Consider the following 115,343-nt stretch of genomic DNA (forward strand, 5'->3'; position numbering starts at 1 on the left):
TTTGACACAGGATATGGTTCCGCAAATGGAAGCTTCCTTGAATATGTATAAGGAGTCCGGTTTTCATACGGTCCAGCTTAATATCCGGAATAATGCCGTTCTGAAGCTGCAACTGCACAGATTAGCACGCAGCATTGGCCTTAAAAACGCTAAGACCGTAGACGTTTAAACAAACAGGAGAATCACATTGATGTCTTTGAGTATGCAGTCATTTATCCACATCATCCCATTACATTTACACAAATGATTGCATGCCAAAAGAAACGATTTTATTAGAAAAAGGAGATTCAAATCAGAATGAACAACATCAAGATAAAAGAAGTCGCTATTTATCATCCCGAAAAGATTGTACATAACGATTTTTTCATTGAACATTTTAAAGATAAAAAGGATATATCGCACTTCTTAGAGGTCATGGGGAGAGAAAATCGATACGTGATTGATAATGAAGAGGAAAACGGATTAACGATGGGTATTGAAGCGAGTAAAAAGGTACTTGAGAGAGCAAAATTAACCGGAAACGATATTGACATGATTGTATTTACAACTCAGGTTCCGGAAACCACCTTCCCTACCAATGCTATCTATGTCCATCATGCCATTAACGCTAAAAAGCAAGCCATTACAATGGATACAAATGCGAACTGTGCCGGTATGACGATTGCTGTGGAGCAGGCATCTTATTATATGAAAGGGAATCCTAACGTCAATAAGGCTTTAATCATCGGTTCTGATTACAACACGCTTGTCAGTAATCCCGATGAAGAAATCACTTATGCGAATTATGGAGATGCCGCAGCTGCTGTGATTTTAGAAAAAACGGAGGAGAACACTGGATTTATCGATTCTACGTATTTTACCGATTCGTTTATCCGCGATATGATCCGATTTCCTAAAGACGGCTTATCGAAAAGCATCTTAGAGGATAAAAGTGTTTCCACCATCCGCTGGCAGAAGTTTGATGGGTCCAAGGCCTTACCCCCAGCGTATGACATGATTTCTACCCTGTTAGAACGGAATCACCTGGATCCTAAAGACATTAAGGCCTACTGTTTATCGCAATTTGCTTTAAGCAACATCCTGAGAATTCAGGAACATTTTGCCCTTGATGACGAACAAATCGTCTATGTTGGAGATCGATTTGGATATACAGGTACAAGCAGTCCTTTTATCGCCTTACACGAAGGAATTGAAGATGGACGCATCCAGCGTGGGGACTACGTGCTGTTCTGGACAGTCGGAGCAGGTCATGAATTAGTCGCTACCTTATTTAAATATTAATGCGACAACGTTTTTTCATAAAAAAGGGCAGTATTTGCCTTAGAAAAGATAAAAGCCTTTTGACTGCTATAACAGCAATCAAAAGGCTTTTCCTGTTCGATTTGTAAGAGTAGTTTTTTACATTTTAAACTGACGCACCAGACCGTTTAACTCCTCTGCAAGCTGTGATAACTGCTCAGAACTTGCGGTTACCTCCTGCATGGTACTGTTTGTCTGCTGTGATGCAGCGGCTGATTCCTGCACTCCCGATGCAGCCTCTTCAGATACAGAAGCAATTTCTTCAATAGAAGCATCCATTTTTTGACTTGAATTAGCCATCTCCGTAAGATTATTCGTAACAAATCCGATACTGGCAGCAATTTCATCGATGGCTATACGAAGGGTCTCAAAGGTTTCCTCCATCGATTGAATTTCATTTGCTCCTTTTTCCACTTCAGCATAACCATCTTCAAGTGATTGAACCACGGTTGAGGATCCTTCCTGAATGCTGCCTACAATTGTCGTAATTTCTGTGACAGAATCAGACACCTGTACAGCTAATTTCCGAACTTCATCAGCTACTACAGCAAATCCTTCCCCATGCTCTCCTGCTCTGGCAGCTTCTATGGCAGCATTTAACGCTAAGAGATTTGTCTGGTCTGCAATATCCTTAATGACGGTTACTAGTTTTGAAATTTCACTCGACTGGGCATCTAAACCTTTTACCTTTTCAACCGATTGATCAAAAATGGAGTAAATGGACTTCATTTGATTTACAGATCGGTTCATCAGCTTTCTTCCATCATTCGTCATATTCAAAACTTGCTTCGAGGCATCATAGGTTAGCTCACTGTCCTCATTTGATTCTCTTAATTTAGTAGAGAAAGCTGTTGTATTATCCGCCATTTGACTGGCATGATTCGCCTGATTTTCAGCTCCTGAAGCGATTTCTTCCATTGCAGCTGAGACCTTTTCTGTACCCCTCATGACTTCATTTGCGGACTGTGTAAGTTCTTCACTATGAGCAGACACAGTCTCAGATACAGAATGAATTTTACCTAAAAGTTCCCTCATATTCTGACTCATATCGTTCGTAGACTCTACAAGCCGGCCGATTTCATCCTTGGATTCCACTTGTAAATTTTCGTCGGATAAATCCCCATCTGCAATTTTTTTCATGCGATTCATAACCGTCTTAAGCTGTTTCGTCATGCTTCGGGAGAGAAGTGCTGCAATCAGGATTCCAAAAATGACAGCCAAAATCATAATGATCAGACTAATATTCCCATTTGCACTACTCGCATTTACGATATCATTTCCTGTTTGATTCATCTGTTCTTCGCGTTCAATCGCCAGTTTTTCAAAGGATTGAATTAATTCATCTGACAGCGGCTGAACCTCAGTTTCCATAATTTGCAGAGCTCTTTCTTTATTGCCCTTCTCGTACTCCGCATACACCTGATCTGTCAGGGTACCCCATTCGATTTTCTGATCAATCAGCTCCTGAACCTTACCGGACTTATCCAGTTCCAGCAACTCATTTTCCAAAGCAATGCTCTCTTCTATACCATTTTGAAATTTTTCCTTGTATGTCTCATCTTCATATAACAAAAATCCCCGCAGCAAATTGGTTCGCTGGGACATATTTAATGCAATCTTTTCCGCCTTCACTAATGAATTTAAATGATCATCATTTAACTCTTTTACTTTATCATTCGAATTTTGATTGAAAATTAACGTTGTGATTCCCAATACTAAAACGAATAAAATAATCGTTGAAAAAGCTGCGAAAAGTTTTGATCTAATGCTTTTAAAGTTGAATACTTTTAGATTTTTCATAGGATGTCACCTCTGTCTTTTCTTGTTGATAAAGTGAAACTTCCATCAGTGGGGGTTTCTCCATCCCCCACTGATGGTTAGTTGAACTTATCAGGAATTTACTGGCCGTTTATCCCCCCACTTAGTCTTGTTGGGTTACCCTCAAGACTTGAAGTGGGGGTTATACGGCCAGTTAATGCGTGATAAAAGGTCTGGAGATGAAATTCCAGTGCCTTTTTACCAAAGTTTCTATATGCATAAATCAATCTATCTAAATATGTATTAATGTTTATCTATCTCCTCATTTCCTCAATTTAAATAATTTTGTTTTGTTAAAAGTTTTCTTTTTTCTCCACCCATTTACAGTACAAACGCTAACAATTCGCCGTAATAGGTACAGATGAATTTTTTCAGCTCCTCATTTAATATCGACTGCATCGCTAAAATCTTTAGCGGGCCAGGATGGTGCCTGTCACAACCCGAAAAATCTTGTTTCACAAAATGTATCACAATATAGCTGGGTCAGTGATAGATGGCGCCCAAGACTTCTGGACTGTCTGCTTTGTTGCGTTTCTCTGTCCTGGGACAGTGTACCTGTCCCCATGTCCTGCGCGCGGTGACACGGGGTGGTGACAGGCACCTAAGTATGAAATAATCAAAAAATTCTAAGTAATATATTGCATTTCGACACGGAGAATAGTATTATAGATTCCATCGATATATTGCATATGGGTAATCCATTATTTAGCACCAAAGGGGGCACTTATCATGAAAGGGAAACTGTCTTTTTCGTCTTACGCAGTCATTGGAGTCATGTTATTTGCATTATTTTTTGGAGCTGGCAATCTTATTTTTCCAGCAAACCTCGGCCAGAATGCTGGTACTAACGTCTGGTCGGCAACATTTGGATTTTTAATTACAGGAGTAGGGCTGCCGCTGCTTGGAATTATCGCTATGAGTTTTTCAGGGAGTCGAAATCTCCAGGAGCTTTCAAGCCGTGTACACCCGGTTTATGCTGTATTTTTCACATCACTGCTTTATTTAACAATCGGACCATTTTTCGCTTCTCCTCGTACAGGGACGGTGGCATTTGAGATTGGTATATCACCTTTTGTAAGTGAGTCTTCACAGCAGATCGCCCTATTTATTTTTACATTAGTGTTTTTCGCAATCGTACTTTTATTTTCATTAAAGCCTGCAAAGCTTGTTGATAATATCGGGAAGTTTTTGGCACCTGGACTCGTTGTTCTGCTTGCGGTTCTTTTGATTACAGCAATCGTTAATCCGATCGGAGCAATGGAAGCACCTCAGGAAGCTTATTCTAGCGGAGCATTTATCACTGGCTTCCTTGAAGGATATAACACCATGGATGCACTGGCATCGCTGGTATTTGGTATTATTGTCATAAATGCGATCCGCTCCTTAGGTGTTACATCCAATGCCGATGTTCTCAGGATCACTGTAAAGGCGGGCAGTATCGCCATCTTGCTGCTCGGAATGATTTATGTCGGCATTGCCTATTTAGGAGCAACGAGCACACAGGTATTCGGAATCTTTGAAAATGGCGGACCAGTTCTAAGTAACGCCGCATCCCATTATTTTGGAACGTTCGGATCCATTCTTCTTGCGGTTACGATTACACTGGCATGTCTGACCACTGCCATCGGGTTAACGACCGCCAATGCGGAATATTTTCACACACTGTTTCCGAAAATCAGCTATAAAGCACTGGTAGTTTTCTTTGCAACCTTAACCTTTGTCATCGCAAACTTTGGATTGACGAACATTATCACTTATTCTGTGCCGGTTCTCATGTTCCTGTATCCACTGGCGATTGTACTCATGCTCCTGACATTTTTGTCGCCATTGTTTAACCATGCACGTCTTGTTTATGCGGCAACGATTACAGCGACGTTCTTGATCAGTATTTTTGATGGACTTAAATCACTCTGTCAATCACTGGGAATTGAGTATTTCGGTTGGATGCAGCCGATTGTAAACTTCTATGAACAATCATTACCGTTGTACAATCAGGGACTCGGATGGCTGCTGCCGGCAGTTGCCGTCATTGCAGTCACCGGTGTGATCAGCCGTTTTCAAAAAGCAGCTGAGCTTCATGCATCATAATATGTTAACAAATTCGGAATCGCCTGGTTAGCGACTAGCGATGAGGGAAGTATCGGTTTTCGTTGGGCGCTGAAGCTGCACATGGCTTTACACTCAAAACTTCAAACCATAGACAAAAAAAGCGGGCCTCCTCCTTATCGAGGGGGCCTGCTTTTTATTGACTGAAACTCCTTGGCAAGGTTCGAAGCCAGTTTTCTTTCATGATGGATGCCGCCTTCTCTTTGTCACCTTGTTTCATTAGGTTAATAATCGACTTGTGTTCATCAATGGATTCTTCCGTCAAAATGATAGAGTTATAGAAAAAATGTCTGTGAACATGCGCCTGCAAAGACTCGAGACTGCTCTGGATATAAGGGTTATTTGCGATATCGACAATCAGCTGGTGGAATTCTTCATCAACATTCAGCGCCGCATAGCTGTTATTGGAGTGGATGGCTTGTGCGAAGCGTCCATTAATGGCTTCAAGTTGGGCAAGCTGATCTGTTGTCATGTGGTCAATCGCCAGTTCTGCAGCTAATGACTGTAATGCGGCCAGTGGAGGGAGCAAGTCTTTAATGGCCTCCCGTTCAATTTCGGTTACCTGTGTCGCCTTCCCAGGATACATTTTGACAAACCCCCGTACTTCCAAGAGCTGCAAGGATTCACGAATCGGCGTCCGGCTAACTCCTAATGCATCTGCCAGCTCCTTATCATTTAATTTTTCACCTGGAAGGAGCGTTCCATCAATAATCCACTGCTGGATCTGTGTAAACGCATATTCCTTCGCAGACTGCCGAGCATGTTTGGCATAATTTGCAGGTATTGGCATGGATATCCGCCTTTCTACATCTTCATATTGTATGAGTATAGTATACATCAAAAAATACTATGATGAAATATGCGATATATTGGGGAGGTGCCTGTCACCACCCGGATTTTGTCGAATTACCAAAAGAGGCTCACCTCCCTAATTAAGATCAGGGGATAAGCCTCTATTTAAAGCCGTGAAACATTCTGTGAAACAAGATTAATCGGGTGGTGACAGGCACCAACCTAAGCAAGGACTTCTTTCGCCTTTTCCCGAAGCTTGAATTTTTGAACTTTGCCGCTGGCTGTCATTGGGTATTCTTCTGTAAATTTGATGTATCTCGGGATTTTGTGTCTTGAGATTTTTCCTTTACAAAATTCACGGACGTCTTCCTCTGTTACGCTTGAGTCCTCTTTAGGAATAATCCATGCCATTAATTCTTCCCCGTACTTTTCATCCGGGATTCCAATGACCTGAACATCGAGAACGTCGGGGTGCGTGTACAGGAACTCTTCAATTTCCCTTGGATAGATATTTTCACCGCCGCGGATCACGATGTCCTTGATTCGTCCTGTAATTTCCACATAGCCATTTTCGTCCATGATGCCGATGTCCCCGGTATGAAGCCAGCCATCCTCATCAATGGTGTTTTTCGTCGCTTCTTCATTGTTGTAATAGCCTTTCATCACAAGGTAGCCTCTCGCACAAAGCTCGCCGGGTGTATTCGGAGGCAATGTTTCATTCGTGGCGGGATCGACAATTTTTACTTCCACATTCGGCTGGGCCTTCCCGACTGTACTGACTCTGAGTTCAATGGGATCATCTGTTTTGGATTGGGTAATAACTGGAGAGGATTCAGTCTGCCCGTAAGCGATGGTGATTTCCGATATTCCCATCTTATCCATGACCGACCGCATCACCTCAATCGGGCAATTGGATCCGGCCATGATACCGGTGCGTAAATGACTCAAATCGTATTGATCAAAGGAAGGATGATTGAGCTCGCCAATAAACATTGTTGGAACGCCATGTAATGCGGTACATTTTTCCTGATCGACAGCTCTTAAAACTTTTTCTGCATCAAAATGCTCGACCATGACCATCGTTGCCCCCTGAGATATAGAGGCTAACGTCCCCATCACACAGCCAAAACAGTGGAAAAGAGGAACAGGAATGCATAAGCGATCCTCCCCGGTTAAATTCATGCGTTCAGCCACTTGTTTCCCATTATTGACAATATTGTAATGGGACAGCATCACACCTTTCGGAAAGCCGGTCGTACCTGATGTATACTGCATATTAATCACTTCATCATAGTGCAAACTGTCCTTCCGCTCCAAAAGGCTCTCATCAGTAACCGACTGCCCCTTTTCCATGATTTCCTTCCAGGTATAACAGCCGTCATAGCTATGCTCACTGATCACGATGATATTTTTTAAGTTAGGCAATTTACTTGAGTTCAGCTCCCCCTTCTCACTATGCTTTAACTCCGGACAAACTTCATTTAGAATATCAATATAGGAAGAATCTTTATAGGACTCTGTCAAAATCAGAGTCGTAGTGTCCGATTGCTTAAGCAGGTATTCCAGCTCAGCCGCCTGGTAATTCGTATTTACGGTTACCAAAACCGCCCCCATTTTCCCCGAGGCAAACTGGGATAAAATCCATTCGGGCTGGTTATCTGCCCAAATTGCGATATTCTCGGCCTTCTCAATCCCTAAAGACATAAACCCTTTGGCAGCCTGGCTGGACAATTTATCCAGCTGTTGATACGACCACCTTAAACCACTCTCAGGATATACGACGGCTTCCCGGTCCGGATGTTCCATGGCCTCCTTTTCGAGTAGTTCGCCAATGGTTTGGTTTAATAATGACATGAATTTTTAACCTCCTCTGAATTTATTAAAAGGCTTCAAATAATGCTTGATTATCCTCTGTAACTCTAAGCCTTTTGTAAATAATTGTTTGAAATCGCTTACAAAATTGACTATGTTTTTTACGCCATTAATAACTTTATATTCATGTGAAATGGTTGAAGTCTTCTTTTTACCATTCATAGAGACAACATCCCCTGGCTATTGTATGTTTATTATCTAATACGTCATTTTATCATAATTTTCATAAAATTTAAAATAAGGTACTGCCACCGCCCGAATAATCTTGTTTCACAAAGTGTTTCAAGCTCCCTTCCGTTAATAAAACATAAAAAAACAGAGGATGAAAACTGCTCGTTTCACCCTCTGTTAATTTACAAAAACTACTTTATATCATTCGACAAAATCCGGGCCGTGACAGGCACCACCATGCCTGAAAATCAAACTAACCCCTACAAATACAACAAGTGAAACAACCACCGGAATCGTAACGGTATGCACCTCTAATAGATTCCCATTCGCTTCATTGTAAAAATGAATACCTATATAGGAGCCTATTCCGGCAATCATCGATGTTATGGCTCCATATTTGTTGGCGGACTTCCAGTAAAGTCCCAGAACAAGTGGCCAGATAAACGCAGCTTCTAAACCTCCAAATGCAAATAGGTTGAGGAAGATGAGCAGCTCTGGTGGATGAATGGATAGTAGAAAGGCAATCACCCCAATGATTGCTGTTATCCCCATACTGATTTTCCTGATTCGATTTTCTGTTGCGTCCGGTTTCATATAATTGATATATAAATCTTTTACAACCGAAGAACTGACCAATAGAAGAAGGGAGTCGACGGTGGACATCATGGCTGCTAAAGGCGCTGCCAATATAATCCCAGCCAGCCACGGCGGTAAAACCTCAAGAGCAATTAGCGGGATAACCTGATCGGCCACCTCAATCCCGGGCAGTACCGGACGGGCAAATACGCCGATTAAATGCATATTTAACATGATAAATCCAACAACAACGGTTCCAATCAGCAACGCCCGGTGCATCGACTTCGAATTTTTATAGGACATAGCCCGTACAGCTACTTGTGGTAAGGCGACGACACCAACTCCAACGAGAATCCAGAATGAAGATACATAAAATGAGCTAAGCTGACCGTCTTGTCCATACGGAGTTACTAAATTTGGATTTTCCGCCATTAAATCCGAAAATATATTATTCAGACCTCCACCAGCAGCGACAACAGCGATAAGTAAAATTAATGTGCCAAAAAACATGACAATCCCCTGAATCGTATCCGTTAAAGCTACGGCCCGAAATCCGCCAATGGTGACGTATAGTAAGACTGATATAGAAAAAATAAATAAAGCCGAGACATAGGACAGGCCTGTTAAGGATTGAATCAAATGTGCCCCGCCAACCCACTGTGCGGCCATAGCGGAAAATAGAAAGACAATAATACTAATAGCAGACAGAATAACAACGGCTTTGCTATTATATCTCCCTTTCAAAAAGTCTATTAATGTAACTGCCTTGTAGCGTCTGGCCATGATTGCGAACTTTTTCCCCAATATTAATAGAACAAAATATCCTGTCGCCACCTGGGTCATCGCCAGCAGCACCCAGCCAAGTCCAATAGAATACGCAGCCCCCGGACCACCCAGGAAACTCGATGCACTTCCATATGTAGCAACCATCGTCATGGCCAGGACAAGCCCGCCAAATTCACGACTGCCGATAAAATAATCACTTAGAAAGGATGAAGATCCCGCCATTTTCCGATTGGACCAAATCCCTATTAAAAAAACAATAATGACAAATAAAAGCAATGGAATCATGACTCCCCAATTCATGAGGACCTCTCCTCCTCCCTATCCTCATCTTCTTCGTTAAAGGAAACTTCCTTAAGGACAAACTTCACAACCGCCCAAACCAAAAGAACCATAACGATAAATCCCAGGATACAGCTGTAAAAAAACCACGCCGGAAAGCCAAAAACAAATGTATATTCCTCCGGGGAAGCTGATCCTAAACCATACGCGAACCCATACCACCAGATGAAGTTAAATAAAGCCAAAGCACATCCGATGAGAGCCTCGCGATGGGCAATTTTGAATTTCTGGTTCTGGGTTAAGTGTTTGTTTTGATTCATCATGGACCTCCTTCCATACGTGTGCCTGTTTCCAATACGTGCTGTCACTATCCGAATTATGTCAAATCCCAATCAGATTAACAAGCTATATAAACTGGGAAAGACACAACCATTTGTGAAACATTCCGTGAAACAAGATTTTTCGGGTCGTGACAGGCACCACCCCCGACGCCCGAAAAAAAGTGATGAGCTTAAGCCCATCACTTTTTCTATCATTTTGCAGTTAAACAAACGACTATTCAACTAGCGATAGCTCAACTGGAATAAACTCGTCTACACTTTCCCCTTTGGATACTTTTACAGCCGTTTCAATGGCCTTCTCACCAATTAATGTAGGTTGCTGGGCGATTGTTGCTGCCAGTCTTCCTTCTTCAACAGCCTTAACTGCATCGTCTGTTGCGTCAAATCCTACAACAGTAACATCTTCAAGACCAGCTGCACTTAATGCCTGCAGTGCACCTAAAGCCATTTCATCATTATGAGCGAAGACTGCATCGATTTGATCTGTACCCTGAATAATGTTTTCCATAACCGTAAGCCCTTCAGAACGGTTAAAGTTAGCCGTCTGTTTTGCTACGATTTCAATTCCCTCTTCCTCATCCACTACATTATGAAAGCCTTCTCCACGTTCACGGGCAGCTGAAGAACCAGGGATTCCTTCTAATTCTACTACTTTTCCTTCTCCATTAATCTGTTCAACGATGTAGTTTGCTGCCATTTCACCGCCTTTAACGTTATCTGAAGCAATGTGGGCAACAACGTCTCCACCTTCAGCACTGCGGTCAACAGTTATAACCGGGATATCAGCACTGTTAGCTGACTCAACAGCAGAAACAATAGCTGCAGAATCAGTAGGGTTAATAAGAAGAATGTCTACACCCTGTTGAATTAAATCTTCTACATCACTAACCTGCTTAGCCGAATCATCCTGAGCATCAACTACCGTTAAATCAATACCTTGTTCCTCTGCAGCAGCTTCAGCCCCCTCTTTTAAGGTAACGAAGAATGGGTTATTTTGTGTTGATACTGAAAGACCAACTGTTAACGTATCGTCCTTACCTTCATCGCCACCTTCCGAAGTATCATCTGAACCTGGAGCTTGTGTTGAACACCCAGCAAAAATCATGACCACAACAAGTAACCACCCAAAACGCTTTAATAACTTTTTCATTGATTGACCCTCCCATAAAATTTTTTATATTAAAAGTGTCAAAATACACTTTTTAACCAGTTATGCAGCCTTCTTACGATCCAGTAATACGGCTAATAGAATGACAGCTCCTTTGACAACCTGCTGGAAGAACGAGGATACGTTCATGAGGTTTAATCCATTATTTAGCACCCCAATGATAAGAGCCCCTATAAGTGTTCCAAAAATCCATCCCCGTCCACCGGTTAAGCTAGTTCCTCCAAGAACAACAGCAGCAATGGCATCCAGCTCATAAGCCGTACCAGCTGTAGGCTGTGCTGAATTTAAACGACTCACTAGAATGAGACCTGCCACTGCAGAGAATATACCAGAAATGGCATATACCCAGATTTTCACTCGGTCTGTTTTTATTCCTGATAAAATAGAAGCTTCCTCATTCCCACCAACCGAGTATACCTGCCTGCCAAAGACAGTTTTTTTCAATATAAGGTACAATACGATATAAGAAACCGCCATCATAATTACAGGAAAAGGAATCCCAAATACATAACCTTTACCTATCATTTCAAATGTAAAACTCTCTGATAATCCGGTAATTGGACGACCTTCTGTATATACTAGAGTTAGTCCCCGGAAAATCGTCATGGTTGCCAGTGTTGCAATAAATGGAGCAACTTTACCTTTTGTTACCATTAAACCGTTAAATGCCCCCATCACACCTCCAGATAAAACACCCAGAAGAATGGCCAAAATCGGATCCACGCCAGATGCCAGCATCCCGGCTGTAAGAGCGCCAGCCAGTGCAAGAATGGAGCCGACTGACAAATCAATTCCACCGGTTAAGATAACAAAGGTCATACCAAATGCGATTAAGGCATTTATGGATACCTGACGGAGTACGTTTAAAATATTATCTAATGTAAAAAAGTCATCACTTGTAAATGCCAGAACAAGTATGAGTAGAATAAGCCCTATCATTGGACCAAGCTTTGATAAATAAGATGTTATACTTTTATTCATGTTACATCCCTCCCGTTGCGGCCTGCATAATTTTTTCCTGATCCGCTTCATTCCTGTTAAGGATTGTGACTAATTCACCTTCACGAACAACCGCAATCCGGTCACTCATCCCGAGAATCTCAGGTAGTTCAGAAGAAACCATAATAATAGCCACACCATTTTCAGTAAGCTCATTCATAATTTGATAGATTTCTTTTTTAGCCCCAATATCGACACCTCGTGTGGGCTCATCCAGAATTAATACTTTGGGATCAATACCGAGCCACTTACCAACCACAACTTTTTGCTGATTCCCTCCACTTAGTGACTTCACAGACTGATTACGTCCGGTTGTTTTAACACTTAACTTTTCTATCAATCTATCCACCATTTCAATTTCCTTATGATTTGAAATGAATCCCAAATTTGAAATCGCTTTAAAATTTGCCATGGACATATTTTCCTGAATCCTGAACGGTAACACAAGCCCTTCCTGTTTACGATCTTCAGTGATAAAACCAATACCTTCCCTGATTGCATCAGCAGGATGTTTAACGGATAGACGTTTTCCATCCAGATAAATATCACCTTTGGAGCGCTTTCTTGCTCCAAATACAGCTTCCATAATCTCTGTTCTTCCAGCTCCCATCAGACCCGCGACACCAAGAATTTCACCTTCACGAACCTGGAAGGAAATATTGTCGAACCATCCTTCCCGAGCCAATCCTTTGACTTCAAGCTTTATTTCACCTGGCATTACGTTCCGATCCGGAAAACGTTCTCCCAATTCGCGACCAACCATCATCTTAACGACTTCCTCAAAATTTGTTTCTGAAATCAGCTTTGTACCGACATACTCACCATCACGTAAAATGGTAATACGATCACAAATCTCAAATATTTCTTCCATACGATGTGAGATATAAACGATACTTACACCTTGTTCACGTAACTGTTTAATAACTTTAAACAAGGAAGTAATTTCCCGGTTCGTTAAAGCCGCTGTTGGCTCATCCATAATGATCAACTCGGCATTAGACGAAAGAGCCCGGGCAATTTCGATCATTTGCTGCTTTCCAACCGATAGCTCCCCTGCCTCCATATCAGGATCGATATCGATTCCTAATTGTTGAAGGCTATCTTTCGTCTGCTTCTTCATTTCCCTCTCTCGAAGAAATCCGGTTTTTCCAACTTTTAATTCCTTTCCAAGAAACATATTTTGAGCAACCGTTAAATGCGGGATGATATTAAGCTCCTGGTGAATAACAGCAATTCCGTCATTTTCAGCTTCTTTAGGATTGGAATAATGAACTTCATTGCCTTTAACCTTAACAACACCTTCATCACGTGCGTAAATTCCCGTCAATATTTTAATGAGTGTTGATTTTCCTGCCCCATTCTCCCCCATTAAGGCATGAACCTCACCAGGTTTAATTTCAAAATGAACGTCCTTAAGCACTTGGTTTCCAAAAAAGCCCTTATGAATATTTTTCATTTCTACAAATGGCTGTTCAGGCAATCTATTCACCACCTTTTTTAAAAAATAACCCCCGACTGTAAAATAGCGTTGGCATACGGGGTACACTCCCCTGTACGAATCACCGCTTTCACATTTTTACAAGCCTCTTTTAATTCTTCATGTGACACATAATCAAAAGGAATTTGCTGATGTTTATTTTCCATTTGATTGTGCAGTTTCGTATTTTTACCCTTAATCTCCTCAGCCCAGATCATCTTTTCAACCTCCATATCCTCCAGAACCTCATGAAGAACATCGACAAAAGATGGCTGACCAAGCTTTAAAGCAAGATCGATTTTTGGTACATGATCGGGAATCGGTAAACCACAATCTGCAATGGCTATCTGATCCGTATGTCCCAGTTTAGATAAAATGGCTGAAATGTCGCTATTCAAAATTCCGTGCTTTTTCATAATCCATCTCCTCCTGTTCCTTTAAGAAGCTTTCAACATCTGTCATAGAAGGTAATCCAGCTTGTGCTCCCTGCTTTGTAATAGAGAGTGAAGCAACAGCATTAGCAAAGCGGCATGCTTTTTCAACAGGAACCCCCTGGCCTATTTGAAAAGCAAAAGCCCCATTAAATGAGTCACCAGCACCAGTGGTATCTACAGGTTCCACCCGATATGCAGGAATCAGCAGTGGATCTGAATGGCTATTTTTATAAATTTCAACACCATCCTTTCCTTTTGTGATAATCAGCTTTTGCTTAAAGCTATCGGGATCTTCTATCTGCATCATCAGCTCTACGGATTCATACTCATTAGGAGTCATGTAATCAACTAAGTTTAATAACTCATTAGGAATGGGCTGGAATGGGGCTGGATTTAATACAACCTTAACCCCCGCGTCTTTCCCTATTTTGGCCGCTTCAATAACAGCCTCCATCGGAATTTCCAATTGTAATAAAATAACATCACTATCTTTCAGAACATCCTTATAGGCTTGAATCATTTCTTTTGTGATTGAGAAATTAGCTCCCGAATTAACGATAATTCGATTATCCCGTTCAGATAGTATGATGTGGGCAGTACCCGTTTCAGCGTCTGTAACCGGTTTCACATTGTCCGTAAGAATTCCGTTATCATCCAGGTTTTTTATCAATTGGTCTCCAAAAATATCCTGGCCAACAGCACCAATCATCGTCGTTTTTGCTCCTAAGCGCGCAGCAGCTACTGCCTGATTTGCCCCCTTCCCGCCAGGATATGTAGCAAATCCGGAGCCTAAAACCGTTTCTCCCTGATTAGGCATTCGCTCCGTTTGCACTGTGAAATCCATATTGATGCTTCCTACAACTGTAACCTTAGGGCTATTCACTAAGCATCATTCCTTTCTTTGCTGATTCACGCTCAACCAATTGAACAGGAAATGTATATTCAGTCTCCTCAACTGGTTTGCCCTCAATCATATCCATCAACAAGTTCGTTGCTTTAGCTCCCATATCATAAATGGGCTGGGCTATTGTTGTTAAAGCCGGAGAAGTCGTCTCACCTAAAGTGATTCCATCAAAGCCAACGATTGATAATTGATCAGGAACTTTAATAGCAAGGGTTTCCGCTGCTTTTAAAACCCCAACAGCCATCAAATCATTCCCTACAAAAATCCCATCAATATCCGGATGAGCTTTTAATAGATTCATTGTGGCTTCCTTGGCATTTTGTAAATGATAATCACCGTTAACGACTAAATCCTCTGAAAAGAAAGGCTTATCGGCAACCATATCCAAATATCCCCGCAAGCGGTGTTGAGCATTCATCACAAATTCAGGACCGGCAACATGGGCAATTTTTTTACAGCCTATATTATGTAAGTGTTCCACCGCCAGCTTTGCCCCATGATAATTATCGGCTGATACACATGGAATATCCGGTTCAAAATTACGGTCTAGGGCAACAACCGGAGTATTGATTCCTTCCAAATGATCATTGGTCAGAGTACTTGTAACAATAATAAATCCATCCACATATTTTTTTCTTAAAACGTCAATATAATTTTTTTCTTTTAATACCTGATCATCAGAATTACACAATATAAAGGTATAATTCTTTGCATTCGTAACATCTTCTACCGCACGAGCAAGTTCCGGGAAAAAGGGATTGGTGATATCAGGTACGATTAAACCAATCATCCTGGAACGTCTCGTATATAGAGTTCTCGCCAGTTCGTTAGGCTGGTAGTCTAATTTATTGATAGATTCCAGGACCTTTTCCCTTGTATCTTCGTTAACATATCCATTCTCATTAAGTACACGGGATACCGTTGCAACGGACACATTCGCATGTTTTGCAACGTCCTTGATTGTTGGCATGAACCCCACCTCAGCAGTTTATAAATAGTTAATTTCCGCTTATAAAGCTAACCTGTAACCGGTTACAGATTGTTCGAAATAAAAGGGGTATATGAAACCCGTTACAGATAATATAAAGCGCTTACAGTCGATTGTCAATAGTTTTTTTAAATTGGTGGAATTCAGAGCTCCTCTTTCATTACGTATTCAGCAAAACCAAAATTACAAAAAGTCTTTCAATTTCCACTTGTTAAAAATGGTTTTCAATATTATTATATAAATGTAAACGGTTTACATATTAACGGGAGGGGTGACAATATGACGAAGAAGAAAAAGAAGAACGTATTTTTTGAAAAAGCTCAGCGGTTCGGGAAATCATTTATGTTACCGATTGCAGTACTTCCTGCTGCTGGTTTACTGCTGGGTATAGGTGGTGCTTTCAGTAATGCAGCTACCATCGAAGCCTATCCATTTTTAGATGTTGCCTGGCTGCAAGCAATTTTCACCATTATGAGTTCGGCAGGGAATATTATTTTTGCGAACCTGCCTATCATCTTTGCAGTAGGTATTGCGATTGGACTTGCCAGATCAGACAAGGGAACAGCCGGTCTTGCTGCGGTAATGGGCTTTCTAGTCATGCACGCAACAATTAACGCGATGCTATCTATTACAGGTAAGCTGGCAGAAGATAGTATTGCTGAAGCTGGCCAAGGCATGGTTTTAGGAATCCAGTCACTGGAAACGGGTGTATTTGGTGGTGTCGTCCTTGGTCTATTAGCTTACTGGCTGCATAACCGTTATAATAAAATTGAATTACCAAGGTTTTTAGGATTCTTTGGCGGTTCACGTTTTATACCAATTGTAACTTCTTTTGCGTCCATCTTTTTAGGAATCATTTTATTTTATGTATGGCCGATTGTTCAGGGAGGGATTTTCTCCTTAGGTGGACTAGTAGAGGCAACAGGTTACGTTGGTACACTCATTTATGGTTTTATTTTGCGTTTGCTTGGTCCATTCGGTTTGCATCACATTTTCTATCTGCCATTTTGGACAACCAGTCTTGGCGGTTCAATGATTATCGATGGATCACTTATCGAAGGAACACAGCGAATTTTCTTTGCCCAGCTGGCTAATGCGGAATCCGTTGAGCAATTCTTTTTGGGAACGGCCCGCTTCATGTCCGGACGTCATATCACGATGATGTTTGGTCTGCTTGGTGCGGCACTTGCTATTTATCACACAGCTAAACCGGAGAATAAAAAGAAAGTAGCTGGGCTTATGCTGTCAGCCGGTTTGACATCCTTCCTGACTGGTATTACAGAGCCACTTGAATTTTCATTCTTGTTCATCGCACCAGTATTGTATGTCATTCACGCATTCTTTGATGGATTAGCCTTTATGATGGCCCATCTTTTTGAAATCACGATTGGTCAGACATTCTCGGGTGGTTTTATTGACTTCCTATTGTTTGGTGTCCTGCAGGGAGCAGACAAGACGAACTGGTTTATGGTTCCGATTATCGGGATCCCATGGTTCTTCCTTTACTACTTCACATTCAAATTTATGATTAGGAAGTTTAACTACAAAACCCCTGGTCGTGAAGATGAGCAAATGGAAGAAATGTCCTATACGAAGACTGAGCGGGCAAATGCAATTATAGCCGGGCTTGGTGGTGAAGAAAATATTAAAGATGTCGATGCTTGTGCCACGCGTTTGCGGGTAAGTGTCAATCAATCGGATCTTGTTAATAAAGACGATTTAACAAAAACAGGTGCAAAAGGGGTTGTAGCCAGCGGAAATGGCGTACAGGTCATTTACGGCCCTGAAGTGACCGGAATTAAAAATGAAGTAGAAGAAGCGTTAGGAGATAAATAGACAATGAGTATACTGGACAAACTGGAAAACCAACTAATTGTATCGTGTCAGGCATTGGATAATGAACCCTTACATTCCTCTTTTATCATGGGAAGAATGGCGCTGGCCGCTTACGAAGGTGGAGCAGCCGGTATCCGGGCCAACTCACCATCCGACATTTCGGAAATCAAACAGCAGGTCAATTTGCCCGTGATTGGAATCATTAAGCAGGATTATTCAGACAGTGAGATTTATATCACGCCCACACTTAAAGAAGTAAAGGCATTACTTGAAGCAGATACGGATATGATTGCGATTGATGCGACCAATCGTCAACGTCCCGGGAATGAGAAACTGACGGATATTGTCCGTTATGTACGGGAAAATGCCCCTGATGTTTTGCTCATGGCCGATGTGTCAACATTAGAAGAGGCTAAAAGCGCGGAACAGCTCGGATTTGACTGCGTATCAACAACGTTAATTGGCTATACCCCATATACTGAGGGTATGAGTCTGGCTGATGATGATTTCTCACTTCTTCGTCAGTTCGTGGAGCACGTCTCCATTCCTGTTGTCGCGGAAGGAAAAATCGATACCCCGGCAAAAACAGCGAGAGCCATCGAACTTGGTGCGCATTTTGCAGTGGTAGGCAGTGCCATCACTCGTCCGCAGCTGATTACCAAGTCATTTGCAGCAGAAGTAAATAAGGCAAGTAAACGACCGTAAGAAAAAACAAAGGCGGAAACGCCCGTTTAGACAATGAAAACAGGACTGGCCAAGTGCCAGTCCTAAATTTTTTTATATTCATTTAGTGCATGCAGCGTTTTTTCGTGGATGTGCATTTTTTCCTGATTACTTAGCAGCAGCATGCTCAACACATCAATGGAATATAGAATCGATAGTTGACTATTCAGGAATCCCTTTACCAGGTGAGGCATAATGTTGGATGTATATAACATGAGATCAGACTTTTCTGCCAGAGGAGTCTCCGAATAACTGGTGATGGAAATAACCTTCGCACCTTTACGCTTGGCCACGTTTATCCCATCGATAATCTCCTTTGTCTGCCCCGAACTGGAAATGGCAATCACCAAATCATCTGTATCCAAAATCGATGACGAAATAATCATCGCATGTGAATCCGTATGTGTATCAACGGCAATCCCCATTCTCGAGAGTCGGGCCTTTAATTCCTCTGCTGACAGACCGGAGCTGCCGATACCAAATATATGAATCCGGTTCGCCTGTAGAATCCATTCGCAAGCTTGTTTGTAGGCATCAATGTTCGTAAGAGAGTTCGTTGATTTGATGATGGATTCATAAATTTGATTGACGGCCGTTATCGCATCATCCGCTTCATGGGTCTCTTCAACCGCATCACGCAATAAAATTTTAAACTCCACAAAACTGGTTGCATCAATCTTTTTACAAAATCGTGTAATGGCCGCAACTGACACATCAATTCTATCCGCCAGCTCCTGAATATGGATGTTTAACAAATCCTTATTATGCTCGATCACATAATCGGCTATTTTTTTCTCCGTCCTGCTCAGTGTCTGATATTTCAGTTGTATCTGGTCCAGGATTGAATGTGTCATTGCGATTCCTCCAATGGTATCGTTACATTCATTATAGTCGTTGGAGACCGTTCCTGTCACCATTTGGATATTCTTTAATTTACACTTACTTCATCCTCATCCTTATCTATTTCATTCACATTTACACTCTTTGCAATCCCAATACCTGTATAACCAAGGATGATCGCAAAAATAAAACCTACGTAACATAAAATCGCCCACGGTGCATAGCTGAGCGTCGGAACACCCAAGGTCCCAGCCATAAACACACCTGCTGAAGACCATGGAATCAGAGGGACTACCACAGTACCGGAATCTTCCAATGTTCTGGATAAATTTTTCGCCAGCAGTTTCTGTTTACGGTAAGTATCTTTGTAAATTTCGCCAGGTACGATGATAGATAGGTAAGAGTTCCCTGTGACTAATGCCATCGTAATACAGGAGAGAACCGTTGTCAGAACCAGGTCACCCGTACGCTTGACAATTTTCATAAGCGCTTTGATAATAACTTCCAGTGAACCGGACTTGGTCATAATACCCGCAAAGATAAAGGCGCTAAATGCGATTAAAACCACGCCAGTCATGGACTGCATGCCACCCTGGTTCACAAGTCTCGTTACTTCAAAAATCACACTTTCCGGATCAAAACCAGACTGGTTAACCATGGATACATGAAATCCTGAAACCGAAGAAGCAAAAAATATCGGTAGCTGAAAATCCCTGCAGCCATTTCCCTAGAATCGCGGCAATAAAAGATGAAAGGATAATCGTTGGAAGAGTTGGTTTTTTTCGAATGGAACCATACAAAATAATAATAGGCGGAAGTAACAATAAGAGATTCCACTCAAACATTTCTGCCAATGTCCGCAGCATCTTATTCATAGTCTCCGGTGTTTCTACATTACCTGAAGATAGATTAAAGCCAACAAATAGATAAACTAATAGACTGATAATCGCTGCAGGAACCGTCGTCCATAACATATGACGAATATGTTCATACAACTCACTGCCTGCCGCAATTGGAGCAAGGTTTGTTGTATCAGATAGTGGTGAAAGTTTGTCTCCAAAATAAGCACCTGCCACAATGGCACCTGCTGTTGCAGGCAGGTTAGCCCCAAGACCTGTCGCAATGCCCATTAACGCAACCCCGACAGTACCAGCAGATCCCCATGAGGTACCGGTTACAATGGATATAATGGCTGAAACCACAAATGCAATTAAGACAATAAACGTAGGATCAATGACCTGCAGACCATAATAAATCATCATTGGAATCGTACCTGAAATCATCCATGTACCAATTAAAATTCCAATTGAAATAAGAATTAAAATCGCCGGCATGGCCTGTTTAATCTTCTCCTGTATCCCTTCCATCATTTCATCCCAGCTTAAACCGAGACGAAGGGCAATCATTCCTGCATAAACAGATGATAAGATTAAAAGCGGTTCAGGGTTAAAACCGTATACACCATAACCAACAGCAAGCAAAATCAGCATGACAACAATCGGTGAAAAAGCCTCAAATATATTCGGCTCTCGTTTCATACAAAATCCTCCTCTTTAAATATTTTTCGACAAAATTCGGGTTGTGACAGGCACCCCCACTATTCAAACGTCCCCTTCACAGCAATCTCCTGATCCTTTAGCATGTTTTGGCCTTTTGCCAGTACGTGCTCGATTTCCAGGGTTTCTTTGTTGAGCACTAATACATCCGCATCTGCTTTTCCCTCAATCCTGCCTTTATCCCTCAGCCTCAGCACCTTAGCAGTATTTCTTGTCACTAAAGACAGCACCTCTTCTAACGGCAATCCTTGTTCCTTAACAGCCGCAACCACCTGCTCATACAGTGTTTTCGTACTCGCTACACCAAAGCCAATCAGGTTTCCCCCCTCATCAAACTTTGGAAGACTGCCATTCCCATCCGATGATAAGGTGAGGCGCGACATATCTCCGCGGTTTTCCTTGTAATACGTAATCCATTCCCCTGTCTTTACATCAGCTGTCATATCCACGTAGGCCCCTTTTCCAGCCAGTGCTATGGCATCATCAAGCAGCTCCTGACTCCTTGTCACATGGGTTGCATAGAGATGGGACGGAGGAATCTCATACTTTTCAAGAAGTTCGTGTAATAAAGAAAGGTACTCTTTCCCAGGCCCCGTATGAAAATGAGTGACACCTGCTTTTCCGCTCAGCAAGCCGCCTACCCGTGACTCCCCGGCAAGCTTCGCCAATTCATGTAAAGAAGGCTGACCAGATCGTGAATCTGAAATAGCAATTTCTCCAGTGCCAATCACTTTATCAATCAAAATCACATCGTCCTTAACACTTGATGTAATGGTTGGCGTGGGCACATCATAATTACCCGTATAAATGTAAGTGGATATCCCTTCTTCTTCCAGCCCACGCGCCTTCGCAAGCAACGACGTCATATGTCGGGTCGTACCATCCGTTCCAAGCAATCCAACAACTGTGGTAATTCCGGACTGAATCATATCACTCAACTGAATCTCAGGCGTCCTTGTCGCAAAACCACCTTCTCCTCCCCCGCCAATCAAATGAACATGAGGATCAATAAACCCCGGGACCACAATGGATCCCTCAGCATCAATGACTTCGGTATCCACTCCCATCTTTTCAACCGCTTCCTGGTCGACATGTCCAATCATAGCGATCTTCCCATTCAGAATTAAGATGGACTGTTTTCCGATACAATCCGGCGTGTAAACTTCTCCATTTTTAATTAATGTAATCATGTTGCTGCCTCCATTTAATGAACATTGATTATTTTCAAAAAATTACTATTAAAATAAATACCCTTGCGGCCAAGCCCTTTCAGCATCTGAAGCTATACGAAATAATATCTCTCCTCACTTTTTGTATAAAATCCTCTCACCATTTCTAATGCAAAAATCGTGCCAAATTTTACGCACCGCCATTTCGACATTTTTTATCAAAAACACAAAATATAGGTTATCTTATGGGTATGTATAAATCCTATAAGACAACCTATATCCCTAAAGTTGGGTAAGCACCTGCTTTCCAAACTCAGTAATGCTTGTCCCCTGCTTTTTCGCACCTGTAAGTACACACTCACACTTTTTCAAAATTTCCAGCTTCGTACGTAACTGTCCTTCCGTAATCGGCTGATCCATCATCGCTTTTAACCTTACACGGCCAATACCGGATTTTCCACCCTGGTATAGAGACAGACATTGAAGAATTTCCTTAAAAATCCTTTTGTCCCCGGCCTGTTCAAGCAATTTCATCACTTTATTTACATCACTCGTATTTTCATTTTTTATCGTCAAATGACGGGGAAGATTCTGAACAGAAGGCTCCACACCATCTACAGTCACGGAAAGATAAGTGAGGAGTCCTTCTAATTCCCTGACATTTCCGGGCCAGTGGTAGACAGAAAGCCTGTCGAAAACCTCCGGGGTAAACCGCATATGAATTTGGTTTTTCTGCAAAAAGCACTCTGCCAAATCCTGTATATCCTCTTTCCGATTTCGCAAAGGAGGTATCTCCAAGGGTAACTGATTAAGTCGATAATACAGGTCTTCTCTAAACGTTCCTTCTTTGATGATGTCATAGAGGGGTTTATTTGTCGCTGCTATGACCCTCACATTCACAGGAATCATTTTGTTACCACCCACACGCATGACTTGTTTTTCCTGTAAAACTCTCAGGATGGCCGCCTGAATTTTCAGAGGAGCATCGCCGATTTCATCTAAAAAAATCGTACCATTTTGAGCTAATTCAAATAATCCTGCCTTGCCACCCCTGGATGCACCTGTGAAAGCTCCTTCCTCATACCCAAATAGTTCACTTTCAGCCAACGATTGTGTTATCCCTGCAAAATTGACCGCCACAAACGGACCACTTCTCCGTGAAGAATGTTCATGAATGGCTTGGGCAAATATTTCTTTTCCCGTTCCGCTCTCCCCCATAATCAGGACTGTATAATCATTGCGGGCCAGCTTTTTTGCCAAATTCCGTGTCTCCCTCATTAAATCGCTGTGCCCGATAATATCATCAAACGTATATTTAGTCGTCATACCCGTATCCAACTTTTTCTTCCGTATCTCCTGCTCCATTCGCTGAACATAGGTCACATCCTGAAATGTAAGGACTGCACCCGTAAAGGTTCCATCCTGCAGTAAAGGTTTCATCGTCGTTAAAATATTTAAGCCCTGAAACCGAATCATTTGTCGAGGGAAGGGTTCTTTTTTGGCCATGACTTGTTCAATGGGGAAATCCCGCAGCACTTCCGTATAGTTTTTCCCAAGTGAAGCTTGTCCATCTAGCCCTAAGATACTGCTTGCTTCTTCGTTAAATACGGTAATCTTCCCATCAGCATTAATAAAAATAATCCCTTCCTGGGCTGCATCCAGAACCGACTCCAGGTAAGAATTCATCTCAAGCTCGTTTTGGACCGACTGGGCTAATTCCCGACCAATCCGCACAAAGTTTTTTACGTAATCCATGGTCATATGTCTCGACTGATCAAATGGCTGTTTAAGAATTTTTGCAATTTCGAATAAAGTACTTAAATCCAGACTCCGATTTTCAAGGTCAATGACCCGCTGAACTCCCTCATGTACCAGGTCCTTAAGCCCATGCGTGACAGCTACATCGATTTGGCACACATCCGGAATGACATCCATGTCTGGAGAATAAGGTGTAAAATCTAAATAATCAAAGCCCAGCCGCTCCAGCATGGACATGGATTCATAGACTACTTCCTTCGTATTACTTACCAAAAGACACTTTGTCCCAACTGGCAACTCAAAAAGAATTTCAAGCTTATTAAAGTCAATAGAACGATTGGCCACCACCAGAGGAGCCTTCACTTTCGAAGTATCTACAATATCTCTGTAAATCTCCTCCGCCCCTGATGACAGAATCAAATCCACCTCTTCCAAGTCTACCGGCGGAAAATGATTGCTGCGCAGCTGAACCTCACCACCAAAAATTTCGTGGATCTTATCCCTGAATGTATGGTATAAATCAATCTCTTTCGTAATGATGAAGATAATAGGTTTGTTCACATGTTCCACTCCCCGAAAATGCCTGATATCATCTGAACTCTAGATTCAATCAAACGTTTGTTTAAAAGTGTCGGTCAAATACAGACTACTGTCCTTATTGCCTCTTTGCGTTCTAAATATAGAAGATTTCCTTTCCGATGATTATACCATTTTACCAGAACTCTCTTTTAAATTTGGAGCTCTTCGCTAAGATTATTCGACAAAATTCGGGTGGTGACAGGCACCTCAAACAACGGTTTTCTTCATATGTCTTCTGCTTTCAAACATGATCCGTTCCTCATCCAGGGTTAGGACTTCTCGGTTTTTCATTACAACTTTTCCATCGATGACGACATCCTCCACGTCCCGGCTCGTTACAGATTCTACTATTGTATTGACCATATTGTTGGTCGGCGTGATATGGGGCTGATTGATGTCTACTAGTGTTAAATCGGCTTTGTTCCCTGTAGCGACTTCACCCTTAACCTTTTCAAACTGAAGAGCTGCTGCACTGCCGGCTGTTATCATTTTCACGAGTTCTTTTGCTGCCAACACTACAGGATCAAATACAGGGAGTCCCCAGTAGGCATGAATTCCTGATCGAAAGACACGAATTTCATCAAATAGACTTAAGTTTGATGAGGAGGCACCGTCACTTCCTATCCCGATAGGCATATCCATTTCTACCATGCGCGGAGTCTTTGGAATACCGTGGGATCCAAAGTTCACACGTGGGCAATGAACTATTTTTACACCACGCTCTTTTAAAATTTCCAATTCCTTTTCAGAATAGGCAACATTATGAGCCGTTAACAAATTGGGTCCGAGAGCTCCTAAAGAATTGAGGTACTCTACTGGTCTCAGTTGATATTTTTCCAGACAATAGCGAACCTCATCACGGTGTTCGGCCAGATGTGCGTGTAAACCGGTTTGATATTTCCCGGCCAATTCTGCTCCACGTTCAATTAATTCCGGTGAACAGGACATGACCTGTCGCATCCCAAACCAAATGTGAATGCGGTCATGACCTGCTCCATGATACTCCTTATACAGATCTTCAATATCACTTAGAATTTCATTTGTTGGGTGCTTCATCGTTTTCGGTAAAAAGTCGCCCATGTCAATCGTGGATCTGGTAATAGCTGCCCGCATGCCTGATTCAATGGCTGCTTCAGCCACTTTGTGAGTATGAACACCTCCAGCCTCAGCAAATGCCGTCGTGCCGGACTTAATCATTTCCAGACAGCTCATTTGGGCACTCACACGGACATCATCTTCATCCAGATTTCCTTCAAAGGGTACTAGAATACGAGACCAGATCATTGGGTATTCATCCATCGTACGTCCTTTTAACAACTGCTGACACGTGTGGGTATGGGCATCCACCAGCCCTGGCATGGTGAGCTTCCCCTGGCCATCTAACGTACTTTCCGGCTGATACTTTTTCTTTACATCATCTGAGTTTCCTATCTCTAATATCTCCGAGTTATGTATGGCGATCGCCTGGTTCTCTGCAACCTCCAATGCCGGATTCAATAGACTTGTATTTTTAATTAACAGATCAATTTGCAACACTTACACCCTCTCTGCAGAAATTGTGCCGGGTACTTTTCGGACAATGGTTCACGGCTGATACCAAATACCGCAGCAGCATTTCACCAAGATTAATCGACAAAATTCGGGTGGTGACAGGTACCAAAAAAATCATCCATAAAGGCTTGGGCATCTACCTGGAAACAAACCTGTGTATTTGGTGTTTCGTCCTCATTTACGTGTAAATTTTCAACGGTTCTCCCCAGTGCCTCATCTGTCTTATCAACTTCGATATGCATAGGGACAGTATTCACCAGGTCCGGGTATAGTGCTACGCCTACCGCTAATGGATCATGCAGCGCACAGCCTTCTAAATATGGATGCAGTTTTTTATATTCGTGTAAATAAAACTGCGTAAAGGAAGCAAAGAGTTCTGCAGTGGGTGTACCCAGCTGTCTCCATTTTTCTACGTCTTTATCTGTTAATAATGTTTTTCGCGTTACATCGAGTCCAACGAGTGTGACAGGGAGCTTTGATTTAAATACAATGTCGGCCGCTTCAGGGTCTACGGCAATGTTTGCCTCGGCAAATTTGCTCACATTCCCAGGGGTTGCAACCGCTCCGCCCATCGTCACAATTTTGCCTACCTTTTTCATAATGGCAGGACTTTTTTCTATGGCCGCCGCCAGGTTCGTCAATGGACCTGTTGTCACAATGGTTAAGTCTTCACCACATCTATCCGTTTCTTCAATGATAAAATCGACCGCATGCTGGGATGGAACCAAACCGTCTTCCTTCAGTTCACCCAGTGTTTCACCAAGCCCATCCATCCCATGAATTTTTCCATTATACTCCCGAATTCGTTCTCTCGGCTTGTCGGAACCTTTCCGGACTGGCAATGGTTCTCCAACTGATTCGAGAACTTTAACGGTGTTTCGATAGGTATATTCTACGGGTGCGGTCCCATAAACCGTCGTAATCCCCAGTATTTCAAGTTCAGGCTTGGCCACAGCATAGGCTATAGCTAATGCATCATCAATGCCCGTATCCATATCCAAAATAACTTTCTTCAAAGCAAACACCTCCACAGGATTTATTGAAAAGACAAATGCCCATTTACTGATATCAGATATCCTTTATCAGGTATCCTTAAAAGATAATGGTTCATCAATCATACCCGGCACCCCTAAAGAACAACAACCCTCTACGGTACCGGTGAAATCACAATCATCCAGATATAAAGTGAAACTCCCATAGTAAGGGTTTTCTCCATCCCCCAATGATGATTAGTTGAACCTATCAGGAATTTACTGTCCGTTTTTCCCCACTTAATCTTGCTGGAGTACCCTCAGGACTTGAAGTGGGGGTATACAGCCAGTTAATGCGTGATAAAAGGATCACCATAATTCATCTTCGCCAGATAGCGTGAGGACATTTTCTTAACGATTATATAGGCAATGAGTACAGATAAAATTTTGTCCACACTGTTCACTAAAATCGAGCTTGAGAAAACGGAAGTCCAGATATCCTGAGTGGAGGCCAGAAAGACTCCCGTAACAGTGTCAACAGATTTTCCTGTTGCCCCTCCAAAAACCAGGACGGAGATAGGTGCTGACACAACTACCGTTATTAACGTTATCACAACCCCTGATACAATCGTTGTCCACAACTTCTTAAACATACCAGCTCTGGACATATATCCGATTAATAGACCAATAGCGATTGATACAGGAGCAAAAAATAGACTTGTTGGATTCGTCAGGGATGTAACGACATTCGTGGCTACCCCTGTTACCGCCCCCACCCAGGGTCCTGCGATCATAGATACAACAACGGTTCCAATCACATCAAAGTGGAGAGGTAATCGTAATAGCTGGACAATCTGACTCGTTACAAAATTCAAGGCTATACCTACTGGAATTAATAAAATGGCTAAAAGTGTAAAATCATGCAGTAGACCTTTTTCTTTTTTCATTGCAATTCCCCCTCATGTTTTTAGGTAGATTTATATTTCAGCTGATTTACAGCTTGAAACCAACGAAACTGTATCAGGAAGTTACCCTTTCTTTCGCTTTCATCTCCAATAGTGAATCCACAAATTCATCAATAGACAGAATCCGCTCTTCAACCCTTAAAAGATGGGCTAATTCACTAATATAAGGCTGTTTGATATTGGCTTCTTCTATGACATCAAAGTCCCAGAAAATCTCTCTCTTATCCTTATCAGCAGCAATCCGTTTATTGGTCATAACGATGACACGATCAAAATTTTTTACCACGAACTCCATATCGTGGGTAATTGTAATCACAGTAATGTTCTTTTCCTGCAAATGGTTGATGATTTTCGCAATTTGCTGCATGCCGACATAATCCTGGCCGGCTGTTGGTTCATCTAAAATGACGACTTCAACCTCCATAGCCAGCACACAGGCAATCGTGACAAATTTTCGAGTCGAATAGGGCAGGTTGTATGGATTTTCATCAAGATAGCCTTCGATGCCTGCCTGCTGTGCCGCACGCCTTACCCGTTCAGCAATGTCATCATCGGTCATCCCCTGTTTTTTTAGTCCGTAAGCAATCTCACTAAAGACATCACTTTGAAAAATCTGATCATCCGGATTTTGAAACACATAACCTAACCGTTTTGCAATTTGAGCGGTTGTATAACCTTTCATATTTTGACCATCAATGGTAATCGTTCCATAGGTAGGCTTTAGAAGACCATTTAACATCTTCACTGTCGTGGTTTTGCCCGCTCCATTCTGACCAATAATCGCCAGCTTTTCCCCTTTTTCAATACTCGCCGAAATATTTTTAACGGCGACAAAGCCATTCGGATAGGTAAAGCTCACATCCTGAATTTCAATAAAGCTCATGACCCTGAACCTCCCTGGTTGACGTGGATCCCCAGCCATTTTTTGATTTCTGCTTCTGCCTGTGATCGATGAATCGGGATTTGGCCAAAATCTGAGCTCCTTTTATTCAGCTCGATTCCCAGTCGTGCATATTGGGGCAGGCCCGCCTCATAATCGATTAGAGCAGGATTGGACAGAACATCCTCAACGTTTCCCTCCGTTATGATCCGGCCGTCATTCATAACAAAAAGATAATCGGCATGCTCGGCAATGAGTTCAAGCTTGTGCTCCACAAGGATAATCGTTTTCCCCTGTTCCTTCATCCATTTAATCATGTCGAAAATGTCCCTGGTCCCTTTTGGGTCAAGCTGGGATGTCGGCTCATCAATCACCAGAATATCCGGATCCATCACAATGACAGCTGCAAAAGCGACACGCTGTTTTTGTCCACCTGATAATTCATACGGGTTTTTATCCGCTAATTCCTCAATGTTCAGTAATTGGATTACCTGCTTAACACGCTTCTTGATTTCCGGAACCTCAACGCCAAGATTTTCGAGTCCATAGGCAATTTCACCAAACACGGTATCCTTTACGCCGCTAATTTGAGTAAAAGGATTCTGGAAGATAAAGCCAATGTTTTTTGCCAATTCACTCATGGTCCAATGACGAATATCTTTTCCTTCTACAACGACTTCCCCCTCTAAACTCCCTTTATGAAAATGAGGAATAAAGCCGCGCAGGACATTGCATAAAGTGGTTTTTCCGGTACCATTTTTTCCAATTACGGCATAAAGCTTTCCCTCTCTAATAGAAAGGCTGACGTTTTTCAGTGCCTTTTCCCCATCGTTAATCGGATACATGTAATCCAAATTGTTGACCCGAATTAATTCCATAGCCAAATCCTCCCTATGAGTAAAATCGTGAGCAGAATCACCATTGCCACCTGAATGATGTAATCGATTCTTCTTTTGGTCAGCTCATTCAGACTTGTTTTCTTTCCTATCGCTGAGAATGCGCGGGTTTCTAAAGCAATAGCCCTTTCTTCCGTGCTTGTAATGGAGCTTAAGACAAGCGGACCCAAAACAGGGATGAAAGCCTTTGCCCTCGTCAGGAGGTTGCCTTCTGTTTCCACCCCTCTGGACTTTTGCGCCTCCATGATCACTTTTGAACGGTTACTAATTTCAGGAATAAATTGAAACGTCGCAATAATGGCGTATGAAAACTTCGGGGACATGCCGATCCTCTCCAGTGCCTGACTGATATCTTTGACCGGTGTAATTCGAAAAAATAATAAAAACGCCGATGCGATGGCGATGATTTTAGAGGTTAAGGATAAACTCCGCATCACCCCTTCCTGCTTAATGGAGATGATTCCCCAGCTCCAGAAAATTTCTTCACCAGGTGCAATCACCGACTGGATGATAAAAATAAATAAGACCAAAACGAGCAAGCCCTTCACAACTAAATTCACCAGCTCCTTCGCCTTGCCTGCAAAAAAGGCAATCAGGATACACAACGGCAGCATTAGGTAGGCATACAGGTACCCTGGTACGAAAAAAATCGAAATCGTGACAAACAAAGGCAGCATAAACTTTGTTGATGGATATAAGTTCAAAATAAAATTGCCTTTTTCCATAGATATTGGCCTCCTTATGTATGGATAAATGGTTAGAAACGGACCGGCTGCCTGGTGTTTCTGTAAAGTCATTGTGCCAGGCAGATTATACTCCCCCCTATTTAAAGAGGACAAAAAAACACTCCCAGCTATAGCCGGAAGTGTCTGCTTATTACGATAGGAAATTGCATACAATTCGCCATCCCTCAACCCTGAAGAAAGAAGTTCGGATAAAACGTTGCTTCATCATAATTCACGGCGCACCAACAGAACTTTTACTATCAGTCATCAAAAACACGTTTAAATTCCGAAGATTTCAACATAATACGCATACCTGAATCGGAAAAATTAGAATGTATACAATCACCCTCGTAGTCAGACCATTTACGGCAGTCCGGTAGAAACTTATGGGCCATATCCCCAAAATTATACGACGGTGTTTCTTCTAAATGATTAAGTTTTTTTCATCATAAATGATAGATTGATGTGCGTCAACAAATTTACGAACATTTTAAATAAAGTAATAGATATTGTTCGTATTAATGGTCTCCTCTCCATATCTCAACAAAGTCCCTGAACCCAACAATCATAGGCGAAAGCTAGTGATAAAGCATTTATTGTCCAGCATTTATTTTATTAATCTGTTCTTCAAATAGATGAGTGACTCTTGTTATGACTTTCCCCTTTTTAACTCACCAAGCATTGGAGCGAGGTGATTACTTGCTCTTGTCCCGAGTACGATATTTTGTTTAAATCTTATATATAGTTGCTTTCCTATTGTAGCAGGAGCTGAATTACATTCTAAATATTCCAGGTGATGACAGGTACCTGAAGTAAAGAGAGGTATTTTAATGACAAACTCTAAAATGAATCCCAAGATTGATGATTTTTTGAGCAATGCCCATAAATGGCAACAAGAATTTGAGGAACTAAGAAGAATTATTCTCGACTGTGGGCTTACTGAAAAATTGAAGTGGAATTTGCCCTGTTATACGTTTCAAAACAATAACATTGTAATCATCCAAGGATTTAAAAATTACTGTGCTTTGATGTTTTTTAAAGGCGCCTTGTTAAAAGATCCAGAGAGTATTCTGACCAGGCCCGGGGAGAATTCACAGTCGCAGCGCCAGATTCGGTTTACCGATGTTCAGGAAATCGTTAAAAAGGAAGCCACATTGAAGGCTTATATTAATGAAGCCATTGAAGTGCAAAAAGCGGGATTGGAAGTTAAAAAGACTACAGAATTCACAATTCCTGATGAACTTCAGAAAAAGTTTGATGAATCCCCTGACTTTAAAAAAGCATTTGAAGCACTGACTCCAGGAAGGCAAAGAGCCTACATTCTTTACTTTTCTAAAGCCAAACAATCCAAAACCCGTGAGTCAAGGATCGAAAAGTATACAGAGCATATATTCAATGGAAAGGGATTAAATGATTAAAAACGGTGCCTGTCACCACCCGAATTTTGTCGAATATTAATTTAAACAAAGGGAATGACAGCCATAACTGGTGTCATTCCCTTTCTCATGCCCTGTACGACCTGCTAATCCGGTCCGTGAAACATTCTGTGAAACAAGATTATTCGGGGCGTGACAGGCACCGAATCAAGATCAATGGTTTTTAATAACCACCTGATCCACATTGAGATTTTTTCTTGGCTTCACGTTGTTTACGATAATGTCCGCAATATCTTCCAGATCCATTAAACCTTCCATTTCACTTTCTTCAAAGATGCCATCCCAAAATTCGGTCTTCATTCCACCCATATAGGCACCGTCTGCCCAATAAACAAACATGACTTCCCATTTTAGCATATCGTCTCGCTAATGATGCTCCCAATCCACTTCCTGCTCCAGTAATAACGACAACTTCTTTACTCATGATTCCGTCTTCCTTTCTACGATGATCGTGAATGAAATGCTATGAATGAACAATAGAATCCCATCAGGAGCCGTATAAACAAAATTTGTATTTGAATATTTTGGACATACTACCTCTTATTGGAATAGTCAATTTTATGAGCAGCGCCATATGTGTCGATGTTGCTTTTCTCATGCTTAATCAAGCACTATATTTATTTACATTTTAGCCCGGCTGCCGCCTGTGCTTGGTGGCATCGTGGTTTGCGTCACATTCAAAAATAGGGATGTGTATATACACAAGGGGATTATCGGTACTTTCCATAAGAAGTTCGAAATGTATTTGACGTGCTGGCGCGTTATCTATATAAAAAACAACCTGAAGCTGTGTATCATCAGCTTTCAGGTTGTTTTTTTGGCACTATTGATCACATGATTTAATTAGAAGCCGTTACCCCACCATCAATCACAAACTCCGATCCGGTAGAATAACTGGAATCCTCGGATGCGAGGAATAAGATGAGCTTGGATACTTCTTCAGGCTGCGCAGTCCGCTGCATTGGAATGGTCTTTTTCAATTGCTCAACAAGGTCCCTCGATCCCTCTACTTCAATCATAGGTGTTTGAATAACTCCCGGGTGAACGGAATTTACGCGGATGCCATATTCCGCAAATTCCAATGCTGCACTCTTTGTCATCCCGCGCACCGCAAATTTTGAAGAATCATAGGCCGAATTCCCAGCCGCTCCTCTAAGTCCATTTATGGAAGAAACATTGATGATGGATCCGCCACCTGCTTTTTTCATGGATGGAAGAACCGTTTTCATCCCCAGAAACACGCCAACCTGGTTAATATCAACGACTTTGCGGTACTCTTCTTCCGTCAGCTCATCAAATTTTTTGGTAACAACAATCCCTGCATTGTTCACCAGGACATTTACAGGACCAAATGCGGATTCTGCTTCATCAATCACATGCTTCCATTCATCAGCCTTTGTTACATCGTGCCTGACAAACTTGGCATTCTCACCAAGTTCCTTCTCCAGCGCCTCACCTTCATCCGCAAGAATATCAGAGAAAACAATCTTGGCACCTTCCTCAACGAACCGGCGGACATGCGAAGCCCCTTGTCCACGTGAACCACCTGTTACGACAGCAACTTTACCATCTAATTTACCCATTACTGAATGCCTCCCTTTTACCAAAAATAATCGTCGTTCTACTGCCAGTCTATGTAATCGCTTACATAGATAGACCTGAGTTTTTGACTAATACAAAAGGTTTAGCGAGGAGACATCTGTATTACGATATCTGACAGGCTCCTCTAACAAGGGAGCTGCAAGGCTACTACTGATTCTAACTATTTTCCATATCAAAACAGGCAGAGCTGATATTCCGTTCAGCTCTGCCTGTTCATAGCAGGGTTGTCCAAAGTGTACCTGGTACGTGCCTTCACCCGTGAAACATTCTGTGAAACAAGATTATTCGGGGCGTGACAGGCACCTAGATCAAGTTACCAACGTCTCTACCGATAAAGATCACTCCTGCGGTCGCTAAAGATAGGGATGGTTTTTCGTACGTTATCTACCTGATCTACGTCGATTTCTTTATATAAGATGGTTTCGTCTTCACCGGCTTCGGCCAAAACTTCTCCCCATGGGCCGACAACGATGGAATGGCCGCCAAAGGTATTATTGGGGTCAGCTCCGACACGGTTACAGGCGATGACAAAGCACTGATTTTCAATCGCACGACTAATCAATAAGGCACGCCAATGGTCAATGCGTGGTTTTGGCCACTCGGCGACAACGTATAAGACTTTCATTTCTCCAAGTGCATGCATGCGTACCCATTCCGGGAAGCGAATATCGTAACAAATCAATCCGGCAGAGGGTATGCCTGCGAGCGTAAACCATCCGTTATCATTTCCTTCGACTAAATATTTTTCTTCATCCATTAGCCGGAACAAATGCGCTTTACTATATTCTTTAACTTTTTCCCCGGACGCATTGACAACGAGCATGGTGTTTTTCACTTCGGCTGCCTGCTCTCTGGATTGATTGGCAACCGATCCGCCGACCACATGAACCTGATTCGCCTTTGCCAGTTCTGCGAAAAAGTTGAGACTTTCCCCACCCTCGATATCGGCAATGTCATCGAGGCGCGACAAATCATATCCAGTCGTCCACAATTCGGGAAGTACCACCACATCGACCCCGGATTTTGCCGCCTGTTCTATGTTTGTTTTCACTTTTTCATAGTTTCCCCACGGGTTTCCATATTCAATATCCATTTGAAGCAAAGCAACGTTCAAAGTCAACAGAGTCCCTCCTCCTATAAAGTGAGATTTCATTCAGTGGGGCTCCCCCACTGAATGTTCGCGAAACTTATCAGGACTTTATCAGCTATTCGCTCTACCATCATTGTTTTTATCATTCAGTGAGGTCTACAGATCGTTCATTCATGGTGAACCAGGCGTTATATGATTAACCACATACTCTTCTAATCGTTGAATACTATGAATGACATCATCCTTTGTTGTCGACACGCTCATTAGGTGGATGGATTCTTCGGGAATGGTGGCTTTTTCAGACAAGGCATCAATGGCTTCCTTTACATGTTCCTGAATTCCCAGTTCTGCAAGTGTGGTTGGCAGGTTTAATTCTTTATAATAGGGTAAGAGTTTTGTCACTTCATCATATTTATTTTCCAAGGCTAATTGAACCAAAATGCCGTAAGCGACCTTATCCCCATGGAGAAATTTATGGGTTTCCGGAATGGTCGTTAACCCATTGTGAATCGCGTGTGCTCCGGCAATTCTTCCGTATTCATCACCGTAACCACCAACCATTCCTCCTGCCATCATAATGGTTTCCGCTACTTTAACTAAAGCAGGTGTGACTTGATGATTCCGGACACTTTCAATGGCTTCTGTTCCCTTATCCAGCAACACATCCCGACAAAGCCGGGCAGCATGAAGGGCTATATCCAATGATAACGGTTTTTGCTTTATTTCATCCGTTAATGCAACGGCTTCATACCATTTCGCAATCGTATCTCCTATTCCGGCCCGCAGGTATTCTACTGGTGAATCAGCAATAATACGCGGCTCTATCAGTACCATATGGGCGGTTTTCGAAAAAACGATATAATGCAGAAAGTTTCCAGCCCCGTCATAAAATACACTTAGCGGGGTCCAGGGTGAGCAATTGGAAGCCAGGGTCGGAATCAAAATAACAGGAAGATCCAACTCATCTCCTGCTGCTTTAGCTAAATCGAGTACTTTCCCTCCGCCAACACCAATCACTGCATCTGCCTCGTTATTTCTTAATTTATCAGCAACTCTTGCCACTTCTTCATGAGTACAATCCCCTTTGTATGGAACATGAACGACGGCGTTATCTAAAGATATATAGTCTTTAGCCGCCTCCCAGGATTTTTCACCATGAATAATGGCAGGATTTTCTAGCTTTTGCTCGGATAGTTTCACCGGCAATTGCTGAAGGATTCCTTCTTCACATTGATAAAAATTCGGTGCCCCTCGCACTTGTAGTGATTTCATTGTTTATCCCCCCATAAAAAAAGCTCTTCCAGTCAGAGGAAGAGCGTCCGCAACACATTTCCTCTTATCTCCCAACTAATGTTGAAGGATTTAGCACCGTGTACAATGATGTACCGGTTGCCGGGTTTCATCGGGCCAGTCCCTCCACCTTCTCTTTATAAGAGTTAAAAATATATGAAATTATCAATCATTATCCCACTTGGTACACCTCCTGTCAATTAAATGGCAAAACCTTTTGTCAATTTTGACTTTACAAAAAATAGTCAAATAGATATGATTAGTAAAATAATTCTATTCGATACGTCTTAGGAGATGAGAAGTTTGAGAACCTTTCCACAGTCAGAAATGCTACAGAGACTACCTGCACAGTTCTTTGAAGGACTAGTGAAAAAGGTAAAAGAAAAGCAACAGCAAGGGCACGATATTATTAATTTAGGCCAGGGAAACCCGGATTTACCGACGCCACCTCATATCATTAAAGCATTGCAGCATGCGGCGGAAGATCCATTGACCCATCAATATTCCCCATTCCAGGGATATGACCTTTTAAAGGACGCGGTTGCCACATTCTATAAACGGGAATATGGAGTAGAAATCGATGCAAATAAAGAAGTAGCCATCCTTTTTGGGGCCAAAGCCGGACTGGCAGAAATTAGTCCTTGCTTATTAAATCCAGGTGATATTGCCCTTATGCCGGATCCCGGTTATCCCGATTATATGTCCGGGATTGCTCTTGCAAATGCTGAATCTATTTTTATGCCTCTATTGGAGAAAAATAACTTTCTGCCGGACTATACGGCTATTCCAGAAGATTTAAAAGATCAGGCGAAAGTCATGTTTTTAAATTACCCTAATAATCCCACGACAGCGACTGCAACAAAAGAATTCTTTGATGAAACCGTTGCTGTAGCGAAAAAACATAACATTTGTGTCGTTCATGACTTTGCATATGGAGCCATCGGTTTTGATGGGGAAAAACCACAAAGCTTCCTCCAGTCAGAAGGTGCAAAAGAAGTGGGAGTTGAAATCTATACACTGTCCAAAACCTATAACATGGCAGGCTGGCGGGTAGCCTTTGCAGTGGGAAACCCATCTGTGATTCAAAGCATCCAATTACTGCAGGACCACATGTTCATGAGCTTATTCGGTGGCATCCAACACGCAGCTGCCGAAGCCTTATCCGGTGATCAGCAGCCCGTACGTGAACTTGTGCAAACCTATCAGGAAAGACGCAATCGTTTCATTAAAAAACTGCTGGAAATGGATATCGAGGTGGAAGCACCACGTGGAACCTTTTTCGTATGGATGCGTGTACCAGCAGGCTACAGCTCTGAAACGTACGCGGATTTACTTCTCGAAAAAGCACATGTAGTCGCTGCACCTGGTGTTGGCTTTGGGTACTATGGCGAAGGATACATACGCCTCGGATTATTAGCAGATGCAGAACGATTAGAAGAGGCAGCCATTCGAATCGGAAGGCTGGGCGATTCCCTATAAAATAGTAATCATCAATAAGGAGACTGCAAGGTACTGCAAATCCCACCAAAAACAGACATGAATCATATGGAAAAGGGCTAAAACAAAAAAACCATCGGATGTTCCTGTCACCCGATGGTTTTTGGTTTGATATTCGTTTGAAGCTATAGCCTCGCACACTTCCCCTTCTCTAATCTATGAATCTTCCAGTCTATTCACTATGCTGTCGAAAGCTGAGGCAATCCTCTGTGCAAAATGTTCACGGCAAAACATCATAGACAAAATCATGAGTTCGATAAATGCTGTACAAATTCCGGAGCTTGACAGGCACGAATCGAGCTTTTGCCGGCGGTTGCGAGGGTCGTGTCGATATCAGCTAACAGGTGGCTCAGGACTTCTTCTACTCCGGCCTGGCCGTTGTAAGCTAATCCATAAACATACGGACGACCGATCAATACGGCATCAGCACCTAAAGACATCGCCTTCACAACATCAGGTCCGCGGCGAATCCCACTATCAAAGAGGATAGGAATCCTTCCATTTACAGCTTCTGCGACTTTTGGCAGTGCATCCAGTGAAGCGATGGCACCGTCTAATTGTCTTCCGCCGTGATTGGATACCACAACACCATCCACCCCGTAATCGATAGCTCTCTTTGCATCATTCGGGTGGAGCACACCTTTTAAAATAATGGGAAGATGGGTTTGTTCACGCAAAAAGGCTAGGTCCTTCCAGGTTAGTTTTGGCTGGAAGGTGATGTTTACTAATTCATCGATAGCGGCCGCCCGATTTTGCTCAGGAGTTACGTCTAGACGATTTCGGAAAACAGGATCCTGAAAGTAATTAGCCGAACCATACCCTTCTCGTACAGGGAAAAATTGATTCGTCAAATCAGCTTCCCGAAACCCTAATGCCGGAGTATCAATGGTTATCACAATCGCTGAGTATCCAGCTTTTTCTGCTCGTCGGAGGAAGCTTACCGTTAGTTCTGGATCTTTACTACAATATAACTGGAACCATCTCGGTGTATCTCCAAGTGTATCGGCAATTTCCTCCAGTGTATAGGTGGAAACGGTACTGGCAACATAGGGGACCTGTTTCCCCCGTGCTGCTCTCGCAACCGCTAATTCGCCTTCCGGATGAGCCGCCCCTAAATGACCTACAGGGGCCAGCAGAAATGGCGATGGATAGGTTTGCCCTAGTACCGAAATGGATAAATCCCGTGTTGATACATCTTGTAAAAACTCCGGAACAAGCTTCCATTTTTTAAAAGCCTCTTCATTTGCCCGTAACGTCTCCTCGTGGCCGGATCCACTTTGAATGTACGTGAACACTTCATGGCTGAGTTTCTTTTGGGCATGCCTTTCTAAATCCTTATAGCGATAGATTGGTGATAGCTTGCTTTTTACAGCCTCATCAGACATGGACATACACCTCTAATCTTTTTTGAGTTTGGCAGCAACGACATTACCCAGTGACTGAAGCCCCTGAACGAGAATAATCAACACGGCCACGGTGATATACATAACGGATGGTTCATAACGCAAATGTCCAAAACGATAGGCTAAATCCCCAAGTCCACCTGCTCCGACTAAACCAGCCATTGCTGTTGCACCAATTAGTCCAATGGTTGCGATGGTTAACCCTAATATAATCGAGGGTCTTGCCTCCCGCACCATTACATTCCAAATAATATCTTTCGTTTTAATGCCCATGGCTTCATAGGCTTCCACGACACCGCGGTCAACCTCCAGTAAAGACGTTTCCATTAAGCGGGCAATATAGGGGGCCGTAAAGACAACAAGCGGGACAATGACCCCTCTTACTCCAATGGTGGTCCCGACTAGAATTTTCGTAAACGGAAGCATAAAGAAAAGCAAAATAATAAATGGAATCGACCGAATGACATTAATAATCATGTTAAGAAACCCATTTAAAAACCGATTTTCCAGACTTTTGCCCGGTCTTGTCAGCACAAGCAAAATCCCCATTGGTAATCCGATTAAAATCGATATCACTAAAGAAATGGAAACCATTTGAAAGGTTTCGATCAGGGCAACCCACAAATAGGAGCCCCATTCATCAAGAAATGCGTTTACTTTGCTCATAGGTGATCACCTCTTCTGTTTGAATACCTTTTTCCTGCAGGTAGGATATGGCTTGATGAATTTCAGAATCTTCTCCTTTAAAATGGACGAGTAAAGTGCCAAACGGATCATCCTTTAATTGCGTAATATTTCCGGATAAGATATTTGGAAATATATCAAAACGCTTTGTAACAATAGCCAGAGCTGGTTCCTCGCTTGAATCTCCCGTGAATTTTAACGAATAAATCTTACCTGTTTCTTTTAACGAATCAATCATGTCATTGGATAATGGATGGTTGAAAATACCATTCACAAATTTTTTCGTCGTTTCATGTTTTGGTGATGTAAAGACATCAAGGGTTTTCCCTTGTTCCACCACTTCTCCATTTTCCATGACAGCTACTCGATCACAAATCCGTTGAATCACATGCATCTCATGAGTAATCAGCAAAATTGTAATCCCTAACTCTTTGTTGATTCTTAACAGTAAATCAAGGATAGCATCGGTTGTGTCCGGATCCAGCGCACTCGTCCCTTCATCACTTAACAGCACTTCTGGTTCATGGGAAAGCGCTCGTGCAATCGCAACTCTCTGCTTTTGCCCTCCAGATAACTGTGCCGGATAGGTATCCGCCTTATCACTTAACCCGACAATATCTAAATAACGATTGACCCGCTCTTTAATATCCTTTTTCGGAACCCCGGTAAGCTTTAAGGGAATCGCAACATTGTCATAAACGGTTGCGGTTTTTAATAGATTAAAACCCTGAAAAATCATTCCAATTTTTCGTCTTGCTTTTAACAATTCATTAGGAGATAAAGAGGTTAAATCCGTCCCATCCATACTTACCGTACCTGATGTCGGTTTTTCCAGTAGATTCACATTCCGAACCAATGTACTTTTACCAGCACCACTATAACCAATCACCCCAAAAATCTCCCCTTTTTTCACCTCAAGAGAGACATCCTTCAAGGCCTCTATTGGCCCGTTTTCTGTTTGAAATGTTTTTGAAAGGTGGTCAATCTTAATCATGTAGAATCTCCTTCCTTCTGTTTAAAGAAAACTCGGCAAATTTTATATCTGAGATCTCAAAAGGATTTCATCATTCACCCAATGTTTATAAAGTGAAACTTCCATCAGTGGGGGACTTTCCATCCCCACTGATAGTTAGTTGAACTTATCAGGAATTTACTGGCCCCCACTTAGTCCTGTTGGGGTACCCTCAAGACTTGAAACGGGGTATTACGACCAGTTCATGCGTGATAAAAAGAAAGAGCCGCATTGTGCAGCTCATTTCCTTGTTGTTACCAGGATACGACCACGGAACCGGCAAACTCTTCTTCAACAAATTGCTTGACTTTATCTGAATGGTACGCATTAATGAATTTCTCAATAACCGGATCATCCTGGTTTTCACTGCGAACTGCGATAAGGTTTACCCATGGTGAATCTTTTGGTTCAATAACAATCGCATCCTCTGTTGGAACGTAGCCAGCTTCCATAGCGTAATTAGTATTAATCGCAGCAGCGGCCAGTTCACCAAGCTGACGCGGAATTTGTGCTGCTTCCAATTCAACAAATTCCAGTCCTCGTTTATTTTCCTTAATATCCTTCACAGAAGCGTTTGCCCCCACCTCTTCCGGCAGAGTAATTAATCCTGCCTGCTCGAACAGCATTAATGCACGTGCTCCATTTGTAGGGTCATTCGGTAAGCCAACTTTATCGCCTTCTTTTAACTCACTAATATCAGAAATCTTTTCGGAATAGATCCCCATTGGAAAGTTTACAGTTTTCGCAACCTCAACAAGGTCAAGATCACGATCCTCCACCATTTGATCCAGGAACGGCTTATGCTGATAGCTGTTAGCATCTAAATCCCCTTCTGCCAGCGCGGTATTGGGGGTAATATAATCGCTAATGACTTCAATTTGAATGTCTAAACCATCTTCTGCCGCAACTTCTTTCACAACTTCCATAATTTCCTCATGTGGACCGGCTGTGACTCCTACTTTCAAAGAATCCTCGCTCAATGTGGATGTCTCAGCATCACCAGCCCCACAGCCTGAAATCATAGCTGCAATAAAAATGACAGATAAAAGACCAAATACTTTTTTCATGTTTTTCTCTCCCTTTTGTTTTAAAAATTATGTAGTATAAAGAAAAGCCCCTCCATAAAAATGGAGAGGCTTATACACAAATAAATATAATCGACCTCTCTCATCTATCAAAACATCAACAGTTTTGCAGGAAGTAGCACCTTTTCTTACATTTGTAAGAACGGTTGCCGGGCGTCATCGGTCCTGTCCCTCAGCCACTCTTGATAAGAGATTTTCATATTATTCAATTATCGAACGTTTTATCGGCATCTTCCGAAAAAAGATTAATGTCATTGTATAGGAGGGAAAATCAGCTGTCAATGGAAAATTAGAAAAATTATGTTTTCTTTGCGTTGGTTTTATTTTATTCAAAGGCAAAAAATCCTCAATGTTTTCAGGATAGATGCGTTATCCATATCAAAACAGGCAGAGCTGATCTTCCATTCAGCTCTGCCTGTTCATAGCAGGGTTGTCCATAAGTGTACCTGGTACGTGTCTTCATTTGTGAAACATTTTGTGAAACAAGATTTTTCGGGGCGTGACAGGCACCAACTCTACTGCTTCTTCTTCTCCTGCTCTACTAATTTCCGTTTTAATAGTTTTCCGACTGTATTTCTTGGCAGTTCGGCACATATCTCATATTGTTTAGGGACTTTATAGTGGGTTAAATTGCGGTAACAATGGCCTTTTAATTCTTCAAGCTCTATGGTGTGACCGGCTTTTGGGACCACATAGGCTTTGACTACCTCGCCCTGGTCCGGGTCAGGGATACCGACGACAGCGGATTCCAGTATGTCGGGGTGGTCGTATAAAACACTTTCGATTTCCTGTGGATAGATATTAAACCCACCATTGATGATCATTTCTTTTTTTCTTCCTACAATGTAGAAGTAACCCTCTTCATCTGACATGGCTAAATCTCCTGTGTATAGCCATCCGTTTCGTAATGCTTGATTGGTTTCCTCTTCATTCTGAAAATACCCTTTCATGATTTGCGGTCCCTTAATGATTAACTCACCAACACTATGCTCCGGCAGTTCCTTATGATCTTCATCAACAACCTTACAGTCTGTCCCTGGGAGCGGGATGCCGATGCTTCCGACTTTTCGGACACCGCTCGCCGGGTTCCGGTGTGTGGAGGGTGAGGCTTCTGTCAGACCAAAGCCTTCACCGATGATCGCTCCTGTTAAGCCCTCGAACCTTCTTATAATTTCAATCGGCAGCGGGGCTGAGCCGCTGGAACAGATTTTCAAGCAATCCAAACCATAGGATTCGACATCCGGGTGATTGACAAACGCATTGTACATCCCGGGCACACCAGGAAAAAATGTGGGCTGATACTTCTTAATCTTCTCCAGCACATCGTCAACCTGGAATTTTTTGATTAATAGAATTGATGCCCCGACATAGACTCCGAGATTCATCGCACTTGTCATAGCATACACGTGATAGAGCGGGGTAGCGGTCAGAACCACCTCCTGACCAGCCTGCATCTTGTTCCCATACATCTCCTTACTTTGGAAAACATTGGCTACCAGGTTGAAGTGGGTTAACATCGCTCCCTTCATCTTCCCTGTTGTTCCGCCTGTGTATTGAATCACCGCAACATCATCCCTCGGTGAGATTGGAATCTCCCTGGTGATTGGCGTGGAATTCCTGATTAAAAAATCTAAGGACTGAGGGGGGTCATCCTTGGATCCTGATACAAAGACATGGCCGAACTTATACATCTCATTGACCTGATGGACGGTTTTCAGGTTATCCTGTTCAGCTATTAAATAGTTCATATTTGCATCACTTGCAATGTGTAATAGTTCTCTGGCGGTATAACGCGGGTTAATTTGAACGACAATCAACCCCAATCGCATGGCGGCATAATAAGCAATCATGTAGTCAGGGTGATTGGGCAGCATTAACCCTATTCTTTCCCCTTTACGTAATCCCATAGCATCCCATGCCGCCGCGAGCCGATCCACTTTATCCTTAAATTCCTCGTAGGAGAATGGTCTGTCTTCAGCAATAATGGCTGTGCGGCTTCCAAACTTTTCAACAGTTCTCTCCAGCAGAGAATAGAGCGGGACTTCCGGACATACAATATTTGGATTCACTTCCGGTGGATAGGCTTTATACCATCTGGGTTCCTGCACATGTTTCAATCCCTTCACCCCCTTTTAAACCTCGCAAAGCCAAATCACTCCAAGACCCCAACTTCCTGGTAATATTTTTTAGCTCCAGGGTGCAGGTTCTCAGGGTTAATTCCGTCAAGAGCTGTATCCTTGGTAAAATGTTTTGCTCTTTTAGGTATTTGATCTTCAAACTTCGGAATGTTGTCCCAGAATATCTTCGTCAGGTTGTAAGCATAGTCTTCCTCAATATCACTTCTGGCTGTCAGCATGGTAACCATTGTGTATGTCGGGATGGCTTCATCCTGTTCCTTATAGGTACCAGCCGGCAGATCTCCTGAAGCAATACCGACCCCTTTTTCTTTGATGCTCTGAAGCCTTTCTTCGTCAATAGGGATGACCTTAATGGGCTTCGTGATCTCAATTTCCTGTAAAGCGGGGATGAATGGGGCCCCGCCGCCGACAAATACATCCACATTGTTGTCTTTTAACATCGAAGCGCCATCCGAATAGTTTCCGTAAGAGATTTTACCGCCAGCTTCTTCAATGGTTTGCTCATCAATCCCATACTCCTCCACCATCTTCCAGAAGGCTACCGGACCGCCACCGCCTTTTGGTCCAAGGAAAATATGCTTATCAACAATATCCTCGATCGAATTAATGTCTTCATGGTCTGTGGTTGTCGCAATCGTTTGATAAACGGGATATAAAGCACCGATGGCAGAAATATTCTTCAGTGGCTTATCAAACCCTTTTCCACCTTCTAATGCTGACGTGAAATCAGATGTGTAGTTTAATCCCATTTGTATATCCCCTTTTTCCAGCGACTCCAGGTTAGAAGTCGAACCGCCCTCCAGCTGGGAAACATTCAAACCTGAGAAGCCATCCATGTAAACATCAACCATCACTGTCGTAATCGGATACCAGCCAGATCCCATAGGACCGCTTCCAACCTTCAAAAACTTACTAGGTGCTGTTGGCCCTTTTTCATCCGAGGACGTCTCACTGCCCCCACATGCCGCCAAAACAATGGATAAAGAAACCATCAACACCATCGATATCACTAATTTTTTCATCCTGTTCACTCCTCACTTACGATATCTTTCAATTTTCATACCTAACTCTTTTACATTTAAATCTCCACAAATATTTTTTCGGAAGTAAGCCCAAAGCTCCTCATTGGCCTTGCGGGACCTGCTCTGCCCCGCAAGACTTCGCTATCCACTCACCTGCCCGGACTTTTCCGCGGCAAAGGGACGGTTTTTTTTCTGCCAGATGATGATGAAAATCGCTAAAGTCAGACCGATCAAATCTGTCAAAAGACCCGGCATAACTAAACTAAACGCACTAGCCAGTAGGATCAGCCGTCTGACTGTGCCTAATGCCCCAAAGAGGTGATTTTCAAGCGCCCCAGCAAAAAATATACAGCTAAGAAAAGCGCTGACTAACGCAATCGCAATACGGGTGGTATCCCCTCCCTGAAGAAGCAATTCAGGATTGTAAACAAATAAAAAGGGAATTAAGAAACCACCCAGGCCTATTTTAATGGCGTAGAAAGCCGTTTTCGTTGGATTCGATCCGGATATCCCCGCTGTTGTATAAGCTGTGATTGCGACTGGAGGGGTTAAGCCAGACATTACCCCAAAGTAAAAAACGAACATGTGGGCAGCAACAACATTGATGCCCAGATCAATCAGTGCGGGCGCGCCAAGCACGGATAAAATGACATAGGCCGAAACAGTTGGCATTCCCATCCCCATAATGATGGAGGCCCCAGCAATCAGAACTAATAAAAGAAGCATTTGCCCGCCCGCAACATCAATCACAAACCGGGAAAATGTGATCCCCAGCCCGGTTAAGGATACGGAGCCGACAATTATTCCTGCAGTAGCACAGGCCGCAATCACAATCAAAGCGTTTCTTGCCCCGTTTTCCAGGGCAGCTAAAATATCAATCAGACTCATTCGGGTTGCCTCGCGAATGCAGCTTAAAATAATCGTAGCCAAAATCGCATAAAAACCTGATTTCATCGGGCTGTATCCATAAATCATTAACCCGATAATCAAGAGAATCGGCAAAAACAGATAGCTTTGCTTCAACAAAACCTGTTTCAAATCAGGCAGCTGTTCTTTAGGAATGCCTGCCATTTCCAATCGTTTTGCGTGAAAATACACCATCATCCCTGCAATAAAGAAGTAAATAACTGCTGGAATGAGCGCATAGAGAGCGATCCTGATATATGGAATTCCGATGGTTTCAGCCATAATAAATACAGAAGCTCCCATAATCGGCGGCATAATCTGACCGCCCTGGGAAGCAACCGCCTCAACAGCTGCCGAGAACCGCTTGCTGTAGCCTAATTTCTTCATAAGCGGTATGGTAAAAGAACCCGTGATTGCGGCATTGGCTGCCCCATTTCCTGTAATGGTCGCCACAAGGGCGCTCGAGCCAACCGATGACAGGGCAGGGCCGCCGGTTTTATTTCCGAAAAGACCAAAGGCAAAATCGGTAAAAAACTGTCCGCCCCCGGATTTCATTAAAAAGGATCCGAAAATGACAAACAGGATAAGGACGGTTGAACTTACGTAAATAGGGGCACTGAATATTCCCAATGTCCCGTTGAACATGTGATCAACCATCCTGTCATACCCCACTCCAGGATGTGCCAGAGCCCCGGGAAAATATCTGCCTAAGAAGATGTAGGCAAGGAAGAATACACCAATGACGGACATCAAAATCCCATTTGTTCGCCTTGTAGCCTCCAGTACGAGGACAATAAAAATCGTGCCGAAAAGGATGTCATTGTTGCTGATATTCCCCTGCCTGCTCTGAATCGCCTCTGCCCCCGTAATCATATAGAAGGCTGTTGCTAACGTTGCAAGTACGATAAAAAAGTCCAGAACACCAAACTTTTTGCCCTTTTTATAAGGGAATAAAAGAAAGATTAACAGCAGCGCCCAGATGACATGGACACTCCTTTGCTGCCACGATGACAACGTCCCAAAGCCGGCGGTATAGACATGAAAAATGGACAGTCCTATCGCAAGTACACTGATGATAAGCATGAAGATTCTTGCGAGATTCCATTTTTCTTTTCTATGTTCCCAAATCTCTTCAATAAAGGCCGGCTTCTCCTTAATTTTGGTATCAAGCTTTTGAGTTTGAGTGGTTTGGCTCTCCATTTTCAATCACCTCCAATGTGATATAGTAAGATCAAGTTTGGTTATACAAAATTTGCTGCTCCAGCCACCGCAGTTGCTGTGCTTTTTGTTTAGGCCGTTTAACAGCTTGCCCTTAATAAGTCACCAGCTATTGCAAGGAAAAATCACGCCGCTCTATTGACAGCGTTTTCATAATTGAGCCAAAAATAGCCTGAGCATATCTATAACACTTGCATCACTGGATGTTTCACTGTTTTTAAGAATATCGGTTTTACCATAATCATCTGTGACAAACACGAATTCGGTTATATTCCATTCCTTCATTGTCTATAAGTTTTTAATGATGGTTCCATTTGCTATATTTAATTAGAAACAGCACCGGTCATAAACATACACCTTCCTTTTTTCGTTTGTTTATTAATCATGCAATTTTCATGCCAAAATAACGATAACCGTTCTAAAAATGGCAAAAAAATAACTGCCGGTCGCAGTTTAGTAACAATTCAGAATTTTTATTTTTATTTAGATGGAAGCAGGTTTAGCGGATTTTAGCCTGCTCAGTTCCTTGAATGATTCAATTATAAATCAATATAATAGGATTTGCATGAATTCGAACGATTCAAGAATGATTCAAGGATTCACTTTTGAATCGGTCCTTTCCTATGTAATAAAGACTGCTTATCGCGCAGTTATGTATCTCCCCGGGAAGCGGAATTACTTCATTTTTGCAACAGGCTTATTCGTTTGATCGATGAAACTTAAAATACTATAAATGGATTGTAAGGCTGGAGCAGGCACATCCAGCAGATTGGCCTGTCTGACAATATAGCCGCACATCGCTTCCACTTCCATTTTCTTTCCACGGAGGCGGTCCTGCAGCATGGAGGTTTGATGATTTCTCGCCTTTTCCGCATTCGAGAAAATCCTGGCCTGAGTGGGCTCAGGGTCCAGAGAAATGCCTTTATGAATCGCCACATTGATGACCTCAGAGCAAATGGCTGATGCGGTGTTGTGCAAATACTTATCATCCAGAATTTGGCCAACCCGGGCACCTGCAGCGGCGGAAAGCGGATTAAAGGTAGCGTTCCAAAGTAATTTTTTCCACTTCCTTTCAAGAATGTGCCTGGATTGTACTGTATCAATACCTGCCTGATTCAACTCCTCCATAACGGCTGCACATTCATCTGCTGCCGATGAATCTAATTCTCCTATGACAAGCTTAACTCTTCCTTGCTGACGGATCCTGCCCGGAGCTTCCACAGAGGCTTGAATATACGTAGCCGCTGACAATACTCGTCCCTCGCCAAAAACATCCTCTAATATTTCTTCATTCTCAACGCCATTTTGCATCGTCAAAATAAGTGCGCTGTCCTTTAAAACATGCCTTAGCTGTTTAGCAACTTCCTCGGTATCATTGGATTTGACACAGAATAATACCAGGTCTGAGTTTGTCAGATCACTTAAACGATCCATAAATGTTCCGGAAACACGGAATTGGCCCTGCTCCCCCGTAATCCACAACCCTTCCGTCTGCATCGCTGCCAAATGATCCCCCCTGGCTAAAAACGTTACCTCATGTCCAGCGCGATGGAGCATTCCACCAAAATAACTGCCGACTGCTCCGGCTCCTGCAACACCAATCCTCATATCTATTCCTCCTATTCAAGTCTTTGGCTATGATTAGTTTAGCATGATTTGTCTGAAAATTCTATGCAATACTCTGTACACAAGAAGGTGCAGGGAAAGTTCTATCAAGCTTTTGCGTTATCTTGATTGGGATGTTGAAAAACGGGCAAAAAACATCTGGATTCTAGCCAGACGGTTATCTGAACAGGGAGATGAATATCAGACGGTAAAGAGTGAGGTGCTTGAGGCTGCAGCTGAAAACCATTGCCGGCCGGAGCAGATAGATACGATTAGAAGCGGATTATCCTGAGGAGATTGAGTGGTAGAGCACCTCTTTCATTCTAGTATTTAAACACTTCAGTAAAACATATAAAGTACTTATTATTGTATTAGTTGAGTGAGATGCCAAGGGCTCCAATCGATACGCCTTGGCCTTTCCCGTTATTTTGTTCTTGCTGAAATAATAAAATACTCTTAATGGGGTATTACGGGATATTGATGCGGAAAATCATTGCGCCCGATCAGGTATGATTTATGCAGAGTAATCCTTTAATTATTGTCCTTATTTTTTAGGATATAAAGCTCTTTTTCTATCTTATGAACTTTATCGACAATAAAATTAACATCATTAATTCTTGCTTCATTCGTTAATTCAAACTGACTGCCCAGTCCTTTTAATATTGCGTCAACAGAGTCAAATCGATTACGTACTGCTGATTTGAATTCATGCATGTCTGAATTTGAGAAGTTTTTTATGTGAGGTGTAAATACTGATAACCGATATTTATGTTTCTATCATATCGAGAACTGATGACAATTACAAAGCGGTAAAATTTAGAATTTGTAGCAGCTCTAGTGCGAAAAATGAATGACCAAGTACGGAAAGCGGAGTTTTGTCAACGATATGGTTATAAAAAAAATGAAAGATTAGAGAAGTTATAACTGTAATTGCTATTATTAGGTGAGCGGTTTCCTCTATCTATTTTATACTTTTTTCATCTGACAAGCCATATTTATTTTTGCATTGCCCATATTTGATTGATCCTATTTTTAACAAGACCCATGGCTGCGCTGTGGCCGGAATACCGGTAATATTACAGAACATATCACTTGTATCGAATTCTACTTCAATAGTTTTATCCGCGTATTTCTTAGCTTTTTAAATAATATATCCCGTAAATCACTTGATGCTGATTTACGGGATATAGCTAAAGCGGTTAGTCGCTTGCATATAGCGCAATGAAAGGATATTACCATAGGGCGGGACAGTGTACCTGTCCCTCTGTCCCTGTTTTAAAACACAATAGCCAACCGTAGCACCATTGTGCCTACTCCATACATTTTGTATAATATTAAATAATATAAAGTATATAATTTAATCGGTCTGACAACATATGAGCAATCATAGTGTACCATTTCAAAAAGAGTGAGATGACTTACGTTGATTGATATTAGTAAATTAATTAAAGGCAAAAACTTGTCTGAATTAGATGTGCAAATTTTAATGTATATTTTAGACAATATGGATAGTGTGTTAGATAAAGGTGTGCGGAAAATTGCAAAGGAAAATTACACCTCTCCTGCCACAGTTATTCGTTTATCTAAAAAACTAGGCTATACTGGTTTTATTGATATGTACTATAATCTTTTACCACTCGTAAAAGAGGTGGAAGAACAGCAGACAGACTTTTCAAAGGAATTTCCTGAAATTAGCAGTAAGGAGTTTTTTAAATTTAACAGGATGAAGGATATTGAGCAATTTATCAAATTTGTTATGAACCTCCAGCAGAAATATATTTTCATTTATGCAACCGGCTTTTCTGCTATTGCTGCTGAATACTTATATAAAAAACTTTTGGTTTTAGGCAAAAAGGCGACATTGGCAAGCGGGACAGATTCGATTGGTGTTTTTGAAAATAACTTAAATGATATTGGGGCATTGGTAGTCATATCAAAATCCGGTGAAACACAACTCGTAATCGAAAAACTTCGCACGGCAAAGGAACATGGAATTTGTACTGTGTCCTTTACGAAAGAGACAAAAAGCCAAATAGCAGATCTCTCGGATATAAATTTTAGAATTTTAGACAATAACAAATTGGACGATCGTAACAGTGCACCAAACATTTTCTTCCCCCGCCTACTTTTGATATTTGAACTCATCACAAAAATCTATTTGAATCAAAACAAATCATAATTAGTGTACAGATCTATCCACTTCCTTTAGCCTTGACAGATAACACCCACATACAATTGAACATTTCAAGTATTAGGTGAAACGTGTTTCAACTTATGAAACACGTTTTTTATCGTTCAAAAATTATATACACGTAAGCGTTTTCGCAGTACACTAACTTATGTCAACAAAAGATAGTTACTGGAGGTGGTCCATATGAAGGAGAAAGTGAAAGAATCTATGCAAAGGTTTTCAAAAGCCATGTTTATTCCTGTTCTTATATTACCAATCGCAGGTATTTTAATTGCTCTAGGAAATGTATTTACCAATCAGCGTTTACTGGAAATGGTTCCATTTTTGGATAATCCATTTACTACCGGCTTTGGATCTATCCTATCTAGCTCACTTGTTTCTATTCTAGGAAATTTAGGTCTGATTTTCAGTGTAGGGGTTACAGTCGGGCTAGCTAAAAAGGAAAAATCAGTAGCTGGTTTTACTGCCTTATTAGGATATTTAGTATTTGTAAACGCCATGAACAAATTTATGGAATTAAGCGGTTTATTAGAGGAAGCAGAATCTCTGCAAGGTACAGGACAAACCTTAGTTTTAGGAGTTCAAATCCTCGATATGGGGGTTTTCCTTGGAATCATTCTCGGTATTGTAACCGCTTATGTTCATAATAAATTTATTGATACCGATTTCAAAGGTGCTTTTCAAATATATGGCGGATCACGATTTGTATTTATAGTGTTAATTCCTGTTGTTGTAACACTTGCTGTTCTTCTCACGTATATTTGGCCGTTTTTCCAAAGCGGTATTAATAGTTTGGGAGAATTTATGCAAAGAACTGGAAATATAGGAATTTTCCTCTATGGAGCACTGGAACGTCTATTAATTCCAACTGGATTGCACCACTTAATCTATACCCCATTTCTATATACAGAACTTGGTGGTGTGGCTGAGGTTGGCGGACAGGTTTTTGAAGGAGCAAGAAACATTTACTATGCGGAAATTGCAGACCCATCCGTCTCCCGTCTATCTGAAAGTGTCATTTGGGATGCACGTGGTATTGCGAAAATGTTTGGTTTAATCGGTGCATGTTTAGCCATGTATCACACCGCAAAACCAGAAAACAAAGCAAAGGCCAAAGCTATTCTAATACCAGCTGCTTTTACATCATTCATTGCAGGTGTAACAGAACCAATCGAATTTTCCTTTATGTTTGTAGCACCATTATTATTTGTTGTTCACGCCGCACTTAGTGGTTTAAGTATGGTGACTTTAAATCTATTAGATGTGCGTGCAATTGGTCCTAATGGAATGATTGACTTTCTACTATATAATGTACCACTTGGATTCGAGAAAACAAGCTGGCCAATGTTCATTTTAGTAGGACTAGTATTCTTTGGCATCTATTATATTGTATTCCGTTTCTTAATTACTAAGTTTAATTTTAAAACTATCGGTCGTGAAGATGCTGATCAGGAAACAAAGCTCTATACCAAAAAAGAATACAAAGAAAAGAAGGCACAAGGAGAGAAAGGTACACACCCGGTTCCTCAAGGTGATACCGGAATGGCAGATGTTATTGTGAACGCTTTAGGTGGAGCGGATAACATCAATACCGTAACCAATTGTTATACAAGACTGAGATTGACACTCAAACAACCTGAATTGGTTGATGAAGCAACATTGAAAAATGAAACCGGAGCAAATGGCGTGATTGTAAACGATCAGAACGTACATGTTGTATATGGTTTACAGGTTAGCAATATCAGAAAAGACGTTGATAACTACTTAGGAATAGAAGAAGCTGAATAAGACTATGGAAAGGAAGATAACCATGAAAAAATTTTCAATCGTAATTGCAGGCGGAGGAAGTACGTATACACCAGGAATCGTTATGATGCTACTAGACAACCTTGACCGTTTTCCTATTAAAACACTCAAACTATATGATAACGATGAGGAACGACAAGCAGCGTTAGGGAAAGCACTGGACATTGTATTAAAAGAAAAAGCACCTGATATTGAGTTTTCGTATACAACGGATCCAGAAGAAGCCTTTACCAATGTAGATTTCTGTTTTGCACACATTCGAACTGGAAAATACAAAATGCGTGAACTGGACGAAAAAATCCCATTAAAACATGGAGTAGTCGGACAGGAAACATGTGGGCCAGGCGGAATTGCTTATGGATTGCGTAGTATCGGGGACATTATTGAACTGATAGACATAATGGAAAAGTACTCACCAGACTGTTGGATGTTAAATTACTCTAATCCTGCAGCCATCGTCGCTGAAGCATGCCGCATTCTACGACCAAATTCCAGAGTTTTGAATATTTGCGATATGCCTGTAGGAACCCTGCGCAGAATGTCACAAATTATCGGCAAAACACCAGAAGACTTGGATGTTCGTTACTTTGGATTGAATCACTTTGGCTGGTGGACAAGTGTGAAAGACAAAGAAGGTCATGAGTATTTACCAGAAATTCGTGATTATGTATCGAAACACGGTTACCTGACTCAAATTGAAGTAGATACACAGCATATGGATCAAAGCTGGCAGGAAACACATAAAAAAGCGAAAGACTTACTGGCTGTTGAACCAAGATTTTTACCAAACACATATTTAAAATATTACCTCTATCCAGACTACGTCGTAAAAGTAGAAGGATCAGATCCGGACTATACTCGTGCCAATGAAGTTATGGACGGTAGAGAAAAGGAAGTATTTTCTGCAGCTAAAACGATTGTAGAAAAAGGTACATCAGAGGGCAGTGAATTCAGCATTGGAAGCCATGCAACCTTCATCGTTGACCTTGCTCGGGCTATTGCCTTCAACACTCATGAGAGAATGGTGATGATTGTTGAAAATAATGGAGCCATCGCAAACTTTGATGATAATGCTGTAGTAGAAGTTCCATGTATAGTTAGCTCTGATGGTCCAGAGCCATTAAGCCAAGGAAATATCCCTGAATTTGAAAGAGCATTGATGTATCAGCAAGTGACCGTTGAAAAACTAGCGGTACAAGCTTATATCGAAGGAAGCTATCAAAAACTATGGCAGGCCTTAATTCTTTCTAAAACGATACCAAGCGCAAAAGTAGCGAAAGAAATATTGGATGACTTAATAGAAGCAAATAAAGAATACTGGCCAGAATTAACGTAATAGAGTAACTAGGCGAAAAGGTGAAACGATTCCTTTTCGCCTTTTCAACTACAATTAATAGGTGAACAATAAAACTATGGAGGCGTTATGTATGTTTAAAAAAATCTTCGGAAAAAGAGACGATAAATTAGTAAACCTTATGAGTCCCATCTCAGGAAAAATTATCAGCATTGAGGACGTACCAGATGAAATGTTCAGTCAAAAAATGATGGGTGATGGTCTTGCCATTGAGCCATCAGAAGGAATCGTAGCAGCACCAATAGTTGGAGAAATTGTTCAGTTTTTCCCAACCAAACACGCTGTTGGGATTCGTAGTGATAATGGACTTGAAATTTTGATTCACATTGGATTGGAAACCGTTTCGATGAAAGGAGAAGGATTCGAAAGCTTCGTTGAACAGGGTGATCGCGTTGAGGCAGGCCAAAAACTGGTAACCTTTGACTTGGATGCGGTAAAAGAAAAAGCCGACAGCATTATCTCCCCTATAATCATTACCAATTCAGATATGGTTGATAGCCTAACTAAAACCAAAGATACTCATGCGACACAAGGAGATACTGTGTTATTGAATGTTAAGATAAAATAACAGGTACAGGGGGGGACGGAGGGACAGGTTCCTCGTCCCTCCATCCCTTCCTTCTGGACGCCGAACACGCATAAATTCACAATTCTAACATAAGTTAAAAATATCCTATGTCTAAAAGGAATGATTAGATGATTGATAATAAAAAGAAATATATCATAAACCGCTATCTGGATCCGAGCCTAGACAGAACAGATGGTTTAATGGTTTTCATATACAAAAACAAAAACGCATAGCTAAGCCTTTTTCTTCATTTTATCCTTCCCCGGAAAATATACAAAAAAAATCCACCAATAAATAAATCAGTGGAATTTTTCTTTGTATCTTAACTTGTAAAGTTTACTATGATATTATTTATTTTTGTTCAATACATCAAACGCGACGGCTGCTAATAAAACAAGTCCCTTAATTGCCTGCTGCCAGTCAATACCTATACCCATCAATGACATACCATTATTTAAGACACCCATAACGAGCGCACCGATGACAGCTCCGAAAACTGTACCTACCCCACCAGTAAATGAAGCACCACCTATAACCGCTGCTGCAATGGCATCCAATTCAAATAAATTACCTGCTTGCGGAGTTGCTGCGTTCAAACGTCCAGAGAAAATAATTCCACATAGTGCCGATAATAAACCCATGTTTATGAATACCAGGAATTTTACTTTTTTCGTTTTTATCCCAGACAATTGAGCTGCATTCGCATTTCCACCTACTGCATAGATATGTCTTCCATAAACTGTGTTATTCATTAAGAATGTATAACCAATAACTAATAAAAATAGAACAATCAATACATAAGGAAAACCTTCATATAAAGCAAGTACATATGTGAATGAGAATATTACCGCTGTAAATAAAAGTAGTTTTAATATGAAAAGACCAAATGAAGTTACATTAAAATTATATTTTTGTGCATTTTTGCGTAGTCGCAGTTCAGTAAGAATATATAGCAATGAAAGAACAATTCCTATCACTACCGTAAACAATTGTATTCCCTCGCCACCAAAAATGTCTGGCAGGAAGGAGGAGCTTATACTTCTATAACCTTCAGGGAATGGGGCAATCGTTTGTCCATCTAAAACAACTAATGTTAATCCCCTAAAAATTAGCATACCTGCCAAGGTAACGATAAACGATGGGATATTAACATAAGCTACCCAAAACCCTTGCCATGCACCGATGATAGCACCAGCTACTAAACAAAGGAGGATTCCCATAAATACCGACATATCTAATTTGACGATCAAAAAGCCTGCAATTGCACCAATAAATGCAGCAACAGACCCAACTGATAAGTCGATTTCACCGGTTATAATAATTAACATCATTCCAATAGCAAGTACAATGATGTAGCTATTCTGCATAATAATATTCGTTATATTTAACGGTGTTAAAATAATGCCCCCCGTTAAGATTTGAAATAACAGAACAATTCCAATAAGTGCAATAATCATACCAAACCTTCGCATATTGGATCCAATAAAACTTTTTATATTATCCATTGATTAAGACCTCCCACTTTTCGTCATATATTTCATTAAAGTTTCCTGATTGATATTTTCATCATTATCAACCTCTCCTGTAATTCTCCCCTCAGCCAATGTATAGATTCGGTCACACATACCTAACAATTCCGGGAGTTCAGATGAAATCATAATAATGCTTTTACCGTTTTCTGCCAAATCATTCATAATTTTATAGATTTCATATTTTGCTCCTACGTCTATCCCTCGAGTCGGTTCATCAAATATCAAAATCTCTGGATCCGTAAATATCCATTTTCCAAGAACTACTTTTTGCTGGTTTCCACCACTCAAATTTAATGCTTTTTGAAAGATACTTGGGGTTTTTATATTAATTCTCTTTCTGATCGATTCAGCTTCATTAATCTCCTGATTATAGTTAAGGAAGTTATTTTTTGATACCTTACCTAAATCTGCTACAGTAATGTTGTTTTTGACATTATCAATTAAAATTAATCCATATTCTTTACGGTTTTCTGACACATACCCGATTCCATGTTTTATCGCTTTGCTTACATCATTCACATTGATTTCTTTTCCTTCTTTTATAGCTTGTCCGGATATTTTTTTTCCGTAGGATTTACCAAATATACTCATAGCCAATTCCGTTCTTCCAGCTCCCATTAAACCTGCTATTCCTACAATCTCACCTTTTCTTACATTGATATTTATATTATGTAATATTTTCCTTTCAGATGTAACGGGATGGTATGCTGACCAGTTTTTAACTTCAAAAACTACATCTCCTATCTCGGGATTTCTTTCAGGATATAAATTAGATAAATCACGACCAACCATTCCCTTTATAATACGATCCTCACTAATCTTGTTATCAGCTAATGATAGACTTTCAATTGTTTTTCCATCACGTAAAATCGTAATACTATCAGATACCTTGGTTAATTCCTTTAGCTTATGAGATATAAGAATGGAAGTAATTCCTTGTTCTTTAAATTCTATTAATAAGTTTAAAAGATTTTCACTATCTTCTTCATTAAGTGCAGCAGTCGGCTCATCTAATATTAGAAGTCTTACATCCTTTGATAGTGCTTTTGCAATTTCCACTAACTGTTGCTGTCCTACCCCGATATTTTTTATTTTTTCTTGAGGAGAAATATCTAAACCTACTTTATTTAGGAGTTCTTTCGTTATCGTAACAGTTTCGCTCCAATTTACGATTCCTTTATTTGCATTCTCGTTCCCTAGAAAAATATTTTCTGCAATTGATAGCTCTGGGACTAACGCTAATTCCTGGTGAATAATAACAATACCTAATGCTTCACTTTGATTAATTGTTTTGAACTCGCAGACATCACCATTAAAAACAATATCACCAGAGTAAGTTCCGAATGGATGAACCCCACTTAAAACCTTCATCAAAGTAGACTTGCCTGCTCCGTTTTCCCCAATTAAGCCGTGTATTTCTCCTTTTTTTACTTTTAAATTCACATCGTCTAAGGCTTTAACTCCAGGGAATGTTTTCGTAATTTGATTCATTTCCAATATGGTTTCAGTCATTCTATTCACACCTTTGAAATGAAAATAATTAAGATGATTTAGCGGTATCGAAAGTACCACTAAATCATCTATTATAATACAAAACTATCGTTAATTTTGTAGTTGATCTTCAGTATAATAACCTGATTCAACTAATACTTCCTTATAATTATTAATGTCTACTGAAACAGGTTCTAATAGATAAGAAGGTACTACTTTAGCGCCATTGTCATAAGTTTCTGTGTCATTAACTTCTGGTTCTTCCCCTTTAAGTACTGCATCCGCCATTTCCACTGCTTTTTTCGCTAATGCTCTTGTATCTTTAAAAATCGTTTGTGTCTGCTCACCAGCAATAATAGATTTAATAGATGGTAGTTCTGCATCCTGCCCAGTAATAATTGGCATTGGTTTATCCTCTGTTCCATAGCCAACAGCTTTCAATGATGAAATAACACCGATACTAATCCCATCGAACGGAGAGTAAACAGCATCAATTGTGTCATTAGAATAGTGAGCACTCAAAATGTTATCCATACGTTTTTGGGCTTCCGCTCCGCTCCATCTTAAAGTTGCACCTTGGTCAAATGATGTTTGTCCACTTTTTACTACTAAATCACCACTGTCTATATATGGTTGTAAGATAGACATTGCTCCATCCCAGAAGAAATAAGCGTTATTATCATCTGGCGAACCTGCAAATAGCTCAATATTAAATGGACCTTTACCCTCTTTTAATCCCAGCTTTTCTTCTAAGTATTTTCCTTGTAATACACCCACCTGGAAATTATCAAATGTTGCATAATAGCTTACGTGATCACTATTCATGATTAAACGATCATACGCTATGACAGGAATATCCTGGCTTTTTGCCTGTTCTAAAACATCCGTAAGTGCTTCACCATCAATGGATGCGATTACAAGAATGTCAACACCCTTTGTAATCATGTTTTCGATTTGTGAAATTTGGTTTTCTACAACATCCTGCGCATACTGTAAATCTACCTTATATCCAAGTTCCTCAAATTCTTTAGCCATGTTATCGCCATCTCTTACCCAACGTTCTGATGATTTCGTTGGCATTGCGATACCGACAAATTTTTGATCGCCATCACCATTGCCACCTCCAGCTTGACTGCTACAACCTACCATTGCGATCACAAGGATCAGCAATGACAGCATAAAGCCTATTTTCTTCATTTTATTCCCCCTCTGAAATAATCAATACACCTGTCGTGTAATAGAGTAGTCATTCCATAGTTAGAAAAATCCCCGGTATAGATAGCGCTTACACAAAGTAGTAAAAAATATATTAGTTCTCAAACGCTCTTCTACATTTTCACTATGGAATTCGAATATGTTCGTACAACTTACGGAACACAATCATTATATTGTACGTACATTTATTATAGTTTATAAGAATATAATTTGCAATATGAATTTTTAGAATATTTCCACCAATTTTTGTACCCTCTAATATAAAAAAAAGCCTTATAGAAAGGCTTTTTTATGTATTAATCATTTCTCGTGGATTTAAATTCTTTGTTGAGCTTCTAATAGCTATTTCTGGAGAATAAACGATAGAGTCCATTTTCGCTAAATCGTTTTGTTTACTACTCTCCTTCAAAGTAATTAAATCAATAATTGTTTTGGCAGCCTCTTGCCCCATTTTACTCTTTGGGTGAATGATGGACGTTAACTTTACTTCAGAAACGTTAGCTAAAAAAGAGTCATCATACCCAACGATTGAAAGGTCATCTGGTACATGAATTTTTTTCTCCCGTAATACATCTAAAAGCTTGATTGCAAGCTCATCATTATAACACACTAACCCTGTTGACTTATTCTGACTGGATGATAGTAATTGTTGAAGTTTCTCAGTTGGCTTCTTATCTTTTTCTGTAGTGGAGTACGTAACAATATTATTTGGATTTATTGGAATCTGGTACTTCCGGTGAGCCTTTAAGTACCCTTTCATCCTTTTAGTCCCTTGAATATCATCTGTTTTAAAAAAACCTAGTATGTCTTTATGACCTAGCTTTATTAAATGCTCTGTTTGTAAAAATCCACCTTTCTCATCATCCATTAAAATGCTAAGTGGCTCCAATTCATCATAATAGGCATTAATCATAATATATGGAATAGAAAGTCGTTCCAAATTGAGGAAATAGCTAATATTTGGATTGGAGTAAGCACTTTTTGTAGGTTCGATTATGACACCATCAAAGGATTGCGAAACAATGATTTCTAAGAGTTTTCTTTCCATTTCGTGGTCGTTATTTGTACTAAATAAACTTACTTGATAGCCCTCCTCAGTAAGTGTGGACTCTGCCCCACGTATGATTGAAGGAAAAATATAATCAGATATATAAGTGGTTATAATGGCAATATTCTTTTGATTAGAGTCAGATTTACTTTGCTGCTTACTCCGATCTGCGCAAAATGTCCCTACGCCCTGCTCTCTATATAACCATCCTTGGTTGACCAGATCTCCAATTGCTAAGCGTACCGTATGCCTGCTTACCCCAAATTGCTTCATAAGATCACTTTCCGTACCAATTTTTTGATGTGGAGTAAAAGTTCCATCTAAAATTTTGGATTTAATGCCTTGTTTGACAATACTATATTTTGTTTCCACGATGTACACCCCGATTACAGATATATTTATGCTTCGCTACTTATTCGTACAAGTATCATATCACAAAGTCAATACTTACTAAAATCTTCACTACTTTAAGAAATTTTAAAGTTCCCATTAGATAATGAACCCTTTGGATATTTTGATATCAACATAATAAAAAATGCAGAGCTATATTTACCACACAGCCCTGCGTAACATACATCTATCTCCAAATAGCTTCACTATATTTTAATTCATTTTTTAATCGTCTAAGACTCGTCTCTTTATCGATGACAATACATTCTATCCCATTCATCTCTGCAAAGTCATATAGTTGCTCCGTTGTGACAGCAAAGGAAAGTACAGTATGGTGTGCCCCCCCTGCGTAGATCCAGGACTCAGCTGCTTCACTTAAGGACGGTTCTGGCTTCCAGAGCACTTTAGCTACAGGTAAGTTTGGAGTTTCTTTTTTAGGTTGCTCGGCATTCACTTCATTGATCACCAAACGAAATCGGCCCCCAAGTTCAACTAGTGATGCGTTAACCGCTGGTCCCCCTTGGCCATCAAAAACTAATCGGGCAGGATCCGCCTTTCCACCCATAGAAAGAGGATTGACAATGATTTTGGGCCTTGTAGCTGCTATTGTAGGGCAAACCTCAAGCATATGTGACCCAAGAATCATTTCATTTCCAGGTTCTAAGTGGTACGTATAATCTTCCATAAAGGATGTTCCCTGATTATCTGAAATAATCTTCATGAGGCGAAGAAGCGCTGCTGTTCTCCAGTCTCCTTCCCCTGCAAAACCGTAACCTTGTGCCATTAGACGTTGAGCAGCTAATCCCGGTAATTGTTTCATACCATGTAAATCTTCAAAGTTTGTGGTAAATGCAGTATAATTCCCATCATCTAGAAAGGCTTTTAATCCTATTTCGATTCTGGCTTGTTCCAAAATGGATTCCTTCACCGACTCTCCATCTTTCCCATCAATAGGAATGTCGTAAAACTCCTGGTATTCGTGAAATAGAGCTTCCACTTCTTCCTCAGATACCTGATTAATCCGTTCCACCAAATCGCCTATCCCATAATAATCAACGGTCCAGCCAAACTTCATTTGGGCCGCAACTTTATCCCCATCCGTAACGGCGACATTGCGCATATTATCGCCAAACCTTGCCACGCGAATATTCGTTCCCTCTACAATACCTATTGCTGTCCTCATCCATTGAGCAATCCTGCTTAACACGTCCTCACTTTCCCAATATCCTGCAATAACCTTCCTGGCAATCTGCATTCTTGTTCCAATAAATCCATATTCACGGTCCCCATGAGCTGATTGATTTAAATTCATAAAGTCCATATCAATACGATCCCATGGTATATCACGATTAAACTGCGTATGTAAATGTAACAAAGGCTTTTGTAATCTAGAAAGACCGGATATCCACATTTTTGCAGGAGAAAAGGTGTGCATCCATGTAATAAGACCAGCACAATAATCATTAGAATTAGCGTCTAAACTAGCTCTCCTGATCTCATCAGATGTTGTTAAGACAGATTTAAAAACAACCTTGAAGGGTAGATTCCCCTCCTTGTTTAATCCCTCTACGATTTTTTTTGAATGACTTTCTACCTCTAACAATGCTTCTTCCCCATAAAGGTGTTGACTTCCAGTTACAAACCAAAACTCATAAGGTTTTATAAATAACATTATGTTCCTCCTAAATATATTGATAGATTTATATTTTTCGGTATGCTTTTAATCGTTTCATCACATCATTTTCTCCACGTCCAAAGTAGTCATGAAGTTTCGAATACTCCTGATACAATTTTTCATAGATTTCAACATTTTCAGGGATTGGTTCAATCACTTCATCTTTAATCCGTGCCATCTTTTCGGCAGCATCTAGAATAGAATCATATCCTCCATTTTTTGCTCCTGCTGCTACCGCGCCATACATCGCTGCCCCTACCGCTGGTGTTTGTTTCGACTCAGCAATTTTAATAGTTCTATCGGTTACATCGGCATAAATTTGCATTAAAAGCTTGTTCTTTAGTGGAAGCCCACCACATGCATACAGTTCATAAACAGGTACACCATTTTCATGAAAAGCATCTACAATTTTCCTTGTACCAAATGCTGTTGCTTCAAGTAATGCTCGATATATTTCCTCAGGCTTTGTTTGAATAGTGGCACCAAGTAACAAGCCACTTAGTTCTGTATTCACTAAAACAGATCTGTTCCCATTCCACCAATCTAGCGCTAAAAGGCCTGTCTCTCCTGGCTTATATGATGAAGCCTTCTTTTCCAGCCATTGATGGACATTCATCCCTTCTTTCTCTGCTGCTTTTTCAACATAAGCCGGAATCCCTTGGTTCACGTACCATGCAAAAATATCCCCAACTGCAGATTGGCCTGCTTCATAACCATGGTATCCAGGAATAATTCCATCCTCTACGACACCACACATGCCTTCAACCTGTTTCTCTTCCGTACCAAGTAACATATGACAAATAGAAGTCCCCATTGCCATTACAAGCTTTCCAGGAGTAACAACCCCTACTGCCGGCACAGCTGCATGAGCATCAACATTTCCAACAGCAACCGCTGTACCCTCCCTTAAGCCTGTCAATTCAGCCATATCTTTCGTTAAACCTCCTGCTCTTGTACCAAGTGGCACCACATTACCTCTCAGTTTAGTTTCTGTAAGATTCTCTAATCGAGGATCTAATGTTTTAAAAAACTCATTGCTGGGATAACCATCCTGTTTATGCCAAATTGCTTTATAACCGGCTGTGCAGCTATTTCGATGTAGTTTATTGGTAAGGGCGGAAATCACCCAATCAGTTGCCTCAACAAACTGGTCCGTTTGTTCATAAATATCAGGAGCTTCATTCAGGATTTGCCACACTTTTGCAATCATCCACTCAGAAGATATTTTTCCTCCATAACGAGACAAAAATTCTTCACCACGTTCTTCGGCAATTTTGTTCAACTCATTTGCCTCATCCTGTGCAGCATGATGTTTCCACAACTTTACCCAGCTGTGTGGATTGTTCCTTAATGCGGGGTCGAGGCAAAGAGGTTCTCCGTCCTGGTTTATGGGAAGCATTGTACAAGCAGTAAAATCAATCCCGATTCCGATTACGTCAGCAGAATCAACTCCTGACTCCTTTAACACAGCGGGAACCGATTGTTTTATAACTTCTAAGTAGTCCCCCGGGTGCTGAAGAGCCCACTCATAACCCAACTCTACGTTTGTATCAGGTAAGGTTTGATCAATTACTCCATGCGGATAGGGCGTCACATGACCGGCAATTTCTTCACCATTTTTCAAAGAAATAAGTACCGCGCGCCCAGATTCTGTACCATAATCGATACCAATTGTATATTTATTACTCATTTTCAGTTCCTCCCCCTATTTTTTCTGACCATAGTATGCTTTAGTACCATGTTTTCTTAGATAATGTTTGTCTAAGAGCACTTGATCCATTGAGGAAATCACTGGATTAAGCTGATAAGTTTGCTGGGCCATCTTACTAATTTCTTCTAAAACAACAGCATTGTGTACGGCCTCATTTGGATCCTTCCCCCAAGTAAAAGGTGCATGACTATTAACGAGTACCCCTGGAATTTCATTTGAATTAATGTCCCTAAAGGTTTCAACAATTACTTTTCCAGTTTCATGCTCATACGCACCATTTATTTCCGATTCTGTCATTGGACGTGTACAAGGTATTGTTCCATAAAAATAGTCTGCATGAGTTGTGCCTAAAGCAGGTATCCCCTTACCAGCCTGTGCCCAGCTAGTTGATGCTTGTGCATGAGTATGTACAACACCGCCTATCTCAGGAAAATTTTGATATAAAACAATATGTGTTGGCGTATCAGAGGATGGATTTAAATTCCCCTCTACAACATTTCCGTCTAAATCAACGACAACCATATCCTCTTGTTTTAGAGCATGGTACGGAACACCACTTGGTTTTATGACAACAAGGTCATCTTCTCTACTGATACCGCTTACATTACCCCAAGTAAAAGTTACTAATCCATATCGAGTAAGATCCAAGTTAGCTTCTAATACTGATTGTTTTAAATCCTCCAACATTTTGTTCACACCTTCTCCCTACATTTATTTTTGTACGTATGAATTATACCTATAATAATATAATTCGTACGTACAATCAATATAAATTATACCTTTTTACTAATCTAAATATGAAATCAGGTGCTATTGGAACAGTATTGCATACCTTGGTCACTGTGTAAGATGGTATGTTCATCCGTTCCTCTTTTTTTTCTGTGCCTCATGTAAGGTTTGTTCAACCACACTTACAGATTCATCCTTCTCAAGTACACGTCGATTTGATTCTAATTTAATTACCTTACTATATCTTTGATGTTTCTTGGTTTGGCTCATAAAAGTTTCCTCCTAAATATGATAAAATAGATGTCGAAAAAAAAGTTAGGCTTATCCCAGTTGATAAGGATAAGCCTAACTTCCGTCCGTGATACATTCCGCATAAGTGGTACTGGGTACGAATACCTCCAGCTGATAGGCTAGATGTATTTTTGCTTTGCCGGAGGTGGGACAGTTCACCTGTCCCTCGGGGGAGAGTGACGGGACGGAGGACCTGTCCCTCCGTCCCTTTTAAAAATCCCGTAAATCAAAATAGGATGATTTACGGGAAACATTTTAAATGTATTGGTTTTTTACGATATCAAGGAGTCCTTTATCTTCCAGGTACTTCTTAGGAGCAAGAAATGTAACGGTAACAACCCCTGGATGTCGACCAATTTCAATTGCACCGGTAATCGTTGCACGGTTCATAACTTCTGGTACTGTTATGTCAAATAAATTTGCAGCCCTTTCCATTCCATTAGTTGTTGCTTCATTGAGATCTGCCCCCGATCCAACAAAAGAGATGGGATAGGATTCTTCTAGTTCAGTTACTCCCCATTCTTTACTTAGTTTTAGAGCCTCTTGTTTTTCGTGTTCACTAAAAGGCTTTGCTAGATATGGCAAGTCCTCAACGACTGGAAGAAGTACCGGTCCCTCTAAATCTAATCCTTTAATCACGTTAACTTCCAGGCTTACAATTCCAGAAACATCTGTTGTATGACCAGCAATTTCTCCATTCCCCTGCATGGCATGCATATCTCCAACATAAACTCCTCCACCAGGAACTTTAACAGGACAAAGCAGAATCGCGCCATCCCTAACCCGATTAATATCCATGTGTCCATCCGTACGATCCTCTAATTGTTCTTTTGAAACACTATAATCATGGGGTGCATCAATCAGAGCTTGACCGAAGTCACCTGCATTATGAGAGTCAGGTAATGGACGAGAAGGTGTAGTCCCTAATTGCCCTAAAAATGGACGAAGACGGGCCATTGTTCCAACTAAATCATGGGGTGCAAACGTTACAACTGGATTCTGAATAGAATTTTCAGGTGTATTCATATAATTTTTTGCATCGTTAGCAACTTTTTCTGCACCATCTTTATTTAATGTAATTCCCATTGATTTTTTCTGATTAAATGCCATCGTGTATGCATGTGTAAAAACAAAAGGTGTAATATCTGCATTACAATTTTTGCATCGAACCGCCTGCTGACTTGAACGCCTTCTTCAGCATCTGCATTTTTACCTGCCCAATACAAAAACTTGGACTCTATTAAATGGGAGTTGTATGGATGGCTGGTCCCAGGCATTTGCCAAATAAGCTGTCTCGCAAAACTATTGGACGTTGCAGTTGTATTTTCTGCAATATCTTGAGCGATTTCCATTGCTTTTTCCAGCGGCTGCTCATGTTCATATTGGACGAGGCCGTGTTGAAGGGCCTCCTGTGTCGGAATATATTTTCCCGTGTAAAACCATTCCAAGGCCTTTCCAACTCCAACTAACTGGGGTAAAAACCAGCCTGATGCAGCTTCAGGGCCAATTCCCCGTCTAGCAAACACAAAGCCGATTTTCGTATCCGGCTTTACGATTCGTATATCCATAGGCAGCGTCATCGTCAAGCCTATCCCTACAGCAGGTCCGTTAATGGCCGCGATAATAGGCTTTTTTAGATTATAAACTTCCAAACTGATTTGGCCCCCGCCATCTCGATAATTTTCCATTCCCTCATCTGATGCAAAGGTGGATCCGCCTGCACTTAAATCCGCTCCTGCACAAAAGGCTTTTCCTTCGCCAATTACGATGATTACACGTACATCATCATTTTCATCTGCCTTCTGGTAGCAACCGATCAGTTCATCCTTCATCTGTTCGGTAAAGGCGTTCATTTTTTCTGGACGGTTTAAAAATATGGTTAGTATGCCTTTGTTTAGTTCTGTTCGTATGGTGTTGTACAATTTGGGTCACTCCTTCAATAAGTTAAACATTCTTAAAGTTCCTTTGTTTTTGCTGCTATACAATCATATATTCACGTAGAAAAGGTGTAAGGATGAAACACCTCTCACCCTCACACCTTATAATCATTTAGCTCAAATTGGCTGTTTCTTTCTTATCTTTAGCTGCCTTGTCAGCTTCACTGCCACCGAAAATTTTATTTGGATTTTTGACGAGCATCGTATCAATCTGATCATCGGTAACTCCGCCCTTTTTCAGAGCAGGAATAATATTTTCAAAGATATTTCCTGGATGCCAATTTGCAATCAATTTTTTCAGTTCATCCGGCCATTCAGGAGCTTTTCCTAACCAATGATTAACCGTGTCATGAGATATCATAAGCTGACCGGCATAGCCTAGTCCGATCAATCCCATCAAAGTTCCTACGCGGTCTTTGTCCATTGGAGCTCCGACAAATCCTTGAATACCGAAGCGATCAAAGCCAACAAAAACACCATGTTCTAATGTACGCAAATGATAATTGATGTCGGTATTTCCATCCATATGTCCGATTAAAACACGATTTGGATCGGCTCCTTCAGAGACAAGCAGCTCTGCCTGTTCAGGACCCATTGTACCTTCCTGCGTATGAGTGATAATTGAAATGCCTGTTTCTTTTTGAACCCTTGCTGCTACTTTAAAGAATGTTTGCTCATAGTCCGAAATGGCATCCTTTCCAGAACCTAATTTAATTACGCCTGGTTTAATTCCGGTTTTTCCAATGCCCTTCGTAATTTCGTGCATGAACATTTCATAGATTTCTTCTTCAGCTGAACCCAGCGCTTTTTTAAAGGTAAAATAAGCAGGAGCACCTTCTCCTTCATAATAATAACCTGTTGAGCAGATGATATTTAAACCTGTTTTTTCAGCAATTCTCTTCAATAGCTCAGGGTCTCTTCCTGCCTCATTCGGAGTGGCATCCACAACGGTTTTTACCCCATGTGCTTTAACCGTTGCAGCAACTTCCATTCCTACACGCATAATTTCTTCATCATCTCTTGGATAAAGGGAATTTCCATAAAACCCTGGATACCCAAAAAAGAAGTGCTCATGCATTAACGTTTTCCCCAACTCATCCACTGGTACCGGACCTAATACCGTATTGACTTTTTGACTCATATAAATCTCCTCCTTAATTTTTACTTACTTCTGGCACATAACGCAGTTCGGTTTTGACAACTTTGCCATTCGGATTTCTTGGCAATACATCCACAAACTCGACATATTCAGGTATTTTAAATTTAGCCAGATGCTTCCTTACCCAATCCTTAACCTCATCTTCAGTGATGATTTCGTCATAGCGGGGCACAATGCAGGCCTTGACAACTTCACCGTATTTTTCATTTGGTACGCCGACAATGGCCACTTCCGCAATCTTTGGATTCGAATACAACACATCTTCAACTTCAACCGAGAAGATTTTTTCACCGCCCCGGTTCACCATATCCTTGATGCGATCCATAATGGTAATAAAGCCTTGGTCGTCTATTTTCGCTAAATCACCAGTCGAGAACCAGCCATCTTGAAACGACTTCCTGGTTGCTTTTTCATTATTCCAATATTTTCCGATTACCATTGGACCTTTAAATAACAACTCCCCGACTTCTCCTGGCGCTAAATCATGCCGTTTTTCAGGATCCACGACTCTTGCCTCTGTAACAGGCGTTGCTACACCCACAGAGCTCACATGATTCAGTTGATGCTCATCAGGCATAATCGTCACTGGAGAAGTTGTTTCAGTCAGTCCATAAGTATTGTGTAGCTTGATGTCTGGTACCCAGTTTTTAAGGCCTTTTAAAGTATCACTTGGCATCGGAGCACCACCAAAACCTCCCACTCTAAAATGGGAAACATCATATTTTTGGTAATCAGGCTGTTGCAATGTCATGACATATACAGTTGGAGATGCAATAACATGGGTGATTTTTTCGTTTTGAAGAATTTCTAGAAATGATACAGGTTTAAACATAGGCATTAAAACTATTTTTCCGCCTAAGTAGATAAACGTCATAAGTTGAGCTGCTAAACCCGTGATGTGGAAGACAGGTACTGCAACTACTGTGGAGTCACTAGAGGATAGATTATAGCAATATTTATAATTTTGTATCGTGTGTATCATATTAAAATGCGAGATCAATGCCCCTTTAGGTGTGCCGGTTGTACCAGATGTGTACATGATAAAGGCAGGGTCGTGCTCATTCACATTTTTAAAAACTTGTTCATTAACCTTCTTTTCAGTAAGCTTTGTAAAAGGAAGCGTTCCATCAGGCGGTCTTTTGTCAGTAATAAAACAGGTTTCAACCGAAATATGATCCATGATGTTTTCAAGATTTGGCCACCATTCCTTGTTCGCTATCAGTACCTTTGCACCTGAATTGGTTAACATAAATTCCAGTTCTTTTGACTTTAATTTCGTGTTAAGCGGAACCGCAATGGCCCCAATTCGTAATGCTGCAAAAACGCCAACCACAAAGGGAGTTCCATTCATGAGCAGTAAAGCAACCCGGTCCCCTTTTTTCACACCATAATGGTTTTTGAGCTGATAAGCTGCGCTGTTGACCTGTTCCTCAAGCTCTTTGTAAATAACCCACTCATCGCCATGAACAAGCGCCGTTTTCTCTGGATAACGCTGCACACTCTCTAATAACGTTTCATTTAAATTACGGGGTCTTTCCTTATATGTTTTCATGTCAATCCCATTAACTGATTCTTCATGAACCAGTGGAGCAATATCCTTCCAAAATTCCGGCATTTTTTCCCTCCTCTAAAAAATTTTGAAATTCCTATTAGGTATAAAATATTTACGTCGTGATCCACCTCCATCCTAAATCTGATTCTATATAAATCTCCTGACCCTACGTTCCTTTTGCAGGATTTTTAGGATTGATAGGATTAGAGATTATAAACATATAAATATTCTTTAATAGTTTAAGATATACTCCCTTGTTTTATATTAACCGGTTTGAACGAGTTAAATGGGCCATCTCCAATAAATTGGCAACAGCTTGGTTTAAATTCTGAAACCGGTCATCATCTGCTTCTCCCTTTTTCCATCTGTAATAGATTTGCTGAAGGATAACAGCCAGCTTATAAAAGCCAAAGGCCACATAGTACGTAATATTCGATATATCCCGTCCACTTTGTTTCGCGTATGCTTCTGCAAATTCCCGGCGACTGTAGAAGCCTGGCTGGTTGGTGACAAAGTGAATGCCTAAGTCCGGATCCTCAGATTGGCCCCAGTAGGCAAGCGTTGAACCTAAATCAGTAAGGGGATCACCAATGGTTGAAAGCTCCCAATCCAAGACGCCATTTATCTTACCAGGGGCCTCAGGATCAAATAAGAGATTATTTAACTTAAAATCATTGTGAACAATTGTGGTTTCCGTTGTCGTCGGAATATGCTGTTTGAACCACGTCTCAAGTTCAGAAACGCCTTGCCACTCATCGGTTTTAGATCGCTGATAACGCTTAATCCAGCCATGAACTTGCCGCTCCAGATATCCAGCAGGCTTACCAATATCGGTTAAATTTGCTTCTTTATAATCAATCGCTTGCATTTTAGTTAATGTTTGAATCATTCGATCAGAAATAATCGGTCCTGCTTGCTCCGATCCTCCATAGCTAGGGGGAAGTTCATCATCAATCACATAGCCTTCTTTTTTCTCCATCACATAAAAATGGCGGTTCATAATTTCGGGATTATCACTATACAATAATGGCTTGGGAGCCAGAGGAAATGCATGATTGACCTTGCTTAAAATCGTGTATTCCCGATGCATATCATGGGCCTTGGGCGGAATCTCTCCAAATGGCGGTCTTCTTAACACCGCTTCCCAATCCCCTATTGATATGAGGTAGGTCAGGTTCGAATAGCCCTCCGAAAACTTCTTCACTTTCATCGTTTCTTGAGGCAGAGCTTCAATCGATTCCCGTAAATGTTTTTCCAACTGCTGCCAATTAATTTGGTCCTGATCTACATAATTTCCTATTGTCATATGCCTCTCCTTTCAGTTTGATTAAGCTTTTTTTCTTATCGGACTTTTTTCTTTAAAGACCTAAACCGCATTGTTTTTATGTAGAATGACTTTTCACTACCAAAAACAGGTAAACAAAATTTTCCAATTTAGTAAAAAGCAGGACTGTATGACATGGAGATTCCTGACATCCTATCCCAAGTATTACTGCTATGAGGTAAGGAGAAAATCAGTCTTCATGGTAATATTCATGATTTAAAACGCTTCACCAGGTTTTTTCAAAAATTTATCTTAACCCAAGACCTCAGTTGTCCTTCAATTGCTCTCTGATTTCCAGTTTGGCAATATCCCTTAAATGCACTTTATCTGGACCATCAACAATTCGAAGTGTACGAGAATCTGCCCAAAATTCTGCCAGCGGGGTATCATCTGACACACCTGCTCCGCCAAATAGCTCAATGGCCCGATCAATAACCTTTAACGCCATTCTTGGAGCCGCAATCTTAATCATCGCAATTTCCTTTCTCGCTGCTTTGGCCCCTTCCTGATCAATTTTGTTGGCAGCTTCTAAAGTAAGAAGCCGTGCCTGTTCAATTTCCAGGCGACTTTCTGCAATGGCTTCTCGCACGCCATCTTTATCAATTAAGCGGGATTTAAACGCTTCCCTGTGGTTTGCTCGATGAATGAGGAGTTCAAGTGCCCGCTCTGCTTTTCCAATCGCTCGCATACAGTGGTGAATCCGGCCTGGACCTAGTCTTCCCTGGGCGATTTCAAACCCTCTGCCCTCACCTAGTAAAATATTTGACGCCGGTACTCTTACATTATGGTAATGAATCTCCGCATGTCCTTGGGGCGCATGATCATAACCAAAAACATTTAAATGCCTTTTCACTTCAACACCAGGTGTATCAAATGGAACGAGAATCATAGATTGCTGACGGTATGTTTCTGCATCAGGATCGGTTTTTCCCATCACAATCGCAATTTCACAACGCGGATCAACGGCACCTGTTGACCACCACTTCTTCGCATTTATGATATACTCATCCCCATCACGGACAATTGTACTCTCGATATTGGTTGCATCTGATGAAGCAACATCAGGTTCAGTCATGGAAAATACCGAACGAATCTTACCTTCAAGGAGCGGATCAAGCCATTGTTTCTTCTGCTCCTCAGATCCGTATTTGACGAGGACCTCCATATTTCCTGTATCTGGTGCATTACAGTTGAATATTTCAGGTGCAATGAGTGAACGCCCCATAATCTCACAAAGATGAGCATATTCATAGTTTGTTAGCCCCGCTCCATATTCTTCATCCGGCAAGAATAGATTCCACAACCCATGGGCTTTTGCTTTTGCCTTTAATTCCTCCAAAATCGGCGGAATTTCCCAGCGGCTCTCCTGTTCATTCAATTGTTCTTCAAAAGTCTTTTCGTTCGGATACACATATTCATCCATAAATTCGATTAATTCTTCTCTTAGCTTTACGGCTTTGCTTGAAAGCTCTTTTAACATTCTGCTTCCCCCCCGGTGTGTTATAAGGAATATTCTAAGTTTTTACCTATGCATTTCTTGGCCGTTCATCCATAAATCCAAATGGCTTTGTTTAATTTTGGCTAAATGCTGGAGACAGTGATTGTGAATACTCAGCGGAAATTCCCTATTTTAGAATTTTCAAAATATAATCGGTATAGGTTTCTACCAGTTCTTCCTTTGATAACCTCCCCGCTGGGCTATACCATTGCTGTATCCAGTTCATTGCTCCCAGGATAATCATTCTAGCTATGGTTTGATCCCTGGTTTTAAATTCTCCCGTTTCGATTCCTCTTTTGATAATCTGGTCAAAAAGATTTTCATACTGCTTTCTCAGGTTTAAAACGAGGTCAATTTGTTCGTTGTTAAACAGGTTTTTTGGCTCCATAATAAGGTTAAAGGTGTCTTTTTCATCTACGGCATAATCAATATGTATGGCTACCATTTGCTGTAAGATTTCAGAGGTTGATCCTTCACCATGCTTTAATACTGTTTCCAGATCTTTTACTGCATCAGATAAGATAAAACGATGACATTGGAAAATTAAATCGCTTTTGTTTTTGAAATAATAGTATAAAGACCCCTTCGTCATGAGAAGCTCAGCTGCAATCTCTTCCATAGTCGCTTTGACATATCCCTTGTTGTTGACAACCTTAATAGCAGAACGCAGGATTTGTTCTTTTTTTCTTTTCATCTTTTTTTCGGAAAGTTTCATTTTCTCACCTAATTACTTCAAAACAGCATTTGATAACGCTTACAATTAATAGTTGATAAACTGAATATATTTTATTTTTAAACCCCGTTAAATTTTCTGATAATTTTGTTAACTTTACTATACCAAGTTGCACTTGTGATTTCAAGTATTTTTTGATAGGTGCCTTTTTTATAGGTACACTGTCACCACCTAAATTTTGTCGAATCAGGACGTGTGAAACATTCTGTGGAACAAGTTTTTCGGGTGGTGACAAGCACCACCCTACTTCCACCCCAACTTTTCAGTATTCTCTTTAAACCCTATCAACCTATCAATACTCCTGCTGAACCATTGATTAATTCCATCAAATTGATTTTCCATTGACAAAAAGTTAGATACTGGGGTTTCATACCAGCCCCATATGGAATACTCCTCTTCGGTATAATCAAAATCACCCTGACGTTCAATTGCATCTTTGACCATGTGATAACGACTATGATTGCGGTTACACACTATCCCCAGAAACAACACCGGATAAGGCTGCGGTTCTACTACGTTAAATTCAAATCCTAAAATAATCTTTGAATGTGCTCTCTTTCCACCTGCAAAAATATCCTCCCGCCACATTGTGTATCTATTATAGGCAGCTATTTGTTTTAAACGTTCATAATCATACGTGTAGGGCTTTCCAAAAGCACTTGTGAATTTTGGTGTGATGGCATCTAAGCATTCATCCATTTTCGACAACGTTTCCCAAAAACGATTCATAACGAGCATATCATTGAAATTAAAATAATCTGCACCTGCCATATCCATCCTCCTCAAAAAATCCATAAAGTCCTGAATAATCGTATCCTCTTCGTAATCCTGCAAAAAATGATAAACATCCTGCCAGCGAATCTGGTCAAAATTGATGTCTTCTATATCTTTCAAATCATAATATTTCGTGCAGTACCTCAGATAAACCTCTTTCTCTCCTGTTAATTTGTTAAGTACTCGTTTGTATCGTTCCAACTGCCTGGGTCCTTCAAGTGAATTTACCTTATTTTCCAAAAAGCAAATACTATGTTGATTCCAGACAACAACATCAATGATGCAATCTCTATCATTCTCCAATGCATACTGTTGTTGGGTATCGATCGCAAAGCCTTCCCCTTCAATTTTCAAAACTTGATTCATAAAAGTGTCTAATAGATGATTATCTTTAGATAGGATGGAAGAGAATATTTCTGTTGTAAAATCCTCTAGAGGCGTTTTAATGGAGCTGCTATCTTTGGAGTATAGTTTTAATAGATTTTCGAATATATTTTGCAACAGGATTCCTCCTTTGGGGGTGGTGCCTGTGGGGGTGGTGCCTGTCACCACCCGGATTTTGTCGAACCAGGACGTGTGAAACATTCCGTGAAACAAGATTTTTCGGGTGGTGACAGGCACCTATACCAACCCTTCTTACTCCATGGTTTCCAGCAATAAACAGATCTGTCCGATTGGTGAGGGAACCGCCATTTCCAACCATCTCTTTAACCTCATCTACAATAAATGAAGGTATATCAAAAAAGTCCCGATTATTCTCCACCTTACTCGTGAAATGTTTCCAGCCTGTGAGCCCAACGTCCATCCCCTTTTGAATTCCAGTCTCCATGAGAATACTCGAAAAAGTCTTCGCAGGTTCCATAGGCTGATTGGGCAGGGAAAAATGCGGACAATGAATCGCCTTTGCCGGAATTCTTGAGTACTTGGCTTTGTTATAGTTTTCATTTCCCAGAACCAAAAAGGCACTTCCATCCGAATGAAGAACCAGCAAAGCCTCTTCAAATCTAGGGATAAATCCAACCAGGTATTCAAAATTCCCTCCATGTTCAACGTCCGCATAGATCATCAAGGCATCCAATTCCAAACGCCTCATCTCCTGCAATACCTTTTCCATTCTGTATTGGATCGTTTCATCACTGATGAATATGGGGGTTCCACTGCAATCGGGGGTCGGGATATTGATTTTACTGCTTAGTTGTGCGTTCTTATAGTTATATTGGGATTTCATCGTATGTCCTCCAAAGTTTATTCTCATGATGATTGAAGCTCCTATAAGCATTATACATGTAACTGGGACGGAGGGACAGGTTCCTAGCCTCGTCCTACCATTCATGCGAAAAAAACTATTCCTTCCAAGTTATCTTTTTTATGTATTCAAGATAAGTTTCCATGGTCTATCCCCTCTTTCCGTCTTAAAAAACCTAAACGCAGGGCGACAACCAGCCACCCTCGACATTACAGTTGCATTAGCATAGCTTCAAATACACGATTCAATATCTATGCAACCTTCACTTCCATAACTTAACAAAGACATCATATTTATATAATGCCTTGAATACATCTAACAAATCTATTAAATAAAAAAATAGACAACCTACTTAAGATAGCATTAACCTTACAGGTCGTCTATTTATTGCATTATTTTGCTATTTAGAGTTTCTATTAAGATCTATCACCCCTATAAACTTACCTAAGTTCATTCAATCCCCTTTGAAGGATTAAGTGAATTGGCTTTTGATTATTAGGCAGAATTTCAATCTCCTCAACTTTATTTAATATATTTCTCTCTACCCTTTTTTTAATATATTCATTATTTTGTAGAACTCCACCTAAAAACAATATCTGTAAAGGCTGATTTGAAATATTTAACTTTCTTATTACCCCAAATGCTAATTGAGATAACTCATGTGTTGCACTTTCTAAGATCTTTTCACTAACTTTATCTCCTAAACAAAATGCCTCTTCTACTATTTTTGCTAATTCTCCCACAGAATTTACTGTAAAATCGGAACCATATACCCAATCATACAATTCTTCATGGTCTTTAAATCCAAAATGATTTAGCACTAAATCTGATAGCATCGTTTTTGGTCCTCTACCATCGTACATTTTTAATATAGATTGAATGGCTGCTTTGCCAATCCAATAACCACCACCCTCATCACCTAAAATATGCCCCCACCCACCAGATCGAACATAATTGCCCTTACCGTCATGACCAAAAGCAATGGAGCCAGTACCTGAAGCAAGCAGGACACCAGGTGTATGGTTTGTGGCACCTATCAAAGTCGATAATGCGTCATTTTCAACAATAATTTTTTCTATGCGAATATTACTATTAGTAATTACTTGTTGAACAATTCTTCTTACTATTAATTGATCTCTCTGTGTATCAATTCCTGCCAAGGCGAAGACTCCTATTTTAAAGGTAACTGTTTTACCTTGACTATAATATTCCGGTGATATATTTCTTAATTGTTGTATATTCTTTAGTATTAACTCACTTAATGTTTTTACTGTTCGTTCTTTGCCAATAAGTTGATGGTTAGTTGTACTAGCTTCAGCTTTACTTAACACATTTCCTCTTCTATTAGCTATCGTAGAAATTGTATTAGTTCCTCCCCCATCTATCGCTATTAGAGGGAGTACTATATCTGCCCGATCCGCATGTTCCTCCTGAATTGTGTTATTAGCTTCATTTTTAATAAAAATATCATTTCGTTTGTATTTACTATGACTATTGGTACTATAAGTAACACTTGGCTTAGTCATTAGTCACCCAACTTTGCAAAATATCCTCAATGTTTTTGTCTACTGAATCCAGAGATTTTCTCTTCTCGTCCAACCATTTGGCAAATACATTATGCTCTTCATACCGTTTCTCTATAGTCTTTTTCATTCTTTTTGGACTTGGACCACCTTCAAGTTCACGAATATCAACAAAATGCTTTGGATCTAACGTGTTCTTAAATTCCTCTTCTGTTAAATTCAGCTTAGAACCAATTACTTTTTCTGCATGCTCATTTAAATGTTTTAACGTAAAGGCATCAAGCGATTCCTGTCCCTTATCCGTTAAACCTTTAACAGCGGAACTTACAATTTCATGTGCTTTTCTAAATGATAAATGATTAGTTCTCACTAAGGTATCAGCAAGTTCAGTCACATTAGCAAAGCTTCCTTGAGCACGTTCTAATAATTTACTGCGGTTTACATCCATAGTCATTAAAACACTCGACATTAAATAATAAATCTTTTGAAGTTTTTCCATGGCATTCCACATATACGGCTGCATGTCATCTTCTGTATCCACAATGTCACCAAAAGGCGTGTTATGCATCATCGTTAACACGGTCTGGCTGTCTCCTACAACACTGGATAGCAACCCGCGCATATGCTCAATAGATACTGGATTTTGCTTTTGTGGCATAATCGAACTAATTTGAACATATGGAGCAAACAATTTAAATGCTCCGAACTCCTGAGTGCCCCATAAGAGAAAATCTTGAGTGGAACGACCCAAATTAATACCAGCTAATTGAACAGCAGTCGCAGTCTCACCAATATAATCTGCTCCTGCTACTGCATCCCAGGCATTATCAATCATTTCATCAAAAGCCAAAATTTGTTGCACACGTTGTCTGTTAATAGAGAATCCTGAAGTAGTTAATGCAGCTGCACCAAGACTACTTCGATTAACCGTTTCAAAGCTTGATATTAGTCTTTTCATATCTCTGGACAACAAATCTGTCATAGCATTAAAATAATGTCCTAATGTAGTTGGCTGGGCTTGTTGAGTATGTGTATAGCCTATCATAACTGTATCAATGTGTTCTTCTGTAAGGTCAATTAAACTTTTATGCAAGTGCAGAGCTCCGTTAATTAAATTTAAAGTCCTCTCTCTTAAATTCATTCGATATATTGCAATACCCATATCATTTCGACTTCGAGCAATATGTAGATTTCCAGCAATATCTCCAGCCTCTTCCATTAAAATATGCTCAATTTCAAAGAATAAGTCTTCATACGATGAATTGTATTCTGACTTTTTAAATTCCTCAATATTAATCTTTTTAATCGCTTCTACTATTTTCGTAGCGTCATCTTGATTTACTATCCCTTCTTCGACCAGCATGATTAAATGTGCGAAGTGAATTTGAAGCATTGGTCTAACAAAGTTTACTTTTGCCTGATCATAAGCGGGCTCCAATACAATATCTTTGTATGTTTTTGACGGAAACTCCATCCCTTCGTAATCCATAATTTTTTTTCGATGAGACAGTTCCATAACTAACATCCTCTCATTTTTAATATAGTAAGAAGCATTAATAAAACTAACCTTTACCTAATTATTTACTTCTTCCTATGAAAAGTTAAAATGCTGCTGTTGAAGAAGAATCTCCCTTTAATTTTTCATTTACTAATAACACAATAATAATCAAGATTGATTGAAGAACACCGTAAGCACATGCGGTTCCAAATTCAAAAGAATACATTTTGTTCCATATTCCAACGGATAATGGCATTGCAGAAGGTGTATAAATTAATATCGAAGCTACAAATTCAGTTAATCCCTGTACAAAGGCTAAAAGTGTACCAGCTAATATACCTGGCATAATAATTGGTAGAACAACTCTTCTAAAGGAATACCACCAATTAGCACCCAAACTGTGAGCCGCTTCCTCGACAGATTGATCCATTTGTATTAAGCTTGCTTGTGAATTTCGAAAAACTAATGGTAGCTGTCTTACAAAATATGCTAAAGGTAAAATCCAAAACGTCCCGACTAATATTTGATTAAATGAAAAAATACTTTCTTCACTAAATGCAGCAATTAAATTAACTGCTACAACAGTACCAGGCAATGCCCATGGAACCATAATTAAAATATCCATAAGGGCTTTTCCCTTAAAGTTGTACCTTACCATTGCATAGGCAGCAGCAACTCCAAAAATAATGTTCCCTATCACTGCAACAGTACTCATTTTGATACTATTCCAGATAGGCTCCCAAGTATCCTGATCTGTGAATAAATCTATATAATGCTGTAAGGTATATGATGTTGGTATAATTTGTGTTGTCCATTCCCCATCTACAGCAAAGGAAATCAGACCAATAACCAAAATAGGTAATAATAGAATAACTACACCGATTATGGAAAGAATAAGGGATATATACTTAATTAAGGAGGACCTTACCTCTGTTCGGTGAACACCAATACCTTTACTTTGATTTTGATAGTTTCTTCTGTTTTGATACCAGGTCATTAAAAGTAAAAAGGCTATTGAAACAATTGATAGAACAAAGGACTGTGTTGCAGCCATATCAAGATTCCCATTGGTTCTTGACAAAGTAATTTGCATTGTCATCGTTCTTTCAACACCAAACATAAGTGGAGCTGTGTATGAAGCCATCGAAATCATAAAAACAAGAAGAGATGAGGCTACAATGGCTGGTGTTAACATAGGTAAAATGATTTTTCTCCATATTCTGAATCTGCTCGCACCTAAATTTGTTGCCGCTTCTTCCAATGACATATCAAGTCCACGTATAGCGGCTGATGCACTTAAGTAAGAGTAGGAATACATTGTAAAGGTATGAACTACAATGACTCCCAAGATTCCATCGAGAGAGAAAGGAACCTCTTCTAAACTAAAAATAGATTGAAATAGACGGGGAAAAATACCACTTTCACCGTATAAGAACGAAAATGAGATAGCCCCAATTAATGGTGGTAATGCCATTGGAACTAACACCAGGACTGACAAGATTCTTCTACCCGGAAATTCATAACGGTTTAATAGAAAAGCCATGGTAACCCCGACAATTGTACAAGTCACAACACTTACTACTGAGATGAACACACTGTTGGTTAATGACTCAATTGTTGCTTCTGTTGTAAAAAAGCTTATATAATTACCAAGTGTTAAATCACCTTCTTGACTCATAACACTATTAGTGAATGTTTTATACATAGGAAAGATAACGTATCCTATTAATATAAATATTAGGGGAGATATTAACACATAAACAAAGTATTTTGATTGACTTATTCTTGCCCAAAGACTTTGATTTGGGGATATTGCCTCACTTTTAGTCATATTATTACCCCCTATCATCCATAAAGTATATACCACTTTCAGGAATATTTAGTTTTATTGAATCTCCCCGTTTTAAGACATCTGAACCCGAATTTACAATCATTACGTTTATCTCTTTGTTTCCGACCTTAACAATATAATTAATACTTACTCCAGAAAATTCACTTAGCTGAACCTGGCCTTGTATAGAATTAGGACCCTCACCCTCTTCAATAATTTCTGGACGAATGGAGAGTAATACATTCTTCCCCTCTTCAAGTTCAAGATTGGGTGAACAATTTTCTTTTAATCCTTTAAATTGGGTATTATCTCCAGTATCAACAACAATATGTTCATCGGTTATTTCTTTTATTTCTCCTTCTAATATATTTGACTCTCCAATAAAAGAAGCAACGAAATGATTTAATGGCTTATTATAAATTTCTTGTGGAGTACCAATTTGCTGTATTTCACCCTGACTCATTACCATTATCCGATCAGACATAGCCATAGCTTCATGTTGATCATGAGTAACATAAATAGTTGTAATGCCTAATTCAACTTGAAGACGCTTAATTTCCACACGTGTTTCTTCACGTAATTTAGCATCTAGATTAGACAAGGGTTCATCCAACAATAAAATATCGGGTTCGATAACAAGTGCTCTAGCTAAGGCTACACGCTGTTGTTGACCACCAGACAATTCGGTTATTTTCCTTGATTCATAACCTTCCAGATGAACAAAACTTTGTGCTTTCTGGACTTTTTCCTTTATAACTTCCTTTGATAACTTTCTTACTTGTAAGCCAAAAGCAATATTCTCAAAAACGGTCATATGGGGAAATAGTGCATAATTTTGAAATACCATTCCAATATTTCGTTTATTTGCTTTTAAAGCTGTCACATCTTCCTGATCAAAATAAATTTCACCTTCAGTTGGAAAATAAAATCCAGCAATCATTCTTAACGTTGTTGTTTTCCCACAGCCACTTGGGCCCAGGAAAGTAAAAAATTCCCCAGAATTAATATGTACATTAATATCTTCTACGCCTTTCGCATTACCGAACATTTTTGTTATACCATCTAATGTCACACTCTTCATATACATCACCTTTCTCTGCTATAAAAAAGATGATCAAGAAATCATCTTACTTATGGAATCTATTATCATAATTAGGATTGTAATCAATTTGCTTCGCTAATATATTCTTGAGCAAACCATTTTGTCTTAGCCTTAATCATTAATCCAATTTTTTATTAGTCTGTTCATATTTTCAACTGCCTCTCCTACAATTTTATTGCCCATTTCAAGTGATGTTTGTTGAATTAATCCAGTATAACCATCCCAAGACTTTGGAGTTCCTTCCACAAGAATATATGGTAATGAAGAATACTTTTCCACATCAGGGAATTCCGAATCATCCTTTTCAACATGAATTAAATTTGGCTTGAATGCTTTTGTAGCAGACATTTCATAGGGACCCCCATGACCTCTCCCCTTTGTATTCACTAATCCCAGTTCATCTGCCTTATCAATTTCAACCATTTGCCACCAGTTAATTAAAAGAAAACTTGCATTTTCAAACTTCTGAGTTACATACTCTGCAACAACACGCGAAACTCCCATATTACCATCATGCGCATTTAAAAGGATAATACGGTTTATTCCTTGATTTAGGATTCCTTCAACTACGTCAGTAATATATTCCTGTATTATACTTGGTCGGACCGGAACTGTACCTTTATATTTACTCGTCTTTCCAGGACATGCGGTATACGGAATTGTAGGAAAAATGACACCATTTAAATCAGAATCCACTAAATTTCCAAAACCCTCAGCCAAAAAAATATCAGTACCTAAGGGCGAATGTGGACCATGATACTCAAAGCTTCCTAAGGGCAATACAGCAAAGTTAGCATCCGAAAGTTTTTCTAGTTCTCTTCCGTGTATTTCTGTTGCTTTCATATACTCACTCCTGATCTTAATAAAGAATAATTACTTTGGATTAAACAAATATACTGATAATCATGAAAATGATTAGAGCAGGATGAGTTTAATCTCACCCTGCCAAATATTTAATAGATACTAGTTTTGATTCTTTATGTTTTGATCCCAATATTCCATCCATTCCATTTCATTTTCACCCATAACGTCCCAATCTAGTTCCATTGGCTTAAGATCAATTTCTTTTAACCAATCAGGCTGGTTATCGCCCAAATCAGAGCGAGTCGGAATTTGGTACTTGTTTTCTGCCAACTGAGCCCTTATATCGGGAGAGAATAAAAACTCAGCAAATAGTTTTGCATTTTCAATATTTTGTGCATCTTTAATAATACCTACACCATCTACTAGCATTGGTGCACCACTTTCAGGAATTACAAAGCCAAAAGGCTGATTATTTTCTTCCTTCTGTAATAAGATATCCTGAAGGTTCCACACCGATACAGTGCCTTCCTGACGAGCCAATTTCAAATATAGATTGGTAGGATCTTGTGCATACTCCTTCGTATTAGCATCCAGTTTCCTTAACCAGTCATAGCCTTTTTCAGGATTATCCGGTCCTTGACGATAAATCATTGATGAGAAGATCGTTCTCATAGTCCCAGAAGGTAGTACACCTCTAATGATAATTTCATCTTTCCATTTAGAATCTAATAAATCATCCCAATCCTGAGGTGCTTCTTCCTTTGAAAGTGCATCTGAATTATACATAATTACTTCTGGGTAAATAATCTCTCCATACCATCGGCCTTCAGGATCCTTATATTGGTCAGGTATGGATTGAGCAAACTCGGGCTCGAAGGAATGTAATAAATCTTCATTTGCTGCTGTATCAAAGGCTGATTGTGTTCCTCCCCACCAGAAATCGCCTTGAGGGTTTGCCTTTTCCCCTCGAACTCTTTCAAGTACTTGTTGTGCACCCATTGTTAACACTTCAACATCGATATCTGGATATTTTTCTTCAAATTTTGGAACTACCTCGTCTACAATAGATTGATCTCTAGCAGTATAAATGATTAATTCTCCACTACCACCTTCCTGACTATCATTTTCCTGACCATTACTACTGTCAGAAGACTCTTGACTACAAGCAGCAAGTAGGGTAATCAACATTAAAAAAAATAGTAAAAATATCTTCTTTCTAAAGTAATGCATAATAAATCCTCCTTGTAATTTTATATACTCTTATAGTCGAGAGTAAGAACTTTCTTTCATTACATTAGTTCTTACTTATCGACTTAAAGACAAATGGATAGCTGCCTGGATATTCTTAGATTTAAAAATTTGGTTCATAGAAATGTTGTAATGCTAGATGTAGTGCTCCATATATACCAGCTTTTGATTCAAGTTCAGTTATTTTTATTTGAGGAATTTTCGGTACATAGGATTCTATCATTCTTTGAAAACGGTTGTAATAAAAATTATTCAAATATGTAAGTTCACCAGAAAGTATAACAGCTTGAGGATCAATAATACTGATGATATTGGATGCAGCTTTCGCCCACTGATTGATCGTATCTTCTAAGATAGTTTTAATATCTTTATTATCACAATTCTTTTGCAGAAAATTTAAAAGTGATTTCTCATCTTGAATATCAATATTTAACTGCTTTAACTTTTTACTAACACCAAATAAGCCATAATTTGTTTCGAATACACCCAAATCTTCACTTAATGGTTGTTGATTGCCTATTACCATATAACCTATCTCACCAGCAGCTGAATGAAATCCTTTATAAAATTTACCATCAAGAAACAGCCCGCTACCTATCCCATTTCCTATAAACAAATAAATGAAGTCATTAATTCCTATTCCCTCTCCTTTATAAAACTCTCCAATTGTCATAAGATTTACATCGTTCTCTATTATGATTTGACTATTTAAGCGAGTGGATAATTCTTGTTTTAAATTAACATTATCCCAGTTAATCGATGGTGATGAACTAATAACTTCCTCATTATTCATTTTTATACCTGATACACCTATAACCATACCCAAAACTTTCTCATCATCTATTTGTTCTCTATTTAGTAACTCTCTAACACCTTCCGCAATGATATTGACGATTACGTTACCATCAGAGAATGGAGTAAATTTTTCTTTATGAAAGTTGATAATTTCCCCATTCATATCTCCAAGTGCTAAGAAAATGGTTTCATTTTCAATTAAAGTACCTAAAACATAGTTTGAACGAGCATTATATTCTAAATATATTGGCTTTTTTCCGCCAGTGGATGGTCCCAATCCAGTCTCAAAGACCAAATCATCCTCTATTAGTTCTTTAACGATTTCAGAAACAGCGGGTTTACTAAGATTAGTTTTTTTTGAAAGGTCAGCTCTTGACTGCCTGGGATTCTGCTTTAACTCATTTACAATTTTTTCCCGATTCATCAACTTAACCATCTCAGAACTGGACTTCTGCATATTTACACTCCATCTGCTAATTTTGTAACTTAGATATAATTTTTTACACTTATATTCTTGTTTTTTTCAAACTATGTTAGTTAGTTTAACTATCTAACTAAGTGTAAGTATATAATGTATGCGCATACATGTCAAATTGTTTTGAAAATTTAATATGATACTGTTATTGGCTCTTTTACCAGAGTGTATAAGACTTCCACAGTACCTCTGTGGAAAAATAAAATAAGAATTTCGCAGTCAATAAAACCACAGACATCAAACAAGGAAGAGATGATATAAATGCTTGACCTTTCTTGGTATTAACTTTAAGTGGTTAACAATTTAGTTCCGCTTTTGTGTAGAATACATACATCGTGAAAAACACCCCAAAAGTCAGATTTCAGTCCAACCTTTGGGGGGATGTAAATCTAAATCTTATTCATCTTCTACCCCGTAACTAATCATATTCGTGAAAATCCGATAACCGCCTGGTACCTGGTTATCAATTTGGCGATAGAATACGAGGTTAGTGTACAGATAGGTACCTTCTCCGTATTCAGTGAGTAGAATTCCACCATTGAAAGGCTCTTCTCCAGGATCTTTCATGGTAACGAATGTTTCGTAACGCTCATCCCAATTCATTGGGAAGTATAGCCCTCTTTCTTGTACCCAGTTATCCCAGTCACTATCTGTAATTTTGTTCGGATAATTAAATAGTTTATGCTCGGGTTTGGTAACGGTAACTTCCGCATTCTCATCTGTTACGCGCCATTCAATGGACGGTTGCCCGATTTCTAATGGATATGGAGCGGATGTTTTACTGTCCCAATTATCCCATGGTTTATGGTATTGAACGACCAAATGTCCGCCATTTTCCACATATTCTAGTAAACGATCATTATTTTCTACAAGGTCATCTCGGGAAAGACTTGCTCTTATTCCTGTAACGATTGTATCGTATTTGGATAGATCAGCGGAGATAAGGTCTTCCTCATCTAGTTTTGTTATATCAAATCCTGCATCGATTAAATAATCGGCAACTTTATCAAAGCCACTTTCAATGTATCCGACTTTTAGATTATCTGGTTTTAAGAGTTCAAAGGCTACTCCATTAATAGTAGAAGGATACTGATAGTACGAATCATTAATATGATCGTAGGAAATTTCTTGTACCGTTGTGTTAAACTGTTTTCCATTCGATTTAGCTATTGCTTCGATGTTAAAATTTCCTTCCGCGACATTAGAAGGTGGTCTTAAAGTAAAAGTCACTTCCTTTTCGTCAAAGCGATCTGTCAAAGTAATATCTCTTTGTGCTGGTTCACTGATCCATCCATCTGGAAGATTTAGCGAAACTGTTGCCTGATTTTTTTCATTAGCATAATTTTTAACCTTCACCGTAACGGGAATCTCTTCCTGAACATTAGCGGTATTAACGGTAAGGTTTACTGGGTCAGGTGTTATACTTAATTCAGGTAAAACAGCTACTGAGTTATCCAAATCAATAACTTGTGATGATTTTACACCATTTTCTTTAAACGTAATGCTTGCTTGAATGGTAGGTTCGGCATAGGGTTTAAAATATTTTGCATCCTGTGGAACCGTAACAGTGTATGTTACAGACTTAGTTTCATTTGGTTTTAGGTGTTTAACCTTATTGTTACCATTAACTTCCCAGTTGTCCGGTGTTATCAATGATGCATTGATATGATGTATTTTGCTATCCCCATTATTGGTGAACTGTATTGTAACTTCTGTTTCTTCTCCTTGAGTTAAAACATAAGTATCAATAGAAGTTTCCACCTCAAGGCTTGATGATACAAAACTTACTTGTTGTAATTGTTCTTTTTTAATCTCAAGTTTATGAAGTAAATCATTCTTCGTAGCTTCATCAATACTTGCCTTCTTTGTTAAGTTATAGATATTTTCAACTTGTTTTAAAGCTTGCTGTGATTTTGGGAAGATAGCTTCTCGGTTAGGGTAAAGATCAATAATGGAGTCTAAATCTTGTTGAAGTTGTCCTAATTTTGTTTGAAGTCTCTCATCAGTAATGACTTTCGCCCATTCATCAAAGTCATACGGAATTCCGGCAAATAAGTCTGTTTGATTCTCTGGGGTAGTAGAGTTGATTAGTTTTAGGTGGAATTGTCTTGGCTCGACAGGGATATCATTTCCCATCCCTTGACTTTTGTGCATATACCTGGATTTTTCGCCAAGCTGCGGATACGACATGCCATATATAGGATCATAATCACCAATCTCGATGGATGTAGTTGCAGTTTCTTCTGATTCAGCTGGTACGTATAATTTCTTGGGTTGCCACACATTTAGGCCATTTTCCAATTGTTCCGGGAATACGGTAGGGTCACCAGCATCTTTAAACGCACGCTTACTTAGGATTGTCATGGCACGGTGATGTCCGTGCTGACTGTCCACATTTCGGAAAGAGGGCATCACAATATCTGGTTGATAGGTTCTAATAAATTTGATTAATCGCTTATAAGTAACTTCTTCGTCCCATTTTTCTAGTGTTTCTTCAGGGGATTTAGAAAAACCAAAGTCATAAATTGTATCGTTTGTTGTTTCGCTTAAGTGATAGGCTTTCACACCGGTAATTTTTGAAGCTTCAATCATTTCATTTGAGCGGATGATACCTAAGGCATTTCCTAACTCACTTCCGATTTCATTTTGTCCACCTTCTCCACGATTTGCAATCATACTAGCTGTTTTTACTCCTAGCCCTCTGGATAGATAGGCTAGCAGGTCACTTCGCTCGTCATCAGGGTGTGCTCCAGTATTTAAAAAAGTTACAGTAGTATCAAGTGGTTTTATTACATTCCAAAGCTCGACATCTTGGCCTTTCGTCTGTTGGGCAAATCCTACCATAGGGTAGAAAGCTGCTATTAACAGGATTGCTAAAAACAGATAGAAAACTTTCCTCATAAACATTAACACCTTCCATTTTATTTTTTTTGAAGCTCCTTTCGTAAATCTTGATGCCCCTCCTTGTCAAATTTCTAAGAAAAAGCCTTATAAAGAAGTTAATCTTGTCCTCCTTTCTACATACCTAGTTAGTAAGGCTATCTAACTAACTAGCTATATGGTATTTCTTTAATCAAATTAACATATGTTAGAAAAATGTAAATATTAAGAAAGTTCTATTTATGCCTTTTGGTTTAGGAACAAAGTAATTATTTAAACCATATAAACCCTAGTAATACAGCATTTAACTAATCCTTAAATAATTCCATCCCTTAACTGTAAATGCCTTCAAGCACATATTAGTAATAATGCTCATAGTAAGGTGAACACATTATTAACATATCCTCATCCTTTAACTTGCCCTTCCACTCCACTTCTTCGACCTCCCTTTTTATTCCCGATATCATAAGCAATAGTTGTTTTTTTCTTATTATAATCATCAAAGAGCTTTCTCCAATGTGTGATTACATTCACCGACAAATATGGTGTTACAATCATGGCTTCTTCGGCTCGCTCAATATCTGTCTCAAAATCCTTGTGAAGCTACAACTTTCTCACACCAACAAAAGTTTTGAGTATTTATTATCTATAGCTATAAGTGTTGCGCTATTTCTGTATCTCATTGATTTACTGGTTCCGTACTATAAGGATAGCAGTACATAAAGGTGGGTTATTTTCTGCTATGATCTGAATTTATCCCGCCTACTCCCTTTTTATAATATGAGCTTTCTTAATCTATTAAAAAAGGCCTTGCAGAACCCCTCTGCAAGACCTCATTCCAATATCCATCTTCCTCAGTCATATCCAATCATTTCTTCTAATTCATACCGACTCCTATTTAAACCGAGCCTCAGCCCAATCGGCATGATCATTACTATTCCCATCGCCATCAAACCTCAGCTCATCATAAAATTTTCTGAAATAATACCGATAAATTCCTCAAAACTATTCACCTTGACTAACTGTTGCACAATTGAAGGGCTGTCGATTATATTACCCAGTAAATCGTACAAGTATTGTAAGTTCTCTGCGCTGTTTTTCTTCACACTAAGGATACAGATAAATTGGACCGGCTTATCATGCCATATGACAGGCCTGTCTAGTGTGCATACAGATAGGAAAGTCTGATTGGACTTCGGGTTTATTGGATGAGGTATGGCTACTAAATTTCCAAACGATGTTGGTGCGACTCGTTCCCTTTCATATATGGATTCTAAAAATGATGAATCTACGAGGCCTTTTACTGTTAACTGATTTGTCATGAATGATAAAGCCTCTTCTTTAGATTGGAACTGTTTATTTAAGAATATAAGCTCCTTCTGAAACAGAGAGTGCAAACCTTGTTCACCTTCAGATACAAAGTTTTTTATTCTGTTTAAATCATCATCTCCCAGAATTGCATTAACTTCGATGACGGGTACAGGTAATTCTTGTGGTATTGGAATAGAACTTACAATAAAATCAATGTTGTCTAAATTATACTCGTCAAGTTTATAATATTCTGTCGTTCCAACCACTTCGATTTCATTGTAAAATCTGGCTTTTAACTTGTAATAAATGAGTTGGGCTGTTCCAAAACCTGAAGCACAAACCACTAAACATCGCTTAGGACCTGATTGTAATTTTTTTCGTTCAATTGCTGCACCTATATGAAGCGCAATATAGCCAATCTCATTCTCATTCATCTCCGTACCTATTTGATCTTTTATTGCGAGTGCAGCGACAAGTCCCGCTTCAAAAGCTAAAGGATAATTCCTTTTAATGTCATCTAACATAGGGTTTCGTATATTCATATCATATTTATAACGATTTATTGCAGGCTTCAAATGTAGGCCTAAGCCTATGATTAATTCTTGATCATCACTTATTCCTAAATTCATTTCCCTTTCTATTTTATTAAGAGAGATTTGAACTAATTGATAAGTTTCATCGTCCATAACCTGCTCGACTACACGATTGTTTATATTTTTCTTTGACAGCATTTTCGTACCAAGCAAGTGCATTGTTATATAAGCAATCTCAGACTGGGGAAACTCTACCTGAAACGATTTTTCAACTTCATTTACTATCTGCTTTGCGACTCTGTATTCATATTTATCAACAAGCTGATTGACATCAGTTTGGTAAAAATTAACTTTATATCCACTTTGAATTCTTTTGTATGCAATGGCTATATGAATAAGCAGATTGTTAATGGCGATGTCAGACAAAGTTATTTTATGTGTATTTAGCTGATTCAAAATAATTGATAATATCGCGTCCAATTCTTTTTTGGAAAAAGCTGAATTGTAAAATTCCTGGATATAGTCCTTTCTTTCATCAGAATGATCAAAGACATACTCTGACATACAAAAACGTAATTTAAGTTCGCTCCCTTGAATCTTTAAACCATAATTAGGTCTTGCTTCCAGTGAGATCTCATATTCGCTGAGTATTTTTTTTACATCTTTTAAGTCATTTTGAATGGTCGACTTGCTAACATAAATTTCATCAGCTAAGTCTTCTAACTTTACGTAGCCCTCACTTAATAACAACCTTTTAATTAAATATACAATTCTGTCTTCCCGGGACCGTGGTATATTGTTGTTTTCATAAGCATTGTCACTTAACTCAGAGTCTAAATACTGCAGAAATTTATTTTCATGATGAATGGTTAGTTCATACCCTTTTCCCATAACTGAATTTATCGAACTACCATGTTCAGAAAGAATTTCATTTAATTTCTTTATATCTTCTCTTGTTGTCCTTGATGAAACTTGATTGATGTTCGCTAAATATTTTCCAGTTAATGGTGAATGAGAAGCCATTAATTCTCGCAAAATAACTTTCATACGGAAGTTTAACATAAAGGATCTTCTCCTTATTTTCTATGAATCAGCTTTCTCTGCGTAATCCAAAGGGGCCTGATCCAAGTAGAATCAGGTACCCTTACCAATGATAACGACACGATACATAAATTAAATCATTATCTACTAACTTGATGTGTATCTTCTCTAACCTTAAAAACCGTTATTATTCGATACATCTCTAATCCAGTAAGCACTTTTCTTTAGAGTTCGTTTTTTCGTTTCAACATCAACAGAAACAAATCCATACCTATTTTTATAGGCATTCATCCATGACCAATTATCCATAAATGACCATAAATGATAGCCTTTTGCATTGCATCCCTCTTCAATAGCTTTGTGCAGCCATTTCAGGTGTTCCTGAATAAATTCTATCCGATAATCATCCTGTATTTCTCCATTTTCGACAAATCGGTCCTCGTCCTGAACTCCCATGCCATTTTCTGAGATGAAGGATTCAATGTTTCCGTAATTTTCCTTTAAATTAATCATAATATCGTATATACCTTTTTCGTAAATCTCCCAGCCACGATACTTGTTCATTTTTCGACCCGGCATTTCATAATTATCAAAGAACCAATCCGGCATAAATGGACTATATGGATTAGGTAAATGTCCTTTAGCTTTTACCCTGCGTGGTTGATAATAATTGACCCCTAAAATGTCAGCAGTGTTGTTTTTAATAAGCTCAAGATCACCTTTTCGTGTTACAGGCAATTGACCATGTTCTCTTAATATCTCAACTAATTCTTCCGGGTATTCTCCTAGCACTGCAGGATCTAAGAAACTTCGATTGAAGAATAAGTCGGCAATACGGGATGCTCTTAGATCAGCTGGGTTTTTACTTCTTGGATATGAAGGTGTTAAATTCAGGATGATTCCAATTTGTCCATCCTTGATATCAAGAGTATGGAAGTATTCTACTGCTTTGGCATGTGCAACGATCGTATGATAAGCTACCTGAAACGCTCGTTTTGCATCGACTACATTCGGGTAATGAAAATCGTAAAGATAACCACCTTCTACTGGTACAATTGGTTCATTGAATGTAAACCACTTTTTCACTCGATCCCCAAATAAACGAAAGCATTCTTTAGCATATTGCAGGTAGGCCTCAACCACATCACGTTTTTCCCATCCGCCCTCATTTTGAAGTTCCAGAGGCATGTCAAAATGGAATAGGTTCACAAATGGTTCAATATCATTTGCAAGTAATTCATCAATCACATTATTATAAAACGTTACAGCTTCCGGATTAACCTCACCACGTCCACCAGGTATTAGTCTTGACCAGGAGATCGATAAACGAAATGTATTATGTCCGATTTCCTTCATCAAACGAATATCTTCTTTATATAAATGATAGAAATCTGAAGTAGACTCTGGACCAACATTATCAAAGAATCGGTTCGGTTCTGTTTGATACCAATAATCCCAAATGTTTTGACCTTTACCACCTTCATCAGCAGCACCTTCTATTTGGGTAGCAGACGTAGCACTCCCCCACCAAAACCCTTCTGGAAACTTATACTGTAAAGACATGTTGAAATTCCTCCCTTTTATTTATTACGATAGAGATCAATAAATTCTGTTGCTAAATCCTTTACTGCCATTGATGTCATTAAATGGTCCTGAGAGTGTACTAAAATTACATTTACTGACTCTCCTTCACCATTCACTTCATCTTGTAACAACTGCGTCTGATAACTATGTGCTTTACTTAATTCCTCTCCAGCCTTCTTAATCAAACGATCCGCTTCCTGAAAATCCCCTTCTTTCGCTAACTGAATGGCTTCCATTGCGTCTGAACGTCCGTTACCAGCGTATAATATAATTTGAAATGCGATTTCTGTCATTTTATCCATACTCATTCACCTCCGAAGTAACCCAAAAAGCCCTTGTATTTACTTATATAGTCAAGGGCTTTTCTTCTAAATACTAGTCATTACCCTTGGATGCTTTTTTCTCATTTTCATAATAATTTTTATCCATAATTTTGAGGAATGGCCACCAGATTCCCATAACAACAATTAGATTAAAGGCTTGTAGAACAGCACCTTGCCATGCATTACCGGTTGCCAAATATCCACTTAGTATTGGTGGTGTTGTCCATGGAACAATTATCCCTGCCGGCTTTGGTACCATTCCAGTTGACATTGCAAAGTACGTAATAATGGTTACAACGACTGGTGCTAACAACCATGGAATAATCACCAATGGGTTCATCACGATTGGCAAACCAAATATTATAGGCTCGTTTACATTAAATATTCCAGGAGGGGTTCCCAGCTTACCAATTTGTTTCAGCTGTCTGCTGCGTCCAATTAAATAGATTAAAAGAATTACTGCTAAAGTCATTCCTGTTCCGCCCATACCTACAAGGAACGTATCAATGAATTGCTTTGTAATTACATTAGGAAGTTCTTCTCCTGCCTGGAACGCCTGTAAATTTTGATCATTTAACGCATACCAAATTGGATCGAATACTGAATTAACGATAATCTGGCCATGCAAACCAAAGAACCAGAATATTTGGATTAATAGTACAGCCACAATGGTTGCAGGTAATCCGCTGCCTAAAACAGTCAATGGTTGTTGGATAACTGTATAAATAAAGTTCTGGACGGTTTCGAAAGGTGTAAAACTAAAGATAATACGAATAAGTAAAAACACTGTTAAAGTTAAGGCTATTGGAATTAAAGAGCTAAATGACTTTGAAACAGCATCCGGAACTCCCGCTGGCATTTTAATCGTCCAATTTTTTTGAACAAAATACCGATATAATTCGGCTGCTATGAAAGCAGTGAAAAGTCCCAGGAATAAACCTTCAGCTCCTAAAACAGATGTTGGAATAACTCCTGTAATATCCTCCAAAACTTGTGGTGTTAAGATTAGAAATGCTGCTAAAGCCACAACCCCACCGTATATAGGTCCTTCAATCTCATATTGCTCTGTTAATTTATATCCTATACCGATAATGACGAAAGCTCCCATAATACTTAAGGTTGCATTAGATGCAGGACCAAGAGCACTTTGATATGCTGCAAACGCTTCTTCACTCAATATTTGATCCAAAAATGGAAAATTTGCCAGGACAACAAAAATAGAACCAAATATAATCAATGGCAGCGCAATCATAAAGCCATCACGCAAGGCAGTTAAATAGCGGTTATTATTTAACTTATCAGCGATAGGTAATAAAATATTTTCTAAGAGCTGCATAAACTTATTATTTTCCACTGTTGTTTCCCCCTTTTTGAGAAGTTAATCAGCCATTAACTCCAGAGCTTTTTCCAGAACCGCTTCACCATCCACACGTCCATAGGCAACTGGATCAATCGAATCAATCGGTAAGCCTAATTCATCAGCTTTTTTAGAGAATTTCCTTTTCAAAAATCTCATCTGAGGACCTAAAAGCAGTACATCCGCTTTCTCCATATCCGTTTCTGCTTTATCCTGTGAAACAGCCCAAATTTCTGCCTCAATTCCTTTTTCTTTGGCCACTTCCTGCATTTTCTTTACCAATAGACTTGTTGACATTCCTGATGAACATGCTAATAGAATTTGCTTCATATATAATTCCTCCCTGAAGTATGGTTTATCTATCTACAATTCGAAGTTTATAGTAAAAGCGCTTTCAACTAAACCTATTAATTTTCCGCCAGTAAGAGGAAATGTCTAAGCAGCAAACCAATATCCTTAGAGAAACCGGAATCCATTTTTATATTAGTCAGCTATGTTAGCGGAATAATGTTTCAGCAAATAAGTGAAATCTATATTTTGATCGCGTAAATAAGATTTAAAGAGTTGCTAAACGTTTTAAATATATTAAAGCATGAAATTCAGGACTTGGCTCAGTCTGCGGGAGATGAACTGGTATCGAAGCTATAATGAAAGCCTTAAAGCAAAGCAGGAGTGCCGGGGTATATGAGAATATTTGAAAATAGTGGGAGAAAACAAGGGGTTGCCAGTGTTGAATTAATTCTATTAGTCACCAGAAAATCAAAATGGCAAATTGGAGAAATCCAAAGCAAAAAAAGACTTGCAGGAACTTACGTCTCGTTTGGAGAGCCATCTAACTGGCGAATGACCAGTGCAGGAAAGGTATAAAAATTCCGTTTACAGGAAATTCAAAGGAACTAATCCATATTGTTGCAAAATTTATTTTTGAGCAGAGATTTTCTTCTATTTTTTACTTCCCTCTTTTCCTATTAAAATCGAGTTCTTTTTTTAAAAAAATACCATATTAGAGCGGACGGAGGGGCGTTTCCCTCCGTCCTTAGCCTGCCACCACTCGAAAATTTGTCGAATCAGGAAGCCGTGAAACATTTGTGAAACAATATTTTTCGGGTGGTGACAGGCACCAAAACCCAATCAAACCCAGCGACTTGTCACAACCTTCTGTCTCGTATAAAAGGCTAATCCGTCTTTCCCATTAGCATGCAGGTCACCGTAAAAGGAGTCCTTCCAGCCTGAGAAGGGGAAAAAGGCCATTGGTGCTGGTACACCTATGTTTACGCCTAACATGCCAGCATCAATCGTTTCCCGGAATCTTCTGACCGCACCTCCATCGTTAGTGAAAATGCAAGCCCCATTGGCAAAACGGGATTGATTGGTTAATTCAACGGCGGAGTCAAGGTCTTTTACTCTTGCTATCGATAAAACGGGCGCAAAAATTTCATCCTGCCAAATTTTCATCTCTGACGTTACCTCATCAAAAATCGTCGGGCCGATGTAATAACCATTTTGCTGTACGACCTCATCATTACGGCCATCACGGACAAGTTTTGCTCCTTCTCTTTCACCGGTCTCAATATATCCCAGTGTTCGCTGCTTATGTTCTTCCTGAATAACAGGGCCAAGAAACACCCCATCATCCAAGCCATTCCCGATTTTTATAGTATTTGCTTTTTGTATAAGCAACGAAATCACTTCGTCAGCCACACTTTCTTCAACAGCAACAACCGAAGCAGCCATACACCGTTCACCAGCAGACCCGAATGCAGCATTCACGATTTGTGTTGTTGCGTGTTCCAGGTTCGCATCACGCAGAACAATCGAATGGTTTTTCGCTCCGGAAAGTGCCTGGACCCGTTTTAAATTGTCCGTACCTCGTTTGTATACATACTCGGCGACTGGTTGGGAGCCCACAAATGAGATCGCGGCAACCTTTTTGTGGTCTAATAACCCATTGACGACATCCTTGGCACCGTGAACAATATTAAAAACTCCCTGTGGCAGCCCTGCTTCTTCTAACAACTCAGCCAATCGATTCGCAAGCAATGGGGTTTGCTCGGATGGTTTTAAAACAAACGTATTTCCTGTTGCAATCGCCATGGGAAACATCCAGCAGGGAACCATCATGGGAAAGTTAAACGGAGTAATGCCGCCAATGACCCCAATCGGATAACGATAAACCCCCGATTCCAGTCCATCAGCAATAGACGGCAACTGTTCTCCCATCATTAATGAAGGCGCACCGGCCGCAAATTCTACATTTTCGATGCCGCGTTGAACCTCTCCCTGTGCTTCCTTAAAACTTTTTCCGTTTTCAATCGTGACAATTTCAGCTAACTCATCCTGATGATCAACAAGCAGCTGCTGATATTTAAAAAGGATTCGAGCCCTTTTTGGAACCGGAACCTCCCTCCACTCCTGAAATGCCTCAAAAGCAATCTCAACAGCCTCATGCACATCTGCCTGGGAAGATAGCGGAACCTCAGCGATCACCTCCCCTGTTGCTGGATTATACACCTTCTCACTATACTGGGATCCAGCTTCTACCCATTTCCCACCTACATAATTTTTTAGCATGGTGCCTGTCACCTCCCGAATTTTGTCGATTATTGTTGAACGCTAATTACTTAAAATACCATTTGCGCAGAGATAATCCGATTACGACTAAACATGTTATAAATCCATAGAGCCATAAGGAAAGCATCGTATTTACGAAAATGACTGCTCCCTCCTTCCTCTAATTTGCTTTCGAGCCTTCTTTTTCAATCTCATACATCATTCGCGGCTGTGGGTCTTTCAGCACGCGAGCCAATACCACAATCGTAAAAATCCCGATAGCCGTCGAAACTGCACCCGCAGACATGGTACTTGATATCATTCCTCCAAAATAGATAACCAGATACGAGAGGAGTCCCACGATCATCGACACCTCGGCTGCCCGTGCAGGTGCTTTTTTCTTCCCGTAAACCGCATACAGGATAGGTCCCATCGTCCCGGCTGCAACCCCTGACACGCCAATCCACAGCACATCTCCCATAAAAACAGGAGGCTCTAATACAATAAGAAAAGCAATCAGGCCAATCAATGGAACGGACAAGCGACTGATTTGCAGGGCTATTTTTTGCGCTTTTTGTTCACTGACATTCACGATTTTCCTTTTTACTAAAACTTTAAGAAAAATATCGTTAGCAAAAACGGTAGAAATAGACACAAATAAACCATCAGTGGTTGACATGGCCGCTGCAAGAATAACCACACCAAAAATCGCTACTACTACAACAGGAAACGCCCATACCACATATTCCATTAAAGCAAGGTCGGGGGCTGCAACATTTCCCCCTAGTGCTGCTCTGCTAAACAATCCTCCAAATAAAACAAAAAGGGAAAAAGCAGATGCAATGACATAAGTCAGGATCATTTTCCCCAGATCCCGTTCGTTTTTCAATCCAAGCACTTTGTTAAATAAGTGTGGGGCAGAGGCAAAGGCCCATTGGATGACGATGGCACCTATCACGAGACCAAAGGAGTGAAAGTGAGTCGATTCCGGATTAAATACCTCTACTAAATGACCACTCTGATTAGCCAAATCGTTTGTAATCCCTGTAAAAGTGGCGGAAATACTGCCTTCCCAAAAGATTACAATACCTGACACAACTATAAACAAACCTGCAATGGCCATCATAACCGCCTGAACCGCATCCGTATAAATATCAGCAAAGGCTCCACCTGCAAACACATAAATAACAACAATAGCTGCGATAAACACAAGGCCGCCCGTATAAGACATATCGAGTAAGTATTGGAAAATTCTAGCCCCGGCAACAAATTGGGCTGCAATGTAAAAAATGTTGAACAGCAAAATCAGGCCTGTGCCTACCCGGATGATGTCACTCTTGTAAAAGTCCCCCAGCCAATCTGGCAATGATAGGGACTTTTGGCCATTATTCAGCTTTCGCACTCGTTTTGCTACCATTAAAACACCGATGGGACCTCCGCCAATCATGGCTAAAAAGAGCCACAGGTTTGAGTATCCCCAGGCATGGGACCAGCCGGGATATCCTAAAAACGTCGCTGCACTTAAATAGGTAGCCGCAAAGGATAACCCGAGTACATAGGGCCCCAATTTTCCACCGCCGATTGCAAAGTCTCCAACACTCGTTGTCTTTCTGGCACTAAGTAACCCTAATACGAACATTACCACCAGAAAGACTCCAAACCCGATCCAGGTATAAAGCGTTAACGTATCCATTTCCCTCTCCTTTCCATATAAAATATAGTCCTACCGATTTATGGACTGTAAACCGAGCTGTTTGGCAGGGTGATGCTCCGGTAAATGGGCATAGCCCTTTCCAAACATATTTTCACGCAATGTGTTTCCTTCGTATTCCGTTCGATAAATGCCTCTTCTTTGTAATTCAGGTACAACATAATCAACAAATTCCTGAAGGGTACCTGGTGAATAAGTTTGCGCGATATTAAAGCCATCTACATCACCGTCGAACGCCCACTGTTCCATTTTGTCTGCAATCTGTTCAGGCGTACCAATAAACTTCACCGTCCCATTTCCTAAACCATGATTTTTAACGGCTTCCCGTAACGTCCATTTCTTATTCGGGTCTTTTGCATACATGTCCAGATTCCCCTGCACCGCATCGGTTTCCATATCCTCTATATACTGGTCCGGATCGTATTTGGAAAAATCAATCCCGGTATGGCCGGATAAGAGGGCAGCAGTACCTTCATAGCTAACATGGTTCGTCAGGTCCTCAAGTTTCGCATACGCCTCTTCCTCTGTGGAACCAACGATGGGTAAGATCATTGGGAAAATCAGTACCTCATCCGGATTACGTCCCTGAAGTTCTGTTCTTCTTCGTATATCAGCCGAATATTCCTTTAAAGCATCTAATGAATGATTTTTGGTAAACACGGCCTCTGCATGTTTGGCGGCAAAATCTCTTCCTCTTGGAGAAGCGCCTGCCTGAAATAATACGGGTGTGCGTTGCGGCGATGGCTCGACCAAGTGAGGGCCCGGGACATTAAAGAACTCTCCTTCATGGTTGATTAAATGCACCTTTTTAGAATCAGCAAACGAATCATTCTCTCTGTCATAAATCACACTGTCCCTCTCCCAGCTGTGCTCCCACAATTTATAAACAACCTCCAGAAACTCATCGGCACGATCATATCTAAGATTCTTAGGCAGACGCCCCGAAAGCCCCAAATTGACAGCCTCACTCTCCAGATAAGAGGTGACGACATTCCAAGCAATCCGCCCCTTCGTTAAGTGATCCAACGTTGACAACTGTCTCGCCAACGAATAGGGCTGTGCATATGTGGCGGATATAGTAGGAGCAAATCCAAGATTATCTGTCACGGACGCCATGGCTGAAATAGGAATAAGCGGATCATGGGCCGGGAGCTGAACTGCCCCGCGGGTCGCCGCACTGTGTGAGTTTTCATAAACGCTGTAAGTTCCAAGCACATCGGCAATAAAAAGAGCATCAAACTTTCCCCGCTCTAATGTTTGCGCCACCTCTATCCAATAATCCAGACGATTATGCTCGGTCCCTTTGTCCTTTTCATGTTTCCATAAACCGGTTGAATGAGGGGACGGCGAATTTTGTATAAAACCATTTAAATGAATCTGCTTACCCATACATCATGCTCCTTTTTGAGAGATTTTTTATACTTTAAAACGACTGCCAAGAAGACTTACCCGGCGCAGTAGATGAGATTTTTATGTTCTAGTCTGACGGAAGCCGATGATGCTGCAGACCGTGCTGGACACGGGACATAGCCATTATGATGCGATAAACGTTCAACTCCGGCTTGCCGTTTTCAAAAGGCCCGGCAATCGTAAAAGGTTCACACTAGCTGAATTCTTTAAGGATGGTCCATTCGTCAGCCTCTGTCATAAGCATTCAAGGCATTTACACTGTGGGCAATGGCAGAACCAGCCTTTAAAGCAACCGCAACAAAGATCGCTTCCGAGATTTCCTCCAAATCAGCACCTGCCTTCTTCGCATTTTGGGTGTGAAGGTCAATGCAATACGCACAGCCTGTCGTGTGGGCTGAGGCAACCGCAATGAGTTCCTTTTCTTTCTCGGTCAATTCCTTGGTTTTAATGGCTTGCTGGTCAAAATCCAAAAAACTCTTGAATGTATCCCCGCTCAGTTCAGCAAACTCCTTCAAACGATTGAAATAGGAGGCCTTATATAGCTCCTCATCCCCAGCTCCATCAAAGGCATTCAAAGCATTCACCCCATGAGCTGCCGCAGAACCTGCCTTCAAAGCAGTCGAAACAAAAATAGCTTCTGAAACCTCTTCCTTTGATGCTTCCTGTTTTTTTGCATTTCCAACATGAAGTTCAATGCAATATGGGCATCCAGTTACATGGGCGACACCAACAGCAATCAACTCTTTTAATTTCACGGATAATTTCCCGGGGGCCAGTGCCTGATTGTTAAACGCAAAAAACTTTTCAAATGCTTCTGGTGCATGTTCTTTCAATTCTGTAATCCGGCTAAAGTAGGACTTCTGGTATAAGCTATCTGTTTTTGTTGTGGTCATTAAAATCTCTCCCTTTTGATTCGTTTTAAAATTCAGTTTCCGCTATTGCCATTCACATAAATCGATACTGTTCACATAGGTTTACTTGGTTTAATGCAAATAATAGCCCATGAATGTTCTCCACCCCTTCTTTTTGGGAATTAAAAAAACCTCTGCCGATGAGGTAGAGGTTTTAAAAACAACATCATCTCATCTTTCAAGCAAATGCTTGCTGGAATTAGCACCTTGTTACATGCGTAACGGTTGCTGCGGGATCAACGGACCAGTTTCCTCCCCCGACTCTGGATAAGAGATTCATATTTAATTTTAAATTGAATTGTTCACATCATATCGGTTATATATTAAATCTGTCAAGTGGGAATGTTTTTATTTTTCTGAAATAGGACTTTTTGGGGGGACGGAGGGACAGGTTCCTCGTCCCTGGGGGGTGCCTCCCTGGGGTGGTGCCTGTCACCACCCGAATAATATTGTTTCACAGAATGTTTCACAATTAGAGGATAAGACATTTTGGATTAATAACATATCTATCAAAATTAATAATTAAATATAAAAAAACAAGGCTTGTAGCAATCCCCCCACAAGCCCACATCCTGTCCACCTGTTCCCCCGTCCCTATATTGTCGTCACATCCTGGATATGAAGTATTTTAATAATCTGAATATAGGGTTGTTTGATACCTATGATATATAAAATTTTCTGGTATAGGAAGTGGTTTTATCAACCTGATACGATTATCTTTTGGAAGGGTATTAAGCTCTTAGTTTGGTTTGTTTTGTAGTTGGTTTGATGCTATGTATTACAGGGGGACTATCACAGATATAATTTCGTCTGATTCTCAGATTCACTGCTTAACACTCTATTCTCAATCGCAATCAAATGATCATCAAAAAGAATCAATAAATCTAACCGCCGATGGTCCCTCAACTGGTATTCTCTAAAAAGTTGAACATTTTTTATCCCGGAAATAGTTTTTCCCGAAATCCACTTATATAGTTGGGCAAGTGCCTCGTGACCTATGCCTTTGATTTCGGGATTTAATATAAATTGCTAATCAGGTTTTCATCATAGGCTCTATTTGTAACGGAAAGGAAGGTTGGCGTCTGTTCAGAATATGCTTGCTTGATTTCGTCTGCTTTCCGGACCAATGACCTTAATTGATCAGTGTATGAGATACTTTTATTAAGGTTCATATCTTGTAACTCATAGATAGATCATGAAGATTTGGAAATGCTTTTTTCATATATTCCTAATCGGCACTATATCTTCCTTACAAGACAAGGGGAACGGGCCGCTTCTCATTATTTCAAATCTTTAAGTTATCGTGAATTAATCAGGATATTAAAGCAGGTGGACCTGGAAAATACAGAAGAGAAAGAGCGGTTTTTGTACCAGGAGTTTCTCACGCATTTGGAGGGGTATATTGTGGATAATACAGAAAAACAGTAGGAACTAAGCCGGTTGTATTTGAAGCATCATGATATGATTGATGAAATGGAAAAGGCCTATGAAAACCAAAAACAAAACTTCCTGAAAAATTTAGAAAATCTGCTGAAAGAGTATTGGGAGACGGGAAAATGGGTATATGATTTTTCGGTTAAGCGCGGCTATCAGCAAATTCGTTTTTATGAGTGGAAGCATTTAACTCCAGACGTTCATGTTGAGTTACATGTACACAAAGAAAGTATATCCAGCAAAATCAAATTGTAGTGATGATTGATATAGAAGGATTGGGAAGAAACGAACTATTGCATGCCGCGAGAAAAATGATAGACAGTGATTTAAAAGAAGAGATGAGTAACAGGAATATGGACTGGAAGGTTCTGAAACGCCCAGCTGCACTGGTAGAGAAGATAAATAAATCTGAAGAGGACATTTTTTGGGATGCACATTCTCTGGCGGATTTAGTTAAGGAAATTGTTGAGGATTTTAATGTTGTATTAGAATCTTTTAATCGTCTGCTAAAAGAGAGGTAATACCTGCGCTTTCCAGAAATGGTCATTCTCACAACCCCTAATAGGTAGGCTAAAGTGTGACATCACGACATGATGTTAGGGCGATATCTATGGATAAAACGATTGAATCGGATTATACAAACGGAATTTATCTGCACTTTTCTTTACAGTAAAATATAAAACACAAACAGAGGGAGAAATATGTTGAACTTCATTTACATAATCATCGCTATATTTATTACGGTTTTCCTAATTTTCCTTTTCTTTTCTTATAGAAGTGAGAGTAAAGGAGATCAAGAGCATCCTCTTTTAATTGCTCTTTTTGTTTCCACAGTATTCGGGCTATTAGTTTCAGTCATTATTTCGATTTGTATATTAGCTTTAACGGGTTCATTAAACTTGATAAATGAATTTCTAAACTTATCCTTAAATCAGAAACAGATCATTTATTTAATGTTATGGTACTTAGTTTTCAGTTTTTTCCTTGAGGCAAATTTAACCAGGATTTTATTATCCTTCTTTGGCTATTCGAAAATTTCATACTTCGTGAGTGTGAGTATACTTAGAATTTTATATTTGCTGGCTGTTGGATATTTATTATCTATTGACCTTGATACGAACATTACAATTGCTATAAGCTTTGCGCTATTTCTGTATTTAATTGATTTATTGGTTCTGCACTATAGAATAGCAGTGTGTAAAGGTGGGTTATATTCTGCTATGATTTGAATTTATTCCCCTCCTCCCTTTCTACAACGTGAGCTTTCTAAATCTATTAAAAAAGGCCTTACAAACGAATAATAACCTTTGTTCTATCATAAAGTAAAATAACTCATTATGTAATAAAGGGAACTGATTGAATGTCTTACATTAAAAAATATATTGCAAACCGCTACATCAATCCAAAACCAAACCGGAACAGATACTTTAATGGTTTCCATATTCAAAAACAAAAACGCATAGCTAGGCCATTTTCTTCTTTTTATCCTGAACCAGAAAAAATACAAAAAAAATCCACCGATCGATAAATCAGCGGAATTTTTCTTTATATCTTAGGTTATATAATTCATTAATGGTTCTTGCCTTCTTATCTTTATGAGAGTTCTTGCTAAACCCATACGCTGGCAGTCCCAAAAGTTTTGACCTTGCAACAATTTACCGGTGCCATTGAAATTGGTCGCCATCCTGGGTTATTACCCTTTACATTTCTTACTCCTAAAAAGTATTTGGAGGAGTAAGGACTCCTTGACCTGGTTAAGAGACAATATATTTAAAAAAACGTATCCCGTAAATCATTATATTTTGATTTACGGGATTTATTGCTAAAGCAATCAGGCCCGTGCATATCGAGTATTGCCAGGTATTGAACCAAGAATATTAGAGGCTGGGGCAATTTACCTGTCCTCTATGTCCCACCCCTAAATCAGAATTCTCTTAGCTTATTTTGAATTCCTTACCTGAGCAACCTTCTCCACATATCTCTCAGCTAAATTTTGCAGTGCTTTCCAATCCCCTTGTTCAATTAATGTTTTATTGACAAGAGAACCGCCGATCCCTGCTGCAACTGCTCCCGCATGTATAAAAGCACCTAAATTATCTAAATTCACTCCACCAGTGGGCATCATCGGAACTTGGCTAATAGGTCCTTTAACATCTTTAAAGAATTGAGGACCAACAACGGTAGCCGGAAATACTTTTACCATATCAGCACCCCATTGATAGGCTTGATGGATTTCAGTAGGAGTAAACACCCCAGGAATCATTAAGATGCCTTGATTCTTTGTATATTCTATTGTCTCTCGATCTAAGATAGGAGCAAAAATAAAATCAGAACCAGCCTCAATAGCTTCTTTTGCTTGTTCCTTATTTAAAACCGTTCCGGCTCCAATTAGAATTTTGTTCCCATGAACCTGTTTTAGCTCACGAATCATTGCAGATGAATTATCTGAATCCATAGTAATTTCGATACCAGAAACTCCACCGTCCACAAAAGCTTGGACGAGTGGGGGGACCTTTTCAGGATCTACTTTTCGTATAACCGCTACAATACCCGACGTTAATAATCTATTTAAAGATGCTTGATTACTCATTATGGTCTCCTTTCCAATACCTTGTCTACAGCCATTTAGACACCAGAGTAGGCCATAAACCCACCATCTACCGGTACAGTGACGCCTGTTACAAATCCAGACATGTTTTCATCCACTAACCAAAGCAAAGTTCCGAGTAAATCTTCAGGCTTACCGAATCGTTGTTGTGGTGTATGACTAATAATTTTATTGGATCGTTCAGTTAAAGAACCATCTTCGTTTAGTAATAGATTACGGTTTTGATCCGTTAAGAAAAACCCTGGTGCAATCGCATTCACACGAATACCAACGTCCGCCATGTGAACAGCCAACCATTGAGTAAAGTTGTCAATTCCCGCTTTTGCTGCACTATATGCTGGTACCTTGGTCATCGGAGACGGTGCACTCATCGATGACATATTAATAATGGTTGCGCCCTTACGATTGGCCATTTTTTTCAAAAAGACTTGAGTAGGAATAAAGGTCCCGACTAAATTCAAATTGAAAACAAATTGAAAGCCTTCTGTTGTCATATCGAAAAACGTAGATATATCTTTATTTCTTAAATCCTCTGGCTTTAAGGTTTCATTTGTAGTCGTTCCATCAGGATGATTTCCGCCTGCCCCATTAATCAAAATATCACAGATACCTAACTTTTCTGTAATGATTTCTTCTGCCTTACGAACACTTTCAATATCTAGAACATCGCAGGATATAGCTAAGGCTTCTCCTCCAGATTCCTTGATATCTTGTTCTACCTTTTTACCAGATTCTATAGTACGGTTTAAAATTGCAACTTTTGCTCCTTGGCGGCCAAGCTCACGAGCCATAGCCCCACAAAGCACCCCACTTCCTCCTGTAATAACAGCTACTTTTCCTTCTAAATTTTCATTTAGCTTTAGCAAAATTATTCTCCTTTTTCTTTTAGTCGCTCAAGGGAATCCCATATTCCCCATAAATACATAACCCCTAGTGCACGGTCATACAGTCCATAACCTGGTCGGCATTCTTCTCCCCAAATGTGTCTGCCATGGTCAGGTCTTGCATAACCCGTAAACCCTACTTCGTGATAGGCTTTAACGATTTCGTATACATCAACTGACCCATCCTGAGTACGGTGGGAAGTCTCAATAAAGTCACCGGTTTCATATCTTTTTAGATTTCGAATATGGGCAAAAGGAATTCGATCGGCAAACTCTCTTACCATTTCCGCTACATCATTTTCAGGATTAGCTCCTAATGAACCACTACAAAGGGTAATACCATTATAAGGATCATCTACAAGCTTTAAAAATCTTTCTAGGCTTTGTTTATTAGTAATAATACGTGGTAATCCAAACACAGACCAAGGCGGATCGTCCGGATGAATACCCATTTTGATGTCATTTTCCTTTGCGACTGGGATGACCTTTTCTAGAAAATATTGAAGATTCTCCCATAAATCCTCTTCCGTTACGTTCTTATATTTTTCAAATAAATTCGCTAAATGAGCGAGTCTTTCTGGTTCCCATCCTGGCATCGTATACGCCGAGTTTTTCGAAATGGTGTCGACCAATTCCATCGGATCAATGTCCTTCAATTTGTCGTTTTCAAAAAATAGAGCGGTTGAGCCATCTTCCATTTCCTTAAATAAATCGGTACGCGTCCAGTCAAACACCGGCATAAAGTTATAGCAAATCACCTTCACGCCAACCTTGCCCAACTTTTTAATCGTTTTAATGTAATTCTCAATGTATTGGTCACGTGTAGGAAGTCCAAGCTTAATGTCCTCGTGAACATTAACACTTTCTACCACATCGATATTTAATCCGTGTCGATCGGCTTGTTCTTTGACTTCCAAAATTTTATCCATTGGCCATTCATCACCGGCTGGGACGTCATGTAAGGACCAAACAACCCCTTCAACACCCGGAACTTGTTTAATATGCTCCAATGGGACACGGTCATTATCTTCCCCGAACCATCGCATCGTCATTTTCATAGAATTTACCTCCCTATTGCCTCGTCTCACAAATCAATTTTATAGTTTAATAACAACCTTACGTGCTTCTGGCGGAGCTTGGTCCATTAATTCAAAGGCTTTTTCAGCTTCACTTAATTCAAATTGGTGACTTACTAATTCCTTTACATCAAACTCTAGCGTGTTAAATAATTCAACCACTTTCGGGAAACGGTGTGTTTGTAAGCGTGAACCACAAATCGTTAACTCTTTCTTCGTAATATTCACTTGGGCAAGCTGAGACACTTTCGTATCAAAACCAAGTAAAACCACTCGTGCAGCCGCAGATGTTACCGCTACTGCTTGCTCAACTGTCTGCGGAAGACCAACCGCATCAATGACGACATTGGCACCCATGCCTCCAGTCCATGCAAACACTTCTTCTTCTACATCAGAGTTTTGTGGATTGATGATGTGATCAACCCCCCACTCTTTCGCAAAAGCAAGACGCTTATCATTGAAATCAGAAATTGCGACCTTCGCACCTGCTTGCTTTGCCATTTTCAAACAACACAATCCAATTGGGCCAGCCCCAATGATGAAAACATAATCTCCATCTTGAACTTGACCACGATAGATAGATTGAGCCCCAATCGTAAATGGCTCAATCAAGGCAATCTCAGACCAATCTCTATCATTATGGACCCGATGCACTAAATGCTCGGGCATCACCATCACTTCACGGCCACCGCCTTCACGATGCACACCATAAACTTGTACACTCTCACAAATATTCGGACGACCTTGTTTACAAGCATAGCATTCTCCACAAGATGTCATCGGTTCTATCACTACTTTATCTCCTACAGATAAGCCAGTTACAGAATCGCCCGTTTCTACAACCTCTCCAGCAATTTCATGCCCTATAACCCGAGGATAGGTCGCAAAAGGATTTTGTCCATGAAGAATGTGCATATCAGATCCACAAATTCCCATCGCTCTCATCCGTATTTTTACTTCATTGGGCTGTTCTAAACTTGGCTCTTCCATTTCTACTACATTTAATGTTCCTGGTTCTTTTACTTGAATTGCCTTCATTATAAGCCCTCCTTTTATTAATCAAATAAGCTTGGTAAGAATAGTGTTAGACTTGGAATGAAACTAACCGCTAATAATACGAGTAAACTTACAGCTAAGAATGGTAGTAACGCCTTAGATGCCTGGCCAATGGACACTTTCCCAATACTAGATGCCACAAATAAACATACACCTACTGGAGGCGTAGATAAACCAATCATTAAGTTCAGTACCATCATGACCCCAAATTGAACGGGATCCATTCCAATTTGAGTGGCAACAGGTAATAACACTGGGAACAAAATCACAAGTGCTGCGATGGTTTCCATAAAGGTTCCTACAAAAAGCAGCAACACATTTAGTAGAAGAATAACGATTATTGGATTTTCAGAAATGGCTAAAATCGAATCTGCTACTAGTTGTGGAATTTGCTCACTTACTAGAATCCATCCAAATAGATTCGCCATTCCAACCAACACCATAATTCCCGCTGTACTAACCATAGAATCTAATAGAATCTTCGGAAGCATGTGCAGCTTTAAATCACGATAAACAAATATCCCGACAATTAAAGCATACACAACGGCTACAATAGATGCCTCTGTTGGTGTAAAGTAACCACTTAAAATTCCAAATAAAATAATAACCGTCATCATAAGAGCCCAGAAGGCGCCGAAGAATGATTTGGTAATAACGGAGAATGTTTGACGTTCACCTTTTGGATATTTCCTCTTTTTCGATATCACATACGTAGCAGCCATTAAGCATAGCCCGAGCAAAATGCCAGGGATAGTACCCGCTAAAAATAAATCGCCGATTGATACCGTCGCAAGTGTTCCTAAGATAATCATAGGAAGCGAAGGGGGGATAATAGGTCCAATTGTAGAAGAGGATGAAGTTACAGCTACTGAAAAAGGAGCATCATACCCTTCTTTTTTCATGGCGGGAATCATGACTGAACCAATGCTTGCAGTATCCGCTAGTGCTGTCCCAGTGATGCCAGCAAACCCCATGGATGCACCAACGTTTGAGAGACCTAAACCACCTCGTATATGCCCAACTAGCTTTTTTGCAAAGTCGATGATTCGTTCTGTAATACCACCAGCATTCATTAAGTTTCCCGCCAGAATGAACCCTGGAATACAGAGTAAAGTAAAGGAGTTAATACCCCCAAACATTTTCTGAGGGATTATATTTAAAGGAATATCGGCAATCAAAATATAAACCAAAGATGATAGACCTAAACTAAAGGCAATTGGTACGCTGAGAAATATTAGAAGGATAAAGGTTACAAATAATATGGCGGCCATCATTGGTTAACACCTTCTTCCTCTTCGTACTGATCTAATTTAAGTACGGCATAAATATTAAAAAAACTGTATAGTGCTAAAAATACAAATAAAATTACCATGCTAAAGTGAATGTAATACATTTCAATCGCTAGTGTGGCAGAAGATTGATTCTTCCCAAGTAATGTAAACTCGTAGGCATAGGATATTAAGAAAGCAGAAAACAATCCTAAAATCAGGTAAATCATTGCATCGACATATTTTTTAAGTTTTTCAGGAAGGAAATCGATAAATAAATCGACTCGAACATATTCACGTTGCTCCATCGCTAAAGGTGCTGCAAAGGCAATAGAGAAGATAAAAAAGAAACGTGAAAGTTCCTCCGTCCAAACAAAACTAAATGGTGAATAACGCCCTGTAATTTGGATGATCACAACGAGAACGAGGGCAGAAAAACTAGCAATCGTTAAAAATTTTAGTATCCGACTAAGAATGTGTATAGCTTGCATTGTTGCTCACCCTTTATAAAATTATGGGGTAACATACCCCCTGAAAAGCGCAAGCGCCTCGCTCAGCCCCGTCAGGCATAGGCAAGCCCTGAAGTGGCGGTTTTTGCCACAGAAAGGGCTGACTTATGATCCGAGGCGCTAGGTGCTGGAACTAGACACCTAAAGGGGGATATGTTACCTAATTAAATTTTTATTGTCCTGCTTCTACAATTTTATTAAATAGTTCTAATTGTTTTTCAGTTAAGCTATCTTCAACAGCTGGTTTCATCGCTTCTGCGAAAGCCTCTTGGTCTACTTCAACGAATTCCATTCCAGCATCTTTTAATTCTTGCTCAATTTCAGCAGTTTCAGTTTCATATAATTCTAGACCATATGCTTGTGCTTCCGCTGCTGCTTCTTGAACAGCTGCTTGCATATCCTCACTTAGTGCGTTGAACTGTTCATTACCAACTACAACATAAATCCAAGAATATACGTGCTCGGTTACGTTTACATAATCTTGTACCTCATTGAAACTAGCACTTTGAATTAAGTCAACTGGGTTCTCTTGCCCATCGATAACCCCTTGTTGTAGTCCTGTAAATACTTCACTAAAGTCCATAACCTGAGGTCTAGCTCCTGCTGCTTCCCAAGCATCCATGAATAAAGGTACGTTTGGTACACGCATTTTAAATCCTTCTAGATCTTCTGGTGATTTAATTGGCTCATTAGAAGTTAAATTTCTTGGTGCACGGATATGGTAATAAAGTGGTGTTACGCCAACCCCCTCTTTAATCGCATCTTCAATTTCACCACCGATTTCACCTTCTACAACTTTTTGTAAGTGGTCTTGACCTTTAAATGCATAAGGAACAGCCATCAATGCGGCTTCTGGAGCCCAGTTCGCCATCGTTTCTCCGGAAATCGTCATATCCACTGTACCAGCTTCAATTCCATTTAAAACCTCTGTTTCAGAACCTAATTGCTCATTTGGATAAATTTCGATTTGTAACTGACCATCTGTTTTCTCATCAACAAGCTCAGCAAACTTTTCTGCTGTTTTGTGCCATTGGTGGTCCTCATTAGATAAGTGTCCCATCTTCCAAGTAATCGTTTCGCCTGAATCTGAACTTGATCCTTCTCCTGCACTACCTTCATTTCCAGAACCTGAAGCGTCTTTCTCATTACCACTACATGCTGCTAAAACCAAAATCAGTGCCGATACAAACAAAAAGCATAGAAACTTCTTCATGATTAGTGACCTCCCATTTTTTAATAGATTAATATAAAGAAAAGGTTTTTCACCTTAACTTACGATTCGAGATAGTTGTAAATACTTTCCGGTACCGGGATTCCTTCTACTTGTCTCATTTCCTCGTTTAGCTGTTCTGGCTCACCAGGTACCATTACAGACTTAAAGCCTTCTGCTGGTTTTACTTCATGTAACTCATCAATCATCTTATCGATGTTTTGCATGAATTGATGTTGGTCAATGAATAACCCTGGACTAATCGTAATAATGGTATGACTTAAATGACGGTAGTTATTATAGTCCCCATACATGCTAGAAATACTAGGGCCAAAGGCAGATCCAGTTAGTACACCTGTTAATACATCCACTATAAGAGCTAGACCATAACCTTTAGGTCCACCAGTTGGAAGTAAATGTTTAACTAGGCTTGGGTCTGTTACAGGAGTACCATTTCCATCTACTCCCCAGTTGTTTGGAATCTCACTACCTGTTTCTCTAGCATGTAAGATCTTTCCTAAAGCAACATTACTTGTTGCCATATCTAAAATAATTGGGCGATGTTTACTAGCCGGAAAACCATAAGCAATTGGGTTTGTCCCGAAATAGGAATCGGCTCCCCCAAAAGGTACGACGGCGCTATCGGTATGCGTCATGATCATGCTGATGGTATCTTGCTCTGCTGCTTGCTGTGCGTAATAGGACAAAGCACCACAGTGACTACTGTTTATAATTCCTACGATTCCAATGCCATTATCTTTAGAGAGTTGAATCGCATGGTCCATCGCTTTTTTTGTAATCACATGACCCATTCCGTTATCTCCATCAAAAAGTAATGCTGAAGAACCTTTACGCTCCGTTCGGAATTCTGGGTTTGGGTTCATGCCCCCTTCGTTCATTCTCTCTACATAGTGCTCGGTTCGCAATACACCGTGTGAGCCCACACCGCGTAAGTCTGCATGTACAAGCACATCTGCTACATCCTCAGCATGCTCTTTGCTTACTTTAGCTTCGGTTAATTTATGAACAACTAATGACTTTAGCTCTTCCTTTTGTACGATGATGTCAGACATCTAATCTTCCTCTCATTGCAGATTGGCATGATTTCTATTCATCATGTCGTGAATATCTTCTTTCTCCGTCGTCATTGAAATTACCACAGCATCTAGCAACAGATGAACAGATTGGTCGAATTGATTCCCCATCGGCTGAATGGTTGCCGGTTCATCTTTTCTACGCTTTTTCGTGGCTGCTGGTATAATCACTTGATGGTCCACTAATGTTTGAAGCTTAGATTTTCTGTTGCTCGTGACTAAGTGTACCAGGGCCTTCGATTTAGCTGCTTGTTCAGCTACGAGCGCAACAGACGGGGTATTTCCTGAGCCACTGATGGCTACAAACAAATCCCCTTCTTGAATACTTGGCGTAATAGTTTCTCCTATCACATAAACCGTATAGCCTGCGTGCATAAGTCTCATCGCAAACGCCTTTCCCATCAAGCCTGATCTACCCTCCCCACAGACAAAAATACGTTTAGCTTGCTGCAGGGCATCTATGAAAGCAGTAACTTCCTCATGGTCAACATGTTTAGCTACTTGCTTAAGCTCCTCTAAAATTTCCAAATGAACACTCCTCATCTTTTTGAAATCACCTCCTTCATCGTACGACTGGCCTCACCCGGGTTACTTGCATTTGTAATGTAACCGCCTACAATAAAGACATCGGGTTTAAGCTTTTCAGATTGTTGAACCGATTTTGGTGAAATTCCCCCTGCCACAAATACCGTGAAATCATCAGATAAAGATCCGTAATGTTCAAAGGAGTTCCCCTCTGAATGATCTTGTGTATCTTTTCCAATATGGGCGGAGACGAGTTCTACGCCTAATTCTTTTAATCTAGCAAAACGCTCTACTGGAACCTCCAATAAATCGACCAACACATTTTTATACAATTCTTCAGCTACCTGAATAGAGTCGAGAATGGTTTGATCATGGGAAAGCCCCATCACTGTTGTAATGTCAGACCCGGCCTCAAGTGCTTGGCGCGTCTCATGCTTCCCCGCATCGCAAGTTTTCATATCCGCAACAATTTTCTTATCAGGAAACCGCTTACGAAAATCGCGAATGATATCCATTCCGTACTCCTTAATCACGCCAGTTCCAATCTCGATATAATCGATATGATCATAAGTCTGCTCTGTAATCGAGATACATTCCTCTTTTGTTAAACGGTCTAACGCAACTTGAATCATCCTCGTTGCCCCCTACCTTTCAACAGACTCTTTTTCCCCAAGTCTTTCTAGGACGTCATCATAATACGGCAGCCCTTCATTATCACCATAAACACCAACGACCATCGATCCAATTGTATTGGCAAATTGCAAAATCCGTTTTGGCTCCCATACGTTTAATAATCCACAAATGACACCCGCATCAAATCCATCTCCTGCACCGACTGTATCAGCTACTGTTTCCACTTTAACAGCTGGAGCTTCAACTATTTCGCCGTCAGTCCAAACAAGTGAACCATCTACCCCAAGCTTGATGAACAAATGAGAAATATTATATTGCTTAGCTTTTTCGATCAGTTCAGTTACATCATTCGTACCAAATAGCAATTCAGCCTCATCTAACCCAGTCAGTAGGTAATCCACGTAAGGCATCCATCTTAACAACGTTTCACGTGCCTTTTCCTTACTCCAAAGCTTCAGTCGAATATTAGGGTCCATGGAAATTTTCACGCCATGTTTGTGAGCTAAAGTAACAGCCTGTTCAATCACTTGAATGTTTTGCTCACTGATTGCCGGGAACACCCCCGTTATATGAAGCAGCTTAGCCTGTTGAAAGTATTCTTCATTTAAAGATTCTGGAAGTAATGTCTCAGTAGGTGATTTATCCCGATAATAAAAAGTTTTTCCAGACCCGTCTTCTTGGATTTCTTTAAAATTTAGGGAGGTTGGATAGCCTTTTTCAAGTTTGACCTCAGATACATCTATGCCTTCACCTCTAGCAAAGTTGTAAATATGCCGGCCAAACTCATCCTTCCCTAATCGGCCAATCCATCCGACATTGAGGCCCAGTCGAGAACATCCAATCGCAACATTAAATTCTGCTCCCCCTACCTTTCGTTTAAAGGAATCTGAAAACCGAAGGGGACCTGTAGAACTTGGGTCAAATGTAATCATGGCATCTCCGATTGTGATAACATCGTTCATATACGTACACCTGCTTTCTCTGCTGATTTTCTAACGATTATTGAAGGGTCAAATCGATATATTTGTGCACCCTCACTCTGGTTGGAATCATCAAACTTATCGAGTAATAACTCTACCGCCTTTTCCCCCATTTCAAAGGTTGGTTGTGCGATTGTAGTTATTGGTGGATTATGAATCTCCATAAAGTTTACTTCATCAATGGTCACTAACCCGACATCACTCCCAATTTTCAAGTCATGCTCCGAAGCATATTTCAGGAATTCCATTAAGGTTAAATCGTTTCCTGAAACAATGGCCTGTGGCGGTTTTTCTAACTTAAAAAGCTCAGCTATACCTTTTTTTAAAACCGGGAGATCTCTTGATTTGATGTAAGCTTCACGTATCGGGAGATCAAACCTTTTCATTGCGCTTTTATAGCCTTGAACACGCTCAACCCTTGGTACAACAGCCGTATCAATAGAAGTCGTTAAGACGGCAATATCCTCATACCCATTGGTGAGCAAATGTTCTATAGCCATATGAATAGCTTTTTCGTTATCTAGCATAACCGCATCACTGTTCAAACCGTTTACATATCGGTCAACAAAAACAATCGGAAAGTTTGAATCTACCAATCTTTTATAAAGTTCTCGATTCCCACTTGTAGGAAAAACGATTAAGCCATCCACCTGTCTGGCTAATAGAGTTTCTATATAATTCTTCTCTTTTTTTGGATTATCATCTGCATTACAGATAATAGTCGAAAAATCATTTTCGTTTAACGTATCTTCAATCGCTCGAATCACCTGGGTAGAGAAGGAATGAAGAATATTCGCCACAATAACCCCTATCGTAGCTGTGCTTTTCAGCTTTAAACTTCTGGCTACATTGTTAGGTTGATAGTTTAATTCTTCAATAGCTTGCTCTATTCTTTCCCGAGTCTCTTCCCGCATGTATTCATATCGTTCGTTCAGGAATTGAGATACAGTACTTTTCGATACCTTTGCATACTTTGCCACGTCACTAATCGTCGTTTTTTCTATTGTCATATTTGTTCATCCCTTTACAAAACCGGTTTACTAAATCGGTTTACTAAATCGGTTTAATGAAACTATAACATAATGAAAACGCTTTTAAAATAGAAAATTTAAATTTTTTAAATATATTGGTGAGAACAAAAGCCAAAATGCCTTGGTCACCCCCGACAGACATAAGGTGAAGTTCTGGCGTTGCGGTTTTGCTGATTAAAGACATGGGATAAATTTAAGGCATTGCATACGTATTGTACAACCCCGCCCCCTATCGTCCGTTAAAGAAACAACCATCCCTGATTGCGTTGTGTGAGGACCGGCTTTTAGCCCCTAAACCGAAAAACTTAACTATGGCACAGGCTACTGCACTTCCCCTGGTTACAATTACAGCATGGGAATCGCTCTATAATCGTGCTCATGTACAACAGGGCAAACTGTACTCGTCCACGTAGCTACGGGTGGTGTAGGTCATATTGCAATCCAGCTCGCAAAGCTCGCAGGTGTAGAGGTATTTACTTCGGCATCACTGAGAAAAAATTAAATATTGGCAAGCGTCTCGGAGCGAATGCGACAATTAATTACAAAGAAATGCCAATAGAGGAGTACGTAGAAGAATATACGGATGGCAAAGGGTTTGATATTGTATTTAGAAAATCTGGATCTATCGTTCAAGGCCGCTGGCACCTATGGAACTGTACTATGGATTGCTGTACGTTCAGTGCATGATTTATCTCCACTTCATTCCAAAGCTCTATCCTTACATGTTACATTCATGCTTTTTAAAAATAATTAATAAAGCCCATAGACAGGATTACGGAAACATCTTGAAAGAAGTACCAAGTCTTATCGAGGAAGAAAAAAACTACAACCACTCGTAAACGAGCAAATTTTTACTTTTGATAGAGTCAATGATGCAGATGCCTTCTTGGAATCAGGAGAGGCTATTGGAAAGGTTGTATTAGTTAATGAATGGTGATTAATGTATTTTTTACTGATAGCTTTATACTGTGTATTAAGTACGTCTTCTTACACAGTTTTTTAATTGGAAATAAATGATAATGAGAGCTGCTCAAGTTATTTCAAAAAATCTTCTTCACAAAGTCTTCCTCTACCACTTAACTGTTCTTATCCCAATTTCACTAATTTTTACGATAACCCGATTCTTGCAAATGATCCAACCCCAATCCCACGTGTCATAGATGATTACCCTTATTTGACCAAAATGAGTACTGGGTATAAATCTCCAAAATATTTGAAGGTGGGACAATGTACTGAAATCCCACAGCAGTATTTGGCGCCAGGTCTATTGGATTACTTCTAACTGAGTATTTACGAAAAGCAGGAGCCAGTAAAATTTTTGTGATCGAGTAAATGAACAGCGATGAGAGTTAGGTTAGGACTGGCAGCAGATATTATTATTGACCCAACACAAGAGGATATAGTTAGTACTAATGAATTGAATTTAGCCTGTAGAGAAGGATTAAGCTTCTTTTCTCTACAGGCTTTTTAATTTTAA

The 115,343-nt window shown here is 40.1% G+C and carries 99 protein-coding genes, 2 pseudogenes and 4 riboswitches (1 of these 105 cut by a window edge); of the genes and pseudogenes, 17 read left to right on the forward strand and 84 right to left on the reverse strand.

Annotated features, from left to right (window positions below; all coding sequences use genetic code 11):
* Positions 1–169: the 3' portion of a hypothetical protein gene (locus tag ABD006_RS04330; protein ID WP_343838015.1), read on the forward strand. 173 nt of this gene lie to the left of the window's left edge; only the last 169 of its 342 coding nucleotides appear in the window; the start codon falls outside the window, past its left edge; it ends in the stop codon at positions 167–169.
* A 128-nt stretch (positions 170–297) separates the two neighbouring features.
* The gene (locus ABD006_RS04335; protein ID WP_343838017.1) at positions 298–1,281 is read left to right on the forward strand and encodes a ketoacyl-ACP synthase III; all 984 of its coding nucleotides are present in this window, start codon (positions 298–300) and stop codon (positions 1,279–1,281) included.
* Between the two features lie 117 nt (positions 1,282–1,398).
* Here ABD006_RS04335 and ABD006_RS04340 read toward each other — a convergent pair whose 3' ends face one another.
* Entirely contained in the window at positions 1,399–3,099 is a 1,701-nt protein-coding gene (locus tag ABD006_RS04340; RefSeq protein WP_343838019.1) for a methyl-accepting chemotaxis protein, read from the reverse strand.
* A 747-nt stretch (positions 3,100–3,846) separates the two neighbouring features.
* Here ABD006_RS04340 and brnQ point away from each other — a divergent pair.
* A complete protein-coding gene (gene brnQ / locus ABD006_RS04345) occupies positions 3,847–5,205 on the forward strand; it encodes a branched-chain amino acid transport system II carrier protein (RefSeq protein WP_343838021.1) in 1,359 nt (452 codons plus the stop codon).
* A 154-nt stretch (positions 5,206–5,359) separates the two neighbouring features.
* Here brnQ and ABD006_RS04350 read toward each other — a convergent pair whose 3' ends face one another.
* The 11 genes from ABD006_RS04350 to ABD006_RS04400 all read right to left on the reverse strand — a co-directional run bounded on the left by ABD006_RS04350 (position 5,360) and on the right by ABD006_RS04400 (position 15,992).
* On the reverse strand, positions 5,360–6,013 hold the full coding sequence (locus ABD006_RS04350) for a GntR family transcriptional regulator (RefSeq protein ID WP_343838023.1): 654 nt from the start codon (positions 6,011–6,013) through the stop codon (positions 5,360–5,362).
* A gap of 224 nt (positions 6,014–6,237) precedes the next feature.
* Positions 6,238–7,869, reverse strand: coding sequence for an AMP-binding protein (locus ABD006_RS04355; protein WP_343838025.1), 1,632 nt, complete (start codon positions 7,867–7,869; stop codon positions 6,238–6,240).
* Between the two features lie 6 nt (positions 7,870–7,875).
* A complete protein-coding gene (locus ABD006_RS04360; protein ID WP_343838027.1) occupies positions 7,876–8,049 on the reverse strand; it encodes a hypothetical protein in 174 nt (57 codons plus the stop codon).
* A gap of 210 nt (positions 8,050–8,259) precedes the next feature.
* The gene (gene panF, locus ABD006_RS04365) at positions 8,260–9,720 is read right to left on the reverse strand and encodes a sodium/pantothenate symporter (protein WP_343838029.1); all 1,461 of its coding nucleotides are present in this window, start codon (positions 9,718–9,720) and stop codon (positions 8,260–8,262) included.
* Positions 9,717–10,019 carry a YhdT family protein gene (locus ABD006_RS04370; RefSeq protein ID WP_343838031.1) on the reverse strand — a complete coding sequence of 101 codons (303 nt, stop codon included), beginning with the start codon at positions 10,017–10,019 and terminating at the stop codon, positions 9,717–9,719. The genes panF and ABD006_RS04370 overlap by 4 nt, the downstream gene beginning before the upstream one ends.
* Positions 10,020–10,254: 235 nt before the next feature.
* Complete coding sequence (gene rbsB, locus ABD006_RS04375; RefSeq protein ID WP_343838033.1) at positions 10,255–11,190, reverse strand: ribose ABC transporter substrate-binding protein RbsB; 936 nt, start codon at positions 11,188–11,190, stop codon at positions 10,255–10,257.
* Positions 11,191–11,250: 60 nt separating this feature from the next.
* On the reverse strand, positions 11,251–12,189 hold the full coding sequence (locus ABD006_RS04380; protein ID WP_343838035.1) for an ABC transporter permease subunit: 939 nt from the start codon (positions 12,187–12,189) through the stop codon (positions 11,251–11,253).
* Position 12,190: 1 nt separating this feature from the next.
* Complete coding sequence (locus ABD006_RS04385) at positions 12,191–13,663, reverse strand: sugar ABC transporter ATP-binding protein (protein ID WP_425542193.1); 1,473 nt, start codon at positions 13,661–13,663, stop codon at positions 12,191–12,193.
* 41 nt (positions 13,664–13,704) lie between these two features.
* The gene (gene rbsD / locus ABD006_RS04390) at positions 13,705–14,100 is read right to left on the reverse strand and encodes a D-ribose pyranase (protein ID WP_343838039.1); all 396 of its coding nucleotides are present in this window, start codon (positions 14,098–14,100) and stop codon (positions 13,705–13,707) included.
* A complete protein-coding gene (gene rbsK, locus ABD006_RS04395) occupies positions 14,075–15,001 on the reverse strand; it encodes a ribokinase (RefSeq protein ID WP_343838041.1) in 927 nt (308 codons plus the stop codon). The genes rbsD and rbsK overlap by 26 nt, the downstream gene beginning before the upstream one ends.
* On the reverse strand, positions 14,994–15,992 hold the full coding sequence (locus ABD006_RS04400) for a LacI family DNA-binding transcriptional regulator (protein WP_343838043.1): 999 nt from the start codon (positions 15,990–15,992) through the stop codon (positions 14,994–14,996). Before ABD006_RS04400 ends, rbsK begins: the two co-directional genes overlap by 8 nt.
* Before the next feature lie 297 nt (positions 15,993–16,289).
* Here ABD006_RS04400 and ptsG point away from each other — a divergent pair, with 297 nt between their 5' ends.
* Together ptsG and ABD006_RS04410 are read left to right on the forward strand one after the other, a co-directional pair.
* Positions 16,290–17,846 carry a glucose-specific PTS transporter subunit IIBC gene (gene ptsG, locus ABD006_RS04405; RefSeq protein WP_343838045.1) on the forward strand — a complete coding sequence of 519 codons (1,557 nt, stop codon included), beginning with the start codon at positions 16,290–16,292 and terminating at the stop codon, positions 17,844–17,846.
* 9 nt (positions 17,847–17,855) lie between these two features.
* On the forward strand, positions 17,856–18,551 hold the full coding sequence (locus tag ABD006_RS04410) for an N-acetylmannosamine-6-phosphate 2-epimerase (protein WP_343839005.1): 696 nt from the start codon (positions 17,856–17,858) through the stop codon (positions 18,549–18,551).
* 62 nt (positions 18,552–18,613) lie between these two features.
* Here ABD006_RS04410 and ABD006_RS04415 read toward each other — a convergent pair whose 3' ends face one another.
* From ABD006_RS04415 to ABD006_RS04465, 11 genes are all read right to left on the reverse strand, one after another.
* Positions 18,614–19,423, reverse strand: a complete 810-nt coding sequence (locus tag ABD006_RS04415; protein ID WP_343838047.1) for a MurR/RpiR family transcriptional regulator — start codon at positions 19,421–19,423, stop codon at positions 18,614–18,616.
* A gap of 74 nt (positions 19,424–19,497) precedes the next feature.
* A complete protein-coding gene (locus tag ABD006_RS04420) occupies positions 19,498–20,067 on the reverse strand; it encodes a Na+/H+ antiporter NhaC family protein (RefSeq protein ID WP_343838049.1) in 570 nt (189 codons plus the stop codon).
* Positions 20,060–20,947 carry a Na+/H+ antiporter NhaC family protein gene (locus ABD006_RS04425; RefSeq protein WP_343838051.1) on the reverse strand — a complete coding sequence of 296 codons (888 nt, stop codon included), beginning with the start codon at positions 20,945–20,947 and terminating at the stop codon, positions 20,060–20,062. The genes ABD006_RS04420 and ABD006_RS04425 overlap by 8 nt, the downstream gene beginning before the upstream one ends.
* A 59-nt stretch (positions 20,948–21,006) precedes the next feature.
* Entirely contained in the window at positions 21,007–22,155 is a 1,149-nt protein-coding gene (gene iadA / locus ABD006_RS04430; protein WP_343838053.1) for a beta-aspartyl-peptidase, read from the reverse strand.
* A 261-nt stretch (positions 22,156–22,416) separates the two neighbouring features.
* Positions 22,417–24,453 (reverse strand): sigma 54-interacting transcriptional regulator, encoded by a 2,037-nt coding sequence (locus ABD006_RS04435; RefSeq protein ID WP_343838055.1) that lies wholly within the window; start codon positions 24,451–24,453, stop codon positions 22,417–22,419.
* A 225-nt stretch (positions 24,454–24,678) separates the two neighbouring features.
* Entirely contained in the window at positions 24,679–26,007 is a 1,329-nt protein-coding gene (locus ABD006_RS04440) for an amidohydrolase family protein (RefSeq protein WP_343838058.1), read from the reverse strand.
* An 89-nt stretch (positions 26,008–26,096) separates the two neighbouring features.
* On the reverse strand, positions 26,097–27,038 hold the full coding sequence (locus ABD006_RS04445) for a nucleoside hydrolase (protein WP_343838060.1): 942 nt from the start codon (positions 27,036–27,038) through the stop codon (positions 26,097–26,099).
* Positions 27,039–27,343: 305 nt separating this feature from the next.
* Positions 27,344–27,940 (reverse strand): ECF transporter S component, encoded by a 597-nt coding sequence (locus ABD006_RS04450; protein WP_343838062.1) that lies wholly within the window; start codon positions 27,938–27,940, stop codon positions 27,344–27,346.
* A gap of 73 nt (positions 27,941–28,013) precedes the next feature.
* Entirely contained in the window at positions 28,014–28,841 is an 828-nt protein-coding gene (locus ABD006_RS04455; protein ID WP_343838065.1) for an energy-coupling factor ABC transporter ATP-binding protein, read from the reverse strand.
* A complete protein-coding gene (locus tag ABD006_RS04460; protein WP_343838067.1) occupies positions 28,838–29,716 on the reverse strand; it encodes an energy-coupling factor ABC transporter ATP-binding protein in 879 nt (292 codons plus the stop codon). Before ABD006_RS04460 ends, ABD006_RS04455 begins: the two co-directional genes overlap by 4 nt.
* On the reverse strand, positions 29,707–30,459 hold the full coding sequence (locus ABD006_RS04465; RefSeq protein ID WP_343838069.1) for an energy-coupling factor transporter transmembrane component T: 753 nt from the start codon (positions 30,457–30,459) through the stop codon (positions 29,707–29,709). Before ABD006_RS04465 ends, ABD006_RS04460 begins: the two co-directional genes overlap by 10 nt.
* A 331-nt stretch (positions 30,460–30,790) precedes the next feature.
* Positions 30,791–30,892: riboswitch (purine riboswitch) on the reverse strand.
* A 397-nt stretch (positions 30,893–31,289) separates the two neighbouring features.
* Here ABD006_RS04465 and ABD006_RS04470 point away from each other — a divergent pair.
* Entirely contained in the window at positions 31,290–31,877 is a 588-nt protein-coding gene (locus tag ABD006_RS04470; RefSeq protein ID WP_343838071.1) for a YdeI/OmpD-associated family protein, read from the forward strand.
* A 171-nt stretch (positions 31,878–32,048) separates the two neighbouring features.
* Here ABD006_RS04470 and ABD006_RS04475 read toward each other — a convergent pair whose 3' ends face one another.
* The 5 genes and pseudogenes from ABD006_RS04475 to ABD006_RS04490 form a co-directional block, all read right to left on the reverse strand.
* Complete coding sequence (locus tag ABD006_RS04475) at positions 32,049–32,252, reverse strand: hypothetical protein (RefSeq protein ID WP_343838074.1); 204 nt, start codon at positions 32,250–32,252, stop codon at positions 32,049–32,051.
* 4 nt (positions 32,253–32,256) lie between these two features.
* Positions 32,257–32,319 (reverse strand): annotated as a pseudogene (locus tag ABD006_RS17955) (hypothetical protein); the annotation flags it as partial.
* Between the two features lie 415 nt (positions 32,320–32,734).
* Positions 32,735–33,478, reverse strand: a complete 744-nt coding sequence (locus ABD006_RS04480) for a glucose 1-dehydrogenase (protein ID WP_343838076.1) — start codon at positions 33,476–33,478, stop codon at positions 32,735–32,737.
* 344 nt (positions 33,479–33,822) lie between these two features.
* On the reverse strand, positions 33,823–34,617 hold the full coding sequence (locus ABD006_RS04485; RefSeq protein WP_343838078.1) for a carbon-nitrogen family hydrolase: 795 nt from the start codon (positions 34,615–34,617) through the stop codon (positions 33,823–33,825).
* A 141-nt stretch (positions 34,618–34,758) separates the two neighbouring features.
* Positions 34,759–35,859, reverse strand: coding sequence for an iron-containing alcohol dehydrogenase family protein (locus tag ABD006_RS04490; protein ID WP_343838080.1), 1,101 nt, complete (start codon positions 35,857–35,859; stop codon positions 34,759–34,761).
* A 61-nt stretch (positions 35,860–35,920) separates the two neighbouring features.
* A riboswitch (SAM riboswitch) is annotated at positions 35,921–36,023 on the reverse strand.
* Between the two features lie 157 nt (positions 36,024–36,180).
* Here ABD006_RS04490 and ABD006_RS04495 point away from each other — a divergent pair.
* On the forward strand, positions 36,181–37,356 hold the full coding sequence (locus ABD006_RS04495) for a pyridoxal phosphate-dependent aminotransferase (protein ID WP_343838082.1): 1,176 nt from the start codon (positions 36,181–36,183) through the stop codon (positions 37,354–37,356).
* A 263-nt stretch (positions 37,357–37,619) separates the two neighbouring features.
* On the opposite strand, the gene ABD006_RS04500 is transcribed toward ABD006_RS04495, so the two are convergent.
* The 9 genes from ABD006_RS04500 to ABD006_RS04540 all read right to left on the reverse strand — a co-directional run bounded on the left by ABD006_RS04500 (position 37,620) and on the right by ABD006_RS04540 (position 48,450).
* A complete protein-coding gene (locus ABD006_RS04500) occupies positions 37,620–38,759 on the reverse strand; it encodes an alpha-hydroxy-acid oxidizing protein (RefSeq protein ID WP_343838085.1) in 1,140 nt (379 codons plus the stop codon).
* 12 nt (positions 38,760–38,771) lie between these two features.
* The gene (locus ABD006_RS04505; protein WP_343838087.1) at positions 38,772–39,443 is read right to left on the reverse strand and encodes a methionine ABC transporter permease; all 672 of its coding nucleotides are present in this window, start codon (positions 39,441–39,443) and stop codon (positions 38,772–38,774) included.
* Positions 39,418–40,455, reverse strand: a complete 1,038-nt coding sequence (locus ABD006_RS04510; RefSeq protein ID WP_343838089.1) for a methionine ABC transporter ATP-binding protein — start codon at positions 40,453–40,455, stop codon at positions 39,418–39,420. Before ABD006_RS04510 ends, ABD006_RS04505 begins: the two co-directional genes overlap by 26 nt.
* Before the next feature lie 272 nt (positions 40,456–40,727).
* On the reverse strand, positions 40,728–41,540 hold the full coding sequence (locus ABD006_RS04515) for a MetQ/NlpA family ABC transporter substrate-binding protein (RefSeq protein WP_343838092.1): 813 nt from the start codon (positions 41,538–41,540) through the stop codon (positions 40,728–40,730).
* Between the two features lie 97 nt (positions 41,541–41,637).
* Positions 41,638–41,750: riboswitch (SAM riboswitch) on the reverse strand.
* 323 nt (positions 41,751–42,073) lie between these two features.
* Positions 42,074–43,666, reverse strand: coding sequence for a long-chain-fatty-acid--CoA ligase (locus tag ABD006_RS04520; protein ID WP_343839006.1), 1,593 nt, complete (start codon positions 43,664–43,666; stop codon positions 42,074–42,076).
* A gap of 44 nt (positions 43,667–43,710) precedes the next feature.
* The gene (locus ABD006_RS04525; protein WP_343838095.1) at positions 43,711–44,718 is read right to left on the reverse strand and encodes a TAXI family TRAP transporter solute-binding subunit; all 1,008 of its coding nucleotides are present in this window, start codon (positions 44,716–44,718) and stop codon (positions 43,711–43,713) included.
* A 141-nt stretch (positions 44,719–44,859) separates the two neighbouring features.
* Complete coding sequence (locus ABD006_RS04530) at positions 44,860–46,824, reverse strand: TRAP transporter permease (RefSeq protein WP_343838097.1); 1,965 nt, start codon at positions 46,822–46,824, stop codon at positions 44,860–44,862.
* A gap of 168 nt (positions 46,825–46,992) precedes the next feature.
* Positions 46,993–47,127, reverse strand: coding sequence for a hypothetical protein (locus tag ABD006_RS04535; protein WP_343838099.1), 135 nt, complete (start codon positions 47,125–47,127; stop codon positions 46,993–46,995).
* A 390-nt stretch (positions 47,128–47,517) separates the two neighbouring features.
* Complete coding sequence (locus ABD006_RS04540) at positions 47,518–48,450, reverse strand: ketopantoate reductase family protein (RefSeq protein ID WP_343838102.1); 933 nt, start codon at positions 48,448–48,450, stop codon at positions 47,518–47,520.
* A gap of 112 nt (positions 48,451–48,562) precedes the next feature.
* Here ABD006_RS04540 and ABD006_RS04545 point away from each other — a divergent pair, with 112 nt between their 5' ends.
* The 5 genes from ABD006_RS04545 to ABD006_RS04565 all read left to right on the forward strand — a co-directional run bounded on the left by ABD006_RS04545 (position 48,563) and on the right by ABD006_RS04565 (position 54,366).
* Entirely contained in the window at positions 48,563–48,739 is a 177-nt protein-coding gene (locus ABD006_RS04545) for a DUF6904 family protein (protein ID WP_343838104.1), read from the forward strand.
* A 1,131-nt stretch (positions 48,740–49,870) separates the two neighbouring features.
* A complete protein-coding gene (locus tag ABD006_RS04550) occupies positions 49,871–50,626 on the forward strand; it encodes a MurR/RpiR family transcriptional regulator (RefSeq protein WP_343838106.1) in 756 nt (251 codons plus the stop codon).
* 195 nt (positions 50,627–50,821) lie between these two features.
* Positions 50,822–52,426, forward strand: coding sequence for a PTS transporter subunit EIIC (locus ABD006_RS04555; RefSeq protein ID WP_343838108.1), 1,605 nt, complete (start codon positions 50,822–50,824; stop codon positions 52,424–52,426).
* A gap of 22 nt (positions 52,427–52,448) precedes the next feature.
* The gene (locus tag ABD006_RS04560) at positions 52,449–53,780 is read left to right on the forward strand and encodes a 6-phospho-alpha-glucosidase (RefSeq protein ID WP_464758216.1); all 1,332 of its coding nucleotides are present in this window, start codon (positions 52,449–52,451) and stop codon (positions 53,778–53,780) included.
* A gap of 91 nt (positions 53,781–53,871) precedes the next feature.
* Entirely contained in the window at positions 53,872–54,366 is a 495-nt protein-coding gene (locus tag ABD006_RS04565) for a PTS sugar transporter subunit IIA (RefSeq protein WP_343838111.1), read from the forward strand.
* 347 nt (positions 54,367–54,713) lie between these two features.
* Here ABD006_RS04565 and mmsB read toward each other — a convergent pair whose 3' ends face one another.
* From mmsB to ABD006_RS04715, 30 genes and pseudogenes are all read right to left on the reverse strand, one after another.
* On the reverse strand, positions 54,714–55,871 hold the full coding sequence (mmsB, locus tag ABD006_RS04570) for a multiple monosaccharide ABC transporter permease (protein ID WP_343838113.1): 1,158 nt from the start codon (positions 55,869–55,871) through the stop codon (positions 54,714–54,716).
* Positions 55,872–55,874: 3 nt separating this feature from the next.
* On the reverse strand, positions 55,875–57,410 hold the full coding sequence (gene mmsA / locus ABD006_RS04575; protein ID WP_343838116.1) for a multiple monosaccharide ABC transporter ATP-binding protein: 1,536 nt from the start codon (positions 57,408–57,410) through the stop codon (positions 55,875–55,877).
* A gap of 90 nt (positions 57,411–57,500) precedes the next feature.
* Positions 57,501–58,586 (reverse strand): multiple monosaccharide ABC transporter substrate-binding protein, encoded by a 1,086-nt coding sequence (chvE, locus tag ABD006_RS04580; RefSeq protein ID WP_343838119.1) that lies wholly within the window; start codon positions 58,584–58,586, stop codon positions 57,501–57,503.
* A gap of 307 nt (positions 58,587–58,893) precedes the next feature.
* On the reverse strand, positions 58,894–60,024 hold the full coding sequence (locus ABD006_RS04585; protein ID WP_343838122.1) for a GntR family transcriptional regulator: 1,131 nt from the start codon (positions 60,022–60,024) through the stop codon (positions 58,894–58,896).
* Positions 60,025–60,229: 205 nt separating this feature from the next.
* On the reverse strand, positions 60,230–61,714 hold the full coding sequence (araA, locus tag ABD006_RS04590) for an L-arabinose isomerase (protein WP_343838124.1): 1,485 nt from the start codon (positions 61,712–61,714) through the stop codon (positions 60,230–60,232).
* A 28-nt stretch (positions 61,715–61,742) separates the two neighbouring features.
* A complete protein-coding gene (locus ABD006_RS04595; RefSeq protein WP_343838127.1) occupies positions 61,743–63,407 on the reverse strand; it encodes a ribulokinase in 1,665 nt (554 codons plus the stop codon).
* A gap of 15 nt (positions 63,408–63,422) precedes the next feature.
* On the reverse strand, positions 63,423–64,115 hold the full coding sequence (araD, locus tag ABD006_RS04600; protein ID WP_343838129.1) for an L-ribulose-5-phosphate 4-epimerase: 693 nt from the start codon (positions 64,113–64,115) through the stop codon (positions 63,423–63,425).
* A 171-nt stretch (positions 64,116–64,286) separates the two neighbouring features.
* A complete protein-coding gene (locus tag ABD006_RS04605) occupies positions 64,287–64,427 on the reverse strand; it encodes a hypothetical protein (RefSeq protein WP_343838132.1) in 141 nt (46 codons plus the stop codon).
* Between the two features lie 276 nt (positions 64,428–64,703).
* Positions 64,704–65,624 (reverse strand): annotated as a pseudogene (locus tag ABD006_RS04610) (acetamidase/formamidase family protein); the annotation flags it as partial.
* Positions 65,519–66,370 carry an enoyl-CoA hydratase-related protein gene (locus ABD006_RS04615; protein ID WP_343838135.1) on the reverse strand — a complete coding sequence of 284 codons (852 nt, stop codon included), beginning with the start codon at positions 66,368–66,370 and terminating at the stop codon, positions 65,519–65,521. The pseudogene ABD006_RS04610 and the gene ABD006_RS04615, both read right to left, overlap by 106 nt.
* A gap of 127 nt (positions 66,371–66,497) precedes the next feature.
* On the reverse strand, positions 66,498–67,526 hold the full coding sequence (locus tag ABD006_RS04620; protein ID WP_343838137.1) for a phosphotriesterase family protein: 1,029 nt from the start codon (positions 67,524–67,526) through the stop codon (positions 66,498–66,500).
* A 13-nt stretch (positions 67,527–67,539) separates the two neighbouring features.
* On the reverse strand, positions 67,540–69,159 hold the full coding sequence (locus ABD006_RS04625) for a class I adenylate-forming enzyme family protein (RefSeq protein WP_343838139.1): 1,620 nt from the start codon (positions 69,157–69,159) through the stop codon (positions 67,540–67,542).
* A 196-nt stretch (positions 69,160–69,355) separates the two neighbouring features.
* Complete coding sequence (locus ABD006_RS04630; protein WP_343838142.1) at positions 69,356–70,402, reverse strand: phosphotransferase family protein; 1,047 nt, start codon at positions 70,400–70,402, stop codon at positions 69,356–69,358.
* Between the two features lie 283 nt (positions 70,403–70,685).
* A complete protein-coding gene (locus tag ABD006_RS04635; RefSeq protein WP_343838144.1) occupies positions 70,686–71,900 on the reverse strand; it encodes an acyl-CoA dehydrogenase family protein in 1,215 nt (404 codons plus the stop codon).
* 145 nt (positions 71,901–72,045) lie between these two features.
* Positions 72,046–72,612, reverse strand: coding sequence for a TetR-type transcription factor C-terminal domain-containing protein (locus ABD006_RS04640; protein WP_343838147.1), 567 nt, complete (start codon positions 72,610–72,612; stop codon positions 72,046–72,048).
* 282 nt (positions 72,613–72,894) lie between these two features.
* Positions 72,895–73,926, reverse strand: coding sequence for a PD-(D/E)XK nuclease family protein (locus tag ABD006_RS04645; protein ID WP_343838150.1), 1,032 nt, complete (start codon positions 73,924–73,926; stop codon positions 72,895–72,897).
* Positions 73,880–74,653, reverse strand: a complete 774-nt coding sequence (locus ABD006_RS04650; RefSeq protein WP_343838152.1) for an aminopeptidase P family N-terminal domain-containing protein — start codon at positions 74,651–74,653, stop codon at positions 73,880–73,882. The genes ABD006_RS04645 and ABD006_RS04650 overlap by 47 nt, the downstream gene beginning before the upstream one ends.
* 458 nt (positions 74,654–75,111) lie before the next feature.
* Entirely contained in the window at positions 75,112–76,197 is a 1,086-nt protein-coding gene (locus ABD006_RS04655) for a BadF/BadG/BcrA/BcrD ATPase family protein (RefSeq protein WP_343838154.1), read from the reverse strand.
* Entirely contained in the window at positions 76,190–77,710 is a 1,521-nt protein-coding gene (gene argH, locus ABD006_RS04660; RefSeq protein ID WP_343838156.1) for an argininosuccinate lyase, read from the reverse strand. The genes ABD006_RS04655 and argH overlap by 8 nt, the downstream gene beginning before the upstream one ends.
* An 85-nt stretch (positions 77,711–77,795) precedes the next feature.
* The gene (locus tag ABD006_RS04665; protein ID WP_343838159.1) at positions 77,796–79,523 is read right to left on the reverse strand and encodes an ABC transporter permease; all 1,728 of its coding nucleotides are present in this window, start codon (positions 79,521–79,523) and stop codon (positions 77,796–77,798) included.
* Positions 79,524–79,527: 4 nt separating this feature from the next.
* Entirely contained in the window at positions 79,528–80,604 is a 1,077-nt protein-coding gene (locus ABD006_RS04670) for an ABC transporter ATP-binding protein (protein WP_343838162.1), read from the reverse strand.
* Positions 80,605–80,736: 132 nt separating this feature from the next.
* On the reverse strand, positions 80,737–81,468 hold the full coding sequence (locus ABD006_RS04675) for a creatininase family protein (RefSeq protein WP_343838165.1): 732 nt from the start codon (positions 81,466–81,468) through the stop codon (positions 80,737–80,739).
* 120 nt (positions 81,469–81,588) lie between these two features.
* Positions 81,589–82,659, reverse strand: coding sequence for an extracellular solute-binding protein (locus tag ABD006_RS04680; protein ID WP_343838167.1), 1,071 nt, complete (start codon positions 82,657–82,659; stop codon positions 81,589–81,591).
* A 121-nt stretch (positions 82,660–82,780) separates the two neighbouring features.
* Positions 82,781–83,908, reverse strand: a complete 1,128-nt coding sequence (locus ABD006_RS04685) for an ROK family transcriptional regulator (RefSeq protein ID WP_343838169.1) — start codon at positions 83,906–83,908, stop codon at positions 82,781–82,783.
* A 435-nt stretch (positions 83,909–84,343) separates the two neighbouring features.
* Entirely contained in the window at positions 84,344–86,848 is a 2,505-nt protein-coding gene (locus ABD006_RS04690; protein WP_343838171.1) for an NEW3 domain-containing protein, read from the reverse strand.
* Between the two features lie 935 nt (positions 86,849–87,783).
* Complete coding sequence (locus tag ABD006_RS04695; RefSeq protein ID WP_343838173.1) at positions 87,784–89,718, reverse strand: BglG family transcription antiterminator; 1,935 nt, start codon at positions 89,716–89,718, stop codon at positions 87,784–87,786.
* Between the two features lie 168 nt (positions 89,719–89,886).
* Entirely contained in the window at positions 89,887–91,275 is a 1,389-nt protein-coding gene (locus tag ABD006_RS04700; protein ID WP_343838175.1) for a glycoside hydrolase family 1 protein, read from the reverse strand.
* 17 nt (positions 91,276–91,292) lie between these two features.
* The gene (locus ABD006_RS04705; RefSeq protein ID WP_343838177.1) at positions 91,293–91,598 is read right to left on the reverse strand and encodes a PTS lactose/cellobiose transporter subunit IIA; all 306 of its coding nucleotides are present in this window, start codon (positions 91,596–91,598) and stop codon (positions 91,293–91,295) included.
* Positions 91,599–91,671: 73 nt separating this feature from the next.
* On the reverse strand, positions 91,672–92,973 hold the full coding sequence (gene celB, locus ABD006_RS04710) for a PTS cellobiose transporter subunit IIC (RefSeq protein ID WP_343838179.1): 1,302 nt from the start codon (positions 92,971–92,973) through the stop codon (positions 91,672–91,674).
* 24 nt (positions 92,974–92,997) lie between these two features.
* Positions 92,998–93,306, reverse strand: coding sequence for a PTS sugar transporter subunit IIB (locus ABD006_RS04715; RefSeq protein WP_343838182.1), 309 nt, complete (start codon positions 93,304–93,306; stop codon positions 92,998–93,000).
* A gap of 354 nt (positions 93,307–93,660) precedes the next feature.
* Between ABD006_RS04715 and ABD006_RS04720 the strand changes: the two genes are divergently transcribed.
* Entirely contained in the window at positions 93,661–93,843 is a 183-nt protein-coding gene (locus ABD006_RS04720; protein ID WP_343838184.1) for a hypothetical protein, read from the forward strand.
* A gap of 264 nt (positions 93,844–94,107) precedes the next feature.
* On the opposite strand, the gene ABD006_RS04725 is transcribed toward ABD006_RS04720, so the two are convergent.
* From ABD006_RS04725 to ABD006_RS17960, 5 genes are all read right to left on the reverse strand, one after another.
* Entirely contained in the window at positions 94,108–95,547 is a 1,440-nt protein-coding gene (locus ABD006_RS04725; RefSeq protein ID WP_343838187.1) for a CoA-acylating methylmalonate-semialdehyde dehydrogenase, read from the reverse strand.
* 160 nt (positions 95,548–95,707) lie between these two features.
* Positions 95,708–97,219 carry a sodium:solute symporter family protein gene (locus ABD006_RS04730; RefSeq protein WP_343838190.1) on the reverse strand — a complete coding sequence of 504 codons (1,512 nt, stop codon included), beginning with the start codon at positions 97,217–97,219 and terminating at the stop codon, positions 95,708–95,710.
* 30 nt (positions 97,220–97,249) lie between these two features.
* Entirely contained in the window at positions 97,250–98,626 is a 1,377-nt protein-coding gene (locus ABD006_RS04735) for an LLM class flavin-dependent oxidoreductase (RefSeq protein ID WP_343838193.1), read from the reverse strand.
* A 245-nt stretch (positions 98,627–98,871) separates the two neighbouring features.
* Positions 98,872–99,540 carry a carboxymuconolactone decarboxylase family protein gene (locus ABD006_RS04740; protein ID WP_343838196.1) on the reverse strand — a complete coding sequence of 223 codons (669 nt, stop codon included), beginning with the start codon at positions 99,538–99,540 and terminating at the stop codon, positions 98,872–98,874.
* 186 nt (positions 99,541–99,726) lie between these two features.
* Positions 99,727–99,832, reverse strand: a riboswitch (SAM riboswitch).
* Positions 99,833–100,350: 518 nt separating this feature from the next.
* Positions 100,351–100,581 (reverse strand): PD-(D/E)XK nuclease family protein, encoded by a 231-nt coding sequence (locus tag ABD006_RS17960; RefSeq protein WP_425542194.1) that lies wholly within the window; start codon positions 100,579–100,581, stop codon positions 100,351–100,353.
* Positions 100,582–100,767: 186 nt separating this feature from the next.
* On the opposite strand from ABD006_RS17960, the gene ABD006_RS04745 reads away from it, so the two are divergent.
* The 3 genes from ABD006_RS04745 to ABD006_RS04755 are packed head-to-tail and all read left to right on the forward strand — an operon-like array spanning position 100,768 to position 101,513.
* On the forward strand, positions 100,768–100,986 hold the full coding sequence (locus tag ABD006_RS04745) for a hypothetical protein (RefSeq protein WP_343838199.1): 219 nt from the start codon (positions 100,768–100,770) through the stop codon (positions 100,984–100,986).
* 18 nt (positions 100,987–101,004) lie between these two features.
* Positions 101,005–101,247 carry a hypothetical protein gene (locus tag ABD006_RS04750; RefSeq protein ID WP_343838202.1) on the forward strand — a complete coding sequence of 81 codons (243 nt, stop codon included), beginning with the start codon at positions 101,005–101,007 and terminating at the stop codon, positions 101,245–101,247.
* A gap of 2 nt (positions 101,248–101,249) precedes the next feature.
* A complete protein-coding gene (locus ABD006_RS04755; RefSeq protein ID WP_343838205.1) occupies positions 101,250–101,513 on the forward strand; it encodes a hypothetical protein in 264 nt (87 codons plus the stop codon).
* A 1,418-nt stretch (positions 101,514–102,931) separates the two neighbouring features.
* Here ABD006_RS04755 and ABD006_RS04760 read toward each other — a convergent pair.
* The 12 genes from ABD006_RS04760 to ABD006_RS04815 all read right to left on the reverse strand — a co-directional run bounded on the left by ABD006_RS04760 (position 102,932) and on the right by ABD006_RS04815 (position 113,839).
* A complete protein-coding gene (locus ABD006_RS04760; RefSeq protein ID WP_343838208.1) occupies positions 102,932–103,582 on the reverse strand; it encodes a bifunctional 4-hydroxy-2-oxoglutarate aldolase/2-dehydro-3-deoxy-phosphogluconate aldolase in 651 nt (216 codons plus the stop codon).
* Between the two features lie 35 nt (positions 103,583–103,617).
* Positions 103,618–104,466, reverse strand: coding sequence for an SDR family oxidoreductase (locus ABD006_RS04765; protein ID WP_343838210.1), 849 nt, complete (start codon positions 104,464–104,466; stop codon positions 103,618–103,620).
* Between the two features lie 2 nt (positions 104,467–104,468).
* Positions 104,469–105,542 carry a mannonate dehydratase gene (gene uxuA / locus ABD006_RS04770; protein WP_343838214.1) on the reverse strand — a complete coding sequence of 358 codons (1,074 nt, stop codon included), beginning with the start codon at positions 105,540–105,542 and terminating at the stop codon, positions 104,469–104,471.
* Positions 105,543–105,581: 39 nt separating this feature from the next.
* Positions 105,582–106,598: a zinc-binding alcohol dehydrogenase family protein gene (locus ABD006_RS04775; RefSeq protein ID WP_343838216.1), complete on the reverse strand. Its 1,017-nt coding sequence runs from the start codon at positions 106,596–106,598 to the stop codon at positions 105,582–105,584.
* Between the two features lie 17 nt (positions 106,599–106,615).
* On the reverse strand, positions 106,616–107,890 hold the full coding sequence (locus ABD006_RS04780) for a TRAP transporter large permease (protein WP_343838218.1): 1,275 nt from the start codon (positions 107,888–107,890) through the stop codon (positions 106,616–106,618).
* On the reverse strand, positions 107,887–108,375 hold the full coding sequence (locus tag ABD006_RS04785) for a TRAP transporter small permease (protein WP_343838221.1): 489 nt from the start codon (positions 108,373–108,375) through the stop codon (positions 107,887–107,889). Before ABD006_RS04785 ends, ABD006_RS04780 begins: the two co-directional genes overlap by 4 nt.
* Before the next feature lie 190 nt (positions 108,376–108,565).
* Entirely contained in the window at positions 108,566–109,606 is a 1,041-nt protein-coding gene (locus ABD006_RS04790) for a TRAP transporter substrate-binding protein (protein ID WP_343838223.1), read from the reverse strand.
* Positions 109,607–109,665: 59 nt separating this feature from the next.
* Positions 109,666–110,676: an ureidoglycolate dehydrogenase gene (allD, locus tag ABD006_RS04795; RefSeq protein ID WP_343838226.1), complete on the reverse strand. Its 1,011-nt coding sequence runs from the start codon at positions 110,674–110,676 to the stop codon at positions 109,666–109,668.
* Positions 110,677–110,688: 12 nt separating this feature from the next.
* Positions 110,689–111,240: a 6-phospho-3-hexuloisomerase gene (gene hxlB, locus ABD006_RS04800; RefSeq protein ID WP_343838229.1), complete on the reverse strand. Its 552-nt coding sequence runs from the start codon at positions 111,238–111,240 to the stop codon at positions 110,689–110,691.
* On the reverse strand, positions 111,237–111,854 hold the full coding sequence (hxlA, locus tag ABD006_RS04805) for a 3-hexulose-6-phosphate synthase (protein ID WP_343838231.1): 618 nt from the start codon (positions 111,852–111,854) through the stop codon (positions 111,237–111,239). Before hxlA ends, hxlB begins: the two co-directional genes overlap by 4 nt.
* A gap of 12 nt (positions 111,855–111,866) precedes the next feature.
* Positions 111,867–112,817 (reverse strand): sugar kinase, encoded by a 951-nt coding sequence (locus ABD006_RS04810; protein ID WP_343838234.1) that lies wholly within the window; start codon positions 112,815–112,817, stop codon positions 111,867–111,869.
* Positions 112,814–113,839 carry a LacI family DNA-binding transcriptional regulator gene (locus tag ABD006_RS04815; RefSeq protein ID WP_343839010.1) on the reverse strand — a complete coding sequence of 342 codons (1,026 nt, stop codon included), beginning with the start codon at positions 113,837–113,839 and terminating at the stop codon, positions 112,814–112,816. Before ABD006_RS04815 ends, ABD006_RS04810 begins: the two co-directional genes overlap by 4 nt.
* Before the next feature lie 405 nt (positions 113,840–114,244).
* On the opposite strand from ABD006_RS04815, the gene ABD006_RS17965 reads away from it, so the two are divergent.
* On the forward strand, positions 114,245–114,553 hold the full coding sequence (locus ABD006_RS17965; protein ID WP_425542184.1) for a zinc-binding dehydrogenase: 309 nt from the start codon (positions 114,245–114,247) through the stop codon (positions 114,551–114,553).
* Positions 114,554–115,343 lie beyond the last annotated feature (790 nt).

Origin of the sequence: Salinibacillus aidingensis, from assembly GCF_039522525.1 — a bacterium.
GTDB lineage: Bacteria > Bacillota > Bacilli > Bacillales > Alkalibacillaceae > Salinibacillus > Salinibacillus aidingensis.

Excerpts from the sequence above, each read along its gene's own strand:
- ABD006_RS04335 (WP_343838017.1), top strand. The coding sequence starts at position 298 with ATGAACAACATCAAGATAAAAGAAGTCGCTATTTATCATCCCGAAAAG.
- ABD006_RS04340 (WP_343838019.1), bottom strand. The coding sequence starts at position 3,099 with ATGAAAAATCTAAAAGTATTCAACTTTAAAAGCATTAGATCAAAACTT.
- brnQ (WP_343838021.1), top strand. The coding sequence starts at position 3,847 with ATGAAAGGGAAACTGTCTTTTTCGTCTTACGCAGTCATTGGAGTCATG.
- ABD006_RS04350 (WP_343838023.1), bottom strand. The coding sequence starts at position 6,013 with ATGCCAATACCTGCAAATTATGCCAAACATGCTCGGCAGTCTGCGAAG.
- ABD006_RS04355 (WP_343838025.1), bottom strand. The coding sequence starts at position 7,869 with ATGTCATTATTAAACCAAACCATTGGCGAACTACTCGAAAAGGAGGCC.
- ABD006_RS04360 (WP_343838027.1), bottom strand. The coding sequence starts at position 8,049 with ATGAATGGTAAAAAGAAGACTTCAACCATTTCACATGAATATAAAGTT.
- panF (WP_343838029.1), bottom strand. The coding sequence starts at position 9,720 with ATGAATTGGGGAGTCATGATTCCATTGCTTTTATTTGTCATTATTGTT.
- ABD006_RS04370 (WP_343838031.1), bottom strand. The coding sequence starts at position 10,019 with ATGAATCAAAACAAACACTTAACCCAGAACCAGAAATTCAAAATTGCC.
- rbsB (WP_343838033.1), bottom strand. The coding sequence starts at position 11,190 with ATGAAAAAGTTATTAAAGCGTTTTGGGTGGTTACTTGTTGTGGTCATG.
- ABD006_RS04380 (WP_343838035.1), bottom strand. The coding sequence starts at position 12,189 with ATGAATAAAAGTATAACATCTTATTTATCAAAGCTTGGTCCAATGATA.
- ABD006_RS04385 (WP_425542193.1), bottom strand. The coding sequence starts at position 13,663 with ATGAAAAATATTCATAAGGGCTTTTTTGGAAACCAAGTGCTTAAGGAC.
- rbsD (WP_343838039.1), bottom strand. The coding sequence starts at position 14,100 with ATGAAAAAGCACGGAATTTTGAATAGCGACATTTCAGCCATTTTATCT.
- ABD006_RS04400 (WP_343838043.1), bottom strand. The coding sequence starts at position 15,992 with ATGCCAACAATCAAGGACGTTGCAAAACATGCGAATGTGTCCGTTGCA.
- ptsG (WP_343838045.1), top strand. The coding sequence starts at position 16,290 with ATGACGAAGAAGAAAAAGAAGAACGTATTTTTTGAAAAAGCTCAGCGG.
- ABD006_RS04415 (WP_343838047.1), bottom strand. The coding sequence starts at position 19,423 with ATGACACATTCAATCCTGGACCAGATACAACTGAAATATCAGACACTG.
- ABD006_RS04420 (WP_343838049.1), bottom strand. The coding sequence starts at position 20,067 with ATGGTTAACCAGTCTGGTTTTGATCCGGAAAGTGTGATTTTTGAAGTA.
- ABD006_RS04425 (WP_343838051.1), bottom strand. The coding sequence starts at position 20,947 with ATGAAACGAGAGCCGAATATATTTGAGGCTTTTTCACCGATTGTTGTC.
- iadA (WP_343838053.1), bottom strand. The coding sequence starts at position 22,155 with ATGATTACATTAATTAAAAATGGAGAAGTTTACACGCCGGATTGTATC.
- ABD006_RS04450 (WP_343838062.1), bottom strand. The coding sequence starts at position 27,940 with ATGAAAAAAGAAAAAGGTCTACTGCATGATTTTACACTTTTAGCCATT.
- ABD006_RS04455 (WP_343838065.1), bottom strand. The coding sequence starts at position 28,841 with ATGAGCTTTATTGAAATTCAGGATGTGAGCTTTACCTATCCGAATGGC.
- ABD006_RS04460 (WP_343838067.1), bottom strand. The coding sequence starts at position 29,716 with ATGGAATTAATTCGGGTCAACAATTTGGATTACATGTATCCGATTAAC.
- ABD006_RS04465 (WP_343838069.1), bottom strand. The coding sequence starts at position 30,459 with ATGGAAAAAGGCAATTTTATTTTGAACTTATATCCATCAACAAAGTTT.
- ABD006_RS04470 (WP_343838071.1), top strand. The coding sequence starts at position 31,290 with ATGACAAACTCTAAAATGAATCCCAAGATTGATGATTTTTTGAGCAAT.
- ABD006_RS04475 (WP_343838074.1), bottom strand. The coding sequence starts at position 32,252 with ATGCTAAAATGGGAAGTCATGTTTGTTTATTGGGCAGACGGTGCCTAT.
- ABD006_RS04480 (WP_343838076.1), bottom strand. The coding sequence starts at position 33,478 with ATGGGTAAATTAGATGGTAAAGTTGCTGTCGTAACAGGTGGTTCACGT.
- ABD006_RS04490 (WP_343838080.1), bottom strand. The coding sequence starts at position 35,859 with ATGAAATCACTACAAGTGCGAGGGGCACCGAATTTTTATCAATGTGAA.
- ABD006_RS04500 (WP_343838085.1), bottom strand. The coding sequence starts at position 38,759 with ATGTCTGATGAGGCTGTAAAAAGCAAGCTATCACCAATCTATCGCTAT.
- ABD006_RS04505 (WP_343838087.1), bottom strand. The coding sequence starts at position 39,443 with ATGAGCAAAGTAAACGCATTTCTTGATGAATGGGGCTCCTATTTGTGG.
- ABD006_RS04510 (WP_343838089.1), bottom strand. The coding sequence starts at position 40,455 with ATGATTAAGATTGACCACCTTTCAAAAACATTTCAAACAGAAAACGGG.
- ABD006_RS04515 (WP_343838092.1), bottom strand. The coding sequence starts at position 41,540 with ATGAAAAAAGTATTTGGTCTTTTATCTGTCATTTTTATTGCAGCTATG.
- ABD006_RS04525 (WP_343838095.1), bottom strand. The coding sequence starts at position 44,718 with ATGAAAAAATTAGTGATATCGATGGTGTTGATGGTTTCTTTATCCATT.
- ABD006_RS04530 (WP_343838097.1), bottom strand. The coding sequence starts at position 46,824 with ATGGAGAGCCAAACCACTCAAACTCAAAAGCTTGATACCAAAATTAAG.
- ABD006_RS04535 (WP_343838099.1), bottom strand. The coding sequence starts at position 47,127 with ATGAAGGAATGGAATATAACCGAATTCGTGTTTGTCACAGATGATTAT.
- ABD006_RS04540 (WP_343838102.1), bottom strand. The coding sequence starts at position 48,450 with ATGAGGATTGGTGTTGCAGGAGCCGGAGCAGTCGGCAGTTATTTTGGT.
- ABD006_RS04555 (WP_343838108.1), top strand. The coding sequence starts at position 50,822 with ATGAAGGAGAAAGTGAAAGAATCTATGCAAAGGTTTTCAAAAGCCATG.
- ABD006_RS04560 (WP_464758216.1), top strand. The coding sequence starts at position 52,449 with ATGAAAAAATTTTCAATCGTAATTGCAGGCGGAGGAAGTACGTATACA.
- ABD006_RS04565 (WP_343838111.1), top strand. The coding sequence starts at position 53,872 with ATGTTTAAAAAAATCTTCGGAAAAAGAGACGATAAATTAGTAAACCTT.
- mmsB (WP_343838113.1), bottom strand. The coding sequence starts at position 55,871 with ATGGATAATATAAAAAGTTTTATTGGATCCAATATGCGAAGGTTTGGT.
- mmsA (WP_343838116.1), bottom strand. The coding sequence starts at position 57,410 with ATGACTGAAACCATATTGGAAATGAATCAAATTACGAAAACATTCCCT.
- chvE (WP_343838119.1), bottom strand. The coding sequence starts at position 58,586 with ATGAAGAAAATAGGCTTTATGCTGTCATTGCTGATCCTTGTGATCGCA.
- araA (WP_343838124.1), bottom strand. The coding sequence starts at position 61,714 with ATGTTATTTATAAAACCTTATGAGTTTTGGTTTGTAACTGGAAGTCAA.
- ABD006_RS04595 (WP_343838127.1), bottom strand. The coding sequence starts at position 63,407 with ATGAGTAATAAATATACAATTGGTATCGATTATGGTACAGAATCTGGG.
- araD (WP_343838129.1), bottom strand. The coding sequence starts at position 64,115 with ATGTTGGAGGATTTAAAACAATCAGTATTAGAAGCTAACTTGGATCTT.
- ABD006_RS04605 (WP_343838132.1), bottom strand. The coding sequence starts at position 64,427 with ATGAGCCAAACCAAGAAACATCAAAGATATAGTAAGGTAATTAAATTA.
- ABD006_RS04620 (WP_343838137.1), bottom strand. The coding sequence starts at position 67,526 with ATGAGTCAAAAAGTCAATACGGTATTAGGTCCGGTACCAGTGGATGAG.
- ABD006_RS04625 (WP_343838139.1), bottom strand. The coding sequence starts at position 69,159 with ATGCCGGAATTTTGGAAGGATATTGCTCCACTGGTTCATGAAGAATCA.
- ABD006_RS04630 (WP_343838142.1), bottom strand. The coding sequence starts at position 70,402 with ATGACAATAGGAAATTATGTAGATCAGGACCAAATTAATTGGCAGCAG.
- ABD006_RS04635 (WP_343838144.1), bottom strand. The coding sequence starts at position 71,900 with ATGTTAAAAGAGCTTTCAAGCAAAGCCGTAAAGCTAAGAGAAGAATTA.
- ABD006_RS04640 (WP_343838147.1), bottom strand. The coding sequence starts at position 72,612 with ATGAAAAGAAAAAAAGAACAAATCCTGCGTTCTGCTATTAAGGTTGTC.
- ABD006_RS04650 (WP_343838152.1), bottom strand. The coding sequence starts at position 74,653 with ATGAAATCCCAATATAACTATAAGAACGCACAACTAAGCAGTAAAATC.
- ABD006_RS04655 (WP_343838154.1), bottom strand. The coding sequence starts at position 76,197 with ATGACTAAGCCAAGTGTTACTTATAGTACCAATAGTCATAGTAAATAC.
- argH (WP_343838156.1), bottom strand. The coding sequence starts at position 77,710 with ATGGAACTGTCTCATCGAAAAAAAATTATGGATTACGAAGGGATGGAG.
- ABD006_RS04665 (WP_343838159.1), bottom strand. The coding sequence starts at position 79,523 with ATGACTAAAAGTGAGGCAATATCCCCAAATCAAAGTCTTTGGGCAAGA.
- ABD006_RS04670 (WP_343838162.1), bottom strand. The coding sequence starts at position 80,604 with ATGAAGAGTGTGACATTAGATGGTATAACAAAAATGTTCGGTAATGCG.
- ABD006_RS04675 (WP_343838165.1), bottom strand. The coding sequence starts at position 81,468 with ATGAAAGCAACAGAAATACACGGAAGAGAACTAGAAAAACTTTCGGAT.
- ABD006_RS04680 (WP_343838167.1), bottom strand. The coding sequence starts at position 82,659 with ATGCATTACTTTAGAAAGAAGATATTTTTACTATTTTTTTTAATGTTG.
- ABD006_RS04685 (WP_343838169.1), bottom strand. The coding sequence starts at position 83,908 with ATGGTTAAGTTGATGAATCGGGAAAAAATTGTAAATGAGTTAAAGCAG.
- ABD006_RS04690 (WP_343838171.1), bottom strand. The coding sequence starts at position 86,848 with ATGAGGAAAGTTTTCTATCTGTTTTTAGCAATCCTGTTAATAGCAGCT.
- ABD006_RS04695 (WP_343838173.1), bottom strand. The coding sequence starts at position 89,718 with ATGAAAGTTATTTTGCGAGAATTAATGGCTTCTCATTCACCATTAACT.
- ABD006_RS04700 (WP_343838175.1), bottom strand. The coding sequence starts at position 91,275 with ATGTCTTTACAGTATAAGTTTCCAGAAGGGTTTTGGTGGGGGAGTGCT.
- ABD006_RS04705 (WP_343838177.1), bottom strand. The coding sequence starts at position 91,598 with ATGGATAAAATGACAGAAATCGCATTTCAAATTATATTATACGCTGGT.
- ABD006_RS04715 (WP_343838182.1), bottom strand. The coding sequence starts at position 93,306 with ATGAAGCAAATTCTATTAGCATGTTCATCAGGAATGTCAACAAGTCTA.
- ABD006_RS04720 (WP_343838184.1), top strand. The coding sequence starts at position 93,661 with ATGAGAATATTTGAAAATAGTGGGAGAAAACAAGGGGTTGCCAGTGTT.
- ABD006_RS04725 (WP_343838187.1), bottom strand. The coding sequence starts at position 95,547 with ATGCTAAAAAATTATGTAGGTGGGAAATGGGTAGAAGCTGGATCCCAG.
- ABD006_RS04730 (WP_343838190.1), bottom strand. The coding sequence starts at position 97,219 with ATGGATACGTTAACGCTTTATACCTGGATCGGGTTTGGAGTCTTTCTG.
- ABD006_RS04735 (WP_343838193.1), bottom strand. The coding sequence starts at position 98,626 with ATGGGTAAGCAGATTCATTTAAATGGTTTTATACAAAATTCGCCGTCC.
- ABD006_RS04740 (WP_343838196.1), bottom strand. The coding sequence starts at position 99,540 with ATGACCACAACAAAAACAGATAGCTTATACCAGAAGTCCTACTTTAGC.
- ABD006_RS04745 (WP_343838199.1), top strand. The coding sequence starts at position 100,768 with ATGCTTTTTTCATATATTCCTAATCGGCACTATATCTTCCTTACAAGA.
- ABD006_RS04755 (WP_343838205.1), top strand. The coding sequence starts at position 101,250 with ATGATTGATATAGAAGGATTGGGAAGAAACGAACTATTGCATGCCGCG.
- ABD006_RS04760 (WP_343838208.1), bottom strand. The coding sequence starts at position 103,582 with ATGAGTAATCAAGCATCTTTAAATAGATTATTAACGTCGGGTATTGTA.
- uxuA (WP_343838214.1), bottom strand. The coding sequence starts at position 105,542 with ATGAAAATGACGATGCGATGGTTCGGGGAAGATAATGACCGTGTCCCA.
- ABD006_RS04775 (WP_343838216.1), bottom strand. The coding sequence starts at position 106,598 with ATGAAGGCAATTCAAGTAAAAGAACCAGGAACATTAAATGTAGTAGAA.
- ABD006_RS04780 (WP_343838218.1), bottom strand. The coding sequence starts at position 107,890 with ATGATGGCCGCCATATTATTTGTAACCTTTATCCTTCTAATATTTCTC.
- ABD006_RS04785 (WP_343838221.1), bottom strand. The coding sequence starts at position 108,375 with ATGCAAGCTATACACATTCTTAGTCGGATACTAAAATTTTTAACGATT.
- ABD006_RS04790 (WP_343838223.1), bottom strand. The coding sequence starts at position 109,606 with ATGAAGAAGTTTCTATGCTTTTTGTTTGTATCGGCACTGATTTTGGTT.
- allD (WP_343838226.1), bottom strand. The coding sequence starts at position 110,676 with ATGTCTGACATCATCGTACAAAAGGAAGAGCTAAAGTCATTAGTTGTT.
- hxlB (WP_343838229.1), bottom strand. The coding sequence starts at position 111,240 with ATGAGGAGTGTTCATTTGGAAATTTTAGAGGAGCTTAAGCAAGTAGCT.
- hxlA (WP_343838231.1), bottom strand. The coding sequence starts at position 111,854 with ATGATTCAAGTTGCGTTAGACCGTTTAACAAAAGAGGAATGTATCTCG.
- ABD006_RS04810 (WP_343838234.1), bottom strand. The coding sequence starts at position 112,817 with ATGAACGATGTTATCACAATCGGAGATGCCATGATTACATTTGACCCA.
- ABD006_RS17965 (WP_425542184.1), top strand. The coding sequence starts at position 114,245 with ATGTACAACAGGGCAAACTGTACTCGTCCACGTAGCTACGGGTGGTGT.